The sequence below is a fragment of the Kitasatospora hibisci genome (assembly GCF_043950205.1).
GTDB lineage: Bacteria > Actinomycetota > Actinomycetes > Streptomycetales > Streptomycetaceae > Kitasatospora > Kitasatospora hibisci.
In genome coordinates, this window is the sequence record NZ_CP171642.1 from 282858 (window position 1) to 396398 (window position 113541).

At 71.8% G+C, this 113541-nt stretch carries 95 protein-coding genes and 19 pseudogenes (2 of these 114 running past the window's edge); 30 read left to right on the top strand and 84 right to left on the bottom strand.

Translation table 11 applies throughout. The features are described from left to right. From ACF9IK_RS01330 to ACF9IK_RS01340, 3 genes and pseudogenes are all read right to left on the bottom strand, one after another. Positions 1 to 148, bottom strand: partial view of a hypothetical protein gene (locus tag ACF9IK_RS01330; RefSeq protein ID WP_395292388.1) — the 5' portion only. The gene continues 53 nt to the left of window position 1, outside the view; the window shows 148 of its 201 coding nt (coding positions 1-148); its start codon is at positions 146 to 148; its stop codon lies off the left edge, out of view. A gap of 152 nt (positions 149 to 300) precedes the next feature. Then, positions 301 to 981 (bottom strand): DUF6308 family protein, encoded by a 681-nt coding sequence (locus ACF9IK_RS01335; RefSeq protein WP_395292389.1) that lies wholly within the window; start codon positions 979 to 981, stop codon positions 301 to 303. Between the two features lie 450 nt (positions 982 to 1431). Next, positions 1432 to 2029, bottom strand: a pseudogene (locus ACF9IK_RS01340) (RNA polymerase sigma factor). A 327-nt stretch (positions 2030 to 2356) separates the two neighbouring features. Here ACF9IK_RS01340 and ACF9IK_RS01345 point away from each other — a divergent pair. Together ACF9IK_RS01345 and ACF9IK_RS01350 are read left to right on the top strand one after the other, a co-directional pair. Beyond that, positions 2357 to 2704 carry an SPFH domain-containing protein gene (locus ACF9IK_RS01345; protein WP_395292390.1) on the top strand — a complete coding sequence of 116 codons (348 nt, stop codon included), beginning with the start codon at positions 2357 to 2359 and terminating at the stop codon, positions 2702 to 2704. After that, a complete protein-coding gene (locus tag ACF9IK_RS01350) occupies positions 2701 to 3240 on the top strand; it encodes an SPFH domain-containing protein (protein ID WP_395292391.1) in 540 nt (179 codons plus the stop codon). The genes ACF9IK_RS01345 and ACF9IK_RS01350 overlap by 4 nt, the downstream gene beginning before the upstream one ends. Before the next feature lie 55 nt (positions 3241 to 3295). Here the strand turns inward: ACF9IK_RS01350 and ACF9IK_RS01355 are convergent, their stop codons facing one another. Beyond that, on the bottom strand, positions 3296 to 3988 hold the full coding sequence (locus ACF9IK_RS01355; protein ID WP_395292392.1) for a hypothetical protein: 693 nt from the start codon (positions 3986 to 3988) through the stop codon (positions 3296 to 3298). Positions 3989 to 4382: 394 nt separating this feature from the next. Between ACF9IK_RS01355 and ACF9IK_RS01360 the strand changes: the two genes are divergently transcribed. The 3 genes from ACF9IK_RS01360 to ACF9IK_RS01370 all read left to right on the top strand — a co-directional run bounded on the left by ACF9IK_RS01360 (position 4383) and on the right by ACF9IK_RS01370 (position 6025). Continuing rightward, entirely contained in the window at positions 4383 to 4952 is a 570-nt protein-coding gene (locus tag ACF9IK_RS01360; protein ID WP_395292393.1) for a hypothetical protein, read from the top strand. Positions 4953 to 4963: 11 nt separating this feature from the next. Continuing rightward, a complete protein-coding gene (locus ACF9IK_RS01365) occupies positions 4964 to 5482 on the top strand; it encodes a hypothetical protein (RefSeq protein ID WP_395292394.1) in 519 nt (172 codons plus the stop codon). Positions 5483 to 5719: 237 nt separating this feature from the next. Then, positions 5720 to 6025: a cupin domain-containing protein gene (locus tag ACF9IK_RS01370; protein WP_395292395.1), complete on the top strand. Its 306-nt coding sequence runs from the start codon at positions 5720 to 5722 to the stop codon at positions 6023 to 6025. Positions 6026 to 6033: 8 nt separating this feature from the next. On the opposite strand, the pseudogene ACF9IK_RS01375 reads toward ACF9IK_RS01370, so the two are convergent. After that, positions 6034 to 7175: pseudogene (locus ACF9IK_RS01375) on the bottom strand (MFS transporter). A 228-nt stretch (positions 7176 to 7403) separates the two neighbouring features. Beyond that, entirely contained in the window at positions 7404 to 7979 is a 576-nt protein-coding gene (locus ACF9IK_RS01380; protein ID WP_395292396.1) for a hypothetical protein, read from the bottom strand. Between the two features lie 165 nt (positions 7980 to 8144). On the opposite strand from ACF9IK_RS01380, the gene ACF9IK_RS01385 reads away from it, so the two are divergent. Next, the gene (locus tag ACF9IK_RS01385; RefSeq protein ID WP_395292397.1) at positions 8145 to 8783 is read left to right on the top strand and encodes a hypothetical protein; all 639 of its coding nucleotides are present in this window, start codon (positions 8145 to 8147) and stop codon (positions 8781 to 8783) included. Between the two features lie 66 nt (positions 8784 to 8849). Here the strand turns inward: ACF9IK_RS01385 and ACF9IK_RS01390 are convergent, their stop codons facing one another. From ACF9IK_RS01390 to ACF9IK_RS01415, 6 genes and pseudogenes are all read right to left on the bottom strand, one after another. Beyond that, entirely contained in the window at positions 8850 to 9065 is a 216-nt protein-coding gene (locus tag ACF9IK_RS01390) for a hypothetical protein (RefSeq protein WP_395298789.1), read from the bottom strand. 79 nt (positions 9066 to 9144) lie between these two features. Continuing rightward, a pseudogene (locus ACF9IK_RS01395) lies at positions 9145 to 9681 on the bottom strand (transposase family protein); the annotation flags it as partial. A gap of 8 nt (positions 9682 to 9689) precedes the next feature. Continuing rightward, on the bottom strand, positions 9690 to 10883 hold the full coding sequence (locus tag ACF9IK_RS01400; protein WP_395292398.1) for an ISAs1 family transposase: 1194 nt from the start codon (positions 10881 to 10883) through the stop codon (positions 9690 to 9692). Positions 10884 to 11276: 393 nt separating this feature from the next. Next, positions 11277 to 11774: a hypothetical protein gene (locus ACF9IK_RS01405; protein WP_395292399.1), complete on the bottom strand. Its 498-nt coding sequence runs from the start codon at positions 11772 to 11774 to the stop codon at positions 11277 to 11279. After that, positions 11761 to 13266, bottom strand: coding sequence for an RHS repeat-associated core domain-containing protein (locus tag ACF9IK_RS01410; RefSeq protein ID WP_395292400.1), 1506 nt, complete (start codon positions 13264 to 13266; stop codon positions 11761 to 11763). Before ACF9IK_RS01410 ends, ACF9IK_RS01405 begins: the two co-directional genes overlap by 14 nt. Positions 13267 to 13684: 418 nt before the next feature. Then, on the bottom strand, positions 13685 to 14125 hold the full coding sequence (locus ACF9IK_RS01415) for a hypothetical protein (protein ID WP_395292401.1): 441 nt from the start codon (positions 14123 to 14125) through the stop codon (positions 13685 to 13687). Positions 14126 to 14248: 123 nt separating this feature from the next. On the opposite strand from ACF9IK_RS01415, the pseudogene ACF9IK_RS01420 reads away from it, so the two are divergent. Then, a pseudogene (locus tag ACF9IK_RS01420) lies at positions 14249 to 15659 on the top strand (IS1380 family transposase); the annotation flags it as partial. Between the two features lie 168 nt (positions 15660 to 15827). On the opposite strand, the gene ACF9IK_RS01425 reads toward ACF9IK_RS01420, so the two are convergent. The 6 genes and pseudogenes from ACF9IK_RS01425 to ACF9IK_RS01450 form a co-directional block, all read right to left on the bottom strand. Further along, entirely contained in the window at positions 15828 to 16118 is a 291-nt protein-coding gene (locus ACF9IK_RS01425) for a hypothetical protein (RefSeq protein ID WP_395292402.1), read from the bottom strand. Positions 16119 to 16250: 132 nt separating this feature from the next. Then, the gene (locus tag ACF9IK_RS01430) at positions 16251 to 17018 is read right to left on the bottom strand and encodes a polymorphic toxin type 44 domain-containing protein (protein WP_395298434.1); all 768 of its coding nucleotides are present in this window, start codon (positions 17016 to 17018) and stop codon (positions 16251 to 16253) included. Further along, positions 16963 to 17406 (bottom strand): annotated as a pseudogene (locus tag ACF9IK_RS01435) (RHS repeat-associated core domain-containing protein); the annotation flags it as partial. The pseudogene ACF9IK_RS01435 and the gene ACF9IK_RS01430, both read right to left, overlap by 56 nt. A gap of 641 nt (positions 17407 to 18047) precedes the next feature. Further along, positions 18048 to 20651, bottom strand: coding sequence for an RHS repeat domain-containing protein (locus tag ACF9IK_RS01440; protein WP_395292403.1), 2604 nt, complete (start codon positions 20649 to 20651; stop codon positions 18048 to 18050). Beyond that, on the bottom strand, positions 20548 to 22536 hold the full coding sequence (locus ACF9IK_RS01445; protein WP_395292404.1) for a hypothetical protein: 1989 nt from the start codon (positions 22534 to 22536) through the stop codon (positions 20548 to 20550). The genes ACF9IK_RS01440 and ACF9IK_RS01445 overlap by 104 nt, the downstream gene beginning before the upstream one ends. Before the next feature lie 288 nt (positions 22537 to 22824). After that, positions 22825 to 23385, bottom strand: a complete 561-nt coding sequence (locus tag ACF9IK_RS01450; RefSeq protein WP_395292405.1) for a hypothetical protein — start codon at positions 23383 to 23385, stop codon at positions 22825 to 22827. A gap of 1404 nt (positions 23386 to 24789) precedes the next feature. On the opposite strand from ACF9IK_RS01450, the gene ACF9IK_RS01455 reads away from it, so the two are divergent. Then, a complete protein-coding gene (locus ACF9IK_RS01455) occupies positions 24790 to 25488 on the top strand; it encodes a hypothetical protein (protein WP_395292406.1) in 699 nt (232 codons plus the stop codon). A gap of 331 nt (positions 25489 to 25819) precedes the next feature. Further along, on the top strand, positions 25820 to 27028 hold the full coding sequence (locus tag ACF9IK_RS01460) for a hypothetical protein (RefSeq protein ID WP_395292407.1): 1209 nt from the start codon (positions 25820 to 25822) through the stop codon (positions 27026 to 27028). Between the two features lie 149 nt (positions 27029 to 27177). Here the strand turns inward: ACF9IK_RS01460 and ACF9IK_RS01465 are convergent, their stop codons facing one another. Beyond that, entirely contained in the window at positions 27178 to 27333 is a 156-nt protein-coding gene (locus ACF9IK_RS01465) for a hypothetical protein (RefSeq protein WP_395298790.1), read from the bottom strand. Positions 27334 to 27471: 138 nt separating this feature from the next. On the opposite strand from ACF9IK_RS01465, the gene ACF9IK_RS01470 reads away from it, so the two are divergent. Next, entirely contained in the window at positions 27472 to 27828 is a 357-nt protein-coding gene (locus ACF9IK_RS01470) for a LamG-like jellyroll fold domain-containing protein (RefSeq protein ID WP_395298435.1), read from the top strand. Positions 27829 to 27853: 25 nt separating this feature from the next. Here the strand turns inward: ACF9IK_RS01470 and ACF9IK_RS01475 are convergent, their stop codons facing one another. Then, the gene (locus ACF9IK_RS01475; RefSeq protein ID WP_395292408.1) at positions 27854 to 27994 is read right to left on the bottom strand and encodes a hypothetical protein; all 141 of its coding nucleotides are present in this window, start codon (positions 27992 to 27994) and stop codon (positions 27854 to 27856) included. Between the two features lie 29 nt (positions 27995 to 28023). On the opposite strand from ACF9IK_RS01475, the gene ACF9IK_RS01480 reads away from it, so the two are divergent. Beyond that, positions 28024 to 28302: an RICIN domain-containing protein gene (locus ACF9IK_RS01480; RefSeq protein ID WP_395298436.1), complete on the top strand. Its 279-nt coding sequence runs from the start codon at positions 28024 to 28026 to the stop codon at positions 28300 to 28302. A gap of 224 nt (positions 28303 to 28526) precedes the next feature. On the opposite strand, the gene ACF9IK_RS01485 is transcribed toward ACF9IK_RS01480, so the two are convergent. Together ACF9IK_RS01485 and ACF9IK_RS01490 are read right to left on the bottom strand one after the other, a co-directional pair. Next, complete coding sequence (locus ACF9IK_RS01485) at positions 28527 to 29060, bottom strand: hypothetical protein (protein ID WP_395292409.1); 534 nt, start codon at positions 29058 to 29060, stop codon at positions 28527 to 28529. Then, the gene (locus tag ACF9IK_RS01490) at positions 29026 to 29712 is read right to left on the bottom strand and encodes a hypothetical protein (RefSeq protein WP_395292410.1); all 687 of its coding nucleotides are present in this window, start codon (positions 29710 to 29712) and stop codon (positions 29026 to 29028) included. The genes ACF9IK_RS01485 and ACF9IK_RS01490 overlap by 35 nt, the downstream gene beginning before the upstream one ends. A gap of 211 nt (positions 29713 to 29923) precedes the next feature. Here ACF9IK_RS01490 and ACF9IK_RS01495 point away from each other — a divergent pair. Further along, positions 29924 to 30529, top strand: a pseudogene (locus tag ACF9IK_RS01495) (sortase domain-containing protein); the annotation flags it as partial. A 25-nt stretch (positions 30530 to 30554) separates the two neighbouring features. On the opposite strand, the gene ACF9IK_RS01500 reads toward ACF9IK_RS01495, so the two are convergent. Then, positions 30555 to 31121, bottom strand: coding sequence for a nuclear transport factor 2 family protein (locus ACF9IK_RS01500; RefSeq protein WP_395292411.1), 567 nt, complete (start codon positions 31119 to 31121; stop codon positions 30555 to 30557). 214 nt (positions 31122 to 31335) lie between these two features. Between ACF9IK_RS01500 and ACF9IK_RS01505 the strand changes: the two genes are divergently transcribed. Continuing rightward, positions 31336 to 31785 (top strand): TetR family transcriptional regulator, encoded by a 450-nt coding sequence (locus tag ACF9IK_RS01505; protein ID WP_395292412.1) that lies wholly within the window; start codon positions 31336 to 31338, stop codon positions 31783 to 31785. A gap of 27 nt (positions 31786 to 31812) precedes the next feature. Here the strand turns inward: ACF9IK_RS01505 and ACF9IK_RS01510 are convergent, their stop codons facing one another. Then, positions 31813 to 32421 (bottom strand): SDR family NAD(P)-dependent oxidoreductase, encoded by a 609-nt coding sequence (locus ACF9IK_RS01510; RefSeq protein WP_395292413.1) that lies wholly within the window; start codon positions 32419 to 32421, stop codon positions 31813 to 31815. 3092 nt (positions 32422 to 35513) lie between these two features. Here ACF9IK_RS01510 and ACF9IK_RS01515 point away from each other — a divergent pair. Together ACF9IK_RS01515 and ACF9IK_RS01520 are read left to right on the top strand one after the other, a co-directional pair. After that, a pseudogene (locus tag ACF9IK_RS01515) lies at positions 35514 to 36278 on the top strand (SDR family NAD(P)-dependent oxidoreductase). Between the two features lie 462 nt (positions 36279 to 36740). Then, positions 36741 to 37886 (top strand): MFS transporter, encoded by a 1146-nt coding sequence (locus ACF9IK_RS01520; protein WP_395292414.1) that lies wholly within the window; start codon positions 36741 to 36743, stop codon positions 37884 to 37886. 1544 nt (positions 37887 to 39430) lie between these two features. Here ACF9IK_RS01520 and ACF9IK_RS01525 read toward each other — a convergent pair. The 9 genes and pseudogenes from ACF9IK_RS01525 to ACF9IK_RS01565 all read right to left on the bottom strand — a co-directional run bounded on the left by ACF9IK_RS01525 (position 39431) and on the right by ACF9IK_RS01565 (position 47205). Then, positions 39431 to 40221: pseudogene (locus ACF9IK_RS01525) on the bottom strand (SDR family NAD(P)-dependent oxidoreductase). Positions 40222 to 40488: 267 nt separating this feature from the next. Further along, on the bottom strand, positions 40489 to 42438 hold the full coding sequence (locus tag ACF9IK_RS01530; protein WP_395298437.1) for an aminotransferase class I/II-fold pyridoxal phosphate-dependent enzyme: 1950 nt from the start codon (positions 42436 to 42438) through the stop codon (positions 40489 to 40491). Continuing rightward, positions 42375 to 43103, bottom strand: a pseudogene (locus tag ACF9IK_RS01535) (aminotransferase class I/II-fold pyridoxal phosphate-dependent enzyme); the annotation flags it as partial. The pseudogene ACF9IK_RS01535 and the gene ACF9IK_RS01530, both read right to left, overlap by 64 nt. A gap of 22 nt (positions 43104 to 43125) precedes the next feature. Next, positions 43126 to 43836 (bottom strand): AMP-binding protein, encoded by a 711-nt coding sequence (locus ACF9IK_RS01540; RefSeq protein WP_395292415.1) that lies wholly within the window; start codon positions 43834 to 43836, stop codon positions 43126 to 43128. Positions 43837 to 43940: 104 nt separating this feature from the next. After that, positions 43941 to 44789: pseudogene (locus tag ACF9IK_RS01545) on the bottom strand (AMP-binding protein); the annotation flags it as partial. Beyond that, the gene (locus ACF9IK_RS01550; protein WP_395292416.1) at positions 44786 to 45580 is read right to left on the bottom strand and encodes a Glu/Leu/Phe/Val dehydrogenase; all 795 of its coding nucleotides are present in this window, start codon (positions 45578 to 45580) and stop codon (positions 44786 to 44788) included. The pseudogene ACF9IK_RS01545 and the gene ACF9IK_RS01550, both read right to left, overlap by 4 nt. Beyond that, complete coding sequence (locus tag ACF9IK_RS01555) at positions 45463 to 45900, bottom strand: Glu/Leu/Phe/Val dehydrogenase dimerization domain-containing protein (RefSeq protein ID WP_395292417.1); 438 nt, start codon at positions 45898 to 45900, stop codon at positions 45463 to 45465. Before ACF9IK_RS01555 ends, ACF9IK_RS01550 begins: the two co-directional genes overlap by 118 nt. A 319-nt stretch (positions 45901 to 46219) precedes the next feature. Then, the gene (locus ACF9IK_RS01560; RefSeq protein WP_395292418.1) at positions 46220 to 46786 is read right to left on the bottom strand and encodes a type 1 glutamine amidotransferase; all 567 of its coding nucleotides are present in this window, start codon (positions 46784 to 46786) and stop codon (positions 46220 to 46222) included. A gap of 11 nt (positions 46787 to 46797) precedes the next feature. Beyond that, complete coding sequence (locus ACF9IK_RS01565; RefSeq protein WP_395298438.1) at positions 46798 to 47205, bottom strand: hypothetical protein; 408 nt, start codon at positions 47203 to 47205, stop codon at positions 46798 to 46800. Here ACF9IK_RS01565 and ACF9IK_RS01570 point away from each other — a divergent pair. Next, complete coding sequence (locus ACF9IK_RS01570; RefSeq protein ID WP_395292419.1) at positions 47137 to 47400, top strand: hypothetical protein; 264 nt, start codon at positions 47137 to 47139, stop codon at positions 47398 to 47400. The genes ACF9IK_RS01565 and ACF9IK_RS01570 overlap by 69 nt on opposite strands. Positions 47401 to 47618: 218 nt before the next feature. On the opposite strand, the pseudogene argC reads toward ACF9IK_RS01570, so the two are convergent. From argC to ACF9IK_RS01595, 5 genes and pseudogenes are all read right to left on the bottom strand, one after another. Then, positions 47619 to 48673, bottom strand: a pseudogene (gene argC / locus ACF9IK_RS01575) (N-acetyl-gamma-glutamyl-phosphate reductase). Beyond that, positions 48670 to 49521 carry an ATP-grasp domain-containing protein gene (locus ACF9IK_RS01580; RefSeq protein WP_395292420.1) on the bottom strand — a complete coding sequence of 284 codons (852 nt, stop codon included), beginning with the start codon at positions 49519 to 49521 and terminating at the stop codon, positions 48670 to 48672. The pseudogene argC and the gene ACF9IK_RS01580 overlap by 4 nt, the downstream one beginning before the upstream one ends. 2 nt (positions 49522 to 49523) lie before the next feature. Further along, positions 49524 to 49709, bottom strand: coding sequence for a lysine biosynthesis protein LysW (locus ACF9IK_RS01585; RefSeq protein ID WP_395292421.1), 186 nt, complete (start codon positions 49707 to 49709; stop codon positions 49524 to 49526). 1109 nt (positions 49710 to 50818) lie between these two features. Next, positions 50819 to 51241: a hypothetical protein gene (locus ACF9IK_RS01590; RefSeq protein WP_395292422.1), complete on the bottom strand. Its 423-nt coding sequence runs from the start codon at positions 51239 to 51241 to the stop codon at positions 50819 to 50821. Next, a complete protein-coding gene (locus ACF9IK_RS01595; protein ID WP_395292423.1) occupies positions 51186 to 51890 on the bottom strand; it encodes a hypothetical protein in 705 nt (234 codons plus the stop codon). The genes ACF9IK_RS01590 and ACF9IK_RS01595 overlap by 56 nt, the downstream gene beginning before the upstream one ends. Before the next feature lie 865 nt (positions 51891 to 52755). On the opposite strand from ACF9IK_RS01595, the gene ACF9IK_RS01600 reads away from it, so the two are divergent. Next, the gene (locus ACF9IK_RS01600) at positions 52756 to 53859 is read left to right on the top strand and encodes a M23 family metallopeptidase (protein ID WP_395292424.1); all 1104 of its coding nucleotides are present in this window, start codon (positions 52756 to 52758) and stop codon (positions 53857 to 53859) included. Between the two features lie 195 nt (positions 53860 to 54054). On the opposite strand, the gene ACF9IK_RS01605 is transcribed toward ACF9IK_RS01600, so the two are convergent. From ACF9IK_RS01605 to ACF9IK_RS01615, 3 genes and pseudogenes are all read right to left on the bottom strand, one after another. Then, the gene (locus ACF9IK_RS01605; protein WP_345328283.1) at positions 54055 to 54630 is read right to left on the bottom strand and encodes an RICIN domain-containing protein; all 576 of its coding nucleotides are present in this window, start codon (positions 54628 to 54630) and stop codon (positions 54055 to 54057) included. Between the two features lie 262 nt (positions 54631 to 54892). After that, positions 54893 to 55042 (bottom strand): annotated as a pseudogene (locus ACF9IK_RS01610) (dehydrogenase); the annotation flags it as partial. Then, positions 55043 to 55381 (bottom strand): annotated as a pseudogene (locus tag ACF9IK_RS01615) (NAD(P)H-binding protein); the annotation flags it as partial. It lies immediately after the preceding pseudogene. Between the two features lie 88 nt (positions 55382 to 55469). Here ACF9IK_RS01615 and ACF9IK_RS01620 point away from each other — a divergent pair. Next, positions 55470 to 55637 (top strand): hypothetical protein, encoded by a 168-nt coding sequence (locus ACF9IK_RS01620; protein WP_395292425.1) that lies wholly within the window; start codon positions 55470 to 55472, stop codon positions 55635 to 55637. Here the strand turns inward: ACF9IK_RS01620 and ACF9IK_RS01625 are convergent. The 9 genes and pseudogenes from ACF9IK_RS01625 to ACF9IK_RS01665 all read right to left on the bottom strand — a co-directional run. Further along, positions 55630 to 56184 carry an ISAs1 family transposase gene (locus ACF9IK_RS01625; RefSeq protein WP_395292426.1) on the bottom strand — a complete coding sequence of 185 codons (555 nt, stop codon included), beginning with the start codon at positions 56182 to 56184 and terminating at the stop codon, positions 55630 to 55632. The two genes, ACF9IK_RS01620 and ACF9IK_RS01625, sit on opposite strands and share 8 nt — an antisense overlap. Next, positions 56147 to 56815 (bottom strand): annotated as a pseudogene (locus ACF9IK_RS01630) (ISAs1 family transposase); the annotation flags it as partial. The pseudogene ACF9IK_RS01630 and the gene ACF9IK_RS01625, both read right to left, overlap by 38 nt. A gap of 381 nt (positions 56816 to 57196) precedes the next feature. Then, positions 57197 to 58261: a transposase gene (locus ACF9IK_RS01635; RefSeq protein WP_395292427.1), complete on the bottom strand. Its 1065-nt coding sequence runs from the start codon at positions 58259 to 58261 to the stop codon at positions 57197 to 57199. A gap of 667 nt (positions 58262 to 58928) precedes the next feature. Beyond that, a complete protein-coding gene (locus ACF9IK_RS01640) occupies positions 58929 to 59456 on the bottom strand; it encodes a transposase (protein WP_395292428.1) in 528 nt (175 codons plus the stop codon). A 15-nt stretch (positions 59457 to 59471) separates the two neighbouring features. Continuing rightward, positions 59472 to 60377: a transposase gene (locus tag ACF9IK_RS01645; RefSeq protein WP_395292269.1), complete on the bottom strand. Its 906-nt coding sequence runs from the start codon at positions 60375 to 60377 to the stop codon at positions 59472 to 59474. A gap of 122 nt (positions 60378 to 60499) precedes the next feature. Then, positions 60500 to 60919, bottom strand: a pseudogene (locus ACF9IK_RS01650) (IS21 family transposase); the annotation flags it as partial. Positions 60920 to 61039: 120 nt separating this feature from the next. After that, positions 61040 to 62353: a DUF6348 family protein gene (locus ACF9IK_RS01655; RefSeq protein ID WP_395292429.1), complete on the bottom strand. Its 1314-nt coding sequence runs from the start codon at positions 62351 to 62353 to the stop codon at positions 61040 to 61042. Positions 62354 to 62426: 73 nt separating this feature from the next. Further along, entirely contained in the window at positions 62427 to 62831 is a 405-nt protein-coding gene (locus tag ACF9IK_RS01660; RefSeq protein ID WP_395298791.1) for a hypothetical protein, read from the bottom strand. A gap of 63 nt (positions 62832 to 62894) precedes the next feature. Beyond that, positions 62895 to 63149, bottom strand: a pseudogene (locus ACF9IK_RS01665) (site-specific integrase); the annotation flags it as partial. A 91-nt stretch (positions 63150 to 63240) separates the two neighbouring features. On the opposite strand from ACF9IK_RS01665, the gene ACF9IK_RS01670 reads away from it, so the two are divergent. Further along, a complete protein-coding gene (locus ACF9IK_RS01670; protein ID WP_395292430.1) occupies positions 63241 to 64512 on the top strand; it encodes a hypothetical protein in 1272 nt (423 codons plus the stop codon). Between the two features lie 194 nt (positions 64513 to 64706). Here the strand turns inward: ACF9IK_RS01670 and ACF9IK_RS01675 are convergent, their stop codons facing one another. From ACF9IK_RS01675 to ACF9IK_RS01705, 7 genes and pseudogenes are all read right to left on the bottom strand, one after another. Beyond that, a complete protein-coding gene (locus ACF9IK_RS01675) occupies positions 64707 to 65510 on the bottom strand; it encodes a tyrosine-type recombinase/integrase (protein WP_395292431.1) in 804 nt (267 codons plus the stop codon). 209 nt (positions 65511 to 65719) lie between these two features. Then, positions 65720 to 67168, bottom strand: a complete 1449-nt coding sequence (locus tag ACF9IK_RS01680) for an IS1380 family transposase (RefSeq protein WP_395292307.1) — start codon at positions 67166 to 67168, stop codon at positions 65720 to 65722. Positions 67169 to 67270: 102 nt separating this feature from the next. Next, positions 67271 to 67675, bottom strand: a complete 405-nt coding sequence (locus ACF9IK_RS01685) for a site-specific integrase (protein WP_395292432.1) — start codon at positions 67673 to 67675, stop codon at positions 67271 to 67273. Positions 67676 to 67722: 47 nt separating this feature from the next. Continuing rightward, a complete protein-coding gene (locus ACF9IK_RS01690) occupies positions 67723 to 68028 on the bottom strand; it encodes a hypothetical protein (RefSeq protein ID WP_395292433.1) in 306 nt (101 codons plus the stop codon). A gap of 410 nt (positions 68029 to 68438) precedes the next feature. Continuing rightward, positions 68439 to 69458 (bottom strand): annotated as a pseudogene (locus ACF9IK_RS01695) (ISAzo13 family transposase); the annotation flags it as partial. Continuing rightward, the gene (locus tag ACF9IK_RS01700) at positions 69437 to 69646 is read right to left on the bottom strand and encodes a hypothetical protein (RefSeq protein ID WP_395292434.1); all 210 of its coding nucleotides are present in this window, start codon (positions 69644 to 69646) and stop codon (positions 69437 to 69439) included. The pseudogene ACF9IK_RS01695 and the gene ACF9IK_RS01700, both read right to left, overlap by 22 nt. A 46-nt stretch (positions 69647 to 69692) precedes the next feature. Further along, a complete protein-coding gene (locus tag ACF9IK_RS01705; protein WP_395292435.1) occupies positions 69693 to 70190 on the bottom strand; it encodes a HEAT repeat domain-containing protein in 498 nt (165 codons plus the stop codon). A 105-nt stretch (positions 70191 to 70295) separates the two neighbouring features. On the opposite strand from ACF9IK_RS01705, the gene ACF9IK_RS01710 reads away from it, so the two are divergent. Then, positions 70296 to 73553 carry a hypothetical protein gene (locus tag ACF9IK_RS01710; RefSeq protein WP_395292436.1) on the top strand — a complete coding sequence of 1086 codons (3258 nt, stop codon included), beginning with the start codon at positions 70296 to 70298 and terminating at the stop codon, positions 73551 to 73553. Between the two features lie 72 nt (positions 73554 to 73625). Here the strand turns inward: ACF9IK_RS01710 and ACF9IK_RS01715 are convergent, their stop codons facing one another. Together ACF9IK_RS01715 and ACF9IK_RS01720 are read right to left on the bottom strand one after the other, a co-directional pair. Beyond that, positions 73626 to 74993, bottom strand: a complete 1368-nt coding sequence (locus ACF9IK_RS01715) for an NF041680 family putative transposase (RefSeq protein ID WP_395298439.1) — start codon at positions 74991 to 74993, stop codon at positions 73626 to 73628. A 35-nt stretch (positions 74994 to 75028) separates the two neighbouring features. Then, positions 75029 to 76117 carry an IS630 family transposase gene (locus tag ACF9IK_RS01720; protein WP_395292202.1) on the bottom strand — a complete coding sequence of 363 codons (1089 nt, stop codon included), beginning with the start codon at positions 76115 to 76117 and terminating at the stop codon, positions 75029 to 75031. 136 nt (positions 76118 to 76253) lie between these two features. On the opposite strand from ACF9IK_RS01720, the gene ACF9IK_RS01725 reads away from it, so the two are divergent. Genes ACF9IK_RS01725 through ACF9IK_RS01735 form a run of 3 tightly spaced genes read left to right on the top strand, consistent with a single transcriptional unit; the run spans position 76254 to position 77868 of the window. Then, positions 76254 to 76793, top strand: coding sequence for a hypothetical protein (locus tag ACF9IK_RS01725; RefSeq protein WP_395292437.1), 540 nt, complete (start codon positions 76254 to 76256; stop codon positions 76791 to 76793). A 20-nt stretch (positions 76794 to 76813) separates the two neighbouring features. Beyond that, a complete protein-coding gene (locus ACF9IK_RS01730) occupies positions 76814 to 77362 on the top strand; it encodes a hypothetical protein (protein ID WP_395292438.1) in 549 nt (182 codons plus the stop codon). Between the two features lie 2 nt (positions 77363 to 77364). After that, complete coding sequence (locus tag ACF9IK_RS01735; protein WP_395292439.1) at positions 77365 to 77868, top strand: hypothetical protein; 504 nt, start codon at positions 77365 to 77367, stop codon at positions 77866 to 77868. A gap of 140 nt (positions 77869 to 78008) precedes the next feature. On the opposite strand, the gene ACF9IK_RS01740 is transcribed toward ACF9IK_RS01735, so the two are convergent. The 9 genes and pseudogenes from ACF9IK_RS01740 to ACF9IK_RS01780 all read right to left on the bottom strand — a co-directional run bounded on the left by ACF9IK_RS01740 (position 78009) and on the right by ACF9IK_RS01780 (position 87283). Next, a complete protein-coding gene (locus ACF9IK_RS01740) occupies positions 78009 to 78176 on the bottom strand; it encodes a hypothetical protein (RefSeq protein WP_395292440.1) in 168 nt (55 codons plus the stop codon). Between the two features lie 867 nt (positions 78177 to 79043). Continuing rightward, a pseudogene (locus ACF9IK_RS01745) lies at positions 79044 to 80296 on the bottom strand (IS1380 family transposase). Positions 80297 to 80418: 122 nt separating this feature from the next. Further along, on the bottom strand, positions 80419 to 81288 hold the full coding sequence (locus ACF9IK_RS01750) for an alpha/beta fold hydrolase (RefSeq protein WP_395292441.1): 870 nt from the start codon (positions 81286 to 81288) through the stop codon (positions 80419 to 80421). A 53-nt stretch (positions 81289 to 81341) separates the two neighbouring features. Next, entirely contained in the window at positions 81342 to 82505 is a 1164-nt protein-coding gene (locus ACF9IK_RS01755) for a glycosyltransferase family 4 protein (RefSeq protein WP_395298440.1), read from the bottom strand. An 89-nt stretch (positions 82506 to 82594) separates the two neighbouring features. Next, on the bottom strand, positions 82595 to 83725 hold the full coding sequence (locus tag ACF9IK_RS01760) for an acyl-CoA desaturase (RefSeq protein ID WP_395292442.1): 1131 nt from the start codon (positions 83723 to 83725) through the stop codon (positions 82595 to 82597). Positions 83726 to 84101: 376 nt separating this feature from the next. Continuing rightward, a pseudogene (locus ACF9IK_RS01765) lies at positions 84102 to 84308 on the bottom strand (hypothetical protein); the annotation flags it as partial. A gap of 141 nt (positions 84309 to 84449) precedes the next feature. Continuing rightward, complete coding sequence (locus ACF9IK_RS01770; protein ID WP_395292443.1) at positions 84450 to 85898, bottom strand: IS1380 family transposase; 1449 nt, start codon at positions 85896 to 85898, stop codon at positions 84450 to 84452. Between the two features lie 153 nt (positions 85899 to 86051). Beyond that, positions 86052 to 86441, bottom strand: a complete 390-nt coding sequence (locus ACF9IK_RS01775) for a VOC family protein (protein WP_395292444.1) — start codon at positions 86439 to 86441, stop codon at positions 86052 to 86054. Positions 86442 to 86686: 245 nt separating this feature from the next. After that, positions 86687 to 87283, bottom strand: a complete 597-nt coding sequence (locus ACF9IK_RS01780) for an HD domain-containing protein (RefSeq protein WP_395292445.1) — start codon at positions 87281 to 87283, stop codon at positions 86687 to 86689. Positions 87284 to 87406: 123 nt separating this feature from the next. On the opposite strand from ACF9IK_RS01780, the gene ACF9IK_RS01785 reads away from it, so the two are divergent. Further along, on the top strand, positions 87407 to 88639 hold the full coding sequence (locus ACF9IK_RS01785) for a cytochrome P450 family protein (protein ID WP_395292446.1): 1233 nt from the start codon (positions 87407 to 87409) through the stop codon (positions 88637 to 88639). Positions 88640 to 88821: 182 nt separating this feature from the next. Continuing rightward, complete coding sequence (paaI, locus tag ACF9IK_RS01790) at positions 88822 to 89292, top strand: hydroxyphenylacetyl-CoA thioesterase PaaI (protein WP_395292447.1); 471 nt, start codon at positions 88822 to 88824, stop codon at positions 89290 to 89292. Positions 89293 to 89335: 43 nt separating this feature from the next. Here the strand turns inward: paaI and ACF9IK_RS01795 are convergent, their stop codons facing one another. The 11 genes from ACF9IK_RS01795 to ACF9IK_RS01845 form a co-directional block, all read right to left on the bottom strand. Beyond that, positions 89336 to 90589 (bottom strand): phenylacetate--CoA ligase family protein, encoded by a 1254-nt coding sequence (locus ACF9IK_RS01795; RefSeq protein ID WP_395292448.1) that lies wholly within the window; start codon positions 90587 to 90589, stop codon positions 89336 to 89338. Between the two features lie 94 nt (positions 90590 to 90683). Next, positions 90684 to 91610 carry an SDR family NAD(P)-dependent oxidoreductase gene (locus ACF9IK_RS01800; RefSeq protein ID WP_395292449.1) on the bottom strand — a complete coding sequence of 309 codons (927 nt, stop codon included), beginning with the start codon at positions 91608 to 91610 and terminating at the stop codon, positions 90684 to 90686. Continuing rightward, positions 91607 to 92899 carry an MFS transporter gene (locus ACF9IK_RS01805; RefSeq protein WP_395292450.1) on the bottom strand — a complete coding sequence of 431 codons (1293 nt, stop codon included), beginning with the start codon at positions 92897 to 92899 and terminating at the stop codon, positions 91607 to 91609. The genes ACF9IK_RS01800 and ACF9IK_RS01805 overlap by 4 nt, the downstream gene beginning before the upstream one ends. Then, complete coding sequence (locus ACF9IK_RS01810; protein ID WP_395292451.1) at positions 92896 to 94164, bottom strand: AMP-binding protein; 1269 nt, start codon at positions 94162 to 94164, stop codon at positions 92896 to 92898. Before ACF9IK_RS01810 ends, ACF9IK_RS01805 begins: the two co-directional genes overlap by 4 nt. Next, the gene (locus tag ACF9IK_RS01815; protein ID WP_395292452.1) at positions 94161 to 95192 is read right to left on the bottom strand and encodes an ATP-grasp domain-containing protein; all 1032 of its coding nucleotides are present in this window, start codon (positions 95190 to 95192) and stop codon (positions 94161 to 94163) included. Before ACF9IK_RS01815 ends, ACF9IK_RS01810 begins: the two co-directional genes overlap by 4 nt. Next, a complete protein-coding gene (locus ACF9IK_RS01820; protein ID WP_428846363.1) occupies positions 95189 to 96889 on the bottom strand; it encodes a lysine 2,3-aminomutase in 1701 nt (566 codons plus the stop codon). The genes ACF9IK_RS01815 and ACF9IK_RS01820 overlap by 4 nt, the downstream gene beginning before the upstream one ends. A 40-nt stretch (positions 96890 to 96929) precedes the next feature. Beyond that, positions 96930 to 98657: a class I adenylate-forming enzyme family protein gene (locus ACF9IK_RS01825; RefSeq protein ID WP_395292453.1), complete on the bottom strand. Its 1728-nt coding sequence runs from the start codon at positions 98655 to 98657 to the stop codon at positions 96930 to 96932. Between the two features lie 286 nt (positions 98658 to 98943). Further along, positions 98944 to 100386 (bottom strand): flavin monoamine oxidase family protein, encoded by a 1443-nt coding sequence (locus ACF9IK_RS01830; protein ID WP_395292454.1) that lies wholly within the window; start codon positions 100384 to 100386, stop codon positions 98944 to 98946. Next, complete coding sequence (locus ACF9IK_RS01835) at positions 100383 to 100625, bottom strand: phosphopantetheine-binding protein (protein ID WP_395292455.1); 243 nt, start codon at positions 100623 to 100625, stop codon at positions 100383 to 100385. Before ACF9IK_RS01835 ends, ACF9IK_RS01830 begins: the two co-directional genes overlap by 4 nt. 197 nt (positions 100626 to 100822) lie before the next feature. After that, entirely contained in the window at positions 100823 to 102535 is a 1713-nt protein-coding gene (locus ACF9IK_RS01840; RefSeq protein WP_395292456.1) for an AMP-binding protein, read from the bottom strand. Positions 102536 to 103240: 705 nt separating this feature from the next. Further along, positions 103241 to 104605, bottom strand: a complete 1365-nt coding sequence (locus tag ACF9IK_RS01845; RefSeq protein WP_395292457.1) for a hypothetical protein — start codon at positions 104603 to 104605, stop codon at positions 103241 to 103243. Between the two features lie 215 nt (positions 104606 to 104820). Here ACF9IK_RS01845 and ACF9IK_RS01850 point away from each other — a divergent pair, with 215 nt between their 5' ends. Together ACF9IK_RS01850 and ACF9IK_RS01855 are read left to right on the top strand one after the other, a co-directional pair. Continuing rightward, entirely contained in the window at positions 104821 to 105390 is a 570-nt protein-coding gene (locus ACF9IK_RS01850) for a DUF664 domain-containing protein (protein WP_395292458.1), read from the top strand. 282 nt (positions 105391 to 105672) lie between these two features. Then, positions 105673 to 106902: a hypothetical protein gene (locus ACF9IK_RS01855; RefSeq protein ID WP_395292459.1), complete on the top strand. Its 1230-nt coding sequence runs from the start codon at positions 105673 to 105675 to the stop codon at positions 106900 to 106902. Positions 106903 to 107052: 150 nt separating this feature from the next. Here ACF9IK_RS01855 and ACF9IK_RS01860 read toward each other — a convergent pair whose 3' ends face one another. The 4 genes from ACF9IK_RS01860 to ACF9IK_RS01875 form a co-directional block, all read right to left on the bottom strand. After that, positions 107053 to 108168 (bottom strand): CU044_5270 family protein, encoded by a 1116-nt coding sequence (locus ACF9IK_RS01860; RefSeq protein ID WP_395292460.1) that lies wholly within the window; start codon positions 108166 to 108168, stop codon positions 107053 to 107055. Then, positions 108165 to 108812: an RNA polymerase sigma factor gene (locus ACF9IK_RS01865; protein WP_395292461.1), complete on the bottom strand. Its 648-nt coding sequence runs from the start codon at positions 108810 to 108812 to the stop codon at positions 108165 to 108167. Before ACF9IK_RS01865 ends, ACF9IK_RS01860 begins: the two co-directional genes overlap by 4 nt. Positions 108813 to 109350: 538 nt before the next feature. Next, positions 109351 to 109578 carry a hypothetical protein gene (locus ACF9IK_RS01870; RefSeq protein WP_395292462.1) on the bottom strand — a complete coding sequence of 76 codons (228 nt, stop codon included), beginning with the start codon at positions 109576 to 109578 and terminating at the stop codon, positions 109351 to 109353. Beyond that, complete coding sequence (locus tag ACF9IK_RS01875; protein ID WP_395292463.1) at positions 109575 to 110171, bottom strand: carboxymuconolactone decarboxylase family protein; 597 nt, start codon at positions 110169 to 110171, stop codon at positions 109575 to 109577. Before ACF9IK_RS01875 ends, ACF9IK_RS01870 begins: the two co-directional genes overlap by 4 nt. Before the next feature lie 131 nt (positions 110172 to 110302). Between ACF9IK_RS01875 and ACF9IK_RS01880 the strand changes: the two genes are divergently transcribed. Further along, positions 110303 to 110866, top strand: coding sequence for a TetR/AcrR family transcriptional regulator (locus ACF9IK_RS01880; protein WP_395292464.1), 564 nt, complete (start codon positions 110303 to 110305; stop codon positions 110864 to 110866). Positions 110867 to 110894: 28 nt separating this feature from the next. Here ACF9IK_RS01880 and ACF9IK_RS01885 read toward each other — a convergent pair whose 3' ends face one another. Continuing rightward, a complete protein-coding gene (locus ACF9IK_RS01885) occupies positions 110895 to 111434 on the bottom strand; it encodes a PaaI family thioesterase (RefSeq protein ID WP_395292465.1) in 540 nt (179 codons plus the stop codon). A 97-nt stretch (positions 111435 to 111531) separates the two neighbouring features. Here ACF9IK_RS01885 and ACF9IK_RS01890 point away from each other — a divergent pair, with 97 nt between their 5' ends. Beyond that, positions 111532 to 112491, top strand: coding sequence for a GlxA family transcriptional regulator (locus ACF9IK_RS01890; protein ID WP_395292466.1), 960 nt, complete (start codon positions 111532 to 111534; stop codon positions 112489 to 112491). A gap of 46 nt (positions 112492 to 112537) precedes the next feature. After that, on the top strand, positions 112538 to 113541 hold the 5' portion of the coding sequence (locus ACF9IK_RS01895; RefSeq protein WP_395292467.1) for an IS630 family transposase. The gene runs 88 nt beyond the window's last position; 1004 of the gene's 1092 nt are visible here — the first part of the coding sequence; its start codon is at positions 112538 to 112540; its stop codon lies beyond the right edge, outside the window.

Genomic DNA, 113541 nt, shown 5'->3' on the forward strand with positions numbered 1-113541 from the left:
GGATGCGCTCCGCGTCGGGGTTGTAGCCGTTGCAGGCTTGAAGCTCCTCGCGGGCCTGCTCGGCCTGCTCGGCGCGCTCGGCACGCTCGGCGCGCTCGGCAAGGCGGTCGCGGGCCTCGGCGGGGATACGCACGTTGGCGTCGGCCATCGGGTGCTCCGTCCAGCCACCCTCAACCGACGGGTACGTACCCGTACCCGTCAGGAAGCGCACCTCCTGCCTGGCTGGTGAGCAGCCCACTACCGGTCGGTCCGGCGCGCTCCGGGGTCGTCGGACCGGCCGCAGCCGGCCTCGGCCCGCGATCACCCCCTCTCGGCCGAGGTGGCGGGGCTGCCGGTGCAGCCGGTGACCTCGTGCTCCCAGATGACGATGTCGGCCGCCCTGAGCGGGCTGAGGGGGCGGCCGTCCGGGGTGGTGACCGGGGCGGCCAGCTCGGTCAGCCAGGCGCGGTGGCGGCGCAGGTCGTTCTGGAGCAGCGGCCAGAGGATGCGGGGGGTGTCCTGGTAGGCGCCGGTGGGTGGGGTCTGGCCGGTGTAGAAGCGGTGGACGCTGCGGTCGAAGATCGGGACGAGACGGGGCCGCTTGCGGTGGAGGATCTTGCTGACCGCGACCGCCTTCACACCGGCCACGTCCCGGCTCGCGGCCAGCGCCCGGTCCACCAGGACCCACGGACCGGCGTGGCCGTCGAGATCGAGATCGAGATCGACGTCGAGGAAGTCGGCCGTGACGCAGTCCTCGTCGTCCAGGACGGCCTGCATCGCGCGCAGCAGGCGGGCGCCCGGGCCGTCGGGCCGGAACAGGGGGATCACCTGGCGGTGGCCGAGCGGGACGCTGAGGAGGGCCGGGGCGAGGCAGTCCACCGGTTCCAGCACTGCGGGGTCGCCCTGGCGGTCGTACGTGGCGAAGGCCCGCCGCCCGCGGGGGTCGGTGTAGTCGCGCAGGTGGCGCTGGGCGCAGGTGTGCAGTGCCGCGATGCCCGGCATGCAATCCCCCCTGGGGTCGGTCGGGGCCCGGGCCGGTGCGGCCCGGGCCTCTCGTGTACCACACGGGCCGCGGGGCGGTGGTCCGTTCGCCGGGTCCTACGAGGGGGCGCGGGTCAGTTCGCACCTCCCGTCGGTGCAGGAGCGGCGCAGCCGGCCGGCCGAGACGGTCTCGGCGAGGCCGATCGCCCAGCACATCGGGCAGCCGCGCAGGGCGATCAGGCCGACCGGGGCGAGGAGCAGGCTCGCCGGGCCGGTGACCGGCAGCAGGGCCAGGGAGGCGGCGAGGGCGCCGAACCCGACGGCACCGCGGGCCAGGTGGCGCGGGACGGTGGCGCTGGCGAAGCCGCCGCGTGCCGGCGCGTCGCGCGCACCGGGGTGTCGGGGGTGTTCGGGGTGTTCGGGGTGTCCAGGGTGAGAGCGGGTGTGGCGGTGCGGGTCACGGTGGTGAGGTCAGGCTTCATCGTGGGTTCCCCTCGTGGCGGTGGCCGGTTCGTCGCGCAGGGCCTCGCGTACTGTCGAACGGGCGCGGTGCAGGCGGGACTTCATCGCGGCGGTGCTCAGCCCGAGCCGGTCGGCGACGGTGCGGCCGGGCAGGCCCTGGATGTCCCGCATGACCAGCACCTGCCGCTGGTCGGCGGGCAGGGGCGGCGACGGCGGCCGCGACGCGTTCGGCCTCCAGGCGCAGCAGGACGTCCTCCTCGGCGGACCGCGTGGAGGTGCCGGGCCGGCCGGGCGTGTCGGGCCGGTGGGGGTCGGTGGCCGGTGGGCGGTGGATCACGCCGCGGGTGCGGCGCAGGCACTCGTTGCGGACGATGCGGAACATCCACGACGCCAGCGCCCCGGAGGCGCGCAGCATGCCGATCTTGCGGTAGAGGATGATCAGCGCTTCCTGGGCGGCGTCCTCGGCGTCCTGGGGTGTGGCGCACAGCGTGTGGGCGAAGCGCTGCACGTGGGGGTGGGAGCCGTGGATCAGGGCGGTGAGGGCCTCGGCGTCGCCGTGTTGTGCCGCGGTGACCAGGGTCGCGCCGGGCCAGCTGTGGTCAGCCACGCCGACCCCTGCGGCGGCGCAGCAGCGTGACGGTGCACGCGCACAGCAGCAGTGCGCCGGCTGCGACGGCGATGACGACGGCGGTCATGGGGTCCTCCCGATGGGGTGTGGGGCGGACGCGGTCGTCCGCACGGCTACGGCTATGAGAGGCACGGCGGACGCGAAAGGATTCACCCGGTGGTGCGGTTGCGGCTGTTGCGCGGGCACCCTCGGCCAACGCACAGGGTTGATCGTATGAACATCATCTGAACCCGGCTCAGGAGTGGGTCTTCGGCTACCTAGGCTGCGGCCGTCAGTCCTGATCACTCCAGTCGGAGAGACCCCACCATGCTCATCCTGTCCCTGCTGTTCCTGGCCGTCGGCATCGTGCTGCTGATCCTGCGGTGGCGCAAGGTCGGTTCCTGGCCGGTCACTCTCGGTGGCATCGTCTCCGGCGTCCTCGGGCTGCTGCTGGGGCTCACGACCTTCGTGCACGTGGTCGAGCCGACCGAGGTGGCGGTGCCCACCAGCCTCGGCAAGGTCGGCCGCACCTGGCAGCCGGGGCTGCACTTCAAGTCGCCGCTGACCGACGTGACCACCTTCTCGACGCGACCCGCCGATCTCGACCTGACCGGTGACTCCACCGTGGAGGTCCGTTCCTCCGAGGGGGAATTCTGTTCGCCGACCTCACGGTGAAGTGGTCGATCGACCCGCAGCACACCGTCGAGCTGTTCAAGCTGGCCGGCAGCGCGGAGGCCGTCCAGCGGCGCCTGGTCTACCCGGACAGCCGGGAGATCGTCCGCAACGTCTTCGCCCGCCACACCAGCGTCGAGGGCTACAGCTCGCAGCGGGAGGCGATCAGCTCGGAGATCGACAAGCTGATCACCGCCCGGCTGGCCCCGCGCGGGATCCTCGTCAACGGCGTCAACCTGCGCAACGTCCGGCCGAGCGAGGGCCTGCAGAAGGCCATCGACCAGAAGATCGCGCAGGACCAGTCGACCGCCCAGGCGGAGGCGGCCGTGCGCACGGCCAAGGCGGAGGCGGAGAAGCGCAGGATCGAGGCCGAGAGCACCGCGGCCGCCAACGCCGCGATCGCCAACTCGCTCACCGACAAGATCCTGCTGAGCCAGTGCATCGAGGCGTTCAAGGCCGCGGCGGAGAAGAACCCCGTCTACGCCAGTCCGTGCGGCGCCAACGGCACGCCGGTCATCGTGGACGGCACCAAGCGCTGAGGCCCGCGCCCGCACCCGCGCGCCCGGGGTGGGTGGTGGGCGCGGGTGCGGGCGCTCAGGCCTGCGGGGCCTCGGCCCGGCCGTCGCCGGTGGGCCCGTCGGCCGGGTCGTCCTGGTGGGCGGCCGCGTGCACCAGGTCGGGCAGCAGGTCCGCCACCGCCGCGGTCAGCGCCCCCAGCGCCCGGCCGTCGGGAATCGGGTGCCACAGCAGGCACACCTCGGCGTCGAGGAAGGACACCGCGGGCGCCCCGACGGCCACCAGCCGCTCCTCCAGACCCCCGCGCAGCAGCGCCTCCTCCAACCCCGCGGTGTCCTGGCCGCGAGGCCCGTAGACCAGGCCCTGCGGCCACCGGATGTGCTGCGCCGCGCTGCTCCAGTCACGCTCCAGCGTGGCGCGCGGCAGCGGCTGGGCCAGCTTGGTGCAGACGGCCAGCCAGATGTCCACGTCGCCCTCCAGCTGCTTGATCAGGATCGAGACCGTCGCCTCCTTGCCCGTGAGCGGCCCGGTCAGCGTGAGCGGACCGCTCGCCGTCTCACTGGCGTGGGTCTGGGCGGTCAGCCAGGGGAAGTGCGCCAGGTGCCCCTCCCAGCGGGGCGACTTCAGCGCGTGCAGACGCCAGCCCGGCTGCGCGGCCAGCCCCTTGATCCCCGTGCCCACCCGCGTGGCCCGCACGACCTTGCGGGTGCCGCGCGCCACCATGACGACCGACACGACGACGGTCAGCCCACAGCCCAGAAGGAACAGCATGCCACCGATCATCGGATCTCCTTCGTGGGTGCCCCGGCTTCATCTGCCGAGGAAGCGAGGGCCCCCGCACAGTGAGGCGAACGGACCCCGGCCTTCGCCGGGTCGGTACCGCCTCTCGGTGTGTGATCACCCGTCATACGACTACCGGTTGAGGGGACACGCGAAGCGCACCCGCCGGTTCCGCTCCCCCCGACCGATTCGCGGGCGGCGGGGCCTCCGCACACGTCCGGGTGCACGGGGAGGGCCTGCACCCGGGCCGAGCGCGGCTCGCGTCGGCCCACGCTCAGCGGGCGGGCGCGGCGGGCAGGACGGTGGGGCCGGACGGGTCTTGCGGGGGCAGCGGTCCGCGGGCGATCCGGGGCGGGCCGTCGAAGGGCAGGACGACGAGGTACCGGTGCGCGGCGCCACCGCGCGCGTCCTCGACGCGGGCGAGCGTGATGGACGGGCCCCCGGCCGCGAGCGCCGCGGCGGCCGGGCCCGCGCCCTCGGTCAGCTGGTCGAGGCGAGCGTAGTGCCGGGTGAGGCCGGCCGCCGGGGCGGTGATCCAGATCGCGATGCGCGCGCCCCGGCGCAGCGCGGTGAGGAGGTCCTCGCGCAGCGGGCTGTCGGGGGCGTCGGCCTGGAGGCGGTCGTGGAGGCGTTCCTGGGCGCAGGGGCGGGTCGGTGCCGCTTCGGCCAGGCCGCGGCAGGTGTGGCAGGAAGCCAGATACTGAGGCTCGAAGTGGTGCAGGTAGAAGGTGAGGTAGCGGCCGCGGATCCCGCACAGGGTGCGCCCGGCGTCTGCGGCGTGTTGGACGCCGGGGACGCCGTGAACCTCGGCGGCGGCGGGGAATACGGCCGGTTCCGCGCGGCGACGAACGACCAGGTGTCGCCCGGCTTGTCGATCACGGCTGGGAGCATGCCATGGCGGGTGCGTGAGGGGTGGGGCCGGGGCGGGGGTGGGACGGTCGGCGGGCGTGGGTGAGGATGGCGCCCATGGACGACGCCTTCACACTCCTTCACCGGGCCGCCGACCTCCTGTCCGAGGACGGCGCAGCAGCGGGCGACGGCGCAGCGGCGGGCGGCGGCCTGACAGTCGCTGAGGTGTACACGGAACTGAACCTGTGCGAGTGGGAGTTGGCGCTCCACCTGCTCGTCGAGCTCGCGGACGTGCGTCCGGCGTCCGTCGCGTTCTGGGAGTTGCTCGCCGAGGCCGCCCGGCAGATGGTGCTGGAGGACAGCCGCCGTTGGTGCGAGTGGCGTGCCTGGGAGGCGCGGCACGGCACCGTCCGGGCGGCGCTGACGATGCGCCGCGCCGGTGAGGGGCGTCGTCGGACCGCGTTCGCGGGGGACGGGCAGCTGCGGCCGCTGTGGGACGTCGGCCTGCGCACCGCGGACGGGCTGCAGATCCTGGACACCGCGCGGATCTGGGTGGAGGGCGCGCCGCGCTCGGCCCCGGGGAGAGCGCCGACGTCCGTCTGGCGCCCCTGCGGCCCGAGCTGTGGCGGCATGTGAGGCCCGGTGACGTCGTCGCCATGCACGAGGGCCGGCCGGTGGAGGGCACGGCGACGGTCCTCGAGGTGCGGGCGCCGCGTGGTTGAGGCCGTTTCGGGGCCGGCGGCCTTCGCCGGGAGGTTTTACCAAACGGTCGACCAACGGTCGGCCCGGCTCGGATAGCGTCCCGGTATCCATTGATCGCGCTGCGGGCGCCGTGCCTTCCCGGGCAGGGGCTGTCCGCTGAAGGGGCATGCCATGAGTCTGGTCAACGTGTTCGAGGCGGCGTCCGCGCTGCCGACGTCGTGGAACTCGCGCCTGCTGGGGCAGGTGGGCACGGCCGGTGTGAAGGTGCTGCGCATGGACGGGCAGCCGGTGCCGAGCGAGGTCCATGCGATGACGGAGGTGCTGTTCGTGGTCGTGGGCCGGCTGGAGCTGACCGTGGACGGTGTGGAAGTGACGGTGGGTCCGGGCGAGATGTACTGGGTTGCGGCCGGTACGCACCACGCCGTCCGGCCGGGCAGCCGGGGCACCCTGGTGATCGTGGAGGTCCCCGAGGAGTAGGGGCGGGCCTACGGGGACACCTCGGCGCCGGTACGGGTGCGTGCGCGGTGGAGCAGGTAGAGCCCGGAGGCGGCGGCGAGGACGGCCATGCAGGCCGCGAAGACCAGGCCCGCGTCGGCCAGGCCGAGGGGTTCGCTGAGCAGGCCGACGCCGATGACCGGGATCGAGATGCCGAAGTAGGCGACCACGAACAGCGCGGACAGGGCGCCGCCGCGGTGCTCGGCGGGCGAGGCCGCGGCGACCTCGCCCACCGCCCCGCGCAGTCCCATGCCCTGGCCCGCGCCGCCCACCAGGGCGCTGAGGACCAGCGGGGCCAGGGTGGTCCAGGCGAGGGAGGCGGCCAGCAGGGCGAGGCCGGCGATCAGGACGAAGCAGCCCAGCGGGATGGCCCGCGCGGTGCCGAGGCGGGGCACCAGGAGCTGGCCGAGGGTGGAGGCGAAGAACGCCGTGAAGACGATGAGGCCGACGACGGCGTGGTTGTCGATGCCCAGGTCCTCGGCGAGGAACGCCGGGCTGACCGAGGTGAACACCCCCAGCAGCGCGAACCCGGCGAACGCGGCGATCCCGGCCGGGACGAACACCCCGCGCACCTCGGGCGGCAGCGCCGGGCGGTGCGGGCGGGCCGTGCGCAGCGGGTGGGCGTCGTGGACGGTCTCGGGCAGGAGCCAGGTGACGGTGAACGAGGCGGCGAGCAGCACCAGGTGGACGACGAAGGGCAGGACGAGCGGGTCGGGTGCGTACTCGGCGAGGAGGCCGGAGAGCAGGGGTCCGCAGCCCAGGCCGCCCATGTTGGCGGCGGTCGCGACGAAGCCGGCGCGGGCGCGGCGCTCGGGTGGGGCGAGTTCGAGGACGTAGGCGGTGGCGGTGCCGGTGAACAGGCCTGCCGACAGGCCGGAGAGCAGGCGGCCCAGGCAGAGCAGGGGCAGGCCCTGTTCGGCGAGGAAGGCGACGGCGCTGGCGGCGGCGAGGGCCAGTCCGCAGAGCAGGACGGGGCGGCGGCCGACGGAGTCGGAGACGTTGCCGACGAGCAGGAGGACGCCGATCACGCCGAAGGCGTAGACGGCGAAGACGACCGTCACCATCAGTTCGGAGAAGCCGATCTGTTCCTGGTAGAGGCCGTAGAGGGGGTGGGGAGGGTGGTGCCGGCCATGCAGACGGCGAAGGCGGCGGCGGCCCCGAGATAGCCCCGGCGGGTCCGCCGGAGCTGGTGTCGCTGCGGGGGCCGGCGTCGCTGCGGGGGCCGGTGGTCGGTCATCCGCCCACGGTAGGCAGCCGGCCCCGCCGTGGGCCGTCCGGGCGGGGCCCGGCTTGGGCCGGATGGCGGTCGCCTGCCACCTGTGCAGGGGGCAGGGGGTGGGACGGGTGTTGTCCCGGGGCCCTACTCGGCGTACGCCGGTATCGGCTCCGCTCCTTGGCAGCAGATGGCGTCCTCGTCGGCGATCACCGTGAGGCAGCCCTCGCAGAGCCATGCCGTACCGGGTTCCACGGGCCCGGACGTGGACACCTCGTTGTCGCGCACGATCAGCTTCCAGGTGTCCCAGGACTCTTCGCCCTGCGCGTCGATCACACCGTTGAGCACGTGGTCGAAGGTGAAGTTCCCGAACCCCGGCTTGCCGTGGGCGTGAGCGCCGGGCTTGAGGAAGTGGTCGACCAGGTAGGCCAGCCACTCGGGCGAGTCGTAGAACTTCTCGTGTCGGTTCCATTCGATCGCGGCCCCGTCAGCGGTGGGCTCCCACTTGCACCACAGGCCGGGTTGGCCCGCCGCAGGCTTGTTGTACTCGCGGATGTCCGCGTCGCGGCCCTGTCCCGCGTAGCCGGTGCCGTCGACGTAGTAGGGGCCGTTGTCGCGGTCCATGCGCCGGGTGCCGGCGAACTTCCGCAGGTAGGCGGTCTCCTGCTCGTTGAGCGGCGGTTCGACGGCGATCCGGCCGGTGAAGGTCGTGGTGTAGCCCATGCCGGGCATGGTAGCCACGTCGTCCGACACCCCGGCCCGCCCGACCGGGCCGGCGGGCGTCGAGCGTCGAGCGTCGAGCGTCGAGCGTCGGGCGTCGGGCGTCGGGCGTCGGGCGTCGGGCGTAAACCCGATGAACCCGCTCGGTCACGGCGCTAGCCTGCGTGGATGGGACTGGACATCACCGTGGTCATGGCCGACTGGGCGCACCTGGCCCGGGTACCGGCGCAGGGGCGGCTGGAGGCTCTGGAGGACGCGGTGTTCCCGGACTTCTGCTGCGAGCGGTGCGAGGACGCGAACTACGCGGTGGAGGGCGGCTGGGTGTGGCGGCCGCGGGATGCGCCGTGGTGCGCCGAGTACCGGTTCTTCAGCACCACGGGTTCCTATAGCTGGCACTTCCACCTGGCCAACGCCTGGGAGGACGTGCGCCCGCTGGCCGCCCCCGATCTGCGGGAGGCGCTGGACCGTTTCGCGAGCGGCCTGTTCTGGGACGGCCCGTACGACCCTGCTGCGGAGGACGAGGACGACGACTCCCCCGCGCCGGCGCGCGGCTTCCCCACGGACCCGGCACCGTGGCGGCCCCACGTCCTGCTGCTGCGCGCCCCTGACGAGGTGCCGGCCCTGGCGCGGGCCTGGGAGGTGGCGGCGCCGCGGCTGGAGGAGTTGCGCGAGCCCTTCGCCACCGAGGCCGCCCCGTGGCCCGCCCGGCCGAGGACGTTCGACGCCGCCGTCGCCCTGCTCCACGAGTGGGGCGAGGTGGTCACCCGGGCCGGGGACCGGGGCTGGGGCCTGATCGGCCTGCGGTAGCGGCCGGCCCTCGGCGTTGTCAGGCCCGGCCGTCAGGGCTTGGCGGGTTCCGGGGGCGTCCAGGTTTCACAGCGCCTTGAGGAGGTCCTTGACCAGGCGCCAGGCCTTCTGCCCGACGGTGGCGGTGTCCCGCCAGTGCTTCTCGGCCTCGGCACTGGCGCGCGTCAGCGCCAGCTCGGGGCCGGTGGTGCGGGCGAGGTCGATCCAGCGGGTCCCGTGCGTCAGCGCGTTGAGGTGGTACTCGTCCACGCCCAGGTGGGCGGCGGTCCCTCCGGCAGGCAAGTGCGGCGGCACGTGCCCACTCCGACACCCGGGCGTATGCGCCCGGCCGAGGAGAACCGCCCCGCGGGCGGTTGGCCTTGACCACCAGCAGGTAGTGGGCCTTCTTCTCCTCGACCAGGAAGCGCACATGGGAGCGCTGGGTGTGCAGGGCATCGGCCGTGACGGTGACCCCGGTCAGGTCGTAGGGCTCCAACAGCGCGGCGAAGCAGGTGATTTCGTTGGTCTTGTCGGGCACCCGCAGCTGGGTGACGGTTCGGCCGTCGTCGGTCATCGCGGCCAGGAGGTGGGCGGCGGGCAGCTTGCCGAGCTGGGAGCCTCGGGCGGCCTTGCCGTCGACGGAGACGGAGTCCGAGCCGACGGGATCGGCGCCGGTCAGGTCGGCCAGGCCGCCGGGACAGGCCAGGCCGACGACCCGCCGGATCGTGGCGGCACTCGGTGCGACGCGCACGCCCAGCGCCCCCACGACCCGGGCACCGAGGCGGGCCAGGGCGTGCTGCGGAGCGTTCGCGGACCACTGGCCGATCGCCGCGTACGAGCGTGCGCCGGCGACCACCGCCGAGGCCGCGACCAGCAGCACCGCCACGAACGGGTGACGCACCCCTCGACGCCAGGGCATGAGCTTTCTCAGGTTGTGGGCTTGATCAGGTCGAGTGCGTGGTCGGGGCGTGACCTGTAGTGATCGACTGCCGCGGCGTGGTTGTGCCAGCCGGCGAGCTCGGCGAGCGCGAGGGCGGTGTTGCGCAGACCGGCCATGATGCGGGGTGCGCTGCCGGTGCGGATCTTGGAGGCGTCCTCGCGGAGGGTGACGTCACGCAGGTGGTGCAGGGCCTCGACGCCCCAGTGTTCGCGTACGTGTTCGGCGAGGTGGGCGGCCGTGGCCTCGTGCATCGTCAGGTCGGTGAGCGCGTAGATGCGTTCGACGGTGAGTTTGCCGGTGCTCAGGACGCGACGGCGGCGCACGATCTGCAGGACCTGGTCGGCGTGGGGGAAGGGAAGGTCGGGGACGGTGGCGGCCTTCAGGCGGCGGATCTCGTCGCGGCCGTGAGCGATGGCGCGGGTCTTGTCCATGAGCGGGACCTCACTCCAGGGGAGCTTCTTCAACTGGGCGTGCAGGGTGGGGTGGTTGCCCTTGATCAGGGCGATGTAGTGCGCGTTCTTCTCCTCGACCAGGAAGCGGGCGTGGTCGTGCTGGGTGAGCAGGGCATCGAAGGTGACGACCTTGTCCGCCAGGTCGAGGGGTCCGAGGAGCGGGCGGAACGCGGTGATCTCGTTGCTCTTGGAGTCGACCTGCCGCCGGGCGATGACGGCGCGGGTGCCGTGGATCGACGCGGCGAGCAGGTGGACGGCCCGGCGCTCGCGGGTTCGCGAGCCGCGCAAGGTCTTGCCGTCGACCGAGACCGCGTCCCGTTTGACCGGTGCGTCTGCCGGGACTGGGCCGGTGAGTGGGTCGGTGTGCTGCAGTTGCAGCCAGGCGCCCAGTGCCGCGTCGAGCGCGTCGCCGTCGAGGCGGGCGAGGAGGCGGGCCAGTGTGCTGGTGCGCGGGATGCCGCGGACCAGGCCGATGCGCTCGCGCAGCACCGGGTCGAGGCCGGCGGCGAAGCGGACGATGGCGGCCCAGGTGGACGCCCCGGCCATTACCGCGGTGGCGCACAGCACGAGCAGGGCGCCCAGTCGGTAGCGGCGCCCCCGCGTGCGGCGCGGGTCCGGCAGGCGGTCCAGGACCTCGGCCAGGGTGATCAGGCGCTCGGCGTCGCCGGTCAGATCGCCCGGCATGTGGTCCTGGTGGCGGGTGACGGTGGAGATCAGGGAGGATGGCATGCAGACGCGGCTTCGGTTGTGATCAACGGCTTCGACACCTTGATCATCCGAGAGCCGCGTCCCGTTTCACCACACCGGCGAAGCGGACAACCCTCCTACTTCGTCACAACTGTGACGTCTCGTCACCCGAGAACGCTCGCGCCCTGCGCCAGGAACGCGGCGTCATGCTTCGGCACCCAACCGAACAGGATGCCGGCGCTGAGGGTTGTGCCTGGCCAAGATGTCCGAGGCTTTGGTGCACTCGGTCATCACGCCCCACGTCGGAGGCTCGCGCGGTGCCGATTTCGCCGTTCCCGAACGAAGGCACCGACGAGGTGGGCGCTTCAACCCCGGCTCACGGCAACGCCTCCGCCCGATAGTACTGCCAATGCCGAGGCCGCAGGTCTTGTCACCTTAACCTGCGGCCAAGGCGTGAATCAGGGAACCTTCACCAAGGACCTTACCGGGGGAGGGAACATAGCTGAACCACAGTTCAGCACTTCCATCGTGCGACGAGTAGGCCATCCAGAAGTTGCACCGCCCGCCTCCGTCGCTTCGTGTCGCGTCGATACGGACGCCATCGCCCGCATCCGTGAAGTATTCCTCCTTCCATGTTCCCTTGATCTCAGTGACTACATCGCCCAGAGCACCGACGGTGCCATCACAGACGCTCACCGGGAGCTTTGACGCCCCCACACTTCCATCGGGTTTGAGTTCCAGAAGGACTGATCCATTCTTCCACGCTCCCTCCAGGTCAAGCGCCGCAGTTCGCTTCATTACTTGCCATCCGACTAATGCGACACCGATCACCAACAGCGTTACAGCTACCGAGATCACTATCTTCCACCTTGAAGCCACAGGCTTCCCTTCCTCGGTTTCTGATCTTCCACAACGCGCCTTATAGGTCATCATCACGGAAGTCGCCGGGCCTTGCATACTGGCCGCCTTCAACATACAGGATCGCTTCACTGGCAACGTACTTTTCAACCCACTGCCTGACCAGCATTGCGTTCCATCCGAGTTCCTTTGCCGGCACTACCGCCCGAGCCCGCAGTCCAATACTCCGGCCTTTCTCATTGTTCACCAGGTCTGCAAGATGGTCACCCTGCATATTTCGGGCGTGATAGGCCTCATGTGCGTCTGCCCAGTCCCAGGCCCGCTCCTCGCCCAGGTTGAACGTCAGCATGGCCTGCCAGACCGTGTGCCGGAAGGCATTAGTCTGCTCTGTATCGCCCTGACCGTAGGGGTAATTCGGCCCCCTTGGTCCACCCTGATAAGTAAGTTCCGTGAGCTCAACAGCCCGGTCCTTGACCTCATGCGCGGCCCAACAGTCAACTGGATGGTTCCCGCACTGTGCCATTTCTGTCTTACTAGCCGGCTCGTAATTCTTCCGGTCATACGGGTGACGGCCATCCTTGTCCCAATTGAACGGGTAGCTCGTCTTGGCTCGATAGTCGCGGCCCGCCCGAAGACCATTCTGATGCCTCATCTCCTTTCGCTCTTCCTCGAAACCTGGATCACTCGAAACGAGGCGCTGATAGGCAGAATCGTCAACCCGCTCGGCAGTCGTCTCAGCCGCGTTCTTCATGGTGATTGTGCCAGCGGAGCCGCACTTGTAGAGGGTGCCGCATTCTTCGGATTTGAGGCCGTTGGGGTCGGAGCGGTTGACGGGGTTGTTGTTGCTGTAGGCGTAGGCGTTCCACTGGAGAGGGTCGCCAGCGTCGAAGATCGGGTCCGGGCTGAGGAAGCGGCCGGTGGTGGGTTGGTACTGGCGGGCGCCGAGGTTGGTGAGGCCGGTGGTGTCGTCCTTGAGGCCGCCGACGTATCCCTTGTCGCCGGCCCAGGGGGTGGTGAGGGAGCCGGGGCCGCGGGTGACGCCGAAGGGGTCGGTGGTGCGGCGGGTCTCGGCGAGGGAGTCGCGGTCGAGGGAAAGAGAGTTGGTGCCGTGGTGGTCGGAGAACTGGTAGGTGAGCTTGTCCGGGCCCTGGCGGACGAGGGTGATGTTGCCGGGGATGGTGTAGTAGCGGGTGCCGGTGCTGGTCTTGCTGTTGGTGTCGTAGGTGAGTTCGTCACCGCCGCCGAGGTTGACGGTGACCTTGCCGGGGTTGCGGCGGATCAGCTGGTTGCCGTCGGCGTCGTAGACATAACTGGTGGTGGCGGATCCCTGGGTGAGTGAGGCGAGCTTGCCCTCGACGTCCCAGGTCAGGGTCGCGCCGTTCGCGGCGTCGACCGCACTCCACGTGGGAGTGCTCCACTTGGACTGCCAGCCCGGCGCGTAGACGATGAACTTGCCGTCGTCCTGCAGTACCGCGAAGTAGCCGCTGCCCGCACCCACGTAGGTCTTCGACGACCAGAGGGCGATGCGCTGGGGGTCGTAGACGACGAAGTTGCCGTCGTCCTGCATGGTCGCCCAGGCGCCCGGGTGGTCCTGGGTGTTGGTGGCCCCACGGCCTGGCCGGAGCGCAGGGAGGTCAGGACGAGGTTGCCGTCGGTCTGCATGGTGAGCTGGGCGCCGTTGGAGCGCACGGTCTCACCGGACTTGAGGGTGAAGCCGGCCTTGAGTTCCTTGTTACCGCCGGGGTTGGTGATCTTGGTGGTGTTGCCGGCGGCGTCGTACTGGTCGCTGCCCTGGGTGCCCGGGCTCCAGCCGAAGGTGTTCTTGGCCGTGGTGAGGGCGTGGGGGCCGCCGGTGCCGCCGCCGGTTCCGGCCGCGGTGGTGGGGGTGTTGCGGGTGCCGGGGGCGGGGAAGGTCTGCTCGGTCTTGAGGTCCTTCGCCACGTCTCCGGCGGGGTCGTGGTTGATCAGCTTGGTGCGGTTGCCGGTCAGGTCGTAGGAGTAGTCCTGCCAGTAGGCGGCGCTGCCGCCGACCGTGGTCTTCGCCGGGGCGGTGGCCCCGCTGGTGGGGGTGGTGTTGGCGCAGGCGCCCTGTCCGGCGAGGGAGGGGGTGGGCTGGTCGAGGCGGCCGGTGTCGCTCCACGCGGTGGTGAGGCGGCCGAGGTGGTCGTAGGTGAAGCACTGCAGGTCGGTCGCCGCGGGGTGTTGTTCGGGATGGTGCGGATCGCGGTGATCTGGCCGGCCTGGTTGTAGGCGTAGGTGGTGTTCTGGACGGTGCCGGTGGTGGAGGTCTGCTTGTCGATGTACTGGGTCAGCAGACGCCCGGTGGACTCGTCGTAGGTGTTCGTCGCGACGACCCGGTAGCCCCCGGGCAGGTCCCTCGGAACGGTGACGGCGTAGACGATCCGCGGCACTCCGCCCACCGTCACCGCCCATCCACCGGAATCTAGTCGCGGTTTGGACGGGCACCACTTTTGAAAGATGAAGCCGTCTAGCCTCGGGCTTTCACGAGGTGATGATCTGACTGTTCGCCAGAGCGCAAGAGAGTGCTTCTGACCTGGGACGATAGGGCTTGTCTAGGGTCCTGTCGCCGCAGTGAAAGGAAGCGTAGTGGGTCCTACCCGCTTGTCCGCGTCCGGGGCGGCGGCGGGGGTGCGGTGTCGCAGGCCGGTGCGGTGCTGCTGGTGGAGACCGCCCGCCGGATCGGCCTGGATGCCGCCTTATCGGTGGCCCTGGAGCCATGGCGCAAGCCTCGGGCGGTGCACGACCCGGGCAAGATCCTGCTCGACCTCGCCCTGGCGGTCGCGCTCGGCGGGGACTGTCTGTCGGACATGGCGGTGCTGCGGGCCGAACCCGCCCTGTTCGGTCCGGTCGCGTCCGACCCGACCGTCTCCCGGCTGGTCGACACGCTCGCCGCAGCCGGCCCCGTGCACTGACGGCCCTGCGGCGGGCACAAGCCGAAGTCCGCGAGCGGGTCTGGGCGTTGGCCGGCCGGACCGCGCCGAACGCGGGCGGCGGGGTGATCGTGGACATCGACGGCGTACTGGTCCTGGCCCACTCCGAGAAACAGGACGCGACCGCGACATGGAAGAAGACCTTCGGCCACCACCCCCTGCTCGCGTTCGTCGACCACGGCCGACAGGGCTCGGGCGAGCCGGTCGCGGGCCTGCTGCGGCCGGGCAACGCGGGCAGCAACACCGCCGCCGACCACATCGCCGCCGCCCGCCGGCGCTGGCCCAGCTGCCGAAGAAGCACCGGCGCGGGCGAAGCACGCTGATTCGCACCGACTCTGGCGGCGGCACACACGACTTCCTCAACTGGCTGACCGCACGGGGGCGGTGGCTGTCCTACTCGGTCGGGATGACCATCACGGAGGCGATCCCAAGCCGTCCTCCTCGTTCCGGCCTCGGCCTGGACACCGGCCGTGGTGCCGGACGGCTCCGTCCGCGACGGCGCGCCCAGGGTGGCCGAACTCGGCGGCGATGTCCTGAAGGGCTGGCCGAAGGGCATGCGGCTGATCGTCCGCAAGGAACGTCCGCACCCCGGAGCCCAGTTGCGCTTCACCGACGCCGACGGCATGCGGCTGACCTGCTTCGCGACGAACACCACCGGCACGCCGATCGCCGCTCTGGAGCTGCGGCACCGCCAGCGCGCCCGCACTGAGGACCGCATCCGCGCCGCCCGCGACACCGGCCTGCGCAACCTGCCTTGCACGACGCCGCACAGAACCGCATCTGGCTGGAGATCGTCCAGATCGCCCTCGACCTGCTCGCCTGGATGCCCATGCTCGCCCTGGACGGCGACGCCCGCCGCTGGGAGCCCAAGCGCCTGCGGCTTCGTCTGTTCTCCGCCGCCGCCCGGCTCGTCACCACCGGCCGCCGCCACTGGCTCCGGCTGGCCCGCCACTGGCCCTGGACCGGCGTGATCACCACCGCGTTCGAGCGCCTCGAGCTCTGCCGCAACCGGGCTGACCAGCGACAACCCACCTGCCCCAGCGAGATCCGCACCTCCGGAGCCGTGGAACCCGGCGCCCACCCGGCGCGACAGTCGGGCCACCGCCCTGCGCTTCACCAGCCCAAATAGCCGAAACGGCCCGCCAGCAAACTGACGGACCGTCACGAAAGATCGAGGCTAGATTTGCGAAATGGAATCACGGTCGGCCTGATGTGTCTCAATAATTGAGGTGCTGCTGCCTACGGGCAGCAGCACCTCAATATGTTCAGATGCTTCGCGCGGCGCGTCGACTCCAACTAGCGATTGTCGCAGCATATCGGAGGAGGCTTCCGCAGAGATTCGGCCTATAATTTCGATCTCGACCAGGTACTGGCCATAGCGCAGCCAGGCGTATCGCCGATCACACCCGCCATCATCCGAGCGAAGGCAGAAGTACTTTTGCTCGTCGGCCTCCTGGCTAGAGTCCAACGCGGTTCGATCGATGGTCCCGTACCGTGAATACCGTTCATCCGGAGACCCTCTCTGAAGACCAGCCAGGCCCATGTCGGGGAATCGAACTCCATTACCGTTTGAATGAGCGTCCCTGCCAATGGGTCTGCATTATCCTGCTGGAAGAGGCGCTCGACGCGATTGCTGAGGCCGCGCATGTAGCGCGCCGGGGTCCTTGTCTGGCTTCCGCTGCCAAGACTCCGCTTTCGGCGGGGCCTGGAGCAAAAGCTCCGTTCCCCGGCTTGCCTCTCGCCATTGTCCGGCGAGTGGAAGGTTCCAGAGCAAGACTCCGATCAGGAGAATGGTTCCGACCCCAAAGAGCACTGAGCGCCCGAGCCGGGTCTTCGGTAGGAGCCGTGTCGCATTGAGATCCTTCACATTCATATCGGGATTCACAGTCAGTCCCAAGATGGCGTTGTGCAGCTGCCCCTGCGTAAGGTTGTCACCATAGCGGTCGTACAGGTCGACTCCGAGCTGCATCGTGATGTGATCGCTCTTGTCATCCCTCCCCACGAGCCAGCTCTCGAGCTTGGAAGCGCCGTCGACGAGGGTCTTACCGCTGATCCCGGCCGCGCGACCGACGTAGCCGTAATGGATGTTCGACCAGATGTCGTACATGAGCCGCTTCTTAGTCCCGGGAACCTCGAACCAGTAGTTGTCCTTGGCCTTCATGTTGAACATCTCGTCAAGGATATCCTTGTGGTCCCAATCGCAGTGGGGGCAGACCTGTGCCCCCCACATCGCCAAACCACCAATCGGGGTATTGGAGTTGCTCTGGGCCCTGCCTATCGAGCTCAATATGGACGTGTCAGGGTGGAGGGATTCATTGATCGCCTTCACCCGCGGATCGTCCTTGTTCTTCTTCATTTCTCCGAACATGTAGGTCTCGGCGCGGAAGAAGTCCGCCGAATCGAGGTCTGTCCACTTCTTTGGTCGCACCTTCGCTAGTGCCGCTGGCTGGGTCTCCTCCTCGCGGCTCCGCACGGTCTCGGATACGTACTCGGCTGTAGTTTCCGCGTGGTTGGCCATGGTGATCGTGCCGGCGGAGCCACTTGTAGAGGGTGCCGCATTCTTCGGATTTGAGGCCGTTGGGGTCGGAGCGGTTGACGGGGTTGTTGTTGCTGTAGGCGTAGGCGTTCCACTGGAGAGGGTCGCCAGCGTCGAAGATCGGGTCCGGGCTGAGGAAGCGGCCGGTGGTGGGTTGGTACTGGCGGGCGCCGAGGTTGGTGAGGCCGGTGGTGTCGTCCTTGAGGCCGCCGACGTAGCCCTTGTCGCCGGCCCAGGGGGTGGTGAGGGAGCCGGGGCCGCGGAGGTTGCCGAAGGGGTCGGTGGTGCGGCGGGTCTCGGCGAGGGAGTCGCGGTCGAGGAAAGAGAGTTGGTGCCGTGGTGGTCGGAGAACTGGTAGGTGAGCTTGTCCGGGCCCTGGCGGACGAGGGTGATGTTGCCGGGGATGGTGTAGTAGCGGGTTCCGGTGCTGGTCTTGCTGTTGGTGTCGTAGGTGAGTTCGTCACCGCCGCCGAGGTTGACGGTGACCTTGCCGGGGTTGCGGCGGATCAGCTGGTTGCCGTCGGCGTCGTAGACATAACTGGTGGTGGCGGATCCCTGGGTGAGTGAGGCGAGCTTGCCCTCGACGTCCCAGGTCAGGGTCGCGCCGTTCGCGGCGTCGACCGCACTCCACGTGGGAGTGCTCCACTTGGACTGCCAGCCCGGCGCGTAGACGATGAACTTGCCGTCGTCCTGCAGTACCGCGAAGTAGCCGCTGCCCGCACCCACGTAGGTCTTCGACGACCAGAGGGCGATGCGCTGGGGGTCGTAGACGACGAAGTTGCCGTCGTCCTGCATGGTCGCCCAGGCGCCCGGGTGGTCCTGGGTGTTGGTGGCCCACGGCCTGGCCGGAGCGCAGGGAGGTCAGGACGAGGTTGCCGCCGGTCTGCATGGTGAGCTGGGCGCCGTTGGAGCGCACGGTCTCACCGGACTTGAGGGTGAAGCCGGCCTTGAGTTCCTTGTTACCGCCGGGGTTGGTGATCTTGGTGGTGTTGCCGGCGGCGTCGTACTGGTCGCTGCCCTGGGTGCCCGGCTCCAGCCGAAGGTGTTCTTGGCCGTGGTGAGGGCGTGGGGGCCGCCGGTGCCGCCGCCGGTTCCGGCCGCGGTGGTGGGGGTGTTGCGGGTGCCGGGGGCGGGGAAGGTCTGCTCGGTCTTGAGGTCCTTCGCCACGTCTCCGGCGGGGTCGTGGTTGATCAGCTTGGTGCGGTTGCCGGTCAGGTCGTAGGAGTAGTCCTGCCAGTAGGCGGCGCTGCCGCCGACCGTGGTCTTCGCCGGGGCGGTGGCCCCGCTGGTGGGGGTGGTGTTGGCGCAGGCGCCCTGTCCGGCGAGGGAGGGGGTGGGCTGGTCGAGGCGGCCGGTGTCGCTCCACGCGGTGGTGAGGCGGCCGAGGTGGTCGTAGGTGAAGCACTGCAGGTCGGTCGCCGCGGGGGTGTTGTTCGGGATGGTGCGGATCGCGGTGATCTGGCCGGCCTGGTTGTAGGCGTAGGTGGTGTTCTGGACGGTGCCGGTGGTGGAGGTCTGCTTGTCGATGTACTGGGTCAGCAGACGCCCGGTGGACTCGTCGTAGGTGTTCGTCGCGACGATCTGCCAGCCGAACGGGTTCACCGTCGAGCGGATGTTGCGCCCGTAGGCGTCCCAGTCCGACTGACGCAGATAGACGTCACCCGCCCCGCCGATGTCGTGCAGCAGCCCATAGGCCTCGTACTTGTAGTTGATGGACTCGTCGGCGAGGTTGCCGGCGGCGGCCCGGTACTCGTTGGTCATGGCGCCGGTGATCGGGTCGTAGACGGCCTCGTACTCGAAGGTCTTCTGCCCGCTCTGGCCGATCTCACTGCCGGGGATGGAGACGGTGGTCTTGGTTGGCCGGTACGCCTGGTCCATCGTGGTGACGGCCTTGGTGTAGGCCGCGCCGGTGGCGCCGCCGACGTAGCGGGTCGAACTCGCCGGCTGGCCCTTGGCGACGGTGTCGTAGGTGTAGCCGGTCAGCTGATTGGCCGGAGTGATCGTGCCGTTGTAGGTACCGGTCTTGCGGCCGAGCAGATCGTAGGTGATCGCCACGCTCTGACCCCGCGCATCCGTGGTCGTCGCCAGACGACCCGCGCCGTCGTAGGTGCGGGTGGAGACACCGGTGTCGGGATCGTCGGCGCGGACCTGGCGGCCACGCTGGTCGTAGCCGTAACTCCACGAGTTACCCGCGGCATCCGTACGCGTGGCGGCCTGCCCGCCCGGCGTGTAGGTGTAGGTGGTGACGTCGGCGTCGGCCTGCCGGCCGGTCGCGCCCGGGGTGCGGTACTGCCACAACTGGGCACTGCGGCCACGCGCGTCGGTCACCGTGCTGGTCGCGGTCGCCCCGGCGGGTGGGGTCACGTCGACCCGGTCCGCGCCCGGGTAGGCGGTGGTCGTGATGTTCTGCGCCACGCCCAGGGCGATGAACTGCGAGCTCACCGGACGGCCCATGCCGTCGAACTCGGTGTACGTCTGGTTCGGGACCTGCGCCGGGGTCGCGTTGAACCGCACCGTGCTCGGGCCGGAGGTGTCGTCGTAGTAGGTGCTGTAGGTGCGGTTGGTGCGGCCCTGGGAGTCGTAGAAGGTGTCGGTGACCAGCCGGCCGTGGTAGGCGGAGATCGCCGGATCGGTCTGGGTCTGCACGACCCGGCCCAGACCGTCCATGATCTGCGTGGACACGGCGTCCTTCCCACCCGAGCGCAGCGTGCGGCTGGTGATCGCCGAGGGCCTTGCGGTGCCGTCCACGCTGTAGTCGAACGTGTAGTTGGCACTCTCGCTGGTCGCCCGACCCGGCGTCCACACGGCCTTCAGCCGGCCGAGCCCGTCGTAGGACTGCGTGACGATACGGGCGTTCGGGTCGGTGGTGGTGAGCGGCAGCCCGCGGGCCGGGTTCAGCGTCACCGTGGTGGCGCGCTTCGCGCCCGCATCCGACGCACCCGCCGGAGCCGGCGTCCCCGCGACGGTCCGGTCGGGCAGCTCACCCGGGTTCGCTGAACTGTAGCTCGTGACCACCGTGGTGCCGCTCGGGTTCGCGGTATCGGTGGAGGTCGGGTCCGTCGCTGTGGCTGACCGGCCGTACGCGTCGTAGGTCATGGTGCTGGTGGTCACGTACTGGGCGGTCCCGGAGCCGTCGTAGCGGTCGAGGACCTGGGTACCCGTCGCCTCGCCCTTAGCCCCGGCGCTGCCGAACGCCTGACCGTCGTAGAGGGCGCGCGAACCGGAGATGGTGTTCGCCGAAGTCGGTGTCACGGTGCAGGCATTGTTTCCTGAAACCGTGAGGACTGCGGAGACCAGGCCGGTCATCTGGGTATTGCTACTGGCGGCGCAGGAGTTGCGGGTACAGACGTCCGGCGTGCCGTCAGCCGTACTCAATGAACTGACGACCCGGTTGCCGTTCGCCGCGTCGGTGGTGGTCACCGTCGAGGTGGTGCGGGTGCCGGTGCTGGTCTTCGCAGTAGCCACGCTGGTCGAGGTGGTCGCCGCGTAGCGGCCACCAGATCCGGCAGGCCGAGCGCTTGTGCGTGGCCGTGTCGGACGGTCCGCTGCTGGTGTTGACGGTCCACGACTGCGGCGCGGTGGCGTCCGCGTCGGCGTAGACGTCGGACTCCAGCACCCGGCCGGACAGCCAGTCGGAGTCGGTCTTGGCGCCGCTGGTCGGACCGGCGACCGCCAGGGAACGCTTGCTGCCGTCCGCCTTCAGGTCCCCGTCCATGCCCTGGTAGTAGCTGGTCGAGGACTTGGACTTCTTGCCGTCCTGACCGGAGCCGGTCACGACGGTGACCTTCGCGAACCCACGGAACTGGTCCCACGTACGGGACTTGTCGTCCACCAGCGCACCGTCATTGCGGTGCCAGGCGGCGTCACCGTACTCGTAGGAGGTGGTCTTCGTCACCGCGCCCGCGATCAGGTTGGAGTTCGGGTCCACCGTCACCGAGGCGACCGGGTAGCGCAGGAACCAGTCGTCCACCATCGCCGCCACGCCCGTGTCGTACCACTTCACGTTGTAGCAGGCCAAGGTGTTGTTGTCGGCGGAGGCCGGCATCGTGCCAGTGGTGCGCTGGCAGGAGTTCTGCTTGTACTCCACGCCGATGGTGCCGCCGGTCTCGGTGGTGATCAGCTCCATGCGCGGCCGGTTGTAGCGCGGCCGGGCCGGCACCAGACCGTCCACCCGGTTGGGCAGCAGCAGGTCTGCGAACGTGACGGCGGGCAGCTCCTGCTCGCTCTGCCCGTTGAAGGTGTCCTTGCCGATCCGCTTGACCGTCTGCAGCCACGGGATCTGCGTGTTCTCACCCAGTTGGACGGCGACTTGAACACGCGCGCAAGCTCGTAGCGGTCCACCGGACGGTAGGCGCCGCCCGAGCGGATCGAGGTGGTGATGGTGTTCAGCCACTGCGTCGACCAGTAGCTCGGCCCGTAGTTCGAGCAGGTGCCCTGCTCGGCGCACTGCTTGTCCAGCGGAACGTCCGGCCAGTTCGAGGCGTTGGCCGCCGTGCGCTGGGCGGGTGCGCAGGCCGCCTCGCCGGCCACGCAGCGCCTCACCGATGCCGAAGTCGATCCTGGACGCCGCCTGGTAGGCGCCGTTGGCGCCGAGCTGGTCGGAGAGCAGCTGGCCGTAGGCGATCGAGGCGAGCGTGCCGCCGCGGGTGTACTCGGTGTTCGTGCCCGAGCCGCGGTTCTGGCCTCCGCCGCGCGCGTACCAGTTGGTCTCCGGCGCATACGTGTAGGTGGTCAGGTTGTTGTGGACGTCCACGACGTAGTCGAGGTTCCAGCGCCACGCGGTCTGGCACCACGAGCCCTTGCCCTTGGCCGCGTCGTAGCACGGGTCACCCGCGTTCGGCGAGTACACCGGCACCGTCCACGCCGACCTCGACTCCGGGCCGACCGCGGTCGGGGCGCCGGTGGCGGAGGGCAGATGGTTCAGACCGAAGTAGTACACGGTGCCGGCGGTGTCGGTCACCTTCAGGTACGAGCCGTTCCAGGTGCCGTTCGTGGCACCGGTGAGGAACTCGACCTTCGTACCGTCGTCGTTCTTCAGCCGCCACGTGCACATGGACTGCTCGTTCTTCGGGTCCCCGGATACACAGGAGGCGTCGTCCGGCACGAGCTCGCCGGAGTGGCCGCCGAGTGAGAGGGTCAGGTTCGCCCCGCCCCAGCACTGGTCACCCGAACCCGCGATCCCCGCCTTGTCACACGGCTTGTAGGAACGCTCCACGAACCCGGAGTTCAGGTCCCAGCCGTCACCGATCCAGGAGGCTTGAGCGTTGGTGGACGACGTCCGCCCGTCCACCGACGCCGAGTCGTAGCCCAGCGCCACCTGCGGCGCGGAACCGCCCAGCGTCGGCGGCACCTGGATCGATAGCTGTAGGTGAACGACCCGGACGAGCTGCCCGCCGTCCACGCCTGACTCGGCGACAACGACGTCGCAGAGTACGTACCCAGACCACTGGACGTACCCTCGGCCGCCAGCACCAGCGGCGCCGAAGCCCCGGCGGCAAACCCGCCCGACAGCGCAACGTCAGCGGACTTGGCGTCCGCCCTCTGGCCCTTCGTCAACGCCACCTCGACCGCGGGCAGGTCGACGTCCGCGACGAGCCGCTTCGCCTGCACGTCATAGTGCGACGCAACGGGCGTGCGTTCAAGGCAGCCCGCCACCTCCGGCGTGGTCCAGCGAACACGCGGGAAGCGAGACGAGCCGCGCCCGCTGCGCGAAGTCACCACCGAAGCCGACACCCGACAGATCCAGGCCCACCCGGGCCTTCGCCGCATCCGCCTGCTCGTTCCGGGCCAGCGACACCAGCGCACCCTGCACACCCGCCGCCGAAGCCGCCTTCGCATCCGCGACAGCCACCTTCACCGGCGGATTGGCCGGCGCCGGGGCGTCCGCAGACGGTGCATCCGCCGCCTTCGCCCCGGCCTCCGGTGCCACCGGTGCCAGCCACACCGGCAGCTCACCGGCCTGCTTCGACGCCCCCGCCGCCGGCTCCCGCACCTCGACGCCGTCCGCGCCCTTGCGGATCGCCTGAGCGCCCACCGCCGGCGCCGCGTCCAGCAACGCGACCGCCGAACCCGCCGCCACCTTCGCCGCGGCCTTCGGCGGCACCCAGTCCGGCGAACTTCTTCGCCGCAACCGACCGGCTTCTCCACCGAACCCGCCACCGACGGCGTCTTCGGCAACGGCGTGTTCGGCGGCGACCACACCTTGTCCTTGTTCTTGTCCGCCACCGGCGCAGCCAACGCCGGCGCAACGGGCGCCACCAGAGCACCCAGCAACGCCAGTGCACTCACAAAAGCGACACGAGAGGCCCCAGGCCGCTGCGGTGGCGGCGCTCCCTCCTGCCGGCCAAGACAAACGGACACGGCGAACGGACATCGCTACCCCCATAGGCAGCCACGCCTCGACAGGGCGTGGACGGACGACCGTGGCGGAGAGTATGGGATCGAGCACCCTCGGGTCGAGGAGATGATCAATCAATACGCATGGTGATTCATCTCACACGGACAGCAAAGTGGTTCGCCCACCCTCAAATCGGACGGTCGAACAGTTAATCGAGTTGACCACTGGTTTGCCAGTGCGGCAGCTTGTTGGCGACCCCTGCCCGTGGTCTTCACATACCGGCCACGACCAGGCCCGATCGCCATCCCGAGGGGGACCTCTCCACATGCCTGCCGCTCCGCCCGGGGCTCGCTCCGGCGCGCGTCTTCGTCCGCACATCCCGTCACCGCGTGTGTCCGCCGCGGCCGTCGGGCTCGTCCTGGCCCTGACCTCCGTGGCGCCCGTCGCGTTCGGCGGCCGGCATTCGCCGCGCCCGCCGCCCTCGCCCGGGGCACTTCCCCGGACCTGGCGGCCGCCATGGCCGCCGCCGACCCAAGCACACCAAGGACAGGCCTCCCGCCTCGGCCGCCGACCGGGCGATCGCCCAGGCCAAGGCCACCGGAAAGCCCGTGTCCGTGCCGGAGCTGACGGACGAGTACAGCGAGACGGTGGCCACCCCCGAGGGCCATCTCTCCCGCGCCCAGCACCCCGAGCAACAGCGGATCAAGCAGCAGGACGGCACCTGGGCCGCCCTCGACGCCAGGCTCGTCGCCGACCCGACCGGCGGCTACCACCCCAAGGCGGCCGGTTCCGGTGTCCGCCTGTCCGGTGGCAGCAGCGGCCCGCTCGGCACGCTGACCAGCCCCGGCGGCGAGACTCTTTCGATCGACTCGCCGTTCCCACTCACCGAGCCGACCATCGACGAGGACGGCGACGCTTCTGGTCTACCCCGAGGTCGCCCCCGGCATCGACCTGAAGGTCACCGCCGACAAGTTCGGCGGCCTCACCGTCCTGATCGTCAAGACCGCGGAAGCCGCCCCAGAACCCCCAGCTCAAGACGGTCCGCTTCGGCACCAGCGGCCAGGGGGTCACCGTCCAGGCCGACGGCACCGGCAACCTCACCGCCACCGGCAAGGACGGCACCGTCCGCTGGCACGCCCCCGTCCCTCGCATGTGGGACAGCTCCGGCACCGCCGCCACGCCGACAGCCTCCGCGGCACCCGTCGGCAAGTGGTCGCGGCCGCGCAGGCCGCATCGACCGATGCCGGAGGCCAGCCGCAGACCGGCGTGCCCGCCAAATCCGACAAGGCCAGCAGCGCGGACGGGCCCGGCATCGGTGCACGGGTCGCGGCCATGCCGACCAGGGCCACCGGCAACGCCATCGAGCTGACCACCGACGGCTCGGTGCTCGGCAAGGGCCAGGGACCGTGGTTCATCGACCCGGGCTGGATCTACGACTCCCGCAGCGGCAACGCCTGGACCTGGACCCAGCAGGCCTACCCGAACACGCCGCGCTACGGGCAGACGACCACCAACACCAACGACCAGTACGCCCACCCCGGTGTCGGCTACCAGGGCTTCCAGACCGTCAAGGGCATCGAGCGGTCCTACTTCCAGATCGACACCCGCGGATTCGCCGGCGCGGTCATCAACAAGGCCACCATGTCGGTCTGGGAGTACGAGTCCTCGGACTTCTCCTGCACCACCACCTACCCGGTCGACCTCTACCCTCACCGGGCCGATCGACGACCGGACCACCTGGAACAACTCGCCCGTCACAGTGGGCAACCGGCTCGGCCGCGCCGATGTCGCCGGCTCCGGCGCCACCGGCTGCTACGACAACGTCGAGTTCAAGTACGACGTCACGTCGATCTACCAGGAGCGGGCGGCAACGCACGAGAACCTGACCTTCGGCCTGTTCGCCCCCGACGAGTCCAACCGGATGGCCTTCAAGCGGCTCGACTACAGGCCGGTGGTCGTCGTTGAGTACGACCGTGCCCCGGAGACTCCGACCAACACCTATGTGGCCGCCGCCGGCCACGGCGTCACCCTGGGCCGAGAACCAGGGCTGCGACGGATCCTCGGTCGGCTGGATGAGCGCGGGCAGCAACTTCAACGGCGCGGTCTCTCTGAACGCCACCGTGCGCAGCCCCGTGCAGAACTCCCTGTACTCGTGGTCGAAGATCTGGGACTACAGCCTGCCGGGTGCGCCCGTCGTCGATTCCGGGCAGTCCGGTCTGGTGGGCAACGGCGGCAACGCCGCCTTCCAGGTGCGCTCCGACGTGATCAAGGACGGCCACGTCTACGGCTGGGGTCCGTGGCCACGGACGGCTACACGTCCTCCGGGTACGCGCCGGCGTGCCGGTTCGGGGTGGACCTCACCCCGCCGAGCCTCTCGGTCCCGGACGTCTACACGACGCTTCCCGAAGCCGAACTCGCCGACCGCTTCCCGCCCTCGGGCAACGGGCAGGTGACCAGGAAGAAGGTCGGGGAGTGGGGCACCGTCCCGTTCACCGCGGTCGACACCGCGCCGAGCGGCGGTACGCCCTCAGGTGTGATGTGTGCGCGCTGGTCCTGGGATCCCCAGCTCTCGGGCGCCCAGTGGCAGTGCGGCTCGTCCCTTCCCCAAGGGGGTGTGAGCGTCCTGCCGGGCCGGTGGGGCACCAACATCGTGTACCTGCAGGTGATGGACAACGCCCGCAACGTCTCGCCGGTCGCGCAGTACGCGTTCTACGTGCCGTGGAATCCGGACGGCCCGCCGCCGGTGTTCGGCGACGTCACGGGTGACGGGGCGCCGGACATCGTGACTCCCGACCAGGCAGGTGATCTGCGCGCCTATGCCGTGGCCGGTAACCCGCTCGCCAAGGGCCCGGCCGTCTCCCTCGTGGCCAAGCGCGAGGACTCGCCGACCGGCCAGGGTTGGGGCAACATCCAGTTCGCCCACCGCGGCACGTTCACCGGTGGCAACAACATCGACGACATCGTCGCCCACGCCCCGGGGGACAAGGACCTCTGGATTTACGGCAACCCCGGCAACACCGGTTACTACGGCCGTGTCGACTCCAAGACCCTCCTGCAGAAGCCGAAATGCGTTCCGACGGCCACCGAGGACTGCTCCTGGCGGACCGCAGCCGGTTACAACGCCGCCGACTGGTCCACCACCTTGCGCGTGGCCGCCCTCGGTGACCCGGTCAGCACGGACCTCGACTACCGGTTGAAGTTCAAGAACCAGAGCGGCCTGCTCACGGTCGAGAGCATCAACAACGGCACCGACGCCGCCCTTTGGTACTACCCGACTGTCTCGAACAACACCCTGGGCAAGCCCGTCCGCCTGGCCGCCGCCGGATGGAAGGACAAGGAGCTCATCTCCCCTGGCGACTGGGCCAAGCAGGGCCACCCCGGCCTGTGGACCCGCAACCTGGAGGCGGCCGCGGATGGCGGCAAGGGGGGCACTGCTTGCCCGCGCCTTCACCACCGGCACCGTGACGGCCACGGACAGCAACGGAAGGCCCGTGAAGGACGCTAGCGGAAACGTCGTCACCGTCCCCACCCTGACCGGGATCTCCGGCGCCTCCGTCATCGGCTCCGTCTCCCCCGACACCTGGCCGGTCCTCGGCTCCGACGGGGACATCACCGGCAAGGGCTCCCCGGTCTGTGGGGCAAGCGCGGCAACGGTCAGATCGACATCTGGTGGGGCGAGGCCACCGACCCCGGCACCGCCAATGCCTCCTTCACCTGGCAGGCCGGGCCCGCGCCCGCCGCCGACACCTCGGTGAACCCGCTCTGGTACGCCCTGGACGGCGCCACCGCCGTCGACAGCAACGCCTCCAACGCGCTCTACCCGAACACCTTCACCCACCACCGACCACAACGGCGCGGCCGGCAAGGCCACCGCCCTGGACGGCAACACCCTCTACCGCACCACCAACCAGCCCGGCATCGACGCCAGTCGAGCTTCACCGTCGCCGCCTGGGTCAAGCTCAACAACACCGGCGGCTACCAGACCGTCCTCTCCAGGCCGGCAACGAGCGCAGCCCGTTCTACCTGCAGTACTCCCCGGCGTACGGCAGGTGGGTGTTCAACCTGGCCTCCTCCGACCAGCTGCGCCCCGCCGCCTACTACACGGCCGTGGACGGCGAGCAGCCGCAGGTCGGCGCCTGGACCCACCTCGTGGGCACCTACAGCCAGGACACCCAGGCTGCGACGCTGTACGTCAACGGGCGGGCGGCCGGCTCGGCGAAGGTTCCCTCCAGCTGGAAGGCGACCGGCAGCCTGAACATCGGCGGCGAGACCACCACCCGCTACCCCGGGCCGACGCCCGGCTGAACGGCGCGATCGGCGACGTGCGGGTCTACCCGTACGCGTTCACCGACCAGCAGGCCAACACCCTGGCCACGGCCGGGTCCAGCGTCCAGATCCGCAGCGTCTTCAACACCAACAAGTGCCTCGACAACTTCGGCGGCACCGTCGGCACGTCGGTGGCGCTGTTCAACTGCTGGAACGGCGAGGCGCAGCTTCACCCTGACCACCAACAACAAGATCAAGATCGCGGGCGCGGACCGCTGTGTCGCCACCAACGACAAGCCGGCGGGCAACGGCACCAAGGTGTCCTTCCAGTCCTGTGCCAACGACGACGCCCAGACCTGGGTGCGCCGTTTCGACGGGACGCTCTACAACCCGGTCTCCGACAAGTGCCTGGAGCTGCCCGGTTGGGCGGACGCCAACGGCACCGCGCTCGGGGTGTGGGCCTGCACCGGCAATGCGAACCAGCGGTGGCTGGTGCGTGCGCAGGTGAGCTGAACCGGCGGCGGCTCGGCGCGGTTCGCGGCCGAGCCGCCGTACAACTGGAATGCCGTGGCCTCCCCTGGACTTGTGGTCCGGTGGGAGGTCGCGGCGTTTCGGCGGAGGAGAGGCCGGAGTTGAGTGACTGTCAGAGATGGTGCATGGTGCGGTGTTGTCCGTCCAGAGCCAGTTGACGGGCGTGTACTGCTTCTTCAGTGCGGTGCGCTCGCGTCCGTAGGACTTCAGGGCGGCCTCGACCTCCGGGGCGAGGCCGTCGAGGTCCTGGGCCGGGATGCGCAGCAGCAGGTGTTGCTTGCGGTGGGCGAGGAGGAGTTCGCCGGCGGGGGTGCACTCCAGCAGGGTGAAGTGGACGAGGGCTTGAACGGCTTGTCGGCGGTGGGCATCCGGGCGCGCAGTTCGCCGTCGGCGCTCCAGGCGTAGAGGCCGTAGCGGTTGAGGTGGAAGGCGCGGGCGCGGTGGGGGTCGGCGACGACGGTGAAGTCGAAGCGGGTGAACGGGCTGTCCTCGCGCAGGTGCAGGCCGCCGAGGCGGCCGCGCAGCGTGCCGTGGTCGTCGAGGAGGGCGAAGCTGAACTGCTGTCCGCGGTTGCTGGAGCGGTAGATCTTGCCGAGACGGGGACGACGAACAGGTCGTCGCCGAGCGCGGCGGGGCGGGTCATCGTGGAGTCTTCGTAGCCGTAGAGGCTGCCGCTGGTGCCGGTGAGTTCGGACGGGGCCTCGGTCAGGTGAAGGTGTGGGCCGGTTGGCGCGCAGCACCGGGGCGTCGCCGTGGCGCACGTGGGGGTGGGCGTCGGTGTCGCTCTGGCGGTCGGCGCGTGCGTCGAGGGGTGGCGATGGCGCGCAGCTCGGGTTTGCGGCCCGGGGTGAGGGTGGTGGCGGGTTCGGAGAGGGCGACGATGTTGGGGTGGGCGCCGGCCCAGTGGCTGAGCTTGTACTCGGAGGTCATGCAGAGCAGCCGGCCGGCGGGGGTGACGGCGATGGAGGCGGCGAACGGGTCGTGGCCGGGGTCGTGCTGTTTGTCCCGGCCCCAGGGCATCGGCCAGGAGACCAAGACGTGGTCCAGGTCGGGGGTGAGGAGGTGGGTGCTGCCGGGTTTGGAGCTGAGGGCGAGCGTACCGTCGGGCAGGACGGCGAGGGTCGGCCCGTCGCCCTCCGGGATGGCGGTCGGGATGGCGCCCGGTGGGGCCTGGCCGAAGACGGCGGTGGCGGTGGGCGTCCCGTCGGGGGCGTAGCGGGTGATCATCTGGTGGCCCGCGTGTCCGCGGTAGCGGCGCAGGGCGGCCGGGACGTAGGTGTCGCCGGCTGCTGTGGCCACCGCGTGGTGGGTGGTGAGTGCCCAGTCATCGGCTTCGGGGTCGAGGTGGTGGAGGTCCGGCGGGGACGCGGGGGCGGTGATCGGCAGTGTCATGATCGACATCTTCTCCGCCGTCGCCGACGGGCGTGGGCCGGGGCCGTGCTACCTGCTCGGGCTGCGCGGGGCGGGTGGGGGTGGGGAAGATAACGAGAAGCGAACGTTTGGCCGCTCGGGGCCGTCCGGGTCGCCGCCTGGCACTGTCGGCGAGGCACCATGGGCGGCCCGCCGTCCCTTCCGTCCGTCGTCTCTCGTCTGCAGGAACACCATGCCCGTCGTGCCCGCCATTCCCAGTGCGTTCGTCCTCGCCTCCGTGCTCGCCGGGGCGGGCCTGCTCGCGGGCTGTGCGGACGGCGGCGGTGCGGCGGCCGGTCGGCCGGCGGCGGTGTCGGCCCCGGCGGCGGTGTCGTCGGCGTCGGCCTCGGTGGGCCCGTCCGCTTCGGCTCCGGCCGCCACCGCGACCGTCCTTCTCCCGCCCTCGCCGTCGGCCCCCGACAGCGCGGCCGCGCGGACCGAGGCCGCCACGCTGGCCATCCCGTCCGTGCGATCCGCCTGGCCGGGCTGTCGGTGGTCCCCTACCGGGGCACCACCGACGACGGTCCCGGCACGGATCCAGAACCGTGGTGTGGCCGCGAGCCCCTACGGCGAGCAGGGCGGCGTCGGGCCGGGCGAGGTGGGCAGCTACCTGGTCACCGCCCACCGCCTGTCGGCCGGCGGCCCGCTGCGGGACCTGCCCTCCGTGCACGAGGGCGACGTCGTGCTGGTGACGGCGGGCGGCACCGAGTACGAGTACGTGATCACGGGGACCAGGAGCACGTCGTTCCGCTCCCCCGGGTCGCTGGCCGAGCAGCGCGCCGCCGTCCCGGGTCGGCCGGGCGAGAGCGCCGTCCAGGCGATGATCACCATCTCGACGTGCGCCACTCCCGAGGACAACGCCGCGGGCAACCGCTGGCGTGACGCGAACGCAACCCGGAGCACCGCATCGACAAGGTCAAGGCGTCCTGCGCGCCACCCGCCCCGCGGCCTGAGCCCCGGGGCCGAGGCCCGGGGCGCAGCTGCGGCTGTGGGTTCAGGCCGCGTCGAGGCCGTCGGCGGCGAGGGGACGTCGCCGGTGGTCTTGCTGTAGCCGAGGATTCGACGATCAATCCGTTGCGGACGGTGGTGAGGTTGACGCCGCGGACGGAGTCGGTGGGGCCGTCGCCGAAGCGGTAGCGCCAGCGGACGGTGGCGTGTTCGCCGGAGATGAGGACGTTCTCCGGCTCGAAGCGGGTGGTGCGGTCGTCGGCGAGGGCCTGCCAGAACTCCAGGCAGGCGGTGCGGCCTTCGTAGCGGGCGCCGTCGGGGGCGGGCTGGTTGGCCTCCATCACGCAGTCGTCGGCGATCAGGTCGGTGAGCAGGGAGGCGTCGTGCTCGGTGAAGGCGCGGTTGAAGCGGTCGATGACCTCGGCCGTGGTGCGGAACGACATGCCGGAACCCCTCGAAGTGGAACGGTTGGTCTATCTGCCGTGAACCATATAGACCGGTTGATCTACTCGTCAACCGGTGGCGAACATCCGCCATGACCACCACACGCACACGCCACGCGCCGGGGCCCCGCGAGCGCCTCCTGGAGGCCGCCCAGCAGCTCACCTACAGCCAGGGCGTCGGCGTGGGGGTCGACGCCCACTGAAGGGCGCCAACGTGGCCCGGCGCTCGCTCTACGAGCACTTCGGCGGCAAGGACGGGCTGATCGCCGAGGTCCTGCGGCGCAGTGCCGAGGCGGACGAGGCCGCCTACGTGCGGACCATGGCGGCGGCCGGCGAGGACCCGCGGGCGCGGCTGCTGGCCGTGTTCGACGGGATCGGCGAGGTCATCGCGCGGGAGGACTTCCGCGGCTGCCGCTACCTGGCGGCCGACCTCGCCCTCACCGATCCCGAGCATCCCGGGCACGCCGTGACCCGCGAGTACCGGGTGCGGGTGACCGGGCTGTTGGAGCACGAGCTGGCCGCGCTCGGGCATCCGCGGCCCGCGGCCGCCGCCGATCAGCTCCTGCTGCTCATCGACGGCGCCCTGGCGGCCGGGGCGACCCGTCCGGCCACGGATCCGGCGCCGGCCGCCCGCCGGCTCGCGGAGCTGGTCCTCGCCGAATAGCCGGGCCCGGTCTCGGGGGCGGTCGGGTCACCGGCTGCCCTGCTGCGGTCGGGTCACCGCCTCGCCGGCCGCCTCGGCCGGGGCGGGGACGGCGTGTTCCGCGGCGCGGCTGACGGCCTCCACTGCGCCCAGGTGTCCATGCGGGTGCGGGCGATGTCGAACGCGAGGTCGTAGACCATGCTGCCCAGCAGCAGGCGCAGCGGCGGTTCGTCGCTGTCGACGAGCGTGAGCAGGGCGGCTGCGGCGAGGGGTCGCTGTCGACCGAGCCGTCGGCGAACTGTTTGGCGAGTTCCTCCCGCAGCGGGGTGTAGGCGTCGAGGGGGCGGTGGTGCGCATGGCGGTGTAGAGGTCGGTCCAGTAGCCGCCGGGCTGGATCATGCTGACCTTGACGCCGAAGCCGGCCGCTTCCCTGGCGAGTGCTTCGCTGAGGCCTTCCAGGGCGAACTTGCTGGCGCTGTAGAGGCCGGTGCTGGGGAAGCCGCCGAGGGCGGCGATGCTGGAGACCTGGACGAGGTGGCCGTGGCCCTGGTCGCGCAGGACGGGCAGGACGGCCTGGCTGACCCAGAGCGCGCCGAAGAAGTTGACGTCGAGTTGGGCGCGGGCCTCGGCCTCGGTGAACTCCTCGACCATGCCCATGGAGAGCGTCCCGGCGTTGTTGACGACGACGTCGAGTCGTCCAGTGGTCGGGCGCGCACGGCGGCGAAGGCAGCGTCGCGGTCGGTGACGTCCACCTGCAGGGCAGGACCCGTCGGGGTGGGCGGTGGCGAGGATCCAGCAGGGCCCGGGTGCGTGCGGCGGCGGCGACGCGGTCGCCGGCGGCCAGCGGCCTCGGTGAAGCGCGCGGGCGCGGCTGGCGCCGGTGACGAGCCAGACGCGGCTGGTGGTGTCGGCCGGGGTGTTCGGTGCGGTGCTCCTGTTCGGGGGAGGGGACGGGTTCGTGGGCGGGCCGGCGGCCGGTCGGCTGCGGCGGGCGTTCCGGACGGCTCGGTGAGGACGCCGTCGAGGGTGAGGTGGCGACGATCGCGCCGACGAGCGCGCCGAGGCGATGGCGAGGGTGTAGACGGAGGTGTTCAGGGCGGTGGCCGCCTCGGCGGAGCCGGGACGGCCTTGAGGATCCAGGTCTGGACGCCGACCGGTACGCCGCCGAAGGCCAGTCCCCGGCACAGCAGCAGGGTCCCGCCGGCGGGGTGCGGCCGGCGAGGGGGACGGCGAGGACCGCGGTCAGCACGGCACCGACGGTGGGGACACGCGGACGTTGCTTCAGGCCGCGCCGGCGAGGAAGTGCCGAGGATGCCGGCCGCGCCGAAGCCGAGCAGGAGCGGCCGATCGCGCCCTCGCCGATCCCGCTGACGTCCTGGAGGACGGGGCTGACGCAGTGAACGCGGCGAAGTGACCGCCCACCGGGAGGAACGTGGCGAGGCGCGCACCACCAGGGGGGTGGCCGAACTGCTGCGCCAGCGCGCGCAGCCGGACGGCCTGCCGGGCGGGCAGGGTGGGCAGCAGCAGGAGCAGGGCGGCGAGTACGAGCGCCCAGCGCGCCGGCGGCGGCGAAGGCCGTGCGCCAGTCGGCGAGGCCGCCGATCAGCGTGCCGGCCGGCACGCCGAGGACGTTGGCGGCGGTCGCACCGCCGAAAGACGACCGAGACGGCGCGCGGGACGAGGCGCTCGGGCTCCGCACGGCCACGCCCGCGGCGAGGGCCAGAAGCCGCCGATGCTGATGCCGACGAGGAAGCGCGAACCCAGCAGGACGGTGAAGTCGGGGCCGGCGCGCAGAGCGCGTTGGCGAGCACCATCAGCGCGACCAGGGCGACCAGGGCGATCCGGCGGTCCAGGCGTCCCATCACCACCGGCAGCAGGGGCGCGGTGACGACGGCGACCAGGCCGGGGACGGTCACCATCAAAGCGGCGGTCCCCTCAAAAACGTGGAGGTCCCCGCCGACGAAGGGCAGCAGCCCGACGGGCAGCGATTCGACGGTCACCAGGGCGAACGTCCCGACCGCCATCGCGACGACGGCGAGCCGGCGCCTGAGCGGCAGCGGAGCGTCGGCGGTGGAGGTGGCGGGCACTGCCGGGGTGCCGGTCATGGTCGCGGGTGGGCTCCGGTCTGCGGGGCTCGGGCCGCCGCGGGTGCGGCGCCGGGGTGGACGGCGGCCGGGGTGCGGCCACGGGATGGTGGCGCTGCGGGCGGGCGCTCCGGCCACGGCCGACGCAGGCCCGTTTGCGCGCTGACGATCCTTCAGCCGTCCGGGGTGATCATCAACGCCGACATCCGCAGGATCCGAGAACCCAGGCTTATGACGGGGTGCGGTGACGCACGGCCGGGGGTGCTCGGCGGCGCAGCAGGCCGCGCCGGATCCGGCCGATGGCGTGTCAGGGCCGGTTCCGCGGCCGAGCGCCCCGGGCCCGTGCGACTCCACAGCGTCCTGCGCCCCCTGGGCGTCCGCCCTGCACCACCCGGGCGGTGCGCGGGTGCGGGGCGGTGCGCGGGTGCGGGTGCGGGTGCGGGTGCGGTGCTGCCCGGCGGGGCGGCGCACGCGAGGCCTCCAGGAGTGGGACGACGTCGTAGGCCCGCAGACCGCCGGCAACGTCGAGGTGGCGCTTCGGCCCGCCGCTTCCCCGGCAGGAGGCGCCGTCGGGTAGAGCGCCTCCGCGGCACGGACGATTTCCGCGCCGGATTTCCCGGGATGTGCCCCGACATTCCTCGCAGCGGCCGGCGGGACCACCGGGACCACTCCCCCGCCCTTCTCCGGATTTCGGTGGCGGGAACTTCCGCCCGATGTCAAGGAATCGCTTGGGGATGTCAAGGGACGTCAAGATCTAAAGATCTTTCAAGGTTGGCGCGGGGGAACGTCAAGACCGGGAGATCACGGGAGTTGGGGGCTTTGACGGCTGTTACCGTGCTGGCATGGACATCTTTCCGCTGCCCCGATTCGGTCTCGTCGTGCCCCCGGAGAACCTATTGCGGAGCCCGAGTACCACAGCTATCTCGTCCCCGAGATGAATGTGTACACCACGCGTTTCCCGGTGACCGCGGAATTCAACCGGGAAACGATGGAGATAATACAACGAGGTGCTGGCGCAGGTGCTCGCGACGTTCGGGCAGTTGCGGCTGGACGCGACGGTGGTGGCGTGCAACGCCTCGCACTACCTGCTGGACCCGGACGGGGACCGCGACTTCGTCGCCGAGCTGTCGCAGCGGTTCGGTTCGCCGGTGACCTCCTCCACGCGGGCGATCGTGGACCTGTGCGAGGCGCTGGGGACGTCGAACCTGACGCTGATCTCCCCGTACGCGCCGTGGCTGACCGAACTGTCCCGCGACTACTGGGAGAAGGCCGGCGTGACGGTCGAGCGGATCGTCTGCACCCCGTCCGCGGTGGACGAGGCCGGTCAGGACGTGGGGTTCAACCCGAAAACGACCGAGACGATCCGGCAGCGGATCATGCCGAGGCGGAGGTGGCGGACGACGCGACGGTGCTGTTCACCGGCACCGGCATGCACACCCTGCGCGCCGCGACCAGCTCGCCGGCGCGAACCCCTCGCGCACGCTCATCACCTCCAACCTCGCCTCGGCATGGTGGGCCCGGCGCACCGCGGGCCTGTCCGGCTTCGCCGCGGCGCACCCGCTGGTGCAGCGGCTGGAGCGCGAACTGGCCGCCCGCTGGGGCTGTTCGCCGCCCGCTGTTCTTCATCGTCCGTCTGTGAGCGCACCTTTCAAGGAGGGGCCGACCGTGGCCGCCAACAGCGAAGCACCAACGCCCGATTCGCCCGACGCCCTGGTGGCCGTGGTCAGCGGCGGCGCGTCCGGGATCGGGGCGGCCGCCGCGGCCGCGCTGATCGCCCAGGGCGTGCACGTGGCCGCCCTGGACCTCAACCCCGACGAGGTCGCCGCCCCGGCCGTCGGCATCGCCTGCGACGTGTCCGACGACGCGTCGGTGCGCGCCGCGGTCGGCAGGTCGTCCAGCGCTTCCTCGCATCGACGTCGTCGTCAACAACGCCGGCATCGCCGCCCAGGGCGGTATCGACGACAACGACGACGCGGAGTGGCTGCGCGTGCTGAACGTGAACGTCGTCGGCATGGTACGCCTGGCCCGCGCGGCCCTGCCCCATCTGCGCAAGTCGCCGGCGGCGGCGATCGTCAACACCTGCTCGATCTTCGCGTGGACCGGGGTGCCCAAGCGCACCCTCTACTCCGCCTCCAAGGGCGCCGTCTACTCGCTGACGCTGGCGATGGCCGCCGACCACGCCCGCGAGGGCATCCGGGTCAACGCGGTCGCCCCGGCGCGGTCGACACGCCGTGGATCACGCGCGTGCTGGCGATGGCCCCGGACCCGCAGGCGGCGCGGGCGGCCCTGGACGACCGGCACCCCATCGGACGCCTGACGCGGCCCGAGGAGGTCGGCGAGGCCATCGCCTACCTGGCCGCCTCGGCCACCGGCACCACCGGGACGGTCCTGTCCGTCGACGGCGGGGGCATCCACACCCTGCGCCTGTAACCCCCCCGCCCTGTGCTGCGCTGTGCCGCCCCGTCCCTGTTTCGGCCCTGCTCCGCCCCCGCCCCTACTGCGGCGCCCCTCCCCGGGCGCCCCTCTCCCCGGGCGCTTCCAGCGCTGCGGCGGCCCCCGTGACGGCCGGACCGCCCGACGGTCCCGGAAAGCCCTCAACCAGCCCAGAATCCAGTCAAGTTGACAACACCACCTCGCTCCCGGCGATGCGGCGGGGAGCACGGCCCCTTGCGGCGCTGCGGCCGCTCGCCCGGTCCGCGGACCGCCCGTCCCGACCCCGCGCCCACACGGACTTGACCCTCACATTAATGGAAAGGTTTCAGCATCCCATCATGAGGAGCACCGAGCCGTCCGTCGGCACCGCCACCCCCGCACCCCGTCCCCGAGGCACCGGGCACCACCGGTGCGCCTGACACCGTAGGCGCTTCGCCCGCCGAGGGCCAGAAGCTGCCGATGGCGGCACTGCTCGCGCTGGCCGTCGCCGTGTTCATCACCAGCCTCACCGAGACGCTGCCCGCCGGGCTGCTGCCCGAGATGAGCTCGCACACCAGCGAGTCGGCCGCCGGGCAGACGGTGACCATCTACGCGCTGGGCACGGTGCTGACGACGATCCCGCTGTCCGCGGCCACCGCCGGCTGGTCGCGCAAGCGCCTGCTGCTGGCCGCCATGGGCGGCTTCGCGGTCGCCAACACCGTGACCGTCGTGTCGTCGAACTACCCGCTCACCCTGGCCGCCCGCTTCCTCGCCGGTGTCGCCGCGGGCCTGGCCTGGGCGCTGCTGGCCGGCTACGCCCGGCGCATGGTCGCCCCCGCGCTGGAGGGGCGGGCGATCGCGATCGCGATGGCCGGCATCCCCCTCGCCCTGTCGGTCGGGGTGCCGGCGGGTACGTTCCTGGGCCGGGTCGCGTCCTGGCAGATGGCGTTCCTCGTGATGACCGTGCTGACCGTGCTGCTGCTGGTGTGGATCACGGCCATCGTGCCCGACTACCCCGGGCAGGAGCGCGGCGGCAAGATCCCCGTGCGCAGCACGCTGAAGGTGCCGGGGGTGACGGCGGTGCTGTTCGTGATGCTGGTCTTCGTGCTGGCGCACACCATCCTCTACGCGTACATCGCCTCCTTCCTCGACCACGTGGGGATGGGCGACCGGACGGACGCGGTGCTGCTGGTGTTCGGTGTCGCGTGTCTGGTGAGCATCTGGGTGGTGGGCACCTACATCCAGGGGCACCTGCGGAGCCTGACGGTCGCGAGCACGCTGCTGGTCGGTGTCGCGGTCGCGGTCCTGGGCGCGTTCTCGGGCACCCACGCGCTGGTGTACGTGCGGCCGCGCTGGGGGCTGGGCTGGGGCGGTGTGCCGACGCTGCTGCAGACGGCCGCCGGTCAGGCGGGCGGGGACGCGGCGGACGCGGCGCAGGCGATCCTGGTGGTGCTGTGGAACGTGGCGATGGCCGGTGGCGGCATCATCGGCGGCCTGCTGCTGAACTCCTCCGGCGCCGGACCGCTGCCGTGGACGGTGTTCGGCCTGCTGGTGCCGGTCCTGGCCGTGGTGGTCGCGGCGCGGGTGCACGGCTTCCCCGGCCGGCGCGCACTCGACGCTGGCTGACGGACGCCGGGCCGGCGTGGCCCTGACGTCGGGTCACACGCGCGGCCCGCAGGGGCCGCCACAGCATCCCGGGCGGGGCGGCGGTGAGGGCCGAAGAGGCCCTCGCCGCCGCCCCGCGCGGCTTCGCCGCGTCGTCCCCCGGCGAAGCGCCGGATGCGGGACCGGATGCCGGGTGCGGGTGCCGGGTGCCGGGTGCGGGTGCCGGGTGCCGGGACCGGGTGCCGGGTGCGGGTGCCGGGACCGGGTGCCGGGTGCGGTCAGTGGCGTGTGGCGCGCCGGTACGCCTGCCGGGTGGCGTCCGGGGAGCAGGCGCAGCCGGCCGGTGGGCAGCGGGTGGCCGTTGGCGGTGGCCCAGGCGTGGGCGGCGTCGAAGTCGGGGTCCTCGGTGGTCATGTCGGGGTGCCCATGACCGCGTAGGCCGGCAGCAGGGCCTGGGTGAGCAGGGTCTGCGGCAGGTCCAGTCGAAGCGCTGTTCGACGACGGCGAGGGTGCGGCGGTTGCGCGCCGTGTAGTGCTCGCCGTCGGGGCGTCGGCGGTGTTCCCCTCGGGGTCCAGGATGCCGGCGGCGACGAGGTCGGGCAGCAGCAGGTCGGGCTCCTCGCCCAGCGGGTGCTCTCCTCGCCGAGGCCGAAGCCGCAGACGTGGCGCGGTCGCGGGCGTAGCAGACGAGGGCGGGCGGATGTTCCCTGACCGGGGTGTAGTGGACGACCTCGGCCCCGCCGCGGAGATCTCCTCCAGGCGCTCGGACCCGGTGGAGTCACCGTACTCGAAGGCGAACGCCCACCCGGCGTGCTCGCCGATGCGGACGATTCCGTCGCCCCTGTTCCCGGGCCGGTAGATCGTCATGTCCAGTTGCAGCACCTCGGCGTCGGTGAGCGGCTCGGTCCCCGCCCCGGGCTGTGCGCCCATGCGCGTAGCGCCAGCTCCTGCGCGTCGATACCGCGGGCCATCGCCACGCCGGACAGGTAGCCCGTTTCGCCGCCCTCGGGCAGCCATCGGATTCCGTCGCCCACGACGTCTTCCCTCCTTGTGCCGTATCGCAGCACTCCTGCGGTGTGTGTGCCGACTGTAGGGGGCGGCGCCGACACCCGGGTGGGGGTGCACGGTCGGGGCGGGGGTGTTGGGCGGGGGCGGTACGGCCCGGCCGGTGTCGGCGCGCGCCGCGGGCAGGGTTTGCGGCGGGCCCCTCGGTGCCCGGGGGGGTGGGCAGGGGGCGGGATCGGGGGGTCGCGGTTGCGGGCGTGGCTGCGGGCCGCCGGTGGTGCCGGCACCGGGGCCTGCCCAGGGGCCTGTCCCGGGGCCTGCCCAGGGGGCCTGTCCGGGGGCCTGTGCGGGGGCCTGCCCAGGGGCCTGCCCAGGGGCCTGTGCGGGGCCTGCCCAGGGGGCCTGCCCAGGGGCCTGTGCGGGGGCCTGTCCGAGGTCTGTGCGGCCGGCCGGGGTGCGGCGAGGCTCCCCCGGGGGTCGGGTGGGTCGCACGCCTCGCTGACTGCCGGGAGCCTCGTTCGCTGCGATCCGTCACCCCGGGGAAGGGTGACGGATCGCCGTCAGGTGGTGTAGCCGCCGTCGACTGCGAGGGCGGTGCCGGTGATGTAGTTCCCGCCGGGGCCGGCGAGGAAGGCGACGGCGTTGGCGATGTCCTCGGCCTTGCCGTAGCTGCCCAGGGCGGTGAGGCCGCGCTGGAAGTCGGCGGTGTCGCCGTCGGCCATGTCGGTGTCGATCGGGCCCGGGTCGACGGTGGTGACGAATGCCCTGCGGCCGAGCTCGCGGGCCAGGGAGTTGGTCAGGCCCACCAGGGCGGCCTTGGCGGTGGCCTGGAGGACGAAGTTGCCGCCCGGCACGCGGCCGTTGAAGCAGGAGCCGACGCTGATGATGCGTCCGCCCTGGCCGAGGTGGGGGCGGCGGCCTGGGCGGCCAGGATGATCGAGGTGACGTCGACGGCGAGGACGCGGTCGATGTCCTGCGCGGTGACCTCGCTGAGCGGGCCGTAGGCGAGGAAGCCGGCGTTGTTGACGAGGATGTCGATGCCGCCGAGCTCGCGCACGGTCTGCTCCACGGCCTGGGCCGCGGTGGCGGGCCGGGTCAGGTCGGCCTGGATGACCAGGGCCGTGCCGCCGTCCGCCTCGATCTGCTTGGCGACCTCGCGGGCCTGCTCCTCGGCGTTGACGTAGGTGACGGCCACGGACGCCCCCGCCTCGGCCAGGCGCTTGGCGATCGCCGCGCCGATGCCGCGGCTGCCGCCGGTCACCAGGGCCACCTTGCCGGTCAGGTCACTCATCGCACTACCTCCATGAGACGGCTTGCTGTTCGTCATGACGGGATACTGAAACCTTTCCATTAATGTGAGGGTCAAGCCGGGGTCGGACCGGCCTGGCCGGCAGGGCCGGCGGGTGGTTCGAAAGGGGCCCGTGTGCGGCGCCGGCCGCTCGGCCGAGGGCCCGGTGCGGGGCCCGGTGCGGTGGCTGGGGCGGCTGCGGCGATGCCGCGGTTCAGGGCCGTACGCAGGTGCGCGGCGAGCAGCCGCAGCCGCGGGCCCGCGCCTTCGGGCCCCGGGTGCCCGGGGCCGGGTTCGGGTTCGGGGGTCACCTGGCGGGGGCGTGCCCGGTCACAGGGACGAGGTGGTGCCGCCGAACTGGAGCGGATTGGACAGGACGACGCCGTGGCTGGCGATGTCGATGACGATGTGGTCGCCGTCGGTGAGGTGGAAGCCGTCGTGGAAGCTGGACAGGTCGGCGCCGGTGAGGACGTAGTTGACCAGGCCGGGGCGGCGCAGGGCGGGGAAGGAGAAGGCGCGGTCGACGAGGTCGTCGACGCGGAACCACAGGGCGTCGGCGCCGCAGTCGAACTTGCCTTCCCAGGCGGGCCGTCCGTCGCGCTCGATGGTGACGCGGCCGGTGGCGGCGCGCGGCTCGCCGAGGAAGAGGTGGGGCGAGAACGCGGTGTCGCAGAGCTTGCCGGAGGCGGTGTAGCCGGGGTCGATGCGGTGCAGGCCGATGTCGCACAGGTCGTTGCCGAAGGTGTAGCCGGCGTAGTGCGGGACGCCCTGGTCGTCGTTGACGTAGACGAGGGCCATTTCGGCTTCCTCGATGATGACGACGGGCTCGGCGGGGACGACCAGGGGTTGGCCGGGCATGCGCGCCAGGAGCCGAGGCCCTTGAAGAACCACTTGGGCACGGGGCTGGTCGTTGTAGCCGACGATGGCTTCGGACTTGGCCTTGTGGGTGCCGAGGAAGCCGCTGACGAGGGCCTGGCCGCCGGCGGTGGTGGGCAGCAGCGGGGGCAGGGCTGGATCGGGGTCGCCGGCGGTGACGGTGAGGGTCTCGGCGGCGTCGACGAGGGCGGTGACGGCCTGGGGGCCGGCGTCGGTGAGAAGGCGGCGCGCAGGGCGCCGTCGGCGACGTGGTGGAGGTCTGGGGCTCGCCGGGGGTGGGGATGCCGAGGCTGACGTAGCGCCGGCCGCGGTAGGTGTATTCGCTGACGATGACGGACATGGGGCGTGAACCTCCGCGGTTGGGTCGGGAATCGGGGGCGGGCAAAGGGGGTTGCGGGGGTGGGGCTGCGGCTCAGGCGGGGGCGGGGGCGGGGGTGGGGGTCGCCTGGGCGGGGGTGTCGTGGTGGGGGACGGGGTTGCCGGTGAGGTCGGTGAGGACGTCGGCGAGGCGGTCGAGGGCGGCCTTGATCCAGGGCAGTTCGAGGGGGCTGCGGTGGTGAGGGCGGCGTTCTGCTCGGCTTCGGTCGTGCCGTAGATCTGGCTGGTGGCGGTGCGCACGCGCAGCAGGTCGTCGCTGTCGCCGAACGCGGTGCCGGGCAGCAGGCCGACGCCGTGGTGCTGGGCGAAGTGGGTGGCGAGCTGGGTGGCGCCGGTGATGCCGTGGGCGGCGTGCAGGTGTTCGCGCAGCGGTTCGAAGCTCGGGTAGAGGTAGCAGGTGGAGCGGACGGGTTCGACCTGGGCGCCGGCTGCGGTGAAGTGGCGGGCGGCCTGGCGGACCACGCTCTCGTGCAGGCGGCGGGCGGCGGCGACGTAGGCGAGGATCTCGGGCGGCTCGGTGAGGGCGTAGGCGGCGGCGTCCTGGACGGGGGCGGTGGTGGAGGACCAGAGCTGGCTGGCGACGGCGGTCAGCCGGGTGTGGAGTGCGCGTCCGAGGGCGCTGTCGGGCAGGTGGGCGATGCCGGTGCGCCAGCCGCCGACGGCGAGGTTCTTGGTGAGGCCGGTGGTGACGACGGTGCGTTCGGGGGCGTGGGCGGCCGGGGAGACGGCGGGGCCGGCGGGGGTGTCGTAGACGAGGTCGCAGTAGATCTCGTCGGAGACGATGACCAGGTCGAGGTCGCGGGCGGCCTGGGCGAGGCGGTGCAGGGTGTCGGGGTGGGCGATGGTGCCGGTGGGGTTGTCCGGGAGGGTGACGACGACGCTGCGGGGTTGCGTCCGGTGGCGCGGGCGGTGGTGACGGCCTCGCGCAGGGCGTCGGGGTCGGGGACGCCGCCCTGGCCGGGCAGGGTGGGGACGTTCGGGGGCCGGGCGCCGGCCATGCGGGCCTGGGTGGCGTAGCTGACCCAGCTGGGGACGGGGACGACGACGTCGCCGCCGATGGCGAGCATGAGGGCGAACAGCAGGGGCTTGCTGCCGGGGCCGCAGACCACGAGGTCCGGGTCGGTGGGCAGGTTGCGGCGCCTCCAGTAGCCGGCGGCGGCTTCGCGCAGGGCGGGGCTGCCGGCGACGGGGCCGTAGGTGTTGCGGTGGGCGGCGGCGGCGAGGCGTTCGCGCAGTTCGGGCAGGACGGGCAGCCCGATCTCTCCGCTGGCCAGGAGAGGACCTGTTCGCCGGCACGGCGGCGGCGGGCCATCTCGGCGTCGGCGGCCAGGGTCGCCGACATGGTCACCGGCACGGGTTCGGGCATGGTGGGCTCCAGGTGGTCGGGCTCGGGCGGCCGGGGCCGGGCGGCGCAGCGCGTCAGGGCAACAGCGATGCGGTGCCGCACAGTTCGGTGCGGTGCAGGGCAGTTCGGGGTGGTGCCGGGTAGTTCGGGGTGGTGCCGGGTAGTTCGGGGTGGTGCCGGGTAGTTCGGTGCGGTGCCGGGTAGTTCGGTGCGGTGCCGGGTGCGGTGCGGTGCCGGGTAGTTCGGGGCGGTGCCGGGGCCCCGGCCCGGGGGGGCGGGCCGGGGGGGCGGGCCGGGCGCGGAGCGGGCCGGGGCGGCCGGCCCGCTCCGGGGGCGGCGGGGGCAGTCGGTGCCCTCGCCCGCGGGGGTCAGGTCGCTGCGGTGGCGTAGAGCTTGCGCAGTTCGACCTTGCGGACCTTGCCGGTGAGGGTCTTGGGCAGGGCCGGGGTGACCTCCAGGCGCTCGGGCAGGAAGCGGGCGTCCTGTCCGGCGTCGCGCAGGTGGGTGCGCAGTTCCTCCAGGGTGGGAGGGTGTCCCCGCTGGCGACGACGACCGCGAGGATGGGATCGTCGATGTGGCCGGTGGGGCCGACGATCGCAGCCTCGGTGACCTTGGGGTGGCCGGCGATGACCGCTTCGAGTTCGGCCATCGGCAGGACGATGCCGTCGCGCATGATGGCGTCCTTGGCTCGGCCCAGGACGCGGATGCCGCCGCGGCCGTCCTCGCGGGCCACGTCCCCGGTGTCGAACCAGCCGTCGCCGGTCAGTTCGGCGGCGAAGACGTCCTGGCGCTTGTAGTAGCCGAGTGCCTGGGAGGCGCCGCGGCGCGCAGGCGCCCGACCGAGGCCGCTGGCTGGGGTCGTTGCAGTTGTCGATGCGGATCTCCATCGAGTCGATCGGTCCGCCGTGGCTGTGGGCGGCCCAGTCCTGGTTGTAGTCCAGGCGGGTGATGGTGACCGGTCCGAACTCCGACATCCCCCACAGTGAGTAGGTGCGTGCGCCCAGGGTCTCGCGCAGCTCGTCGACGAGGCCCTGCAGCACGGGGGCGGCGCCGATGACGACGTGGCGCAGGGAGGACACGTCGTGGGGGTCGGTGCGCTGGGCGGCGGCGACCTGGGTGAGGGTGGGGGCGGCCCGTAGAGGAGGGTGGCGCGGTAGCGCTCGACCAGGTCCAGCAGGCCGGGGTTGTCGGTGGCGTCCTGGAAGGCGATGGTGCCGCCGAGCATGACGCCGGCCAGGATGCCCTGGCCGAAGCCGGAGTAGTGGACGAGCGGGCTGGTGACGGTGGCCACCAGGTCGTCGCCGAGCATGAAGGTGTCGACGTAGCCGCGTACCCCGGAGTGGACGGTGTTCTGGCTGTGCAGGACGCCCTTGGACTCGCCGGTGGTGCCGGAGGTGAACAGCACCACGAACGGGTCGTCGGGGGCGAGTTCACGTCCGTCGAGCCGGCCTGGTATCTGCTCGTGGGGGACGGCGACGAAGTGGTCGTGGAAGTCGACGGCGTCCTCGAAGGCGTGGCCGCCGAGGACGACGACGTGTTCCAGCGGCAGTTCGTCCTTGAGGGCGAGGACGGTGGCGGCCAGTGGGTAGCCGTCCCATTCGGGGACGGTGACGCACACGGTGGCCTCGGTCAGGGCCAGGCGGTGGCGCAGTTCGTCCTCGCGGCAGACCGGGGCGATGGGGCAGATGACCGCGCCGACCCGCATGCAGGCGAACATCAGCGGCACGATCTCCCAGCGGTTGGGGAGCTGGGCTGCGACGAAGTCACCCGGTCGGACGCCGAGTTCGAGCAGGGCGCCGGCGAACCGGTCGGTCAGGCGGGCCAGTTCGGCGTAGTCGAGGGTGTCGGTGCGCGAGTCGGCCAGGCGGCGGGCGGCGATGGCGAGTTTGTGCGGGCGCTTGGCGGCCTGGCGGCGCAGGTCGTCCAGGAACGTCTCGTCCCGCCACCAGCCGCGGCGGCGGTACTCGGCGGCGCGGTCCTCGGTGGTGGCCGTGGTCAGGCCGGTGTGCACGGCGATGGTGGTGGCGGTCACCGGCGCTCCTTGCGGCGGGTGTCGAGCAGCTCGGGCAGCGGGTCGCCGGCGTGGGAGGCGGCGATCTCCAGCAGGTCGCGGGTGTTGCGGCGCACGGTGTCGGCGACCCAGTCGAACACCCAGGCCTTGCGGGCCTGGTCCCCGAGCTCGAAGGGGACGACGCGGGTGACGGCCAGGGCGGCCGAGCCGGCGCCGCCGATGTTGGAGATGACGCCGGGCACCAGGGTGGCGCCGCAGGCGCGCAGCTTCTCGCGGGCCTGCTCGGTGGAGGAGATGTTGCCGCCTTCGACGACCAGGCGGGCGCGCAGGCGGTGCGCGTTGTCGTCGTTGAGGGCGTGCTTCTGGGCGGCGAGGATCAGCAGGTCGGAGTCGACGTCGAGCCAGGCGTCGGGCGCGGTGGAGACGGTGACGTGCTGGGGCAGGCGGGAGCGGTCGATGCGGCCGAACTCGTCGGTGATGGCGATCAGGTCGGCGACCGGCAGGCGCTCGGCGCTGATGGTGCCGGCGATGTCGGCGACACCGACGATGACGTGTCCGCGGGCCTGAAGGAACTCGGCGACGGCACGGCCCACCGCGCCGAAGCCCTGGATGACCACGCGGGCCGGCTCGGTGCGGGCACCGGCCTCCAGGGCGGTGACGGCGGCGACGCCGACGCCGTGGCCGGTGGCGTCGATCAGCGGCTCGTAGTAGGTGCGCCAGTCGATGGGCATGTCGGGGGCGCCGAGGCGGTAGCGGGGGTCGTAGCCGGCCTCGTCGAAGAAGATCGCGCGGTCGCCGGGGGTGACGCCCATGTCGATGCCCAGGTGGATGCCGCCGTGCAGGAGGGCTTGACGGTGCGACCGAAGGTACGGAAGGTGCGCTCGCGGTCGGTGCCGTCGGAGACGATGCCGGCCTTGGCGCCGCCGATGGGCAGGCCGGCCAGGGTGAACTTGTGGGTCATGTCGCGGGCGAGGCCGGCGACTTCCTCCTCGGTGACGCCGGGGGTCATGCGGGTGCCGCCCATGGCCAGGCCGTTGTACAGCGAGTCGACGACCACCCAGCCCTTGATGTCGCCGCCGCTGCCGTTGAGGTGGACGGTGAAGGCGGGGTCTTGCTTTTCCAGATCACTCATTGCCGTTTCCTTGGATACGTCGTGGCCGAGGCGGGCCCGCCGCGCGCCCGTGGGCGGCGCGCGCGGCGGCCGTCGTGGTGGTGGTGGTGCGGTGCTGTTCGGGCCGGCCCCGGCCCGGGGGCGGGCAGGGGCGGGGTGGAGCCGTGCGGGGCCGGTGCTGGTCTCCCCCGGGGATCCGGGCCAGGCCCCGGCCGGGGCCCTAGCCGGGCCTTCGCGGGGCCCTGGCCAGGGCCTTCGCGGGGCCCTGGCCGGGGCCTTCGCGGGGCGTGCGATACCGGCCGGGCCGGAGCCGGTGGTGCCGGGCCGGAGCCGGTGCGGGTTACTGCTGGTAGAGCTGGGCGAAGCCGCGCAGGATCTCCATGCCGTCGCTACGGAACTCCAGGTGAGCCTGGGCGCCGTGGATGCGGCCGTCGTCGGAGCGCAGGAACTCCACGGGCGCGTGCTCGGAGCGTCCGATGGAGCGGAAGCCCTGCGGGGCCTCCTGCAGGTAGAGGGTGTGGCGGTGGAAGACCGTCACGGTCGGCTTCACGTGGGTGAAGAGCGCCTCTTCCTTGTCGACCTGGACCTCGTAGCCGCCGACGCGCTGCGGCCCGTCGGCCAGGCGCCCGCCGTTGGCGACGGCGATGATCTGCATGCCGCCGCAGATCCCGAAAACGGGGACGTCGGCGTTCATGACCAGGTCGATGAGCGGCTTGTAGAACTCGGTGTCATAGGCCCTCACCTTGGTGCCGCTGAGCACGATGGCCTGGTAACGGCCATCGAGCCTGGCAGGCACGGAATCGGCGCGCACGGCGTCCGTCTCCGAGCCCAGGTCCTCGAAGCGCTTGCGGAGCTGCTTGAGGGAGAGGGTGCCGTTGTTGACCACTAACACTCGGGATTGCGCCACGGGCGTGCTCCTCAGGTTCGCGTGATGACGGTGCCGGTGCGGGCCCGGAGCAGGTCCGACACGCTGGCGCTGCCGATGACGACCCGCTCCACACCCGCCTCCAGGGCCTCACCCGCGGCACGCAGCTTCTTGCGCATGCCGCCGGTGGCGCCCTTGTCGCGGAACGCGGCCGCGTCCGCGGCGCTGATCCGCTCGACCGGTTCGCCGTCGATGAGCAGGTGGGCGACGTCGGTGACCAGGACCAGGTCGGCGGCGCCGGCGGCACCGGCGATCGCGGCGGCCGCCCGGTCGGCGTCGGTGTTGATCTCCTGACCGGCCTCGTTGCGGGCCAGCGGGGTCACCAGGTAGGCGTGACCGGCCTGGAGGTTCTTCAGCGGCGCCGGATCGACCCCGGTGATCGGGCCGACCAGGTTGTCCAGCTCGACGAGCTGCTTGTCGCGCCACCACCAGCGCTCGCCCGCCCCGGCCTTGACCAGGCCCTCGCTGCCCAGCAGCCGCTCACCGGTGATGCCCCGGGCCGAAGACGCACGAACACCTCCTCGGCCATGGCCGCACTGACGGTCTTGATGTCGGCGATGACCTCGGGCGTGGTCCAGCGGCTCTGGTTGCCGTAACGGTCGCGCAGGATCGCCGACGGCTCGGTGTAGCGGGGGTTGAGCTCGCGCAGCGGCTTGACCAGCCGTGCACCAGGATCAGCGGGCGGGTGCGGCCGTAGGCGGCCAGGTCGTCCCACCAGGCGTCGGCGAGGCCGTCCAGACAGCTACCGCCGAGCTTGACGACGGTGGGCACCGGCCCCCGTCGGCCACGTCCGGGGTCGTGCTCGTGTTCGGGCTCATGCGGGCATCACCGGCTGCATGGTCAGGCCGGTGGCCTCCGGCAGGCCGAAACGGATGTTCGCGGCCTGCACGGCCTGCCCCGCGGCGCCCTTGATCAGGTTGTCGAGAGCGGCGAGGACCACGATGCGCCCACCCTCCTCGTCGTACAGGGCCGTCACATCGCAGAAGTTCGAGCCGAGGACGGCCTGCGGGTCCGGCACCGGGATCAACGTCTCGTCGTGCCGGCGCACCCGCACGAACTGGTGCCCCTTGTAGAAGCGGGTGTAGGCCCGCTGCAGGTCCCGCTGGGTGACCGGCTCGTCCGTGAACACGTACGCGCTGGTCAACAGGCCACGCACGTGCGAGACGCCGTAGGCGGACATCGACAGCGAGTCGATACCGCCCTGCTTAGCGCGTTCCAGGAAGTCCGCGACCTCGGCGGCGTGGCGGTGCCCGGTCGGCGCGTAGGGGCGATCGCCCCGCTACGGAACGGGTGCAGGTCCGCGGTACGCAGTTGCAGGCCGCCACCACTGGAACCGGACTTGCCGTCCACGACCACGGTCTTCAGGTGCAAACCCAGGCCCAGAGTCAGCGGAGCGAGGCTGACGGTCAGTGCGGTGGCGTAGCAGCCGGGCATGGAGATCAGCCGGGCATCGGGCAGTTGGTCCTTGACGAGCTCCGGGACCCCGTAGACGTAGCGGTCGGCGAGGTCGGTGGTCCGCTTGACCTTGGGGTACCAGCGGTCGTGGAGCTCGGGGGTGCGGATGCGGTAGGCGCCGGAGAGGTCGACGATGGCCGCGACCTTGTCGGCGAGCAGTTCGGACAGCTGCGCGGAGACCGGGGCCGGGGTGGCCAGGAAGAGGACATCGACATCGGCGACGGCCTCCTCGGTGACCGGCTGGACGGTCAGGCCGAGGTCCAGACGCAGGTTGGCGTGGAGTTCGGCCGGACGACGGCCGATGTTGGAGGAACCCCCGAGGAAAGCCAGTTCCATCTCGGGGTGCTGGGTGATCAGCCTGATCAGATCGCCGCCGGCCAGCCCGGAGGCTCCGACGACACCTGCTCGGATCATGCGAGGATCTCCTGGACATACGAGCCGATGGCGGTAGGGATGTCCGCCGCGGTGGTAGAGGCCACGCCCTTGAAAGCGGGGGCGTGGTTGACCTCGTTCACGACGAGGCCTTCATCCGTGCGGAACAGGTCGACGCCGTAGATTCCGGCGCCCAGTTCGGCGACGACAGCATCAACGATCTTGACGAGGTCGGGATCGTGGGCGAGCGCACTGGACTGGTTACCCACAGCCGCGTTGCTACGCCAGTCGCTACCGGCGCTGGAGAACTCGGCGGCGGCCACGATCTCACCTCCCACGACCAGGCAACGCACCGAACTACCGGCCGCGAGGAACGGCTCGACCAGGCAGGCCTGTTCAAAGGCATGGCCCAGATCCTCGACATAGTCGTAGACGGAGTGCGCGAGGTCACCGTCACGGATCAACGTGACGCGCTTGCCCATCCCACCGAAGATCGGCTTCAGGACCACGGGGGTACCGATCTCCTCCAACGCCCTGGCGAAGTCCTTACGAGACAGCACCAGACGGTAATCGGGCACCGGCACACCAGCGCCACGCAGCACGGTCCGCAGCAACGCCTTGTTCTCGCAGGCATTGATGGCACGGGCCGTGTTCAGAACCGGAATGCCGGCAGCCTCAGCGAGAGTAGCGATCAGCCCACCGCGCGTGTAGCTGCGGCTACGCACCAGCAAGGCGTCGTAATGGTGGATCGCCGCGGCGTCCAGGCCACCCAGACACAGGGATTCGTCGTTGAGCCAGTCAACGCTCAGTCCCAACACGGGGCCGGCCTTGATCAGCTCGCGTTCCTCCCAGCTGATCCGGTCAGCCACGATGGCAACGTTGGTGGCCATCTTTACTGGCCCCAGTCACGGAGCTGGACCTCGACCATCTGCAGGACAAGCTGGCCGCCCTGCACGTCCTCCACGCGCAGGGTCAGCATGCACTCCGGGCAGGCCAGGGTCTCACCCTGCACGACCGGCGGAACGGTCAGATCGGTCTCGCACTCGGGACAGACACCGGAGAGAGTGACGACGGACATCAGTGGACTCCAAGAAGGGTGAGGCCGGAACAACGGACATCGATGAGGCCAACAAGCCAGAAGGCCAGTGGCGCGGCAAACCGGAAGACCGGCGAGCCAGTGACGCGGTAGGCCAGAAAGCCAGTCGCGCGGTGGGCCAGTCGCGCGGTAGGCCAGTCGCGCGGTAGGCCAGTGGCACGGTGGGCCGGTAGGCCGGTGGTGCAGTGGTGCAGTGGTGCAGTGGTGCAGTGGTGCAGTGGTGCAGTGGTGCAGTGGTGCGGTGGTGCGGCTGACGTCGGAGCAGGGATCGACACCCCGCCCCCGAACGACGCTGGGGCGAACAACAGTTGAGCTGACAGCCATGCGGCGCGATCGCCCGCTAGGCCTGCGGCGCCGATAGGCCGGCGAGCCAGCGGTGCGGCAAGCCAGTAAGCCGGTGGTGCAGTGGTGCAGTGGTGCGGCTGACGTCGGAGCAGGGATCGACACCCCGCCCCCGAACGACGCTGGGGCGAACAACAGTTGAGCTGACAGCCATGCGGCGCGATCGTGCGCTAGGCCTGCGGCGCCGATAGGCCAGTAGGCCAGTGGCACGGTGGGCCGGTAGGCCAGTGGCGCGGTGGGCCGGTAGGCCGGTGGTGCAGTGGTGCGGTGGTGCGGCTTACGTCGGAGCGGGAATGGACACCCCGCCCCCGAACGTGTCTGGGGCGGACGACAGTTGGGCTGGCGGCCGTGCGGTGTGGTGGTGAAGGGTGGTTCCGGGTCCGTGACCGGCCGCGGGGTGCCGGCGGATCCGCCCCGTGCGGCCGGCGGCCCGCGACAGGGACCAGGGCACGGGGATCGGGGGACCCAAGGGGGTGTCGGGGGATGAAGGGCCCGCAAGGCGGTGGCGGTGCACGCGGGTTGCTCCGGCCGGCCCCGCACATGAGAGGTGTTCCGGGATCGGGCGTCAGGACCCGGCAGCGCCGCTCCGCGGGAGCGGAGAAGGGAATCTGCCACGGGTGCGCCCCTGCGGACGGCACACCCCGGAGGGGATCCCACGGAAGGGACCACCGCGATGGGACCGCCATGGTGGAGCGCCCCCGGGTGGGGCGGCCCCCGGGTAGGGACGGTCCCGGTGGACCCGGGGTGGGTCAGGAGGCCTGGAACTCGATGGCGGCCTTGCGGATCGCGTCGCGATCCAGCAGCGGCGCCCCGTTACTCTCCTGACGGTTGATCAGCCAAGGGGTGAACGCCTCGACGTCGGCGAACACGCCGGAGTCGGTCAGCGCCCACTTCACCAGCGCCGGGGTCAGGCGGGTGCGGACCAGCAGCTCGCGGCTGTTACCGACGAGTTCGGCCGGCAGCGTCTCGTACGCCTCCGGGTGGGTGAGCTGGCCGGGCAGCTCGTAGGCGAAGGAGTGCGGGGTGGTCGGCCCGGACTGGAACGCCTCGCCCAGACCCGCGCCCTTGAGCGCGACCTTGGAGAGCTCGGTCAGGTGCGAGAGGTCGAACCGGGTGTCACCATGGATGACACGCAGCGAGGTGAGCAGTTCCGCCAGCGGGGTTGCCGCCACGCTCGCCGATGCCGCCGACCGTGGCGGAGATCCACGTGGCGCCGGCGCGTACCGCGGCCAGGGAGTTGGCGACCGCCATGCCGAGCATGTTGTGGGAGTGGATCTCGATCTCGGAGCCGTCGATGGCCGTGAGGTCGGCGATCACGTCCTCCATCTGCCACGGCGACAGGTAGGCGACCGTCTCGGCGAGGCGGAAGCGGTCCGCGCCGGCCTCGAAGCCCGCCGTCACATAGGGCACCAGGCGCTCGGCGGGGGTGCGTGCGCCGTCCTCGCCGCTGAAGGTGACGTGGAAGCCGCGCTCCTTGGCCTGCGTGATCGCGGAACGGGCCAGCGTCTGCAGGAACTTCGCGCTCGGGGAGCCGAGCTTGAGGCGGGCGTGCTGCTCCGAGGTGGGGATGGAGTACATGACGTGCTTGACGCCCAGGCGCTCGGCCTCGTCGAGGGCGGTCGCCACCTGCTGGCGGTCGCGCACCACCACAAGCGTCATGCTGCGCTGCGGGCCGACGGCCTCGTGGGTGGCGAGGACCAGGTCGGCGTCCTTGGAGTTCGCACCGGCGACCATCCCGACCTCGACCAGGTCGACGCCCGTCCTCACCAGCAGGTCCGCGATGCGGGCCGCATCCCCGGGGCCGAATTCGACACCCGCCATATGTGCGGAATCCCGCAGCGTCGCATCGGATATGTGCGGCAGTATCGGGAGTTTGTCTCCGTGCTCTGATGTTGCCATTGCCGTTCCCTCCTCCTTATCCGGGCGGATTCCCCCGGATCGGGCTCTGGACTGAATTCCCGCCCCTCCTTGTCACGGGCGAGGGATCGAGCCAAAGCGCGGTGGTGCGGTGCGCCGATGACCATCCTGTCGGCCCCGGCCGGGGCGGGCAACGTTCCTCATGTCGGGCTTTGTCAAGGACTGTCAGCGAACGTCACAGGCCGTTTAGGCCCTGCCAAATCTCCCCCGCCCGGGAACCGCCCGGCCCGCCTTTTCCCGCCGCCGGCGGCCGGTGGCGCCGATTTCCCCACCGGCACCGCCCCCAAAACCGCCGCACACCGACACGGCACACCTGTCCGGGCATCCCCACACCCTCACCTGACAAGTACATGACCCGGCAGTGGGGGGGGCAAGAGGCCCGCCCCACCGGCGGCGGGGCGCAGCAGGGGCGGGCGCAGTGGCGCCTTTGGTCCTGTTGGCGGCGCAAACCCGCGTGCGGCTGGACGGGTGTAGTTCGACACCTGACTCCGGTGGCCTGCGCCCGAAGCGGTGCGCCTGCGGGTTGCATGGGCCTGCGCCTCGGCGCGGGGCGTGCCGGCGTCCTTCACGGCCCCGGACCCGACGAATGAAAGAGCACCATGGCAGAGCACGACCCTCGTCACCGCACTGGTCGCGGCCCTGTGTTTCGCGGGCTCGCCGCAGCCGTGCTCGCAGTCGGCATGCTGGTGGCCTCAGCGGGGCCCGGATAGGGAGCGGCGCGGCCGCGCTGGCGCCCGGCACACAGTTCACGCCGCTGACGGCGGCGGTGATGACCGAACCGACGCCGTTCGGCGCCACGGACGGCAAGACGCACCTGGCGTACGAACTGCTCACCACGAGCGCACTGTCCAGCAGCACGCCGGTGCGGCTTGACCGTGTCGACGTCAAAGACGCCCGCACCCGACAGGTCATCGGCTCGCTGAGCGGGCGGGCGCTGGCCGAGGCCGCCAATCCGGTGGGCGACCCCCTGTCCGGTGCGGACGGGTACACCCCGCCGCCCCCGGTGCCGACGCCGACCGTCATCCAGGGCTCCCAGCAGTGGGTCATCTGGCTCGACCTGACCCTCGACCACGGCCGGGCGGCGCCCGAGGTCCTCGAACACCATCTCTCGGGTGCCATCCTGACCGCCTCCGGCCCCTCCGCGTTCGAGGAGACGGTGCAGGCCACCCCGACCGCCCGCACCGCGCCCCTGAACCTGAACGCGCCGGTCCTGCCCGGCACCTGGTACGCCAGCGAGTCGTGTTGCGGCAACACCCACCACCGGCGCGGCCTGGCCCCGATCAACGGCCGCTTCGGCGTGCCGCAGCGCTTCGCGATCGACTGGTACCGGGTCGGCGAGCAGGGGCAGGCCTGGGAAGGCGACCCCGCCCAGCTCACCAGTTACCTGAGCTACCGTCAGCCGGTCGCGGCCGCGGCCGGCGGCCGCGTGGTGGAGGTCCAGGACGCAATCCCGGACAACCCGCCGCCCCACACGCCGCCCGTCCCGCCGATCGAGGACACCGTCGGCAACCACGTCACCCTGGAAGTCGCGCCGGGCCGCTACCTGCTCTACGGCCACCTGGAGGCCGGTTCGCTCAAGGTCCGGGAGGGCGACTGCGTCGAGCCCGGCCAGGTCCTCGGGCTGATCGGCAACAGCGGCAACTCCACCACGCCGCACCTGCACTTCCAGGTGATGACCACGGCCGAGTTCTTCCCGACCGACAGCCCGCCGTTCACCCTCCAGCGGTTCCGCGTCCTCGGACAGGTCGAACCCCGGATCTGGGACGACAACCTGGGCCTGCAACCGACCGGCGTCCTGCCGATCACGCCCTCACCGTACGAGGGCCCTCACCGTGCGCAGTATCCGCTCGACCGCGAGGTGCTGGAGTTCTGACCCGACTCCGGTACGTCCCCCCGGGCGGGCGCCGACAACACGGCGCCCGCCCGGACGCATCCGGTCGGGACGCATCGGGGCGGGCGCTGCACACCACACGCTGTCGGCCACCGCACGCGTTTCGTCACACCCACCACCGCGTTGCACGGCAGACTCTTCACCCGGGCACTCCGGCAGGCCCTGGCAGGCCCACTGCTAGGACAGCGTCCAGAGGTGGTCGTCGGTGCCGCCGTAGGCCCAGCCGGCGCCGTAGCAGTTGTAGACGGTCAGCGGCAGGCCGTTGCGCTCGCCGCCCCAGTTGGCGACGTCCAGGCACAGCGTCGGCGTGGTCGCCATCAGCGTCTTGACGTTCATCAGCACCCCGTAGCCGGAGTAGTCCGAGGACGGCTGGAAGACCCACTCCTGGTTGTCCCCGCCGCCCGGGGAACAGGCGTACATCCCGACCTGGGTGCCCGGGTCCACCACCCCGTAGTCCGGCACGTCCATGCACTGGCCGCTCTTGAGGTTGCGGATCGTGAAGGCCGACAGGCCGCGGTAGACATTGCCGTCATAGTCGAAGCTCCACTGCTGATTGTCGTTGCTCGACCCGTCGCACCAGTACTCGTACACCTTGGTGCCGTACTCCGCGCCGTAGTTGGGCAGGTCGGCGCACCACCCCGAGGCCAGGTTGTACAGCACCCCGGGGTTGCCGGCCTGGGCAGGAACCGAACTGACCGCCACGGCCGCCAGCACCGCCGCCGCCACGGCCGCCGCCCGGGTGAATCGCTTCATCGTTCCTCCGCTGCGCAAGGGATCGGGGCGCCAGTTCACCACCCACACACATGACTTGGCCATGCCATGAGCCGGCCGGGGGTGGCGGAGTGTCCGATTCCCCCGGCCGGCTTGGCCGATCCCCACCCGGCCGTCGCCGACCCGCGCCGGCCTACCCGGGTCCGGTGGCCGGTCGGGCGGGCGGCGAAGGCGCCCCGGCCCCGGGGTGCGGGCGAAGCTGCCCCACCCTGGCGGCCGCGCCGGGTGATGACGGCCGTGCACGTCACCAGGGCACGACGCCGGCGTCCTCGAAGAACCGGCCGGTCGGGCCGTCGTCGGGCAGGGTCGCGAGGGTGACGGCGATGGCCGCGCCCTGCTCGGGGGTGCGAACTCCCCGGAAGCCGTTGAGGTCGGTCGCGACGTAGCCAGGGCAGCGGTGTGCCAGCGCGTAGGGCAGGTGGTCGCCGTCGGCGGTCAGGCTCGTGTAGACGACGTGTCCGACCCCGGCCCGCTCGGCCGCGTCCAGGGCCGCGCCGTGGCGGGCGATGACGGTGTCGTCCTCCCCGTAGCCGGCGGACACCAGCACCAGCACCTCGACCCCGACGAAGCCGTCGGCCAGCGTGGCCGGCTCGTCGAAGTCGATGCGGCGCACCGCCCGCCCGGCCTGAAGGCGACCCGGGTCGCGCGTGCCGAGGACGGTGTCGGCCCGTGCGGCCAGCCGATCGGCCGTCAGCGTTCCCAGGGCGCCCGCAGCACCGGTCACCATGATCATCGGATTGTCCCCGTTCCGGTAGGTTTTGCATCTCGGCAACGGGGATCATCCTGCGCGGCGGCGCCGGGGAGCGTAAGGAGGCACTTGAATGTCAGCAGGGCACACCGCGGTAACCACCACCGCGCCCGTCGTCAGCTGCGGCGAGGCGCACGAGGACTGCGGGATCCGCGAGGTCCTCGACCGGATCGGCGACAACTGGTCGGTCCTGGTCGCAGGGTCATTGCATGATCGAGAAGTGTCCGGTTTCGTCAGGTGAGGCCGAGGGCTCGTAGCGGCCGCCGGTGGTCGCGGCCGGTGCGGCGGAGGGCGGCCGCGATGTTGGTCTCGCCGTCCTGGCGGAAGACGCTGATGGCGAGGTTGCGTAGGCTGGCCATGGTCCGGGGCAGGTGGCCTGTGCGGACCTTGGAGTCGTCTTCGCGGAAGGTCCGGTCACGGACGTGGTGCAGGAGGTTCTCGATGCTCCAGTGGCCTCTGATCCAGGCGGCGAGTTCGGCCGGGGTGGCGTCGATGACGTCCAGGCTGGTGATCAGGTAGGCCCGCTCGATGGTGAGCTTCCCGGTCGTCAGGTCGCGCCGCCAGCGCACGACCTCGACGGCCTGGCGGGCGCCGGGGTAGTAGATGTGGGAGAACGCGGCGACCTTCAGTCGTCGGATCTCGTCGCGGTGGTGGGCCCTTGTCGCGGGTGCGGTGGTCGAGGGGGATGTCCCGCCAGGGCAGGTGCTTGACCTGGGCGTGCAGGCCGGGGTGGTTCCGCTTGACGACGGCCAGATAGTGGGCGCCGCGTCCGGTGAGGTAGCTCCCATGGCCGTGCTGGGTGTGCAGCGCGTCGGTGGTGATCACGACGTGCTCCAGGTCGAGACCGTCCAGCAGGGGCCGGAACGAGGGGATCTCGTTGCTCTTGGAAGAGACCTGCCGCTGGGCCAGAACGGTGCCGCCGTGCGTCATGGCGGCCAGGAGCTGGATGGCAGAGGCCTGGCTGGTGCGGGAGCCGCGGACCGTCTTGCCGTCCACCGCGACGGGCCGCAGCGCAGGCCGCTTCGGCTCTGCCTGTTGGGATTGCGTGCGCGGGTGGCGGGCCTGCAGGTAGGCGCCGATCGCGGCGTCCAGCGCGTCGCCGTCGACGCGTTCGAGCAGGCGGCGGACGGTCGCGGGGTGCGGCGCGGTCCGCTGTCCGGTGAATGGGTCGGCCGTGAAGCCCAGGATGCCGAGGACGTGCTGCGGGACATCCGAGAGCCACTCACCGACGGCGATGAGCGAGCGGGCGCCGGCCAGCACGGCGGCCGCTGCGGCGCACAGCATGGCGAGTGCCGGATAGCGCCGTCCCCGGGCATCGCGTGGGTCGGGGACGGCGGCTAGGAATCGGCGCAGGTCAGCGGCGCCCTCCGGGGCGAGCGGGGAGACATGGGCAGTCAACTGCTCCAACGCCGGGGGCATAGGGGATGATGTTCGGGCAGGCACGGTCTCGCTCGGTTCTCATGGGTCTCGACAACCACATGATCACCGGCACCGTGCCTGCACTGCTTTCCCGCCCGATCCGCCACAGAACGGCTCATTACGGTGCATCACTCGCGAGAATCGCGAATCGGACACTTCTCGATCACGCAATGACCCTGATCCTGGGGAAGGTCGTCGCCGTTCTGCGACGTCTCTGACCCGAATCCGCAGGTAGTGGCCGACGGCCTGTCAGTTGATCTCTTTGGCTGGTCGTCGGCTGGAGTGTGGGGTATGTGGGTAGGCCAATGGCCCGGCTGGCGCGTCGGGTGGGCGGCTTTCCAAGGCGGTGGCGGGTGGTTCTGGACCGGTCGGGGCGGTCGGTCAGGCGGACTGGAGGCGGCGGTGGGCTCGGATGCGGGCCAGTGTCTGGCCGATCAGGCTGGCCGCTGCGGCGGTGAACCGGAGCCGACGGCGGCGACCGGTGCTGGTCAACCGGGCGGCGCGGGCGATGAGCAGGCGACGGACGGTGGCGATGCGACGGCGTGCGGTGCCGATGGGTGCGAGCATCTGCAGCCAGGCGGAGAGGTTGTAGGCCAGCAGCGCGCCCCACATCCACATGGCGTTGACGGCGTGGGACGCGGAGGGCAGGTGGTTCAGGCCGGCGCCGTGGGCGGTGTCGCGGAACAGTTCCTCGACCTCGGTGCGGCGACGGAACTCCCACTCCGCGAGCGCGATCTCCTCGTCCAGGTCCAGCACCTCGTTGGTCGTGAAGAACGAGTAGGCGAACGCCTGATCGGCGATGCCGTCCAGCACCAGGGCGAGCTGGTCCCTGCCGACGGTCCGCGAGCGACGCGAGCGCGCGTCGGCCGAGAGGTCGGCCGCGTCGTAGCGGACTCGTCGGGCGATCACCCGGGTGCCTTCCGGCCAGCCGGCCGGTGCGTGGTCCAGCAGGGCGGCCTGCGCGTCGGGATAGTCGAGGGCGTCGATCCAGTCGTCCTCGTGCACGCGGGCGACCGCTCGCCACAGCGCCGTGCTGCGTGGGACGCCGAGCCGGAACAACGCGCCACGGGCCACGATCTTCTCGGCGACCCTGCCCGCGAAGTAGCCGGTGTCCCCCTGGAACAGGACCTGTCCTGTGGCGTTGGCCGCGCGGACGGCGTCCACGGCCCGGTCGATCTGGCCGAGGGCGTGGGTGCGGCCGTCGGAGCGGCCGTCCAGCAGGTCCGCGACCAGTACCACGCCGGCCTGGGCCCAGTGCGCGGCGTGCACCCGTGCGGAGATCTCGCCCTTGTAGGAGCGGACCACCTGTTCCTTGCGGGTGGAGAACACCTCGACGTCCTTCGCGTCCAGGTCGATGGTCACCCGCCCGGACAGGATCCGGGCCCGCTCGGTGACCGGCAGCGCTGCCAGCGCCCGCCCGGTCAGCTTCGCGCACGCGGTCTCCACGCCCTCCCGCTGCGGCTGCCCGAACCGGGCCGCGAGCGTGGCGGCTGTGGTAGCAGCCGGGACCGGTGCGGGCAGCAGCCCTTCGCCGACCGCATCCGCGCGCAGACGGTCGAAGCCGACGGTGGTCCTCTCCGGTCAGCTGCACCACCGCGCAGGCCAGCGCGAACTCGCCCCCGGACAGGCCCCGGTCGCGCTCCTTGACCGGGCCGATCCCCGCGTCCAGCGCGGCGGTGACCCCCAGCACCCGGTCCAGCTCGGCAACCAGCAGCAGGCCGCCGTTCTCGGTCAGCGACCCGTCCACCCCGCCCACCTGGGCGTTCAGACGGGTCCAGCGACCACCGGGAGTACGGGAGGCGGTACGGCGACGCGATATCGTCTTCACCAGACAGGTGCACTTTCACGTTCGAGTCGATTAGGCGTAGGAACCTCAATCTTCTCAAACCGAAAGCGCACCTGTCGTCGTATCAGCTACCAGCCTCCGCCACTACCTGCGGATTCGGGTCAGACCCGAATCCGCAGGTAGTGGCCGACGGCCAGTCAGTTGGTCTCTTTGCTGGCCGTCGGCGCCGTTGTGGCGTGGCCGGGTAGGCCGGTGGCCCGGCTGTCGCGCGGGTGGGCGGCTTTCCAGGGCGGTGTCGGGTGGTTCGGGCCCGGTCGGGGCAGTCGGTCAGGCTGCTGAAAGGTGCCGGTGGGCACGGATCCGGGCCAGCGTGTTGGCGATCAGCGCACGGGCCGCGGCGGTGAAGCGCAGTTCGTGGCAGCGGGCGGTGACCGTCCATCGGGTGGCGCGGTGGATCAGCAGGCGTCTCACGGTGGCGATGCGGCGGCGGGCGGTGCCGATGGGGGCGAGCATCTGGAGCCACGCGGTGAGGTTGTAGGCCAGGAGCGCGCCCCACGTCCACATGCTGTTGACCGCGTGGGAGCCGGAGGGAAGGTGGTTGAGTCCCGCGCCGTGGGCGGTGTCGCGGAACAGTTCCTCGATCCGGGTGCGGCGGCGGAACTCCCACTCCGCGGCCGCGATCTCCTCGTCCAGGTCCAGCTCCTCGTTGGTGACGAAGAACGAGTAGGCGTATGCCTGGTCCTCCAGACCCTCCAGGGCCAGGGCGAGCTGGTCCTTGCCGACGGTGCGCGAGCGGCGCGAGCGCGGATCCGCGGACAGCTCGGCGGCCTGGTAGCGGACCCGACGGGCGATCACGCGGGTGCCCTCGGGTCAGCCGGGCGGAGCGTAGGCCAGCACGGCGACCTGCGCGGTCGGGTAGTCCAGGGCGTCGATCCAGTCGTCCTCGTGCACGGCGGCGACCGCCCGCCACAGCGGCCGGCTGCGCGGGACGCCGAGGCGGAACAGGCATCCGCGGGCCGCGATCTTCTCCGCGACCTTCCCGGCGTAGTAACCCGTGTCGCCCTGGATGAGGACCGGACCGGTGGCTCCGGCCGTGCGCACGGCGTCCACCGCCCGGTCGATCTGACCGGGGGCGTGGGTGCGGCCGTCCGAGCGGCCGTCCAGGAGGTCGGCGGCCAGGACGGTGCCGGCCTGGGCCCAGTGCGCGGCGTGCACCCGGCCCGAGACCTCGCCCTTGTAGGAACGGACGACCTGTTCCTTGCGGGTCGAGTAGACCTCGATGTCCTTGGCGTCCAGGTCGACCGTCACCCGCCCGGCCAGGATCCGGGCCCGCTCGGCGACCGGGAGTCCGGCCAGCGCGCGGGCGGTGACCTGCGCACACGCCCGCTCGATACCCTCCCGCCTGGCCTGGTCGAACCGCGCGGCGAGCGTGGCGGCCGTCGTGGACGGCGGGACGGGCGCAGGCAGCAGCCCCTCACCGACGACATCCGCCCGCAGCCGGTCGAAGCCGACCAGGTGGTCCTCGCCGGTCAGCTGCACCGCTGCCAGCGCCAGCGCGAACTCACCCCCGGACAAGCCCCGGTCACGCTCCTTGACCGGACCGACCGCCGCGTCCAGCGCGGCCGTGACGCCCAGCGCCCGGTCCAGCTCGGCCACCAGCACCAGGCCGCCGTTCTCGGTCAGCGACCCGTCCACCCCGCCCAGCTGGGCGTTCAGCCGGGTCCAGCGCCTACCGGGGGCACGGAAGGCGGTACGGCGACGCGATATCTTGTTCACCTGGCAGGTGTCCTTGCCGGTAGAGCGATCAGGCGTAGAGAACCTCGATCATCTCAAACCGGCACGGACACCTGTCGTCGTATCAGCCGCTACACCGCACCACTACCTGCGGATTCGGGTCTGAGCATCGGCTTCTCGATGGCGAAGTACTCGCCGACCGTCCGGGCGCGCTCGCCGATCCGCCGGTCGTCGTCCTGGCGGTCCCAACGCTCGATCTGCGCGTTGAGTTCAGCCAGGGTGGCGACCTCGGGAACGGGGACCAGCCGGTTTCGGCGGAAGCGTCCGACCTCGCCCTCCACTCCGCCCTTCTCGTGGGCGCCGCCGATGCCGGGCTGGCAGTAGAAGGCGTCCAGGCCGGCCCACGATCGGAACGCGGTCCAGCGGTCGGTCTCCACCCTCGACCGGGAGAAGCCGAGCACCCGGGCGACCGCGGAGGTGAGGTTGTCGTATCGGACCTTGCCGGTCGGCACCCCGCCCAGGACCTCGAAGGCGTGCAAGTGCCCCTTGAAGAAGGCCTCCTGCCCCTGCGAGAGGAAGACCCTTCTCTGCACTTCAATCGGTCGGGTGCACGGAGGGTGCTTGCCGTGTTGGCGAAGCGCCTAATGCCAGTCCTCTACTGGATCGAGCTCCGTGCCTTCGGGTCCGCTTCGCCTGCCGGCATCTCAGCTTGACGGCGAGCGGGGAAAGCGGTCGCCGAGGACGAAGGCGGCGGGCCAGGTCTCGCTCAGTACCTTGCTGAGCAGGGGGTCGCTGGACTCCAGAACCTCACTGCGGCGGACCGAGCCGTCCTCGTTGATCCGTTGGCCGCCGAGGACGACGGGGGCGCGCAGGACGTCCTCGCCCCAGGGGCCAATGGTGTTGCACAGCAGGCCTTCGAAGCGGTGGCCGGCCAGGTCGTCGTTGTGGACCCGCTGCACGAAGTCGTCGATCACGGCTGCCTGGAGGTAGACCCAGGCGAGGTAGACCACCGTGCGTCCGTCGTCCAGACGGATCGGGAGGCGGACCTTGAGGAAGTTGCCGACACCCTCCGCGATGATGATCGCGCCCGTATCGGACTTCACGCGGCGCTTGCGTTCCTCTTCCGAGAGCTCGGCGACCAGGTGGGGTAGGGCCAGGTCGAAGCCGGGGTGCTCCGGGTCGAGGTGGCCCCCGCAGTCGCAGCCGCAGGCGGTGCCGTGGCTGTGGGCGTTGGTCTGCACGGAGGCGGGAGCGAGATCGAGCCGGACGGTCGGGTAGCTCGGCTCGCCCCCGCCCGCCGGCAGCGGAAGCAGCAGCGCATAGAACCGCACTGCCGTGAACGTCGTTGGCTCGGGCAGTCCGAGCGCCGCCATCGCTGCCGATGCGGCCTCGTGGCGCTCACCGTTGACGCGGATCTCGGCCTGCATCGCGCCGGGGCTGCCGCCATAGAAGACCTTGATGCCGTTGAAGAAGGGCGATTCCAGGTCCGTAGTGAACGATTCCGCGATCCGGTGCAGCACGTTCGCTTCCAGCAGCGCGCCCTGAAGCCGCCGGTTCTCGTCGACGTCGCGTCCGAGGCCGACCGCGCCGGACGTGATCGCGTGCCAGCCGGGCACGCCGCGCTCGTCGCCGGGGCCCGCGTGGTCCGCGAAGTGCTCGCTGCGGTCAAGGAGTTCCAGCAGGCAGGCGCCTGCCGTCTGCACCCACGTGTTCGCGGCGTCCTGTGGATCGGCGGACATCGATACCACGCAGTCCATGAAGCACGGCACGTCCGGCTGGAGACCGACGTCTGGTAGCGCGACGAGGTCGTAGTGGTGGCCGCCCCCGTGGTGCGGCGGGGCTACGGCCACGGCCCAACCGTGTGGGCTGATCAACGAGTTCCCCTTGAGCTGGGCGCCCTGCGTCACGCCGGGTGCAAACTCTTCGAGCCCGGCCTTCACCAGGGCGAGGAACTCCAGGTCGGGCAGCCGGTTCGCCGGCGGTTCCTCATTGCGCGTACGACGTCGTATCCAGGACACCCGTGGATGGTACTGAGCCCGGCCGACCGGGCAGCGCTCGGGCAGGCCCACATCATCGCGGAGGCCTGATCGCCTAGCCAAGCGAGGTGACTCCGTCTTCCCCTTCGCCGGTTTGGGCTCGTAGGCGTTGTGCCTGCTGTTTCTTGTCGGCGATGTGCCGCAGGCTCTCCTGCAGGCCGGCGACCTCGCCGAGCCACTGCATCCGTTGGGCCTCTCCGAGGCGCTGGCGGGTGTTGACTTCGATCTCCAGGAGCCGGGGTTCCTGGGCAAGATCGAGGCGGAGCATGGGGCAGCGGATGCAGGCGTGTTCGTGCTGGCAGGGGGTTCCGTAGGGGCGGTCGCAGGTGCCGAGCGCGACCTTGCGCAGGCTGAAGTGGTCGCGGAAGTCCTGCCACTCGGAGTCGCTGGGCTCGCGGTATTCCTCACTAGGCCGGTGGGTTCGACGCTGGTCGACGAACTGCCGGTAGTGGCGGATCACCTCTTCGGGATAGACGGCGACGTAAGCCTGAGTGGTGTTGAGATCGAGATGCCCGAGGAGCTTCGCGGCGATGTGGATCGGCAGGCCGCCGTTGACCGTCTCGGTCGAGAAGATCCTGCGGAAGTCGTGCGGCGTGAACCTGAGCGGTGCCCCGTCGACGTCGACGATGCCGGCCCGCACCGCATGGTCGGTGAGGAGCTCGCGGATCCGGTTGGGGGAGATGACCTGGAGCCGGTGCTGGGAGGGGCACTGGAACAGGTGGGGCAGCGGGGGCCCGAAGACCCGCTCGTAGCCGTCGTAACGGGTCAGCAGCGGCACCCGATCGCCGGTGCCCTTGGGTCTTGGAAGGGCTGATCTGCAGCAGCGGCACTGTCTCGCCGGTGGGTGCTTGGTACTGACGCAGGCTCAGGTGGGTGAGCTCCAGGAGTTCCTCGATCCTGGCCCCGGTGCGTCGCAGGACCTCGATGCTCGCCCAGGTCCAGAAGGCGTTGTTCTCCTCGCAATCGGCATCGAACCGGGGACCGGGAACGTCGACCGGGGCGAGGAACAGCGCGGTGGGGCGCCAGTGGCTCCCGTTGCGGCCGGTGCGGCGATAGCGCGAGCCCTCGACGGTGAACTCTTCGCCCGGCATCGCGGAGCGGGCTGCCTGCAGCAGGAGCATGGCGTGCCGCAGCCGCGTCTCGGCAGCGCGGACGAGCTGCGGCAGGACGGGGACCAGGGTGCGGGTGCGCTGCTGCATCCGTGCCTGCCGGTGCCGGGTCTCCTTGATGTAACCGCGGATGTCGGCCTCGCTGATCGGGCAGGGGGCGGCCCAGGCCGCCCATCGGGCCGGGTCTTCCATCGCCCACTGCGAGAGGTCCAGGTAGAAGGAGCGGACCGCCAGGAACACGGCGTGGGCCGTGCGGCGCGGTCGCCCGTCGGGCAGGACCCGGACGCGTTGTTTCCACGCCTGGGCGACCTCGTCGGGCAGGGTGAACGAGGAGATCGCGGGGTGGTGGCGTTGCAGGTCGCCCCAGAACAAGTCGGCCAGCATCTGGGCGTGGTTGACCAGGGAGCCGTAGTCCAGGACGGCGGACCGCTCGGCGAGGTAGTGGACGAGCACGTCGCGGACCGCGCGGTTGGAGATCGGGTGGCGGTCGATCAGCTCGGCCGGGGTGAGCTGGCCGCGGGCCTGGGCCTCGCGCAGGGTCGGTGGCGAGTCCTTGAGACCGCCGACGGCGTGGAGGATGTCGTAGGCGAGGGGCAAGGCCGTGACCGTGCGGCCGTTGTCCCGACGGGCCTGGACGTAGTCGGTGAGGTCTTCCAGGTCGAAGGCCAGCAGGTCCTTGCCGGTGACGATGCTCATGCGGGTGAGCACGTTCAGGGCATCGGTCGCATGCTCGTCGCAGCGCTGTCCGCCGACGCGCTGTTGGAGTTCGGCGAACAGCTCCGGCTGGTTGTGGCGACGGTAGGCGTCGTAGACGCCCAGCAGCCGGCTGCCGAACAGCCAACTGTAGGAGGGCCGGACCGCCCGGAGGACGATCAAGATGCCGAGACCGGCGGTGAACCGCGACCGGGTGCCCGCACTGAGCCCTTGGGGTCCCCAGCCCGGACCCACCTCGTCGGAACCGCTCAGGAGCCATCGGTCCTGCCAGGTGTCGGCGGGGAATCCCTCCAGCCAGTCGAGGATGCGCGTCAGTGAGAGCTGCTGACGCCACAGATTGCGGACGGTCGGCTCTTTCAGCAGGCCCTCGGCCAGGCGGGTAAGTTCATCGCGATGCGCGGACTCCCGGCCGCTGGCAAGCGTCGTGGTTCTGGGTTGGGGCAGCGCGGTGGTGAGGAGGGCGGGGTCGCGTGGGCTGACCGGGGTGCGGGCGACGCGCCCGTGCCGGGCCATCAGCGGTTCCCGAAGACGTCGGCGAGGTCGTCCGGGTCGTAGGCCCAGCCGGTCAGCGGCCGCGGCGGCGGCTTGGGGCGTGTGTAGTGCTCGTGGACCTTGGCGATGACCTCGTCGGTCCTGGGCCGAAGGTAGGTGCTGGTCGTGGTGATGCGCCGGTGGCGCATCACCTGCTGGGCGTCGACCAGGGTGATGGCCGGGTCCTCGATCAGGCGCAGACACAGGGTGTGCCGCAGGTCGTGCAGCGTGATGTTCGCCCCGATCCTGGCGTTGATCCGGTTCAGCACCGCCCGCAGGGCGGTGTAGGTCAGCGGGCGGGTCTGCCCGCGCAGCGTCCACCAGACCGGCTCGTGCGGGGCGCGCCGGTGGCCGTCCTGGGCCAGGTCGCCGAGGTAGAGGGCCAGCCAGGCGAAGGCTTCCGGGGAGGCCGGACAGGCTTCCTTCGCGCCGCCCAGGCCCTTGGTCTGCACGTAGATCCGTCCCTCGCCCGGGTGGACGTCGCCGATCGTCATGCCCAGCATCTCGGCGGCCCTGGCGCCGCTCGACAAGAACATGGAGAACAGTGCCCGGTCGCGGTGGCAGCCCAGGGAGTTGAACAGGTCCTCGACGACATCGTCGGAGACGGCGCGGGGCTCGCGGTCGACCTGCTTCTGCCGGTAGGCGCCCCGCCGATGCAGCTGGAATGGCTCCAGCGGGTTGTGATGTGCCTCCGGCCGGCGGCCGTCACGGGACTGCGGTGGCACCGGGGAGACCACGGGACCCTGCCCGGTCTGCAGATGGTGGTCGTAGAACGCCGCCAGCACCGAGACCGCGTGGTTGATGGTCGCCGGAGCATAGCCCGACCTCAGACCCGAATCCGCAGGTAGTGGCCGACGGCCTGTCAGTTGATCTCTTTGGCTGGTCGTCGGCTGGAGTGTGGGGTATGTGGGTAGGCCAATGGCCCGGCTGGCGCGTCGGGTGGGCGGCTTTCCAAGGCGGTGGCGGGTGGTTCTGGACCGGTCGGGGCGGTCGGTCAGGCGGACTGGAGGCGGCGGTGGGCTCGGATGCGGGCCAGTGTCTGGCCGATCAGGCTGGCCGCTGCGGCGGTGAACCGGAGCCGACGGCGGCGACCGGTGCTGGTCAACCGGGCGGCGCGGGCGATGAGCAGGCGACGGACGGTGGCGATGCGACGGCGTGCGGTGCCGATGGGTGCGAGCATCTGCAGCCAGGCGGAGAGGTTGTAGGCCAGCAGCGCGCCCCACATCCACATGGCGTTGACGGCGTGGGACGCGGAGGGCAGGTGGTTCAGGCCGGCGCCGTGGGCGGTGTCGCGGAACAGTTCCTCGACCTCGGTGCGGCGACGGAACTCCCACTCCGCGAGCGCGATCTCCTCGTCCAGGTCCAGCACCTCGTTGGTCGTGAAGAACGAGTAGGCGAACGCCTGATCGGCGATGCCGTCCAGCACCAGGGCGAGCTGGTCCCTGCCGACGGTCCGCGAGCGACGCGAGCGCGCGTCGGCCGAGAGGTCGGCCGCGTCGTAGCGGACTCGTCGGGCGATCACCCGGGTGCCTTCCGGCCAGCCGGCCGGTGCGTGGTCCAGCAGGGCGGCCTGCGCGTCGGGATAGTCGAGGGCGTCGATCCAGTCGTCCTCGTGCACGCGGGCGACCGCTCGCCACAGCGCCGTGCTGCGTGGGACGCCGAGCCGGAACAACGCGCCACGGGCCACGATCTTCTCGGCGACCCTGCCCGCGAAGTAGCCGGTGTCCCCCTGGAACAGGACCTGTCCTGTGGCGTTGGCCGCGCGGACGGCGTCCACGGCCCGGTCGATCTGGCCGAGGGCGTGGGTGCGGCCGTCGGAGCGGCCGTCCAGCAGGTCCGCGACCAGTACCACGCCGGCCTGGGCCCAGTGCGCGGCGTGCACCCGTGCGGAGATCTCGCCCTTGTAGGAGCGGACCACCTGTTCCTTGCGGGTGGAGAACACCTCGACGTCCTTCGCGTCCAGGTCGACGGTCACCCGCCCGGACAGGATCCGGGCCCGCTCGGTGACCGGCAGCGCTGCCAGCGCCCGCCCGGTCAGCTTCGCGCACGCGGTCTCCACGCCCTCCCGCTGCGGCTGCCCGAACCGGGCCGCGAGCGTGGCGGCTGTGGTAGCAGCCGGGACCGGTGCGGGCAGCAGCCCTTCGCCGACCGCATCCGCGCGCAGACGGTCGAAGCCGACCAGGTGGTCCTCTCCGGTCAGCTGCACCACCGCGCAGGCCAGCGCGAACTCGCCCCCGGACAGGCCCCGGTCGCGCTCCTTGACCGGGCCGATCCCCGCGTCCAGCGCGGCGGTGACCCCCAGCACCCGGTCCAGCTCGGCAACCAGCAGCAGGCCGCCGTTCTCGGTCAGCGACCCGTCCACCCCGCCCACCTGGGCGTTCAGACGGGTCCAGCGACCACCGGGAGTACGGGAGGCGGTACGGCGACGCGATATCGTCTTCACCAGACAGGTGCACTTTCACGTTCGAGTCGATTAGGCGTAGGAACCTCAATCTTCTCAAACCGAAAGCGCACCTGTCGTCGTATCAGCTACCAGCCTCCGCCACTACCTGCGGATTCGGGTCAGATACGGCTTGCCGGTACGCGCGTTCAGCGACCCCGGCACCGGCGCGTCCGGGCGGCGCCGGTCCCGCGCCGGATTGTGGCACGTCCGCAGCCACAGGACGAAGTCGCGTACGTCCGCTCGTTTCGCGTGGTTCCATTCCACGTCCACTGCCGCGAGGAACCGGAACCAGCGCAGCAGGTCAAAGGCGTAGGAACGGCAGGACGCCGGGGTGTTGCCGCAGGCCAGCAACTCGCGCAGGAAGTCGCTTACCGGGGTGATCGCCCGCCCCGCCCCGTCGAGAACCACCCAGGGCAGCGTCGCGGCACTGGTCGCCTCCACGCTACCGACTCGGGCCACCACCAGCCCGGTCACCTCGCGTTCCTCCATCGCCGCAGCGCGATCCATCACGTCTCCGTCTCATCGGGAACATCCCGAACGGAGACTCCTCGCCCTCACCAGGCCAACTCGTAGGACACGCCGATAGTGCGGTCAACGGGTCTGTGGACGGCCTTGCCGGAGAAGGAGAGCCGGAAGACGAACAAGTAGCACAGGGTACGGACGCCGTTCAGGCTGATGTAGACGTCACCGAAGTCGACCTCCGCCTCCTCACCCGGACGGTGCGTCTGCGGGATGAAGAGGTTCACCGGCCCCCGGCCCGCCTCGGCCCAGATCTCCGGTCTCCGGCGGGCGATGTAGTCCCGCACCCGGCCGTAGGACACGTCCGTCATACCGTGCTCGGCGACCAGCCGATTGAACACCCGCTTGACGGTGTGCCGTTGCTTGCGAGGAGCCGTCAGATCAGCACGCAGGATGGCGTCGATGGCCTCCTTGAACGGGTCCAGCACCGACGGCCTGGGCGGCATAGGCTTGCGAGGAGACGGCCACGGCGAGGACAACGCCTCCCGGACCAGCCGCCGGTGGACACCGTACCGACGGGACAACTCGTGGACGGACAGCTTCTCCTTGCGGTAATCCGAGCGGATCGCCGCGAACAACTCGACCTTGGATCTCGGCTGCATACCGGCCCCCTGCTGTGCTGGAGCACAACGATGCTCCCACCACAAGGCACCTGCTGGGGCCACTTCTCGCGAACACGAACTTCGCGATCACACAGCCGGGGCCAGCAGACTCGGTCAGCTGGGGCCAGAAGAGCCGTACAGAACCAGTTCAGCGGACGGGCACGCCAGTTCATCGAGATGAACGAGAACAGGCGGTGCTCGACCTTGTTCCACTTCGATGTGCCGGGTGGCAGGTGGCACACGCTGATCTCCAGGCCGGTCTCGGTGGCGAGGACGGCGAGGTTGGCCTTCCAAGCCTTGGCGCGGGAGCTGTTGGAGCCGCCACCGTCCGCGGTGACCAGCAGTCGGCGCGCGTGCGGGTAGGCGACGCGGCCTTCCTCCTTCCACCAGCGGCGCAGGGCTGCGACCGCGAACGCGGCGGTATCGTGGTCGGTACCCACCACTACGTAGCCGGTGTTGCGCCCGATGTCGTAGACGCCGTACGGGATCGCGGTGCCGACCGCCTTGGTCGGGAAGTCGTGGTCGAGGACCTTCACCGGCGCGCCGGGAGGGGCCCACTCCCGCCCGGCCTGGGCGAACAGCCCGATTTGCTCCTTCTTCTTGGTGTCCACGCTGATCACGGGGTCGCCCGTGGCCAGGAACTCCCGCACCTTGTCGTTGAGGTGTCGGAACTGAGCGTCGCGGTCGGGATGACCGCTGCCTGCCAGGACCTTGGCGTTGCCCCGCAGGCTGAACCCGGCCTCCTTCAGTAGTGCGGCGATCGTGTCCCGGCCCACGACGCGGCCCTGGGCTGCGAGTTCACAGGCCAGGTGCCTCAGCGACTTCGTCGTCCACGTCAACGGCCCTATCGGATCGCCCTGCGTGCTGTCCTCGACCAGGGACAGCAGTGCGGGACGCAGTCCCGGGTCCTTCTCGGTCAGCGCCGGGCGGCCCCCGCCCGGGCGGCGCACCCTGCCATCAGGCTCGGCTCCTTTCTCCAGCTCGGCAAGTCCCCGGCTGACGCACCCCTTGGAGACGCCTGCGGCCTCAGCGACGGCGGTGATCCCGCCGTGTCCGAGCTGCCGCGCCTCCGCCGCGTACAGCAGCCGACGCTGACGTTCATCCAGATGCGGCCCCATCGCCTCCAGCTTCGCCCGCAACGGCTCGATCAACCCATCGAAACGCCCCATACCACATCAACGATCCAAAATCCCGGAAGCAACCAGTAGTTCCTCGGCGGGCCCATTGCGGGGTGTGACCGGGCATCCTTGCCATGGCCAGCGACGAAGCGCACGACACGCTGCTGCACGTCGCTCAGATCGCCGAAGGACTGCGGCGGTTCGGCGGGTTCACCCGGGAAGACCCGCGTGAACAGCATTTGCACTGTGTAGTACCTGTCGTAGAACCTCTCGACGCCCGTGCAGTCAAGCCAGGCCGGCCAGCACGGCATCGACCGCCCGGAGCGTCGTGGCCTCGGACGTTTCGGCCAGGGCCATCACTGCGAGGCTGCCGTAGGAGCCGCTCAGGAACGACATCGTCCCGGTCTTCTCCGGCGGCCGGGCGACGACCTGGATCAGCACGTCGACGACGGCCGGACCGGCGATGCCGAGTCGCGTCAACGCGAAGGCGGAGGCCCAGCGCAGCTCGACGATGGGACTGTCCAGGTAGCTTTCGATGAAGGGGACGGTCGCCGGCTCGCCGAGCAGCCCGAGGGCGACCACGCCCGTCGCCGCGGCGCCAGGTGAGACTTCATCGGCGACGAACGCCTTCAGCAGCGGAACCGATATCGAGGCGGACTCGGGGAACCATGCGAGCAGGTTCGCGGTCTCGGCGCGCAGTTCAGGGATGTCCGAGGCAAGCAGGACGGCGAGTGCGGGAAGTGCTTCCCGAACGGCGTCAACGGCCGTTGTCCCCATACTCATGCGGCTCAAAGAACGGCTGTCTCGAACCGGGTTGTGCCGCCAGCAAGCGCACCACCGCGAATATTCGGGTGCCCGTGCCGCATCCGCCGGGCACAATCGTCGCCGATGCCTCGACTGATTGCCGACCGGCTGCTCGCCGCCGTCGAACCACTGCCCCACCCGCTGCGGCTGCGCGAGGTGGCCCGCACCGCCGCCGCCCTCGCCTCCTCCGATCTGTCGGCCCTGCTCGCCGAGCTGGACGGCCGGGGCCTGTATGAACGTCGGCTTGCCGCGCTGGCCGCCCTCGCCGGACGGCAGGCACGCCATCTGATCGACCGGATCGACGACCCCGACCCGGTGGTGCGTCGCTACGCGCACCGAGCGGTCGGGGAGCTGCCCTTCCCGGGCGACGAGCTCGAGTTCACGATGCTCACCGCCTCGAAGGCGGTCCGCGACGAGTTGGCCCGTGCCATCCTGCGGGCCGGGCGCACAGCGGTGGCCGAGCGGTTGGTGCCCGTCATCCGCCGACGTTGGGGCGCCGCGGAGGCGGCCCGGCTGCTGCCGGTCTGCTCGCCCGAAGTCGTCGCCGCCGAGCTGCCGATGCTGGTGCACGCGATCTCCACCTCGCTCGGACGCCGCCACCCGGGCGCCGTGCTGGACGAGGCCGAGCGTCAACTCGCTGACCTGCCGTACGGGTTGCGGCAGGCTTCCTGGGAGTGGCACGCCCTCGGCCTGGCGGCTGCCGCCACCCGCGAACCGGCCCGGGTGCTGGAGCTGCTGGAGCGCCACCCCGTGCGCACGCTCCCCGGTCCGCTGCGCGATCGGCTCGCCGACCTCGCCGCAGTCTGCGCCGAGCGGACCACCCGCCTGCTGCTCGCGATCGACCGGCACCGCCACGACCCGCCGTTGCGGGCCGACTTGGCCCGCCGACTGGTCGCGGCCCGGCCGGATGGCCTCGTCGCGCTCGCGTACCGCCACCACGAGGACCACCTGGCGCTGCTGCGGCAGATGCCCCCGGCCCGGCGGCCAGCCTTCTACGACAAGGTAGCGGCGCTGCCCGGCCCGCACTACTGGTACTCCGTCGACGTGCTCGCCGCGCTGCCTGCGAAGGAGCGGTACGTGCGGGCGCGGGCCCGGCTAGCAGCGGACAGCCAGAACCTCGTCCCGCTCACCCTGCTGCCCGTCGCCGAGGCACGGCCGAGGCTGCTGGCCGAAACCCGCGCGGCCGAGGCTTGGGACCGCGGCTGGGCCTGGGCACAGCTGGTCCGCCAGGCCGAACTCTGCGGGGAACCGGGTGCCCTGCCCGAGGCGCTCGAACTGCTCACGCGACTGCGCAACGAGCAGGACCCGGTCCGCCGTGAGGCGTTGGACGCGGTCGCGGCGGTGCCGCCAAGGCTCTTCGACGACGCCACCGCCGGGCCGCTGGAGCGGCTCACCGACGACGCCCTGGCAGCTCGGGACTGTTCGCTGGGCACGCGCGCCTCACTCGTCCGCCTCGCCGGAGCCGTCCTCGGCGAGCACGCGGGCGGGCCGGCCCGCGAACTGCTCGCCTGGGCCGTGCGCACCATCGAACGGACCGACGGCACCGGCCTCACCCTCCCCCCGCGGCGCGAAAGCGCGGCGGTCGAAGAGCTGCGGGCCGCCCTGGAACGCTCGGCACGGTCCCGAGACGCCGCCCTGCTGCTCGCACTGGCCGAGACGCTCGGCACCAAGGCACGACGCGCCCCCGCCCTCGCCGAGATCCTGGAACGCGTCCTGCACTCCGGCGGTGACAGCGCGGTCGAACGGGCCGTCGCACAGCTGCTGCGCGACCCGGCGACCAGCCCCGAACGCGTGGCCCGGCTGCTCGCGTCGAGGCCGTCGGCCATCGCCCTGACCCCGGTGCGGGCCGTACTGACCCGGGTCCGCACCGATCTGCTCGGCCCCCTGCTCACCACTGCCTTGACCGCAGCCGACCTCGCCAACGCCGACCGCTGGTACCCCGCACAACAGCACGCGGCCATCGAACAGCTCGCCCGTACGGTCGGCGACCCCGCACGGGCCCTGGACGAGCGCGCAGCCGCCCTGCGCGCCGCCGCCCGGATCCCCGTCCACGGCGAGGCCCTGCTGCGCCGATACGCGGACTCTCCCGAGATCGTCCTCGCCGAGGCCGCGCTCGCCGCGCTGCCCTGGACCGAGCACCCCGCTGGGGCACTGGCCGAGTTGCTCTCCCACGCCGCCGACGACCGGTCCCGGGTCGCCCTGTACGCGGCGGGCCGCGCCGCCCGGTTCGCACCGAGCGCCGAACTCCGCTCCGGGCTGCGCCGGATCGCGCTCGATCCGGGGGCGAGAGTGACCAGCCGCAAGCAGGCCGTGCGGCTCGCCGCCGAACACCTGGTCCTGGCCGACGCGGCCGTGCTGCTGCGTGAGGCCTACACGGCGCCCGAACAGCACCAGGACGCCCGTGCCGCCGTGCTGGCGGTGATCAGCGAACGGATCGCCGACCTGCCGCTGTGGGACGTGCTCACCAACGCGGCCGACGGACCGCCGGGGCTGCGGGCGGCGCTCGTCCAGCACCTGCGCGCCCACGAGGTACCCGCCGAGCACCGACCCGCGTTCACCCGCCTGATGGCCCGACTGGCGACAGATGACGACCTCCTCGTCGCCACACCCGCGCGAGGGCAACTCGTCTCCTGGGGCCGGTACGCGCCGGAGGCGGTGCGGGCACTGGTCCCCCTGGTGACCGACCTCGCCGAGCGGGACCGCTGGGAGGGAGCGGCCCGGGTACTGACCGGCGTGGCGCTGTCGGACGCTCCGCACCCACTGGGCGGCTGCGCGCCGGGCAGCGTCCTGGCGGACGCCCTGACCGCGCTGATCGAGACCGTGCAGGCCGGGGAACCGGTTCTGCCTGGTCGCGACCAGCCGGCCCGGCGGCGGATCGCCGCGCTCACCGGCTCGATCTGGAGCCCGGAGGTGCCGGCACCAGTCTTCCGGGCCACCCAGCGCGAGGTCGGCTCGCTCCTGCTGACCGAACCCACACTGCTGCCCGAGGCCACCCGCCGACTGGTCAAGGCGCTCGACCTGGACGCACCCGACCTGGGCGAGCGCCTTGCCGAACTGGCCGTCCTGGTCGCCGACCGTCCGGCACTGGCGGTGGCCACCGCCGAGTCGCTGCGCCCGTACGGCAACGGACGGCGGGAGGCTCCCGAACACGCCCTGGCAGCCGCCCGCCGACTGGCCGCCGACGACGGACTCGCTCCCGGCCTGTTCGCCGTCATACTGACGACGACCGGGGCGCAGCTCGGCTGGCCCATCGCCTGGCGGGAGGTGCTGCACACGCTGCGCAGCCATTCCCGGCCCGACGTCCGCGACGCGGCGCTGGCGGTATTCACCGATCCAGCGTGAGTGGACCTTAGCTTGTCGTCTTACCTTCGGTGATCATCTTCTGTCTCGTTCGGGCTCTCGCCTGCGTGTTCGCTACTGGTTGGTGACCAGGGCGAGTCCGACGTCGTAGATGGGTGCTCGGTGGCGGTTGGGCTGGCCGGGTGGGCGCCCGGGTCCAGGTCGGGAGGGTCTCGCAACATTCGTCGGGCAGGGCAGGGTCGTGCGGATGTTGCGGAACCCGCGCCGGACCCGGGCGGGGGTGAGGCGTTCGGCGGGCTGGGGTCGTTCCCAAGGCCGACGGAGGTCCGCGGAGAGGGTTCTGGCGAGGCGGAGTTGGGTGTGGGCGGCCAGGACCAGGCGGGTCCAGCGGTCGGCCGCGGCGGGTTCGCGCAGGCGGGGACGGGTCCAGCCCAGGGTCTGCTTGAGGAAGCGGAAGGTGTGCTCCAGGTCGAAGCGCCGCAGGAACGCGTGCCAGGCGGTGTCGGTGTCCTCGTCGGAGGGTGTGGGATCGGAGAACCACAGCCAGACCGGCTTCGGGGTGCCGCCGGAGGGCAGAAGGTCGACGTCGAGGCGGATCAAGGTGCCCTCGATGGTGGGAAGTTGGCCGCGGTGGTCGCTCCACGCGGAGCGTCGCCAGACACGCGGGTGCAGGCGGTGCCAGGTCCGGATGCGGGCGGTGCCGTAGCGGCGGGTGGTGTGCTTGCCGTCACTGTCGGGGTCGCGCCAGGTCGCGGGGTCGGCCAGTGTGAACCGGGCTCCGTGACTGCGGGGTTTGCCGCCCTTGGGGCCCACCCGGTAGTCGTCGGGCACGGGATTGAAGAAGACGCGGTCGGAGCGCATCCGCACCACGATCTGGACGGGCAGGTCCCGCAGGAGGTAGGCCAGGCGCGGGTCGTCGTAGCCGGCGTCCGCCACGATCAGCACCGGCGGGTCGCCGAGCTTCCAGTGGCCGACGTTGAGGATGCCGCGCAGGACTTCTCGCAGTTGGTCGGCGGTGGCGGCCGCGGTGTCCGCGCCGGGTTCCAGGCGCTTGGTGTCCAGCAGGGCCGTCCACGAGGTCGAGCCCGACTCCAGGGCGGCGACGAAGGAGTAGGGCCAGCCTGGCACCATCTTGTGCGTGTTCTCGCGCCGGCCGTAGGTGTGGGAGAAGGAACGGCTGTCGCTGGTGTTGGCGTCCGGCCGCAGCCAGGCGGACACGTCGACGGCGAGCACGATCCGTCCGCCAGGGCCGCGGGGTACGTTTCGGGCCGCGATCGCGGCCCGAAGGCGGTCAGCGTCGAGGTCTCCTCGGTTCAAGGCGGCGTAGAGGGAGGCGTGCGAGCGCCGGTGCTCGGGCGCCAGGGCCAGCTCGACCAGGGCGCGGACCGGACCGTCAGCGCACAGCAAGGCATCCGACAGCTCAAGCAGTGCGTCCGCGCGGCGTGGCATCGCGGCGTACAAGTCCATTCGAAAGGAGGACAGTTCCTAGTGTCCTGAGTCTTAGAACCACTTCATAATTAGGGTTTGGTTGGCAGGCGGTTCAGGTAGCCGGCGAGGCGTTCGAAGATCTCGTCGGCGGACTTGGTCCAGGTGAACGGCCTGGGGTCCTCGTTCCAGTGAGCGATCCAGTCGCGGATGTCCTTCTCCAGGGCTTGGACGTTCTTGTGGACGCCGCGGCGTATCTGCTTGTCCGTCAGCAGGGCGAACCAGCGCTCCACCTGGTTGAGCCAGGACGAGCTGGTGGGCGTGAAGTGCATGTGGAATCGGGGGTGCGCCAGCAGCCACTTCTGGATCGCCTGGGTCTTGTGGGTGGCGTAGTTGTCACAGATCAGGTGGACGTCGAGCTCGGCGGGGACTTCCTTGTCGAGCTTGGCGAGGAACTTCTTGAACTCCGTTGCGCGGTGGCGCCGGTGGAGCGAGCCGATGACCTCGCCGGTAGCGGTGTTGAGTGCCGCGAACAGGGTGGTGACACCGCCACGCAGGTAGTCGTGGGTGCGGCGTTCGGGCATGCCGGGCATCATCGGCAGGACGGGTGCCGAGCGGTCCAGCGCCTGGATCTGCGACTTCTCGTCCACGCACAGCACGATGGCCCGCTCCGGCGGATCCAGGTACAGGCCGACGACGTCGCGGACCTTCTCGATGAACTGCGGGTCCTTGCTCAGCTTGAAAGTGTCCGTGAGGTGGGGCTTGAGACCGAAGGTGCGCCAGATCCGCGAGACGGTCGACTGGCTCAGCCCCATCTCCTTGGCCATCTCGCGGGTCGACCAGTGCGTGGCGCCCTTCGGCGTGGTCTCCAGCGTCCGCACGACCACTTCTTCGACCTGCTCGTCGCTCACCGTCCGGGCCGGCCCAGGGCGTTTCTCGTCCGCCAGCCCCTCCAACCGGTCCGCGGCGAACCGCTTGCGCCACTTGGCCACGGTGGTCGGATGAATATTGAGGCCTGCTCCCACCTGCGTGTTTGACAGCCCTTCGGCACAGGCGAGGACGATGCGGCAGCGCAACGCGAGAGCCTGGGCCGAGGTGGCCCGCCGGGACCAACGCAGCAGCGTCTCACGCTCGTCGTCGGTCAGAACCACCTCGGCCGTCGGCCGTCCCATGCGTGCCATGAGATCAGCATACTTCTATAGACTTCCTGAGACTCGGGACACTAGATGGGTGCAGATCTGATGAGGGTGCCTCGTTGGGGTGATTCGCGGGGTTTTGGGGTGTGACTGGGACTGCTGGCTTCTACCGTCGTCGGCGTTGAGCTCGCCGCTGGTGCGGGCGCTGACCGGGGTGGGTGGTGTGGTGCCGTCGTTGATCGAAGCGTTGGAGGCCAGGGAGGCAACGGCTCGTGGCCGCGTCGATCGGCTGCGTGAGCAGATCGCCCGACTGTCCGAGGAGTTGTCGCGGGTGGAGGTGGAACTGTCTCGGTGGCAGATCACGCGCCAGACTGTGGACGAGGTGCTGGCCGACGTCCCGGTGGTGGCGGGTGCGGATCGGGTCGGGGATGCGGAGTCCGCGGTCTTGCCGTTGGCGGACTTGGTGCCGGTGGTGCTGGCTGCCGAGGTGTCCGGGGACGCCATGGTGACCTCGCCGGCTTATCGGCGGATCCTGGTGGTGTTCGCCGAGACCTCGGGGCCGTTGCGGTGCAAGGATGTGTGCGCCGCCGTGGGGCTGGGGATGGAGGCCAAACACGTCGAGGGCATGCGTTCGAAGCTGAAGCGACTGGTCGAGCGCCAGATCCTGGCCGAGACCGAGCCGGGGCTGTTCGCGCTGTCGTCCCGGGCGGGTGCACGATGAGTGCGGGATGCGGGGCGGATTTGGCCATCGCCGAGACCGCGTTCGCGGCCTCCCGTCGCCTGTTCGATCAGGTCACCGACGAGCTGGGGTCCGCCGGTGCGGCGACGTTGACGCACTCGCAATTGGAGGATCTTCTGGGCTCGCGGATGCGGGAGGTGACCCGACAGCTGTTCCAGGATCATCTGCGACTGCGGGCGCTGACCGAACAGGGGCTTCCCGAGGTCGCGGACGCGACCGGAACCGAGCGGGACCGGTCCCGGATCCTGGCGACGGTGTTCGGAAGGGTGAAGGTCACCAGGATCGCCTACCGCGGCACCTCGGTGGCCGATCTGCATCCGGCCGATGCGGTGTTGAACCTGCCGACGGGGATGCACAGCCACGGGCTGGCCAAGCTCGCGGCGATCGAAGCGTCCAGAGGCTCGTTCGCCGAGGCGTGCGAACGGGTCAACGCCGTGACCGACGCCGGGATCGGGCACCGGCAGGTCCAGGAACTGGCCGTCGGCGCCGCGGCCGACATCGACGCCTTCTACGACGCCCTGGTGCCGCCGAAGCCGAACGCCGAGGCGTGAGCGTGACCATCGTCATCGACCTCATCCACGTGCTCGAATACCTCTGGGCCGCGGCCTGGTGCCTCCACGAGTCCGGCGACGCGGCCGCCGAGGACTTCGTCGCCCGCCACGCCCGCACCGTCCTCGACGGCGGCGCCGAACAGGCCGCCACCGCGCTCCAGGCCGCCGCCCGCACCGCCCGGCTGAAGAAGAACCGCCGCAAGGGCATCGACGACGCCATCGCCTACCTGCGCAACAAGGCCCCGTACCTGCGCTACGACACCGCACTGGGACGCGGCTGGCCGATCGCCACCGGCATCATCGAAGGCGCCTGCCGCCACCTGGTCAAAGACCGCCTCGACATCACCGGAGCCCGCTGGGGACTCGCGGGTTCCGAGGCCGTGCTCAAGCTCCGCGCCCTGCGCACCAACGGCGACTTCGACACCTACTGGACCTGGCACGAGAAGCAGGAGTTCACCCCCAACCACCAGGCCCGTTACCGCGACCAGCTCACGACCGCCGCGTGATCGACAGCACCCTCATCAGATCTGCACCCCAGATGATTTACGTCGGTGACACGCAGGCCCGCGAACGGCTGGCGAGGTGAGACGGCGTTGGCGCCCCACGGCCCTGCCCCTTGACTTCCAGAGGGCAGGGCCGTGCTGTACTACCAGCGTGACGTCAGCCAGTGGAGAGTGATGGTCACCGGCAGGGCGCCCACGGCGTAGGCCAGGCCGAGCGCCGCCCGCCTCGCCAGCACCCGGGCGCTCGGCAAGTACCGGCGGACCTCCGCCCGCTCGTTCTTGCGAGATTCCGCATCTTCCTTATCGATCATCAGGCTGCTCCCCAAGTCGCTGTTGACGATGACTGCTTGAGGGCTCCGGAGCCACGACAACAAGATAGGCCCGTCCGGAAGTTCGCCCTTTCGAGGAAGTCAGGTTCGCGGTCGTCTCTGCGTGACCGGCAGCACTCGCGAAGAAGTCCGATTTGGTGCGATAGGCCGTTTTGTGAACCCGTAGTTGGTGAAGAACCCGCCCAGGCGGGAGTCGTAGCCCCTCCGTTGCGGCTGCCGTACGAGATGATCTTGTCGTGCCTGCGCGAAACGGTCCGATTGGTGCGTAGGTCGTTTTCAATCCGCAGTTGGCGAGGAATCCGCCTCAAGTCGAGTCGTAGCCCTGCGTCACTGCCACTTGGGGATGATCTTGCAGTGTTCGAATATGATGCGCCCCGCCTCGAACATGCATGCCCCGGAAGGCGCTGGTGGATACGCCGGTCTCACACTTTCGGCCTAGCGGCATGCGCGGTCGGCTGCGCTGCCGGTACACAGTTACTGACCGTGTCGACGGAGGGTCTGGACGCGTGTAGATCCAGGGTAATCCGTTATGTGGTTGAGACATTGAGCCCTTTCAACCCTTGCTCAGCAGGGTGAGGCGTCGTGCGACGTTGACGGCCACCCGGATCAGCGAGATCGCGGTCGGCCACACCGGCTGCGGCCTCGGCTCCGTCACCCGATCAGTGGGCGATCTGAAAGGGCTCAGTTAGCCTCGATCTTTCATGACGGTCCGTTGGTCATCCGGCGGGCCGTTTCGGCTCTTCTGGCCGGTGGCGGGCATGCCTGCGGCCCGGCTGTCGCGTCGGGTGGGCGCCGGGTTCCACTGCTCCGGCCGGAGGATGGTTCGTCGAGACAGAGCGTTGTTGCTGGTCAGCCGGGGTTCGGGAGGGCTTGGAGGCGCTCGAACGCAGTCGTGATCGTCTGGGTCCGGGGCCAGTGGCGGGCCAGGCGGAGCCAGCGGCGGCGGCCGGTGGTCACCAGGTGGGCGGCGGCGGAGAACAGTCGCAGTCGCAGGCGTTTGGGCTCCCAGCGGCGGGCGGGCCCGTCCAGGGCGAGCATCGGCATCCAGGCCAGTAGGTCGAGGGCGAGCTGGACGATCTCCAGCCAGACCTGGTTCTGGGCGGCGTCGTGCAGGGGCAGGTTGCGCAGGCCGGTGTCGCGGGCGGCGCGGATGAGGTCCTCGGCGCGGGCCCGCCGGCGGTGCCACAGCTCCAGGGCCGCGATCGGCGCGCCGGCGGTGTTGGTGGCGAAGCAGGTCAGCCGCATGCCGTCGGCGTCGGTGAAGCGCAACTGGGCTCCGGGGTGGGGCCGTTCTTTGCGGACGATCAGCCGCATCCCCTTCGGCCAGCCGGTGAGGACATCGCCGGCGAGTTCGGCGACCCAGGCACCGTCGCGGATGGCGCCGTCCGGTTCGGCGGCCGCAGTCCAGGCCGAGGCGGGCACCGGCAGCACCGCCTGGTGGATCGCCTCCGTGATGGTCATCCCTGCCGAGTAGGACAGCCACCGGCCGCGTGCGGTCAGCCAGTTGAGGAACTCGTGGGTGCCGCCGCCGGAGTCGGTACGGATCAGGATGCGCCGTCCGCGCCGGTACTTCTTCGGCAGCTGGGCCAGGGCCACATGGTCGGCGGCGATGTGGTCGGCAGCGGTGTTGCTGCCCGCGTTGCCCGGCCGCAGCAGGCCCGCGACCGGCTCACCGGAGCCCTCCTGACCGTGGTCGACGAACGCGAACAGCGGGTGGTGGCCGAAGGTCTTCTTCCGTCGGCCCGTGCCCGCCGGACGGCTGCCAGTGCCCGTGGTACGGCTGCGGCGAGGGTGTCGACCAGCCGGGAGACCGTCGGGTCCGAGGCCACCGGCCCGAACATGCCGGGCTCCGACCGCAGCATCGCCACGTCCGCCAGGCAGTCCCCGCCCAGCGCCACCGTCAGCGCGAGATCCAGCAGGATCTTGCCGGGGTCGTGCACCGCCCTGGGCTTGCGCCATGGCGCGAGCGCCGCCGACAGCGCGTCGGCCAGCCCTGTCCTTCGGGCCGTCTCGACCAGCAGGACCCCGCCGGCCTGCGAGACGACCCCGCGGCCGCCACCCGATACCCGCACACGTGGGTAGGACCCGATACGCTTACTCACCTGGGAAGTGCCTCCGACGGGCGTGGGAACAAGGGCCTAGACAATCCTCATTCTCGCAGGTCAGAGGCACGTTCTGCTTTGCCGATCACCTGCCGGACAGCCCACCTCATGAAAGCGCGAGGTTAATACATGGGCGGCGACGGGCGGCGGGATTCGGCGATCAGGGCGCGGAGGGCGTCGGCCACGGCGGTGGGGCGTTCCTGCATAGCGACGTGGCCGACGCCCGGCAGGGTGAGCAGGCGGGCGTCACGGAAAGCGGCGTAGCCGCGGGCCGCCGTGCGGAAGGGGACGAGGCGGTCGTCCCGGCCGTAGACGAGCAGGGTGGGTGCGTGGACCTGCCGCGCCTGGTGCCAGGCCGAGGACGGGCCCCGGCGCAGGTGGGAGCGGACCACGGCGCGCACCCCTTCGGCCAGCATCCCCTGGGCGTAGGGGAGTTCGGCGCGGCGTGCGCGTTCTCGTGCCTCGATCGCGCGCTGCTCCGGGCCGACGAGGCCGGGGTCCGCGTAGATCAGGCGGTAGAGCTCGTCCAGCTGCCGGTCGGAGCTCTGGGCGGACAGCAACCGGCTGTACAGACGCGGGGCGCCCGGCAGGCCGAGCAGGGACACCCGTAGGGCCCGGGCCGGCGGGACGGCCGGGAGGACCGGGGAGACGAGCGTCAACGTGGCGACCAACTCGGGTCGGCAGCAAGCGAGATGGAGAGCCACCAGGCCGCCGAGAGAGTTGCCGACCAGGTGCACGCGACGGTGCCCCGTCCCGTCGAGGTGGCTCGCCACGGCCGCGGCTTGGCGCTCGACGCTGACGACGCCGTCGGGCGGGGGCGCCGACCGTCCGAAGCCCGGGAGGTCGAGGGCGAGGCAGTGCACGGTGGCGCGCAGGCGGTCGATCAGCGCCGCCCAGTTGTGGGTCCACCCGCCCAGCCCGTGCAGGAACACGGCGGTGTTGGCGGCCGGAATGGTACTGGGCACGTACTCGGCGGCGAGGGGTTCCTGCATGGTGGTCCGTCCTCCGAGGCGGGTTCGGTTGGTCGTCGTCTGCCGTCGGTTGCTCAGCGCCGCAGGATGCCGGCCGTCTCCGCGACGACGATCCGGTAGTGCCCGATCAGCCGGTCGCCCACCGCCTCCCAGCTGCGTTCCACCACCGCGGCACGGCCTGCCCGTCCGAGGGTCGCCCGCAGCTCCTCGTCCCGGGCGAGCCGTTCCACCGCCTCCCGGAACCCCGCGCCGGCACCGGGCGGAACGAGGAGGCCGGTGCGCCCGGGGTCGACGAGGTCGAGTGGTCCGCCCGCGGCCGGGGCGACGACGGGCAGGCCGCTGGCCATCGCCTCCTGGATCGTCTGGCCGAAGGTCTCGAACGGCCCCGCGTGTGCGAACACGTCGAACGAGGCGTAGAGCTGGGTGAGTTCGTGCCCCGACCGGCGGCCGAGGAAGACCGCGTCCGGCAGCGCGGCCTCCAGCCGGGCCCGGCAGGGTCCGTCTCCGACCACCACCAGCCGCACGCCCGGGATCCGGGACACCTCCGCCAGCTGCTCGACCTGCTTCTCCGGCGCCAGGCGTCCGACGTACCCGACCAGGACCTCGGCGGGGCGGCCGAGTCGGCGGCGGACGGCCTCGTCGCGATGGCGGGGGTGGAACCGTGCGCAGTCGACGCCGCGCGGCCACAGGTGGACCCTGGGGACGCCGTGTGCCACCAGGGCGCCCAGCGACGCCCGGGACGGGGCCAGCGTCCGCGCGGCCGCGGTGTGGATCTGCCGCAGCCGCCGCCACGCCAGCCGGGCACCTGCCGCGCCCGCCACCGGCAGGTAGGTCGCGGCGTAGGCGGCCAGGTCGGTCTGGTAGACCGCCACCGAGGGGACCCCCGCCCGGCCGGCCGCCGCGGCTGCGCTCGCCCCGAGGACGAACGGGCCGGCCAGGTGGACCACGTGCGGGCGGTGCCGCTCGATGGCGTCGGCCACCTGCCGCCCCGGGAGCGCGATCCGCACCTCGGGGTAGCCGGGCAGCGGCACCGACGGGACGCGGACCACCTCGTAGCCGTACGCCGCATCGCGGCCCCGCCCCCTCTCGCTGCCGCCGTTCGGGCCCCGTCGTGCGGTCTGCGCCGCCGGTGCCACCACGACCGGGGTGTGCCCGCGGGCCACGAGGTGCTCGGCCGTCCTGAGCACGCTGTGGGCGACGCCGTTCAGCTGCGGGGCGAAGGACTCGGTGACGATCACGACCCGGAGCCGGTCGCCGTCGGCGGCCGGCCCGGGCGCGAGGGGCGTCGCCGGCGCGGACGGAACGGCGAGCCCGTGCGGGACGCCGCTCACCGCGCGACCCCCGGTTCCGGCAGGGGCTCCGGTACCGGAACGATCTCGGGTGCGGCCTCTGACGCCGCCCCCGCTGCCGGGCGAGCCGGGCGGCCCGGCCCCACGCCGACGGATCGTCCGACCTCGCGCAGGTCCCCCCGGATCGCCCGGAACGAAGCGGCCAGGCCCGCCTCGCAGTACGGCACGCCGACCTCCGCGCAGTAGGCGCGCACGATGCGCGACGCGGGGCGCAGCGCCGCCACCGGCATGGCCGGGAAGAGGTGGTGCTCGATCTGGTAGCCGAGGCCGCCGAAGAGGAAGTGGACGAACCGGCCGGCCTTCAGGTTCCGGGAGGGCAGCACCTGGCGGCGGAGGTAGTCGGCGCGCTCCGCGTCCGGGTCGGTCATCGGCATGCCCTTGTGGTTCGGGGCGAAGATGCACCCGAGGTACACGCCGAGCACCGCCCCGCAGAGCGCCGCGAAGGCCAGCGCCTGGAGCGGTGAGAGCGCCGCCGTCAGCAGGGCCGCCGCCAGGGCGTAGTGCAGCGCGGCGAGGGTGCGCTCCAGGACCGGGTGCCGGACGGTGCCGCGAGTGAGGGTCAGGCAGGTGGCGGCGACGAGGCCGAGCGCCTGCAGCGAGAGCAGCGGGAAGAACAGCTCCGCCTGGTAGCGGGCCACCAGGCGTCTCAACCCCCGTGTCCGCCGGGCCTGTTCGACGGTCCTGGCGAAGAGGACGGCGTCGGCCGCCGGGTCGTGGCCCTCGCGGTTGGGGTGCGCGTGGTGGCGGTTGTGGTCGGCGACCCACCAGCCGTAGCTCATCCCGACCACGAGGTTGCCCAGCAGGATGCCGGCCAGGTCGGTGGTCCGGCGGTCGGCGAACACCGCCCGGTGGGCGATGTCGTGGCCGAGGAGCGCCAGCTGGCCGAGCACGAGGGCGAGCAGGGGCGCGAGGCAGAGCTGCCACCAGCTGGCGCCGAGCGTGACGAAGCGGGCCAGGAGCAGTGCCAGGGCCGCGAACAGCGCCGCGCTCCGGCAGGTGTAGTAGAGCGGGCGCCTTCGCAGCAGGCCGGCGTCCGAGACGCGCCGGTACAGCTCGGCGAAGTCGTCGTGCCGGGTGGTTCCGGCGGTCGGGGTGTCCTGAACGGTCATGTCACCATCCGGTCTGGGAGCGCTCCGGTCGGTCGTGGCCGCCGCGCGGCGCGGCCCCGGGCCGGGCGGGCCCCAGCGTTCCGTATACACCCCGTCTTTGTCCCGTCCCGGCCCGTGTCGCGCCCGAAAGCGGCTCGATCGGACGGGAAGCGGCCTCCATCGCTCCGATGTGTGTCCGACAGTCGATCATGTGGTCGGTCGTCCGCGCCCACGGACAAGGAGTGGCGGCTGCCGTCCGGCTACTACTGCATCAGTTCGGTGCGGGGGTGCTCCGGCGACACCGGGCAGATGCAGACCTGCTGTCGGTAGCCGCTGCCGATCCGGACCGCGGTCGCTTGCCGCGGGCCCGCACCACGTCCAGTAAGAAGCCCCCGTCGAGGTGCGGGACGTCGCAGTACAGCCACGGCTCGTCGGCGGGCCGCAACAGTGGCCCGCCGACCGAAGTGTCATGTGGTGACGGAACCCCGGGGCGGGGGTGCGGTCGGGTCGCCGTGCGTGCCAGCGGAGCCAGTCGAGGAAGCACAGCGGTGACGTCGAGGGGCCGCGGCGGGGTGGGCTCTGACCCGAATCCGCAGGTAGTGATCGGCGGCCAGCCAGTTGATCTCTGTGCTGGCCGTCGGCGCGGGTCCGGCGCGTGCGGGCAGGACGATGTCCCGGCTGGCGCGTCGGGTGGGCGGCTTTCCAGGGCTGGTGCGGGTGGTTCGGGCCCGGTCGGGCGGGCCGGTCAGACGGCTGGGAGGTGCCGGTGAGCGCGGATCCGGGCGAGCGTGTTGGCGATCAACTCACCTGCCGTGGCGGTGAAGTGGAGTTCGTGGCGACGGGCGGTGATCGTGCAGCGGGCGGCCCGGCGGATCAACAGGCGACGCACGGTCGCGATGCGGCGCCGGGCCGTGTCCAGCGGGCTGAGCATCTGCAGCCACGCGGTGAGGTTGTAGGCCAGCAGCGCGCCCCACATCCACATGCTGTTGACCGCGTGGGAGCCGGACGGCAGATGGTTCAGGCCGGCGCCGTGGGCAGTGTCGCGGAACAACTCCTCGATCCGGGTGCGGCGGCGAAACTCCCACTCCGCCACCGCGATCTCCTCGTCCAGGTCCAGGTTCTCGTTGGTGGCGATGAACGAGTAGGCATACGCGGTGTCGGCGATGCCGTCCAACACGAGGGCGAGCTGGTCCTTGCCGACGGTGCGCGAGCGGCGCGAGCGCGGGTCGGCGGACAGTACGGCGGCGTCGTAACGCACCCGGCGCGCGATCACCCGGGTGCCGTCGGGCCATCCGGTGGGCACGTAGTCCAGCAGTGCGACCTGCGCGCCCGGGTAGTCCAGAGCGTCGGTCCAGTCGTCCTCGTGCACGCGGGCCACCGCCCGCCACAGTGGCTGGCTGCGCGGGACGCCGAGTCGGAACAGGCATCCGCGGACGGCGATCTTCTCGGCGACCCTGCCCGCGTAGTAGCCCGAGTCGCCCTGGAACAGGACCGGGCCCGTCGCGCCGGCCGCGCGCACCGCGTCCACCGCCCGGTCGACCTGGCCCGGTGCGTGGGTGCGTCCGTCGGAGCGGCCGTCGAGCAGGTCGGCGGCCAGCACGGTGCCGGTCTGGGCCCAGTGCGCGGCGTGTACCCGCCCGGCGATCTCGCCCTTGTAGGAGCGTACGACCTGCTCCTTGCGCACCGAGTAGACCTCGACGTCCTTGGCGTCCATGTCGATCGTCACCCGCCCGGCTAGCACCCGGGCCCGCTCGCCGACCGGCAGCGCGGACAACGCGCTCGCGGTGACCTGCGCACACCCCGCCTCGATGCCCTCGCGCCGGGCCTGGTCGAACCGGGTGGCCAGCGTGGCGGCCGTCGTGGACGGCGGAACGGGCGCGGGCAGCAGAGCCTCACCGACCCGATCGGCCCGCAGCCGGTCGAAGCCGACCAGATGGTCCTCGCCGGTCAGCTGCACCACAGCCATGGCCAGCGCGAACTCCCCGCCCGAAAGTCCCCGATCACGTGCTTTGACCGGCCCGATCCCCGCGTCCAGCGCGGCGGTGACACCCAACGCCCGGTCCAGCTCGGCCACCAGCACCAAGCCGCCGTTCTCCGTCAGCGACCCGTCCGGCACACCCACCCGCGCCCGCAACCGGCTCCAGCGACGGCCGGGGGTGCGGGAGGTGGTACGGCGGCGCGATATCGTCTTCACTCGACAGGTGCACTTTCACGTTTGAGCTGGTCACGGCGTAGGAACCTTGATCTTCTCAAACCGGCAGTGCACCTGTCGTCGTATCAGCTACCAACCGCTTCCACTACCTGCGGATTCGGGTCTGAGCCGTCCGTCCCCGGGCCCGGCGGCTTGCTACCTGCTGTGCAGGATCTGGATCAGGTTGCCGCAGGTGTCGTCCAGGACCGCCGTGGTGACCGGGCCCGTCTCCCGCGGCTCCTGGGCGAAGCGCACCCCGAGCGCCCGCAGCCGGTTGCACTCCGCCGGTACGTCGTCCACAGTGAAGGAGGCGGCCGGGATGCCGTCCCGGACCAGCGCCGCCCTGAACGGCTGGACGGCGGGGTGGCCGGACGGTTCCAGCAGCAGCTCGGTCCCGTCCGGTTCCTCCGGTGAGACCACGGTGAGCCACCGGTCCGTGCCGCCCAGCGGGACGTCGTGCTTCTTCACGAAGCCCATCAGCTCGGTGTAGAAGCGCAGCGCCTTCTCCTGGTCGTCGACGAAGACGCTGGTGAGGTGGATCTTCATGGGGGGCTCTCCGGTGCGTCGGACCTGCGCCATCGGGTGGCGATGTGCCCGGGATTTCGGGGATCGCGCTCAGGCTATGCGCCGGGCCGCGGCGCACGGCCGCGGGGAGGAGCATCCGGAGGGGACTCCACTCGATCGGCGCAGCGGGCCGACGCGGCCTGCCGGCCCTCCCGCCGGGTCGGTGCAGGGAGCTGTTGGGCGGGCGCTTCGGCGAACCGACGACCACCCGCCAGGCGCGCCGGCCTTCAGTACCGCACGGGGTGGGACATCTGATGGGCCAGTCGCTCGTCGGCGCCGTCGCCGATACGTGTGAGGAATTCGTCGAGGTGCATGTACTCCTCCCACGCGGGCCGCCCGCCGGCTCGGGAGAGCTCGGCCACGACGCGGTCTTCGAGGTCGGAGACACGCTTGTTCTTCCAGACCTTGTCGGCCAGGCTCACGATCAGGTCCTCGATCCCGATGCCCGGGGCGTTCCAGGAGGCGTGGGTGGCTGCGAAGCGGGCGAGTTCGGCGCTCACCCCGTGCTCGACGAGCAGATCCCGCCCGGCCTCCTCGTGCTCCGCGCCGGGGCCGCAGAGTTCGGCGGCGTGGAGGATCTTGCCGATGTCGTGGGTTGCCGCGCCGTAGAGCACCGCGTCCCGGTCGAAGGGCAACTCCGGGTACTGCGGCTCCAACCAGTCGACGAGTTGCCGTGCGACGTCGTGAACGGCTCGCAGGTGGGCGACGAGGCGAGGCGGAGCATCCAGCCGTTGCAGCAGTTCGGCCACCGCCGGGGGCAGCGGCCGAAGCGGTGGCTCGTGCGCGTCGTCCAGGCCGATCGACAGTACGTTCACGGTTGTCACCGCGTCAGGGTAGCCACCCGGTGTTCGCGGAGCGGACGGGAGGAGGGTTGCGCAGGCGGTCTTTCGCGGGGCCGGGGTTCGTAGAACGCTACGAGCTGCTGACCGCACCCGAAGGGAGCCCGCGTGAATCCGCCGCTCGTCCTCGATCCTGCCGGCCGTGACCGTGACGCCGAGAGCGCCGTCCTGCACACCGGCTCCGCCACCCGCGTCGACATCCTGGGTGTCCAGGCGTGGGCGGTCGCCGATCCGGCCGTCCTGCTGTTGCTGCTCAAGGACCCTCGTGTCTCCAAGGACGCCCATCAGCACTGGCCGCAGCTGCCCGAGGTGGTCGGCACCTGGCCACTGGCGCTGTGGGTGGCGGTGCGGAGCATGTTCACCGCGTACGGCCCGGACCACCGCCGGCTGCGCCGGCTGGTGAGCGGCGCGTTCGCCGCCCGGCGGATGCAGGCGCTGCGCCCGCGGATCGAGCAAATGACCGCCGCCCTGTTGGACGAGCTCGCCGCCACGCCCGCCGGTGCGGCCGCCGATCTGCGCGAATGCCTCGCCTACCCGCTGCCCATCCGGGTGATCGGCCACCTGATGGGGTTGCCCGAGCACCTGCAGCACCGGTTCCGCAGCAACGTCGACAACGTCTTCGACACCACCCTCACCGCCGAGCAGGCCCACGCCAACACCGAGGCGCTGTACGCGATGCTCGCCGAGCTGATCGCCACCAAGCGTGCGGCGCCCGGCGACGACATGACCTCGCTGCTGATCACCGCCCGCGACAGCGAGGGCGACGGGACCGCCCTGACCGAGCAGGAGCTGCTCGACACGCTCCTGCTCGTCATATCCGCGGGCTACGAGACCACCGTCAACCTTATCGACAGCGCCCTCACGGCGCTGCTCGGCGACCCCGGTCAGCTCGACCACGTCCGTGCCGGGCGGGCCTCGTGGGGCGACGTCGTCGAGGAGAGCCTGCGGCACAGCGCCCCGGTGGCGTACCTGCCGCTCCGGTACGCCGTCGCGGACGTCGAGCTGCCCGACGGCCTGACCATCCCCCGGGGCGACGCGATCCTCGCCTCGTACGCCGCCGCCGGCCGCCACCCCGCCGTGCACGGCAAGGACGCCCACGTCTTCGACGCCCTGCGCGCCGTCAAGGACCACCTCGCCTTCGGCAGCGGGGTCCACTTCTGTCTCGGCGCACCGCTGGCCAGAATGGAGGCCGAGGTCGCGCTGCGGCTGTTCTTCGAGCGCTTCCCCGAGGCCGCCTTCGCGCCCGGCACCCGGCTGCGGTCGCTGGAGTCGCTGATCTCCAACGGCCACCAGGAGCTTCCGGTCGTCCTCGGCCCTGACCGGGCGGCGCACCGCCCGTAGACCGGGCAGGCCGGACGACCGGCGTTCACCCGCGGAACCGTTGACAGCCCGTCACGGTGATCGGTGTAATGCGTGTGCCGCACGGCGCGCGACGCACACACACCACGTTCAGCGCACGTGGCACGCGGCACACACACGGCACACCGACCGTTTCGGGCTGTTCCCGGGGGAAGCAGGAAGTCATGGGCGCGGACAGCACGGACCGCGACGCCGCGGAGACCATGGACTCCACGGGGGCCGCCGGGCTGAACGCCCGGATGGCCGCACTGTACGGGCGCGACGAGACCTGCCGGAGCCTGGGCATCGCGCTCGACGCGGTGTCCCCCGGGCGGGCGCGGATGCGCATGACGGTGGGCCCGGCCATGGTGAACGGCCACGGCATCGCGCACGGCGGCTTCCTCTTCCTGCTCGCCGACGCGGCGTTCTCCTACGCCTGCAACGGCTACGGCCCGGTGACGGTGGCGCAGGCGGCTCAGGTCACCTTCCTGGCGCCGGCGGCGGTCGGGGACGAGCTGACCGCGGAGGCGGTGGAGCGGGTCCGGTCCGGGCGGAACGGGATCTACGACGTGACGGTGCGGAACTCCGCGGCCGGGGTGGTCGCGGAGTTCCGCGGGCAGAGCGTGATGCTCGCGGGGAAGCCGCACACCGGCTGACCGGCGTCCCGCCCCCGCCCCCGGCCGTCCGCCGGGCCGCCGATCAGACCGGCGGGCGCTCGTCCACGACCTGCTGGAGCTTGCCGGTACGCGGGTTGGTGGTGAGCCCGGAACGCGGTACCCACTCGACGGTGAGGTGGTGGATCGCGCCGGCGGCGACCTCCTCCGGGTAGAGCGGGCGGGCCCGGTACACCGCCTCGACCAGCCGCTCCCCCAGCCCCGGCGGGGGCTCCTCGGTGCAGCCGAGCCGGAGGATCAGGCCGTCCTTCCCGTCCCAGCGGCGCTGCACCAGTTGCATACCGGAGACGGCCTGGTCCGGGTCGTGGGCGACCAGGACGTCGCGGATCTCCTCGGTCGGCATGGCCACGGTGCCGACCCGGGCGCCCTCGACCGACCGGCCGACCAGCCGGAACCGCCGGCACTCGCCGTCGACCCACTCGGCGCGGTCGCCGGTCGGGTAGCGCAGGATCGGCATCAGGGTGCGGAACAGGTTCGTGACGACCACCCGGCCGGCCGTGCCGGGGGCGGTGATCGGCTCGCCGGTGACGTCGTCGACCAGCTCCACCACGGTGCGGTCGGCGAACGCCTCGTGCACCCGGACGTCGCCGCCGGGCACCGGGGCGCCGACCAGGCCGGCGTCGACCGAGGCGTAGCCGATCGAGGCGACGGCCGCCCTGGGGAAGGCCCGGGCCAGGATCGGGCGCAGGTCGGCGAAGAGCAGGTCCCCGCCGAAGAGCAGCAGTTCGACGCGTTCGGCGGCCTTGCCGTGCTTGACCAGGTGCTCGGCGACGGAGCTGAGCTTCATCGGCTCGCCGGCGAGCACGTCGACGCCGAAGTCCTCGATCAGGGCGGCCACGTAGGCGTCGGGGGCGGCGGCGACCGGCAGCCGGACGTTGTCGACGGGCGCGTGGTGCAGGGCGTTCTCGATGTAGAGGAAGCCGCCGTACAGCTCGCCGGCGCAGAAGAGGTTGGCCACCCGGTGACCGGGGCGCAGGCCGGCCTGGACGAGACCGGCCCCGAAGGCGGTGACCGAGTCGGCGTGTTCGGTGCGGGTCCAGGGGGAGAACTTGGGCACGCCGGTCGTTCCCCCGGTCTTGTAGACGCCGGCGTCCGTCAGCGGGCCGGTGAGCAGGCGGTTGTCCGGCCAGGAGTTGGCGGCCCAGAAGGCGGTCTGCTCGATGACGGGGAGCTGGTGGAGGTGCTCGACGCGGGCGGGCAGGTCCCGGTAGAGCTCGGCGTAGAAGGGTGAGTTGCGCCGGGCGAAGTCGACCAGCTCGGGCAGCGGTTTGGCGGGCACGTGGTTCTCCTCGGTGGGGCGGCCGGAATCGGACGACCCGCCTCGGGACGACCCCGGGCGGGGTCGGCCGATACGGGTGTCGATCCGGCGGGGGTCAGCTGGCGTCGGGGCGGCCGATCCAGGTACGGGCGAGGGTCTGGACGGCGGTGCCGTCCGGGTCGGCGAGCTTCTGTTCCAGGTACTCGGCGGCCCAGTCGTTGGTGGGCACGCGGAAGGCGGGCCGTTCGGCGCGCAGGGTGCGGACCACCACCTCGGCGACCTCGCGGGCCGGCTGCCCGGCCGCCTCCCAGCCCTGGCCCCCGACCCAGGCCAGGTAGTCGGCGAAGGTGGGCGCGTAGGGGCCGGAGGCGGCCGCGATGGTCCTGCGGTTGATGTCCGGGAAGACGCCGAACCCCGTGTCCGGCACGAAGCCGGGGACGACGACGGAAACCCGCACGCCGTGCGCCGCGGCGACCGGGGCTAGGCTCTCCATGAAGCCCTCGACGGCGAACTTGGCCGCGCAGTAGGCCTCGTTGAAGGGCTGGCCGACGATGCCGTGGACGCTGCCGATGGTCACCAGCCGGCCGCCGGAGGCGCGCAGCAGGGGCAGGGCGGCGCGGCTGACGGCGATCACGCCGAAGAAGTTCACCTCCAGGTTGGCCCGCAGGGCGTCCATCGTGGACATCTCCAGGGTCGGGTCGAAGTTCGAGATGCCGGCGTTGTTGACCACCGCGTCGAGGCGTCCGTGGGTCTCGGCGACGCCGTCGACGCACGCGGCCACGGAGGCGGGGTCGGTGACGTCGAGCGGGCGGATGTCGAGGCTGGCGCCGGCCCGGGCCGCGGCCGCGGTCAGCGCCCCGGCACGGGCCGGGTCGCGCAGGGTGGCGACGGTGGTGAAGCCGGAGCGGGCGGCCGCGACGGCGGTGGCCAGGCCGATGCCGGAGGAGGTGCCGGTGATCAGGACCACCCGGCCCCGCGCGGCGCCGTCCCCGTCGGCGCCGTCCCCGTTGGCCCGCACGGCGGGCTCCCCGTCGGCCCTCACTGTGCTGTCTCCGTCAGCTCGGGCTCCGGGGCGGCGGGCCGCTTCCCTTCCCGCTCGGCGGCGTCGAGGCGGGGCTGGATGCCGAGCGCGGGCAGGAAGGAGCAGGCGGCCAGCAGGGTGCCGACGACCATGGTCCAGCGGGCGGCGTCCAGGACGCCCAGGGGCCCGGTGAGGGCCGAGACGGCGAGCCCGCCGGCCAGGGCCGCGAGCGGGATCACGCCCCAGGTGACGGTGCGGAAGGCCGCGTGCATCACGCCCTGGTGTTCGGCGGACATCCGGGACTGCCGGGTGGGCGCACTGCAGACGTTGATGCAGGACATGAAGAAGCCGTAGCAGCCCATCGTCACGGCGATGACGGGCCCGGCCGGCAGCATGGGCGCGGCCAGCACGCCGAGGCCGACCAGACAGTGCAGCAGCAGGGCCCAGGCGAGCGTGCGGCCCAGGCCGAAACGTGCGCTGATCCGCGGGGCGACCACGGCACCGACCAGCGCGCCGACCGCGCCGACGGACATCGCCGCGCCGAAGACGCCGACCGATACGTCGAGGCCGCGGTAGGCGAGGACGGGCAGCACGGTCACGAAGACCGGCCCGCCGCAGTTGAGGGTGACGGCCGCCACCACCACGCGGCGCAGCACCGGATCGGCCCAGTTCATCCGGAAGCCCGCGGTCAGCCGGTCCCAGACGGTGCCCTCGACGACCGCGCGCTCGCCCCACGGGCTCATGTACCGGAAGCAGGCGGCGGAGACGAGGTAGCTGGCGGCGTCCACCAGCAGCGCGGCCACGCCGAGCGCGCTGTAGAGGGCGGCGGCGATGGAGGGGCCGGCGACCTCCGCGACCGAGCCGCTGCCCTCCAGCCGGGAGTAGGCGCGGACCATCTGGTCCTCCTCCACCACGGCGGGCACGGCGATCAGGTAGCCGATGTTGAAGAAGATGGTCGCCCCGCTGATCACGGCGACGCAGCAGAACAGCAGCGGGGTGGAGAGGACGTCCAGCCAGTGGGCGATCGGGATCACGGCGACGGCGGCGAGCCGGATCAGGTCGCAGGCGAGCATGGTCCGGCGCTTGTTCCAGCGGTCGACGAGGACGCCGGCCACCGGTCCGAGCAGGGGGATGCCGAGGTACTGGGCCATCGCCACGATGCCGACCTGGAGCGCGGAGGCGTGCAGGACGAAGATCATCAGGGTGGGAACGACGAAGACGGTGACCCGGTCGCCGACCACGCTGACCGTCTGCCCGGCCCAGAACAGGTTGAAGCCGCGCCCCAGGTCGGCGGGCCGCCGGGCCTTCACGCCTCCTCCTGGTCGGCCGGGCGGACCACGAAGCCGGCGGTCTTGCCGGTGCGGTCGTTGCTGACCAGCTCCTCGACCGCGCGGACCCGGAAGTTCTCCGGGTCGTGCTGGAAGGCGGTGCTGAGGGTGAAGGTGGCGGAGAGGAGTTCGGTGCGCAGCCGGGCGGTGTCGACGGCGGCGGCACCGACGGCGGCGTCCGGTCCGGCGCTGCGGTGAGTGAGCAGCAGGACGTCGACGCCGGTGGCCCGGCCGCCGTGCTCGGTGATCACGACCTGGGCCCGGGCGACGCCGGGCTCGCGCTCGGCCCGGGCGACCAGCTCGTCCACGTGCAGACCGAGGCCGCGCACCTGGACGACGCTGTCGCGCCGGCCCAGGACGCGCATCGCCCGGCCCGGCCGTCCGCACGGACAGGTGGTCAGCTCACCCGCGTCGCCGGTCCGGTAGCGCAGGACGGGGTTGAGCATCTCGGGGTTGAGGGTGGTGAAGTCCAGCAGCCCGTCCGGGCCGACATGGACCAGCTGTTCGGGCAGCGGGTGGAAGGTGTCCGCCGGGCAGTCGGGGGTGTTGGTGCCGACCACCCATGTCTCGGTGGAGCCGAACATGCCCCAGCGGCGGGCCTGCGGCGCGACGGCCGCGACGTCCTCGGCGAGCTGCGGCTGCCAGGCCTCGCCGAGCCAGATCACCTTGCGCAGGGCCGGCAGCTTCAGGCCGGTGGCGCGGGCGTGCGCGAACCAGAGCCGCAGCACACTGGGCGTTCCGCCGATCGCGGTGGCCCGCTGGTCGGCGAGGAAGCCCAGCCAGTCGCCGTACTCCTCCCGGGTGACCGAGCCGAGCGCCATCACCCGGCAGCCGGCCAGGTCGGCGAGCGCGGCGGCGAGGAAGTGCGCGCCCCACATCCGGCCGGCGCCCCAGGCGTTGACGAAGGTGTCCTCGCGGTCGAGCGGCTGCCAGTGGGCGTGCACCCCGGCCATGTAGAAGCCGGTCGGCGCGTAGCCGACCTTGGGGGCGCCGGTGGAGCCGCCGCTCTGGAACAGCCAGGTGGCGCCGGTTCCGGCGCGCGGCTCCAGATGGTCCAGGGCGACGTTGAGGTCGTCCTTGACCAGCGGCGGGAGGGCGGCCAGCTCGTCGAGGGTGGTGAGGGCGGCCGGCCGGTCAGCGTAGCGCGGGGCGAGCGCGGGCACCGTCCGCAGCAGGCCCAGCGCACGGGCGGCGACGGACAGGCGCGGCTCGGCGGCCTCGGGCGGGAGGGAGAACGCGTCGGTCATCGCGGGTCCGTCCGTGGGGTGGTGGCGGTCTGGTCGGCGAGCCACTTGGCATGGCCGTCGCGGTAGGCGGTGAACCGGGCGCGGGTGATGTCCCGCTGGAGGGTCCGGTCGGGATCGGACCAGTCGGGGGCGATCACCCCGTCCGGCTCCAGCTCCGAGAACCAGTACCGCTCGCCGTCGTGGAGGAAGTCGACGCAGAAGAACGGGATGCCCAGCTTCTCGGCGAAGTAGCCGGTGGCCTCGGCCAGTTCGGGCGGTACCGGCGGGAACTCCATCGCCCCGCCGCGGCTGGCGTTGGCGACCGGCGAACCGGGTTCGGGGATCCGCCTCATCACGGCGTAGGGGCGGCCGTCGACCACGTAGACCCGGTAGTCGACGGTGCCGTCGCCGAGGTAGGGCTGGGCGACGAGCGTGGTGTCGCCGCCCTGGGCGAGGCTGGCCAGGCCGCGGATGTCCTCCGGTCCGCGGGCCAGGTTGATCCCGCCGCCTCCGCACCAGCCCGAGGGCTTGACGATGGCCGGGTAGGTGAGGCTCCCGAGCGCGACCTCGTACTGGTGCTTGCTGATGTCGCGTCCGGTGCCGATCCGCACCGTCGGGATCGGCGGCACCGGGGAGTCGGCCAGGTGCAGCACGGTGGCGAGCTTGTCGTTGCCGATGAGGGAGATGTGCGGCGGGAACGGGAGGTAGAAGCCGGCCTGGTCGAGCACCGTGTAGAGCGCGTACTGGTTGAAGATGTCCATCGCCTGGTAGGGCAGCGAGTAGAGCGCGGTGATGAAGAGGGTGTCCTGCGGGGTCACCGGCTCCTCGTCCACGTAGACCACCGGCCGGGCCGGGTCGGTGGCGTCCACGGTGACCGCGTCGGGTGCGTGCCGGCACCAGGTGAGGCCCAACTCCTCTGCGGTCTCCGCGTAGAGGTCCCAGAAGAAGTGGTGCCAGGTGGCGGTCATCCGGGTGGACTCGCGGTCGGGGAAGATCCAGCACATCCGGCGCAGCGGGCCGGGGTCGTGGGCGGGACTGGCGGGGTTCACCGTGCTCCTTCCGGGGTGGTCTGCGGGGTCGGGGCGGGCCGTGGGGCGCGGACGGCCGACGTCGCCGGGGGCGCCGGGGGAGCGGTCTGGAGCGTGGGTCGCCCCGGCCGGCCGGCCCGCCACGGCCGTTCGACCTGTCCGGGCCCTCCGGCCCCCTCGGCCTGTTCGGCCTGCCCGGCCTGTCCGGCCTGTTCGGCCTGTTCGGCCCACCAGCGGCGACCCGCCTCCGGGAGGGTGTCCACCGGGTCGTGGTACGGGTGGCGGCGCTCCAGCGGCGTCCCACCGGCGGCACGGACCTCGGGCTCGGTGCGGTAGTTCTTGGTCCAGTACGAGATCCCGCGCTCGCGGTCGTACCCGACCGCCTGGTGCACCCAGCGCTTGCCGAGGTTCGGCACGTCGCAGACCAGCCGCGGGGTGGCGTAGCCGGGCAGGTAGCCCATGATCGCCTCCTGGAGCCGCTGTGCCTCGTGCACGCTGGTGCGCCAGTGCTCGGCGTTCGGGATCATGTCGCAGAGGTAGAAGTAGTAGGGCAGGATGTTCGCCTCCCCCTGGAGGGCGAAGCAGAGGTCGAGCAGGTCCTCGGGGGTCGCGTTGACGCCGCGCATCAGCACCCCCTGGTTGCGGACGTCCCGCACCCCCGCGTCCAGCAGCGCCCGGGCCGCCTCGGCGACCAGCGGGGTCACCGACCTGACGTGGTTGGCGTGGGTGTGCACCGCGAGGTTGACGGCCCGCCGGGCGGCCACCTCGGCCACCCGGTTGACGCCGTCGAGGACATCCGGCTGCAGCCAGTGCTGCGGCAGGCCGACCACCGACTTGCTGGCCAGCCGGATGTCCCGGACGGTCTCCAGTTCCAGCAGCCGCAGCAGGAACGACTCCAGTTGCGGCCAGGGCACATTGGCGAGGTCGCCGCCGGATACGACCACGTCGCGCACGGTCGGTGTGCGCTTGAGGTAGTCGAGCATCAGCTCCTGCCGGTGGACCGGCCGCAGCACCAGCTTGGCCTTGGCGACCTGCGGCGTGGATGTGCCGACCAGGTCCATCCGGGTGCAGTGGCCGCAGTACTGCGGGCAGGTGGAGACCAGCTCCGCCAGCACCTTGGTCGGGTATCGGTGGGTCAGCCCCTCCACCACCCACATCTGCGCCTCGTGCAGCGAGTCGCGCTCGGCCTTGGGGTGGCTGGGCCACCGCGGGTGCCGGTCGGCGCGTACCGGCAGCATGTAGCGGCGGACCGGATCGGCCAGGAAGGCCGCGGTGAAGGCCTGTGGCTCGGCCGGGGCGTCGACGGCCATGGTGTTCAGCATCTGCGGCGGCAGCAGCATCGACATGGTCGCGAACTCAGCCTGATCGGCGGCCAGTTGATCGTAGAAGTCGTCGGTCAGCAGGTCACCGACGGCGGCCCGCAGCTGCCGGGCGTTCTTGACGCAGTGCGCGCGCTGCCACTGGGCGTCGCGCCACTGGGCCTCGGTCACGTCGCGCCAGCCCGGGAGCCGGCGCCAGTCCGGCTCCACCAGTGCGGTCCGGACGTACTGGTACGGCTGCCGCGGCCGGGTTCCGCCCATCGACGTCTCGGCGCCGGGGAGTTCGGGACGGGCGGGATCGGTGCGCTTGGACTCCGGGCGCGGGGACTCCGGGCGCGGGGACTCCGGGCGCGGGGACTCCGGGCGCGGGGACTCCGGGCGCATAGGTTCGGGGCGCATAGGTACGGGGCGCATAGGTACGGGGCGGTCCATCCGAGCGCTACTGGGCGACGAGGATGGTCGCGAAGCGGGTGCACAGTTCGCGCTTGAGCACCTTTCCGGTGGGCCCGAGCGGGAACTCCTCCGCCGTGCGGGCGATCCGGACGGCGGCCAGCGCGGCCAGTCCGGCACCGGCCAGCGCCTTGTTGGCCGCTTCCAGGACGTCCTCGGCCCGCACGTCCGAGGCCTCCGCCGCCTCCTGCAACTGGACCACCGCGATGGGCCGTTGAGCCTCCCCAGCGGTACCGGGGACGCCGACCACCGCGCAGTCCCGCACCAGGTCGGCGCAGTCCGCGAGCAGCACCTCCTCGATCGGCAGGCTGTAGACCGGGCCGGCCGCGGTGTCGATGACGTCCACCGTGCGGTCCAGGTGGTAGAACCGGCCCTCGGCGTCGCGCCGGGCGACGTCCCCGGTCAGCCAGTAGCCGGCCAGCTCGAAGCTGCTGGTGAGCCGGGCGTTGTTCCAGTAGCCCGGCGTGCGCGAGGGCGTGTCCACCGCGAGCAGCCCGACCGTGCCGTCCGGGACCTCCGCGCCGTCCTGGTCGAGCACGGCGGCCCGGCGGACCACCTCCAGCGGCTTGCCGACACAGCGGTCGTCCCGCGCGCTCTCCGGCGTGGTCACCTGGCCGAACAGGGCCATGCCCATCTCCGAGGAGCCCAGCCCGTCGACGAACTGCGATCCGGGGAGGGCGGGTTGCTCGGCCTTCTCGCGCGGCAGCAGCCACGGCCGGATCAGCCCGGCCGGCCGCTCCCCCAGCTGGACCAGCCGACGGATGTGCCCGTAGTGCGCACTGTCACCGGTGTTGAACCACGAGTGCACCTTGGCCGCTCCCTGCACCGGCAGCTCCCCGGTGGCGAGTTCGACGAAGGTGCGCGGGAAGGACGCCACCATGGTCGGCTGGAAAGCTTCCATCACCGGCTCGACGACCGAGCGCCGCCAGTCGGCCATCACCACGGTCGGCAGTCCGAGCAGGGTCGCGGTGAGGAAGTAGCTCAGGCCGCCCGCGTGGGTGTGCGGCATCAGCGACATCAGCCGGTCGTACGACTCGGCCGGGAAGCGCACCATCCGCGGCTGCTTGCCGTCCCAGAACTGCCGGTGCGCCAGCATCGTCGACTTGGGTGTGCCGGTGGTGCCGGAGGAGTGGATCAGTGCGACCACGTCGTCCGCCGCGTGCCGGTACGGGTAGGCCTCGGGCAACCCGCCGGAGGCGTCCACGTCGAAGGCCTGCACCTCGGCGGCGAGCGCGAGGAACCGCGGCCGGCGCTGCGGATCCTGGCGGTAGGCGGCGGCCAGGCGGGTGGTGTCGTCCGCGACCACGCCGACCACGCCCACGTGGTCGAGGTAGCGCACCATCACGTCGTGCCGCATGGCGTCGTTGACCAGCGCCGGGACGGCACCCAGCGCGGTCAGCGCGAGGAAGTGCAGCAACGGCTCCAGACCCTCGGCGATCACCACGGCCACGGGCTCGCCCGGGCGCACGCCGTTGGCGTGGTACCAGGCGGCGTACCGGTCGCGCAGGGCGGCGAGGTCGAGCAGGCTGTGACCGCGCAGCACGACGGCGCCGCGGTGGTCGGTGTGGTGGCTGTACGCGAACGGGACCGCGCGGTTGGGGTTCACGGCGATGGCGTGGTCGAGGAAGTTTCCGGCGCCGAGGTCGGGCTCCGTCATCAGCCGCTCGCGGGCGGCGAGGGGCGCGACGGGGCTCTGGTGGGAAGGCTGGTCGCTCATCGGGGTCTCGCAATCGTGAAGAGGTGGCCCGCTGCCGGCTCCGGTGGAGCGGACGGCCGGACGGGCTCGACGGGCGGGCTCGGTGGGCGGGCTCGGTGGGCGGGCTCGGTGGGAGGACTCAACGGGCGGACTCGGCTGGGGCGGGCGATCCGGCGCCCGGCCCTCCAGCGGTGCACGCGCGGTGATGCGCGCACGGTGGTCTCGGTGCGGTGGTCCCGCACGTGGTGCTGCGGGTGGGCCGGCCGTGCGGGGGAGTTCGGGCCGGAGGCGGTCGGCCCCCGGGGCCTCAGCCGGCCGGGCGGTCGAGGATCTCCGCGACGACGCGGTGGCCGGAGCGGACCGCGCCCTCCAACAGCCCGAAGAACTCGGTACTGGTCTCGGTTCCCGCCCAGTGCACCCGGCCGTGCGGCGCGGTCAGCGCCGGGCCGAGCCGCAGCCAGTCGCCGGGCCCGAACAGCGCGGCGTAACAGCCCTTGCTGTACGGCTCGTTGACCCAGTCGGTGACGTGGAAGCCGATCGGTGCGGGGAGCATCGGGAACAGGCTGGCGGCCTGTGCGACCGCGGCGGCGCGCTGTTGCGCCGTATCCAGGGCCGCGAACCGGTGCGCCTCGGCCCCGGTGACGAACCCGGTGAGCACGCCGGCGCCCTCGCCGGACGGCGAGTCGTCGACCGTGGAGAGCAGCGGCCCCTCGACGTTGACCGACCACCCGGAGAGCCCGTGCTCGCGCCAGAGCGGTGCCGGGTAGACCAGGTGGAGCTTGACCGCGCAGCCGCGTCCGGTCCGCTCCCCCGCGCGGGGCACCTGCGGTGCGGGGTGCTGGTCGAGGGCGTCGGCGAGCAGCGGCGGCAACGCCACCACCGCGACGTCCCCGCGGTACTCGCCGCGCGCCGTGCCGACGGTGACCCCGTCCGCGTCCTGGTGGACCGCCAGGGCCGGTTCACCGAGCCGGAGCCGCCCGTGCGGCGAGGCCGTCAGCCGGGCGGCCAGCCGCTCGCAGAGCAGGTGCGCTCCGCCGGCCACGCGGTCCTGCTGGGCGCCGCCCTCGAAGGCGTTGAGATAGCGCAGCCCGCCGCCCGAGCACAGGTAGAAGGCCATGTGCAGGACCGAGACGTCGGCCGGGTCGGCGGCCATCATCTCGCCCAGGAAGAGCGGGAAGAAGAGCCGGGCGTCCGGATGGGAGAGCTCCCGCTCGGCCCACTCGGCGGCGGTCAGGGTGTCCAGCCGGGCGGCCTCCGGGGCGAGCCACGGCGCCTCCGGCTGCACGGTGGCGGTGAGTTCGGCGAGCCGGTCGAAGAGGTCGCCGAGCGCCACGGCGTTGAGCGGGGGGAAGCGGCCGTCCCGGGTGACGCTCCCGTCGCCGTGCCCGGCCCGGTGGGCGCCCGGGTGGGCGTCGGGCCCGGCGTCCGGACCCGCGTCCGCACCCGCATGCGTGCGGGCGAGGGCGAAGCGACTCGCGCCGGCCATCGTGGTCGGCGTGGTGGAGAGGTCCAACTCCTTGAGCAGCGAGATGAGTTCGATATGCCGGTCGCCGAGGTAGGCGGCTCCGGCGTCGACCCACTCGCCGGGGGCGACCTCGATCCCGTGCGTCCGCCCGCCGACCCGCTCGCGCGCCTCCAGCACGGTCACCTCCACCCCGCGGGCCGCGAGAGCGGTGGCGGCGGTCAGCCCGGCCGCCCCGCCCCCGATGACGACGGCCGAGGCGACGGTACCGCTGTTCCCGGCGCTCATCCGGCGGTCGCGATCAGCCGGGCGAGACCGGTCGGGGTGGGCGCGAGCGCGAAGTCGTCGAAGGTCAGCTCGACGCCGTAGACGCGGGCGACGGCGCTCAGCACGCGGGTGGCGATCAGGGAGTCGCCGCCGAGGAGGAAGAAGTCCGAGTCCGCCTCGACGTCACTGCTCTCCAGGACGCGGCGGAAGATCTCCGCCACGCCCGCGACATCGGCGGTTGTGGTGTCAACGCTGCTCATCAATGCTCTCCTTTGACCTACGGGTGCACCTGTGGGGCACCCGGTGGCGGGTCTGGACGGGCAGGCCCCGAGCAGGGCGGGCCTGGTGACGGACGTGCGGCCCGGCCGTCCGGGACGCGTCCGTCCCGCGGCTCTCCCGGCGGCTCGTGGCCGTCGGCTGGGCTCGCCCGCCCAGGGCGTGTCGCTCGGATCACGCCCTAAGGGTGGGACGGGGCCGGGACGGGGCCGGAGGTCCGCCCGGCGCCCGATCCGTTCGCCGCGTAGCGGCGGTGCGAGCCGGCGCGGTCGACCTTGCCGCTCGCGGTGAGCACCAGCGCCGGCACGACGGTGATCCGGCTGGGCACGAGGTGGCCGGGCACCCGGCCGCCCAGGTGGGCCCGGAGGTCGGCGTCCAGCGTGCCGGCAGCGGCGCCCGGGCGCGGCACCACGTAGGCGACCAGCGCCGAGCGGCCGGCCACCGTCGCCCCGGCCACGGCGACCGCCGCGACGGCTGGGTGGCCGGCGATCTCCGCCTCGACCTCGGCCGGGTCGACCCGGATGCCGCGGATCTTGACCTCGCCGTCCAGCCGCCCCCGGTGGGTGAGGACGCCGTCCGGCGCGCGGCTCACCCGGTCACCGGTGCGGAACCAGCGGACCCCGGCGGCGCCGGCATCGGCTCCGTGCCCGGCGTCGCCCGCACGTTCGGCCCCGCCCTCGGGGGCGGTGAACCGCGCCGCGGTGGCCTCCGGCAGCCCGTGGTACCCGAGCGCCACCGCGGGCCCGCCGATCATCAACTCGCCCTGTTCGCCGAGCCGTTCGAGGACGTGCGGCAGCGCCCGCCCGATCGGCGCCCGGTCGCCGGCTGCCCACGGCCGCTCCCGCACGGGCGCCTGCGGCCCGTGCAGATCGACCGTATGGGTGATCAGCGTGGTCTCGGTGGAGCCGTAGGTGTTGAGCAGCCGGATCCGGCCGGTGTCCAGCGCCGCCCAGTCGGCGAGCCTGGCCGGGTTGGCCGCCTCGCCGCCGATCACCAGCAGCCGGACGGACGCGGCGAGGGTGAGCCGCTCCTCGGCGAGGTGCAGCACCAGCTCGTGCCAGAACGCGGTCGGCAGATCCAGGACGGTGATCCGCTCGCGCTCCACCATCCGCAGGAACCGCGGGAGCGAGCCGGAGTGCGCCTCGGCATCGAGGACGAGGGCGGCGCCCGCGGTGAGGGTCGGCAGGATCTCCTCGAAGCAGGTGTCCCAGTTCAGCGAGGCGAACTGCAGCACCCGGTCGTCCGGCGTCAGGCCGAACACGTCGCGCAGCGAGGCGACGGCCGCGGAGATCGCCCGGCGCGGCGTCACGACGGGTTTCGGCTGCCCGGTCGAACCCGACGTGAAGAAGAGGTAGGCCGGCTGCTCCGGATCGGCCGCGCGCGGCGCCGCTGCGGGCGGCGCCGCTGACCGCAGCACCGTCGCGTCGGGCCCCGAGGGCGGCGGCGCCTCCGCAGCGGCTAATCGCGGCAGTTCGACCAGGTCGAGGTCGTCCGGGAGGAGCCGGTCGGCCGCCGGGGGCCCGTCGTCCGTCCTCGGCCCGCCGCCCGTCCCGCCGGCGGCGGCCAGCCCGGTCCGGCACCCCACCGCAGCCAGCATCGCCTGCCGGCGCTGCGGCGGAAAGGCCGGATCGACCGGGCAGTACACGCCTCCGGCCGCCAGCACGCCGAACAGCCCGACCACCGTCTCCGGCAGGTGCACCGCCGGAACGGCGACGACCCCCGGGTCGTCACCGAGCCGGCCGGCCGTCATACGTGCCAACGTGTCGAGTTGGCGATAGCTCAGGGCGCGCCCGTGGTGGACGATCGCCGCCCGTTCCGGATATCGGCGCACGGTTTCCGTGAACGCGTCAATCAGGTCGGAACCGGCCTCATGGATGTTGCGGTTCTTTGTCATGCCCGCCCCAAAGAATGCCGTGCGAGCCCTTGTCGGTGCTCGGCGAGCCGGGACTCTACCTTCGAACATGCGTAGCCACAATGGCTGTTGAGGATGTTGCTTCAAGAATGTGTGGTTGACATGTGAACGATAGAGAGTCCGTCAGGACGGGCTGCTGCGACAGGATTGACCACGAAGAGTGACGACCCGGAGACGGCCGGTGCACGCCGCCCCGAATTCCTCCGACCGTGGTGTGTACACGGTTCACCCGGCACCGGCATTTCCGGGAATAGGAGGGAATTCACCACCTCCGCATCGTCCAGGAAAACAGCTGCGTACCGGAACGGCACCTGATTCCCAGGCCGGGGCGCAGCCGGGCGCGCCACTCCCGGGGCCTGCCCACCGGAATCACCGACGGGCTTTTCGTGCCCGTCCCGCACCCGGCGGGCCACCCGGCGAACGGCCGGCCGGGTGATTGCGGCACCTGAGTACTCGACACGTCCCCACCCCGCCACGCCACCGACCGGCCGCCGCCCGTCGACACGCGAACAGCGACCGGCCCCGGCACCGCGTGAGCGCGTTGCCGGGGCCGGGGCCGGCGCCGGGGCCGGGGCCGGTCGACCGTGGGGCTCTACCGTGAACAGCCGCCGCGGATCCTGCCGCGGCCTCTGCCGCGGCCTCTGCGGTGGCCTCTGCCGCGGATCCTGCCGCGGACCCTGTCGCGGATCAGGGACGCAGGACGCGGGAGGGCGCGGCCGCGTTGTCCGCCGACGCCTGGGAGCGGACGGCGGGCGTCACGCAGACGTCGTCACCGGGCCAGGCCTCCCGCCAGACGTAACCGGAGATGCAGGTGTGGGGCCCGTACGGCCCGGACACCCACCGGCTGTAGCGGGCGGCGTTGTCGGCGGCGGTCTGGCTGCGGGTCGCCGGGGTCGCACAGGTGTAGTCGCGGTAGTCGCCGTCGCGCCAGACGTACCCGGAGACGCAGGTGTTGGGACCGTAGATCGCAACCGAGGTGGCCGAGTACACGGTCACGGTCGCGGCGCCCCCGCTGATCGAGGTCGAGATCGAGTCGCCGTTGGCGTTCAGCGAGGTGACGGGGAGGCGGGCGCCGCCGTCCAGGGTGCGCTGCAGGTACGGCGCGCCGTTGACGATCTCGTGGATCAGCACCACGTCGTTCGGGATGCCCGCGGAGTAGCCGAGCTTCCGGGTGAACTCCACGGTGTAGTAGTGGAACGGGTCGGAGCCGATCGGCACCCGCAGGAGCTTCGGGTGGAAGCCGTCGTCGCTCTGGAACGAGGTGAGGGTGTGGCTGCTCCAGCCGGCCGGGGCGACCGCCACCCGGCCGTGGTCCACCCAGCCGAGCCTGTCGAGCTGGTAGCCGACCAGGCCGACGGGCCGGGCGTTTCCGTAGGTGCCACCGGTACCCGATCCGTAGACGTTGGCGGCGCTCATCTCGTCCCACGGGTCGTCGTACTCGCCCGGCGCGGACCACGGGGCGTTGCGGTAGCCGGTGTCGTTGGAGAAGGAGTGGCCGAGGCCGTAGCCGTGCAGCATCTCGTGGGCCACGGAGACGGAACCGAGCCCGGTGCCGTCCAGGTAGATCGCGCCGGCGGCGCCCCACCAGTCGATCCCGACGTTGGTGACGACGATCGTACGGTGCCCGGCGGGGACGGCGTACCCACCGGCCTTTGCGGCGTTGACGCAGTCCTGGAAGCGGGTCCACCGGTCCCTGCCCTGCTCCTGGGCCAGGGTGTACGGCATCGTGTACCAGCCGGCGGCGTTGGAGTTGCGGATCTGCACGGCGCCGGCGGAAATGCTGGTGAAGTAGTCGTACATGCCCCCGGTGCCGGCACCGGAGTCGGTGAAGAAGTTCCTCAGCCAGCCGGCCGGGTGCGGTTCGGACGCGTCGTCCGAGACCTTGCACATGAGGATCGACCAGCCCGTGTAGCCGCGGACCGGCACTGCCCGGGCGCTCTGCTGGAGTCCGCAGAACGCCATGACGACGGCCAGCAGCGCTGCTGCTCCGGCCCGGATCCGGCGACCTCGGTCCCCGTACGTCCGGATCCCTTGCTCACGTTTCCCACGCATGCGGGAGCCCTCCCCTTCCCGGTGCTTCCGGGGCCTGTCCCCGGACGGGCGACGGCTTCCGTACCCAGTCTGCTACGCGCAGTAAACTCTCTGCAGGGATGGCCAGTTGAGCGGTGTTGGGCATGCGTTCGGGTCAATGGGGCGGCTCCGACCACCCCACCCCACCGGAGCCGTCGGCGAAACCCGCTGGCGGCCCCGCTCCGCACCGGGCGATCATGGCGCGCATGACCGACACACCCGAGCGATGGACCCAGGCGACCGTCTACCCCGACATGTGGACCGACCCCGACGACGACCCCCGCAACAGCGAGGGGGTCAGCCCGGACGGAGAACTCCCCACGCTGCACGACTTCCTGACGAACTATCGGATCACTCTGCGGATGAAGTGCGAGGGCCTGGACGCCGAACAGCTCGCCCGCCGTTCCGTCCCGCCGTCGACGATGTCGTTGCTCGGCCTCGTCCGCCACCTCGCCGAGGTGGAGCGGGACTGGCGCAACTGGCTCCACGACGGCGAGCGGCTGCCGAAGCTGTACGGCCGGCGTGACGCGGACTTCGACGACGTCGTCGCCGATCAGGCCGTGGTCGACGCCGCGTACGCCGATCTGGAGCGCGAGCAGGCCGCGACGGACGACGCGCTGGCCGGGTTCACGGACCTGGGCGAACGGGTGGGGAAGGACGGAATCGCGATCCGGGAGCTGCTGGTCCACCGGGTCGAGGAGTACGCCCGCCACTGCGGCCACGCCGACCTGCTGCGCGAGTGCGTCGACGGACGGGTGGGGCAGTGACAACCGCACCCTGAACCGACTCCGGTCGGGCCCTGCCGCCCCGCCCCCGTCGGTGGCGCGGCCCGTCCCGGAACGGCCAAGCCCTCCGCAAGGGTGGCCGGGTGCTCGGGGCTGCGCGGAAATTCGCGGACCCGCCTTCCGAAAGTGTGATCACATAATGGTCGCTTCGGCGCCAGGGCGCCCCAACGCCGGTTCCGGGCTGTCCGCACACCGGTCCAGTGACACAGGAGACCTCTCATCATCAACACCGCCATCCGCAGGGCCGCGCGCGGCACCGTGCCCGTGGTCGTCTCTGCCTCCGTCCTCGCCGCAGGCCTGAGTGCCTGCGGGACGGTCGAGCAGCTCTCGGCCGCACAGAAGGTCTCCAAGGCCTTCGACAAGCTTGCCGGCAGCACCTCGGCCGGGGTGACGGTGTCGGTGGAGGCGTCCCCCGAGCAGATCGTCGCGTACGGCAAGGCCACCGGCGACGAGATCGAGCAGCGGAGCGCCGAGGCCGTCTCCGGCCTGAGCATCTCCGTCGCGATGGCCTCCGACAAGCCGCTCAAGGAGAGCAGCGCCTTCAAGGACGCGTCGGGCGCCGGCGGCCCCGGCAGTGCCGCGCCGGACAAGTCGCTGCGCGTCTCCTACGTGCTGGCCGACCGGAAGGGCACCGCGCTGCTTGAGTACCGCCAGGTCGACGCGAAGGCGTACCTGCGGGCCGATGCCAAGGGCCTGGTGAAGCTGGTCGGCGAGGACCCGGCCCAGGTGGACGAGGCAGACCGGGAGCTGCCCGAGGAGCTCGGCGCGATCAGGGACGTGCTGGCCGGGAAGTGGGTCGCGCTCGACCTCCAGGAGCTCGCAGACTCCGCCAAGAAGTCCGACCGGGCCAAGTCCCCGGCCCCGACCGGGCGGCCCACCCTGGACCCCGACTCCGCGAAGCAGCTGACCCAGTCGCTGAAGGACGTCTTCTCCCGGACCGTCACCTTCGAGGACAAGGGGAAGAAGGACGGTGCCGAGCACGTCCTGATCAGCGCCCCGGCCCGCAAGCTGATCGACGGGGTGCTGGGTGCCGTCAAGCCGCTGTCCGCGAAGTTCCCCGGCCAGTTCGGCAGGCTTCCGGCTGCGGCCCCGGCGGACGTGCCCGACAAGGCGATCGGGGTCGACCTGTACCTGAAGGACGGCCGGTTCGACTCGGCCACCTTCGACCTCGCGCAGCTGGAGCCCGAGGCAGGCCCGGGCGCAGCGTTCCCGGTGAAGCTGACGTTCGAGCAGTCCGCCCCGGTCGCGCAGGCGCCCGCCGACGCGGTCACCGTCTCCGAGCAGGACCTCCAGAACACCGTGCTCGCGCTCGCCGGCGCGGCGGACGAGGACGACTCCCCCGGCCTCGGTTCCCGGCCCGGCCCCGGCAAGCCGCTGACCGAGGCCCAGGTCAAGGAGCTCACCGGCCTCGGCATGACCGAGTCGCAGATCGAGATCTTCAACGAGCTCGGCATGGACTACGAGGAGATCAAGGGCCTGGCCCAGGAGAGCTGATCGCCCCGCGCGGGCCGGGCAGGGCGCCGGGCAAGACGGGCCGGGTAGGTGCGGCCCCCGGCTGCACCTGCCCGGCCCGAGTCGCGGCCGGCTCGGACGGGGCCCGGCCACGCGCGCGGCCCGCTCGCGCGTGGCCGGTTCCCCACCGGCTCAGCCCTTGAGCTCGTCCCCCGCGTGGTCGACGACACCCGCCTCGAAGACGGCCGAGGAGTGGGTGTAGCCCTTGCCCTTGTTCGCCCCCGGGGACGGTTCGCCCACAGGCGGGAGGCCGTCGGCGCCGACCGGCGGAAGGTCCTTGAGCAGGACCTCGCGCACGCCGAGGAACGCACCGGTCTCGGCGTCGAAGATCAGCGACACCCGCATGGTGCCGTTCATACCGACCACGGCGACGCCGTGCCGGCCCGCCGCGTCGACCTCGTCGGCCACCACCGAGGTCCCGGGGAGCTTCGCGGCCGCCTGCATGAGCGCCGCCTGGACGGCCGGCGGCGCGGTCACGTTCATGAACGCCGTCTGCACGTCGCCGAAGGCGATCTGGTACCGCAGCTCCTTGGTCATCGGCATCCCCGCCACCGCCTTGGAGCGGTCGGCGTCGAGCAGCGCCTGCAGCAGCCGTTCCGGATCGGTGGGCAGCGACGCGAGGAACGCGTAGGTCTGGGTGCTGAAGCTCGCCTCCCTCGGCGCTCCCTCCGCCCTGCCCAGCGGGGCGGGCCACGGGGTCCGATCGTCGCCCTGCGGCCCGCGCATCCCCGGGTCCACGATCAGCCCCTCGGAGCGGCCGTCGACGGAGAACCACATCCTCCGCTCGCGCCGCGACTCCAGGTCCCCGTCCTGAAGCAGCCGCTGGTAGGTGAACTGGCCGTTCCCCGCGTGCGGGTCCGGCCGGCTCGCGGCGGCCCTGGCCGCCTGCGCCAGCAGGCCGGCGGCGTCCGTCGGCGACGTCACCGGCGACGCGGTCGCGGACGCCTGTGCGGTCGGAGACGCCGGCGTGGCCGGCGCCGACGTCGTGGCGGGCGACGACACGGACACGGCCGGCACGCCGGAGCCGGCCGGGCCCGAACCGCTCTCGCGGCCTCCCGGGACGACCAGGGTCACCGCGGCGACCGCCCCCACCGCGACCGGCGACGCCACCAGCCACACCAGCCTGCGCCGCGACCGCGGCGCCTTCGCCCGTGCGGCCTGTGCAGCCTCTGCGGCGATCTCACTCATCACGTGCTCCCTCAGCAACCGGTGGCGGTCGGCGGCGAGCGTCTCCTGCGAGTCGTTCATCGGATGTCCCCCTGCATCGACCGGGCGGCCTCCAGGCCGCCACCCCCTACCTGTCCGGTGGCCACCGCGAGTTCCCGACCGTCCCGCTCGTCCCGACGATTCGCCAGTTCCGCTTCGGTGAGCGACTTCAGCCGGGTCCGTGCCCTGGAGAGGCGGGATCGGACGGTCCCGGTCGGGATGCCGAGCGCCTCGGCGGCGGAGGCGTAGTCGAGCCCCATCCACACACAGAGCCGGAACACCTCGCGTTCGGACCGGCGCAGACTCTCCAGCGCACGGCGCACCGCGGCGAGCTGGGCGCTGTCGTCGAGGCGGGTCACCAGCTCGTCGGCGAAGTCCGGCGCGGCCTCCCGCTCGGGCAGCCGTGCCATGGCTGCCCGGTGCCGGCGGGCCGCCCGCGCGGTGTTGCGCAGCACGTTGGTGGCGATCCCGAACAGCCACGGCCGCAGGCTCTCGTCGCCGGCCTCCGGGCGCTCGCGCAGCCGCCACGCCTCCAGGAAGGTCAGCGACACCACGTCCTCCGCCGCCGCCCAGTCCCCGAGGGTGCGGAGCGCGTAGCCGTACACGGCCTGGGCGTGGGCGTCGAAGAGCTCCCCGATCGCATCCTGGTCCCCGGCGCGCAGGCGCGCTCGTTGTGACAGTTCCATGCCCACCCCTGTCCGCACCCCCCGCCGGGTTCCCCGTGACCCTCGTCACACCCGGGCGCGGCGGTCGGCCTCGGCCCGGCGCGATGCGACCCCGGCGCTACCCCGCACTCCGGACCATGATCCACCGCGCTGGGGCCGCCGAGTCCGGTGCCGCCCCCACCGCGCGTTCCGGAGCGGCACGTCCAGCGACACCGCAGCCGCGGTGCGCGATGTCACCGAGCCGCCGGCGGACGGCTCCGGCCCAAGAGACCGGGCCACGCCGACACACCCGTCGCCCGGCGCTCGCTCGTCCGGTGGCACGGGGAGAGCGGGGACACCCGCACTGGTGCGGGACCAGGTCGGGGTCCTGGCCACGGACCTGCACCGTTCTCAGCCGGGCCGCCCTCCCGGACTGGAGGTGCCGGGTCGGCGACGGGGTCGAGGCAGAGGCCGGAATCGCCGTGGTGGCCGTCCGGGGTGCAGACCTGTGCACACACGGCGGCGGCCGGGATGTCCCCGCCCCCGTTGGGGGCATCCCGGCCTCCGCGCGTCGGGCCGCTCAGCCGTCCGTCGGCTCCGGCCGGGGGTAGCGGATGCGGCGGACGGCCGGGGCGGAGACCACCTGGACGTCGGCGGCCCCCGGGACGGCGACGTGGACGAAGCCTCCCTCGACGGCGAGGCTGACGCCGGCCAGCTCGGCACGCTGGGCGCCGTCGGCGTCGGCGAGGGTGTAACCGGGGACGAGTTCGACGGCGGCGTTCTCACGCCAGTTCAGCCGGGCGTTCATCGTGCTGCCTCCAGGTCCTCGGCCGAACGGGTCGGAGCGGTCCCCGGCGCGGGGTCCATCGAGGCGACCGCGGGGAAGTCCAGGTCGGGCTCGGCCAGGTGGTTGAAGTAGTTGGAGAGCGTGTTGAGCGCAACGTGGGCCACGATCTCGGCGAGCTCCGCGTCGGTGACCCCGTCCCTCCGGGCGCGGGCGAGCAGTTCGTCGTCCACCCGGCCGCGCTCGCGCACCACCGCGGCGGCGACCTGGAGGACGGCACGGGCGTGCGGGTCGGCGTCCCCGGCGCGGCGGGTGGCGAGCAGCTCGTCGTCGGTCATCTTCAACAGCCAGCCGCCGCGCATGGTGTGGGCGGAGACGCAGTAGAGACAGCCGTTCTCCTGGGCGACCAGCAGGGCGAGCTGTTCGCGCAGCCGCTCGCCGAGGACGCCACCGGTCAGCGAGTCGCGCAGGGCGAGGTAGCCGCGCAGGGCGGCGGGGCCGTTGGCGAGCGAGGCATAGAGGTTGGGCACCCGGCCGAGCTGCTTGCGGGTGGCCTCCAGCAGCTCGCGCTGGTCGGCTTCGGCGGTGTCCGGGGTGAGTTGCGGTATGCGGGGCATGACGTCCTCCCTCGTGTGGCCGGCACCGCCGAAACGGTACCGGTCGTTCTCGTCTCCAAGACGGTAACGATCGGTACCGTTTGACGTCAAGGGAGTTCCGCAGACTCGGAACCGATCGGTACCATCGAGCCATGGCAACCCAGGCCCGAGCCCGACTCCTCAGCACCGCCGAGGACCTCTTCTACGCGGAGGGCGTCCGCGCCGTCGGCGTCGACCGCATCCTGAGCGTCTCCGGCGTGGGCCGGGCGTCCTTCTACCGGCACTTCGCGAGCAAGGACGACCTCGTGGTGGCCGTCCTCCAGGGGCGCGACACGCGATGGCGCGAATGGCTGCGCGACAGCGTGGACGCCCGCGACCTGCCGCCCGGGGAGCGCCCGCTCGCCGTCTTCGACGCGCTCGCGGAGCGGTTCGCCCGCCGGGACTTCCGGGGCTGCGCGTTCGTGAACACCATGGTCGAGGCGGCCGACCGCGACAGCGCGGCGCACCGGGTCGCGGCCGCGCACAAGGCCGCCGTCACCGACTACCTGGACCAGCTGCTCGCCGACGCCGGCTACCGCGACCACGCCTCCCTCGCCCACCACCTCGTCCTGCTGATCGACGGCGCGATCGTCACCGCCGTCCGTGAGGGCACCACGGAACCCGCCCGGCGGGCCCGCCGCATCGCCGCCGCCCTCCTGGCCGCGGAACACGACTGACCGGCGACGGCCGGACGGCCGTCGCCGGTCAGGGCCGCAGGATCGCGCAGGTCGTCGTGCCGTGGGCGTAGAGCTTGCCGTCACGGGTGCCGACGATGCGGGCCTCGGCGGTGGCGGTGGTGCGGCCGACGTGCAGCGCCCGGCCCTCGCAGCGCAGGGCGGGCGTGTCCGGCAGCACGGGCCGGATCATGTGCACGCCCAGCTGGACGGTGGTGTACGTGGTCCCCGTGGGCAGTCGGCTCATCACCGCGGAGCCGAGCGCCGAGTCCAGGAGCGTGGCCAGGAAGCCGCCGTGGACCGTTCCCATCGGGTTGAGCAGGTGGTCTCCCGGGTCCCCCTCGAAGACGGCCAGGCCCTCGTCGACCTCGGTCAGCCGGAAGCCCAGCGTGCTCATGATCGAGGCGGCGGGCAGCCTCCCGCCCATGGCCGCCCGGAGGATCTCCAGCCCACTCATGCCGAGGATCTCGGGGGTCGGCTCGGGGCACGGCTGCCAGCTGTGGGTACGGGTGCGGACGTCCGGCGAGGCGGCGGAGCCCGAGGCGGTGGTGGTCATGTCGTACGTGGTCATGGCTTGACCCTAGGAGTGCCGACCCCGGCCACGGGAGTGTCGGAACCGGCAGCTCACGCACCGATTCCGACACATCCGGGACCGCTAGGGTGAGGCCATGAAAGCAGCCGTACTCGTCCTGGACGGGGCCTTCGACTCCGGGCTCTCCGCCGTCCTCGACGTGCTCCACTCCGCCAACGCCCTGCGCGGGCAGCTCTCCGGGGCGAGGCCGCCCCGCTTCGACATCCGCACGGTCGGCGTGCGGCGGCTGGTGCGCACCGGGCTCGGCCACCGCGTCGACACCGAGAGCGTCGGCGAGGCGGAGGACGCGGACGTCCTCGTCGTGCCGGCCCTCATGGAGCGGCGGCCGGAGACGCTGGTGGACCTCGTGGGCTCGTCCACCCACCGAGTGGCCCGCCGGGTGCTGGCCGAGGCCAGGGAGCGCCGCACCCCGCTCGCCACGTCCTGCACGGGCACCTTCCTCCTCGCCGAATCGGGTGTCCTGGACGGGCTCACCGCCACGACGAGCTGGTGGCTCGCCCCGGTGTTCCGCGAGCACTACCGCCGGGTCACCGTCGACGAGAGCCGCATGGTGACGACCAGCGACGGCGTCACCACCGCCGGCGCGGCCTTCAGCCACCTGGACCTCGCGCTGTCCATCGTGCGCACGCGCAGCCCCGCACTCGCCGACCTGATCCGGCGCTACCTCGTGGTGGACGACCGGGCCTCGCAGGCCGCCTACACGATCCCGAGCGCGCTCGCCCGGCACGATCCGCTGGTCTCCGCCTTCGAACAGTGGGTACGGGCCCGGATCGCCGAGCCGCTGTCGATCGCCGAGGCGGCCCGCCACCTCGGCGTCAGCGAGCGCACCCTGCAGCGCACCGTGACCCGCACCTTGGGCTGCTCACCGATCCGCCTGGTCCAGGACCTGCGGATCGAACAGGCCGAGCACCTGCTCCGCACCACGTCCCTCCCGCTGGCGGCGGTCGCCCGCCGCGTCGGCTACGAGAGCCCGGGCCCGCTGCGCACCCTCCTCCGCGACCGCCGCGGTCTCGGCCCACGCGATCTGCGGTCCTGATCTAGTGTCCTGAGTCTTAGAAAAGCTATAGAAGTATGCTGGGCTCATGGCACGCATGGGTCGACCGACGGTCGACGTGGTTCTGACGGATGACGAGCGTGAGACGTTGCTGCGCTGGTCGCGGCGGGCGACGTCCGCGCAGGCTCTGGCGCTGCGTTGTCGGATCGTCCTGGCGTGTGCTGACGGGCTGTCGAACACGCAGGTGGGTAAGGAACTTGGGATTCATCCGACCACGGTGGCCACTTGGCGCAAGCGGTTCGCGGCCCAGCGGCTGGAGGGCCTGGCCGACGAGAAGCGGCCGGGTCCTGCCCGCACGGTGACGGACGAGCAGGTCGAGGACGTGATCGTGCGGACTCTGGAGACAACGCCGAAGGGCGCCACGCACTGGTCCACTCGTGAGATGGCAAAGCAGAGCGGGCTGAGCCAGTCGACGGTCTCGCGGATCTGGCGCACCTTCGGCCTCAAGCCGCACCAGGTCGACACCTTCAAGCTGAGCAAGGACCCGCAGTTCGTCGAGAAGGTCCGCGACGTGGTGGGTCTTTACCTTGATCCGCCCGAGCGCGCCATTGTGCTCTGCGTCGATGAGAAGTCGCAGATTCAGGCGCTGGACCGATCGGCCCCGGTGCTGCCGATGATGCCCGGTATGCCCGAGCGCCGCACCCACGATTACCTGCGTGGAGGCGTCACCACCTTGTTCGCGGCGCTCAACACTGCCACCGGCGAGGTCATCGGCTCCCTGCACCGCCGCCACCGCGCCGCCGAGTTCAAGAAGTTCCTCGCGAAGCTGGACAAGGAAGTCCCCGCCGAGCTCGACGTCCACCTGATCTGCGACAACTACGCCACCCACAAGACTCCTGCCATCCAGAAGTGGCTGCTCGCGCACCCGCGCTTCCATATGCACTTCACGCCGACCAGCTCGTCCTGGCTCAATCAGGTCGAGCGCTGGTTCGGCCTGCTGACGGACAAGCAGATACGGCGTGGGGTCCACAAGAACGTCCAGGCACTCGAGAAGGACATCCGCGACTGGATCGCCCACTGGAACGAGGACCC

Coding starts and splice junctions, on each gene's coding strand:
- ACF9IK_RS01870 (WP_395292462.1), bottom strand. CDS start 109,578: ATGAACGCCCGGCTGAACTGGCGTGAGAACGCCGCCGTCGAACTCGTC.
- ACF9IK_RS01510 (WP_395292413.1), bottom strand. CDS start 32,421: ATGGGCATGGTCGAGGAGTTCACCGAGGCCGAGGCCCGCGCCCAACTC.
- ACF9IK_RS01710 (WP_395292436.1), top strand. CDS start 70,296: ATGCCTCGACTGATTGCCGACCGGCTGCTCGCCGCCGTCGAACCACTG.
- ACF9IK_RS01820 (WP_428846363.1), bottom strand. CDS start 96,889: ATGCGCCCCGAACCTATGCGCCCGGAGTCCCCGCGCCCGGAGTCCCCG.
- ACF9IK_RS01600 (WP_395292424.1), top strand. CDS start 52,756: ATGACCGAACCGACGCCGTTCGGCGCCACGGACGGCAAGACGCACCTG.
- ACF9IK_RS01555 (WP_395292417.1), bottom strand. CDS start 45,900: ATGAGTGATCTGGAAAAGCAAGACCCCGCCTTCACCGTCCACCTCAAC.
- ACF9IK_RS01385 (WP_395292397.1), top strand. CDS start 8,145: ATGGGACTGGACATCACCGTGGTCATGGCCGACTGGGCGCACCTGGCC.
- ACF9IK_RS01605 (WP_345328283.1), bottom strand. CDS start 54,630: ATGAAGCGATTCACCCGGGCGGCGGCCGTGGCGGCGGCGGTGCTGGCG.
- ACF9IK_RS01740 (WP_395292440.1), bottom strand. CDS start 78,176: ATGATCGATAAGGAAGATGCGGAATCTCGCAAGAACGAGCGGGCGGAG.
- ACF9IK_RS01890 (WP_395292466.1), top strand. CDS start 111,532: ATGAAAGCAGCCGTACTCGTCCTGGACGGGGCCTTCGACTCCGGGCTC.
- ACF9IK_RS01380 (WP_395292396.1), bottom strand. CDS start 7,979: ATGGGCTACACCACGACCTTCACCGGCCGGATCGCCGTCGAACCGCCG.
- ACF9IK_RS01625 (WP_395292426.1), bottom strand. CDS start 56,184: ATGGGAGCTACCTCACCGGACGCGGCGCCCACTATCTGGCCGTCGTCA.
- ACF9IK_RS01685 (WP_395292432.1), bottom strand. CDS start 67,675: ATGGATCGCGCTGCGGCGATGGAGGAACGCGAGGTGACCGGGCTGGTG.
- ACF9IK_RS01825 (WP_395292453.1), bottom strand. CDS start 98,657: ATGAGCGACCAGCCTTCCCACCAGAGCCCCGTCGCGCCCCTCGCCGCC.
- ACF9IK_RS01335 (WP_395292389.1), bottom strand. CDS start 981: ATGCCGGGCATCGCGGCACTGCACACCTGCGCCCAGCGCCACCTGCGC.
- ACF9IK_RS01405 (WP_395292399.1), bottom strand. CDS start 11,774: ATGATGACCTATAAGGCGCGTTGTGGAAGATCAGAAACCGAGGAAGGG.
- ACF9IK_RS01355 (WP_395292392.1), bottom strand. CDS start 3,988: ATGCTGTTCCTTCTGGGCTGTGGGCTGACCGTCGTCGTGTCGGTCGTC.
- ACF9IK_RS01365 (WP_395292394.1), top strand. CDS start 4,964: ATGGACGACGCCTTCACACTCCTTCACCGGGCCGCCGACCTCCTGTCC.
- ACF9IK_RS01885 (WP_395292465.1), bottom strand. CDS start 111,434: ATGACCACGTACGACATGACCACCACCGCCTCGGGCTCCGCCGCCTCG.
- ACF9IK_RS01845 (WP_395292457.1), bottom strand. CDS start 104,605: ATGCGTGGGAAACGTGAGCAAGGGATCCGGACGTACGGGGACCGAGGT.
- ACF9IK_RS01775 (WP_395292444.1), bottom strand. CDS start 86,441: ATGAAGATCCACCTCACCAGCGTCTTCGTCGACGACCAGGAGAAGGCG.
- ACF9IK_RS01750 (WP_395292441.1), bottom strand. CDS start 81,288: ATGCAGGAACCCCTCGCCGCCGAGTACGTGCCCAGTACCATTCCGGCC.
- ACF9IK_RS01620 (WP_395292425.1), top strand. CDS start 55,470: ATGTCAGCAGGGCACACCGCGGTAACCACCACCGCGCCCGTCGTCAGC.
- paaI (WP_395292447.1), top strand. CDS start 88,822: ATGGGCGCGGACAGCACGGACCGCGACGCCGCGGAGACCATGGACTCC.
- ACF9IK_RS01520 (WP_395292414.1), top strand. CDS start 36,741: ATGGCGGCACTGCTCGCGCTGGCCGTCGCCGTGTTCATCACCAGCCTC.
- ACF9IK_RS01490 (WP_395292410.1), bottom strand. CDS start 29,712: ATGACACTGCCGATCACCGCCCCCGCGTCCCCGCCGGACCTCCACCAC.
- ACF9IK_RS01860 (WP_395292460.1), bottom strand. CDS start 108,168: ATGAACGACTCGCAGGAGACGCTCGCCGCCGACCGCCACCGGTTGCTG.
- ACF9IK_RS01400 (WP_395292398.1), bottom strand. CDS start 10,883: ATGCCATCCTCCCTGATCTCCACCGTCACCCGCCACCAGGACCACATG.
- ACF9IK_RS01585 (WP_395292421.1), bottom strand. CDS start 49,709: ATGTCCGTCGTCACTCTCTCCGGTGTCTGTCCCGAGTGCGAGACCGAT.
- ACF9IK_RS01370 (WP_395292395.1), top strand. CDS start 5,720: ATGAGTCTGGTCAACGTGTTCGAGGCGGCGTCCGCGCTGCCGACGTCG.
- ACF9IK_RS01430 (WP_395298434.1), bottom strand. CDS start 17,018: ATGTTCGGAGAAATGAAGAAGAACAAGGACGATCCGCGGGTGAAGGCG.
- ACF9IK_RS01700 (WP_395292434.1), bottom strand. CDS start 69,646: ATGCTGTTCACGCGGGTCTTCCCGGGTGAACCCGCCGAACCGCCGCAG.
- ACF9IK_RS01880 (WP_395292464.1), top strand. CDS start 110,303: ATGGCAACCCAGGCCCGAGCCCGACTCCTCAGCACCGCCGAGGACCTC.
- ACF9IK_RS01875 (WP_395292463.1), bottom strand. CDS start 110,171: ATGCCCCGCATACCGCAACTCACCCCGGACACCGCCGAAGCCGACCAG.
- ACF9IK_RS01760 (WP_395292442.1), bottom strand. CDS start 83,725: ATGACCGTTCAGGACACCCCGACCGCCGGAACCACCCGGCACGACGAC.
- ACF9IK_RS01850 (WP_395292458.1), top strand. CDS start 104,821: ATGGCGCGCATGACCGACACACCCGAGCGATGGACCCAGGCGACCGTC.
- ACF9IK_RS01705 (WP_395292435.1), bottom strand. CDS start 70,190: ATGAGTATGGGGACAACGGCCGTTGACGCCGTTCGGGAAGCACTTCCC.
- ACF9IK_RS01835 (WP_395292455.1), bottom strand. CDS start 100,625: ATGAGCAGCGTTGACACCACAACCGCCGATGTCGCGGGCGTGGCGGAG.
- ACF9IK_RS01345 (WP_395292390.1), top strand. CDS start 2,357: ATGCTCATCCTGTCCCTGCTGTTCCTGGCCGTCGGCATCGTGCTGCTG.
- ACF9IK_RS01840 (WP_395292456.1), bottom strand. CDS start 102,535: ATGACAAAGAACCGCAACATCCATGAGGCCGGTTCCGACCTGATTGAC.
- ACF9IK_RS01810 (WP_395292451.1), bottom strand. CDS start 94,164: ATGACCGACGCGTTCTCCCTCCCGCCCGAGGCCGCCGAGCCGCGCCTG.
- ACF9IK_RS01830 (WP_395292454.1), bottom strand. CDS start 100,386: ATGAGCGCCGGGAACAGCGGTACCGTCGCCTCGGCCGTCGTCATCGGG.
- ACF9IK_RS01550 (WP_395292416.1), bottom strand. CDS start 45,580: ATGGGCGTCACCCCCGGCGACCGCGCGATCTTCTTCGACGAGGCCGGC.
- ACF9IK_RS01720 (WP_395292202.1), bottom strand. CDS start 76,117: ATGGCACGCATGGGACGGCCGACGGCCGAGGTGGTTCTGACCGACGAC.
- ACF9IK_RS01410 (WP_395292400.1), bottom strand. CDS start 13,266: ATGCAGGACGACGGCAACTTCGTCGTCTACGACCCCCAGCGCATCGCC.
- ACF9IK_RS01865 (WP_395292461.1), bottom strand. CDS start 108,812: ATGGAACTGTCACAACGAGCGCGCCTGCGCGCCGGGGACCAGGATGCG.
- ACF9IK_RS01595 (WP_395292423.1), bottom strand. CDS start 51,890: ATGGCGGGTGTCGAATTCGGCCCCGGGGATGCGGCCCGCATCGCGGAC.
- ACF9IK_RS01500 (WP_395292411.1), bottom strand. CDS start 31,121: ATGTCGTTCCGCACCACGGCCGAGGTCATCGACCGCTTCAACCGCGCC.
- ACF9IK_RS01580 (WP_395292420.1), bottom strand. CDS start 49,521: ATGGCCACCAACGTTGCCATCGTGGCTGACCGGATCAGCTGGGAGGAA.